This is a genomic window from Mesorhizobium sp. CA5 (genome assembly GCF_020165105.1).
Taxonomy (GTDB): domain Bacteria; phylum Pseudomonadota; class Alphaproteobacteria; order Rhizobiales; family Rhizobiaceae; genus Mesorhizobium.
Genome location: NZ_JAIUHJ010000005.1, coordinates 1 through 112,655, shown reverse-complemented (window position 1 = coordinate 112,655; position 112,655 = coordinate 1). Strand labels below are relative to the sequence as shown.

The 112,655-nt window shown below is 64.3% G+C and carries 108 protein-coding genes and 1 tRNA gene; 52 read left to right on the top strand and 57 right to left on the bottom strand.

The features are described from left to right. Positions 1-121 precede the first annotated feature (121 nt). Positions 122-790, top strand: a complete 669-nt coding sequence (locus LB529_RS08690) for an outer membrane protein (protein WP_224710833.1) — start codon at positions 122-124, stop codon at positions 788-790. Between the two features lie 41 nt (positions 791-831). Here LB529_RS08690 and LB529_RS08685 read toward each other — a convergent pair whose 3' ends face one another. From LB529_RS08685 to LB529_RS08670, 4 genes are all read right to left on the bottom strand, one after another. Further along, positions 832-2,262 (bottom strand): hypothetical protein, encoded by a 1,431-nt coding sequence (locus tag LB529_RS08685; RefSeq protein WP_224710832.1) that lies wholly within the window; start codon positions 2,260-2,262, stop codon positions 832-834. Further along, positions 2,249-3,217 (bottom strand): GDP-L-fucose synthase, encoded by a 969-nt coding sequence (gene fcl / locus LB529_RS08680; protein WP_224603674.1) that lies wholly within the window; start codon positions 3,215-3,217, stop codon positions 2,249-2,251. The genes LB529_RS08685 and fcl overlap by 14 nt, the downstream gene beginning before the upstream one ends. Before the next feature lie 12 nt (positions 3,218-3,229). Next, positions 3,230-4,336 (bottom strand): GDP-mannose 4,6-dehydratase, encoded by a 1,107-nt coding sequence (gene gmd / locus LB529_RS08675; protein ID WP_224710831.1) that lies wholly within the window; start codon positions 4,334-4,336, stop codon positions 3,230-3,232. Positions 4,337-4,416: 80 nt separating this feature from the next. Then, a complete protein-coding gene (locus LB529_RS08670; protein ID WP_224710830.1) occupies positions 4,417-5,571 on the bottom strand; it encodes a dihydrodipicolinate synthase family protein in 1,155 nt (384 codons plus the stop codon). A gap of 237 nt (positions 5,572-5,808) precedes the next feature. Here LB529_RS08670 and LB529_RS08665 point away from each other — a divergent pair, with 237 nt between their 5' ends. The 14 genes from LB529_RS08665 (at position 5,809) to LB529_RS08600 (ending at position 21,979) form a co-directional block, all read left to right on the top strand. Continuing rightward, entirely contained in the window at positions 5,809-6,852 is a 1,044-nt protein-coding gene (locus LB529_RS08665) for a LacI family DNA-binding transcriptional regulator (protein ID WP_224710829.1), read from the top strand. Further along, entirely contained in the window at positions 6,849-7,865 is a 1,017-nt protein-coding gene (locus LB529_RS08660; protein ID WP_224710828.1) for a Gfo/Idh/MocA family protein, read from the top strand. Before LB529_RS08665 ends, LB529_RS08660 begins: the two co-directional genes overlap by 4 nt. Further along, a complete protein-coding gene (locus LB529_RS08655) occupies positions 7,862-9,463 on the top strand; it encodes an acyl CoA:acetate/3-ketoacid CoA transferase (protein WP_224710827.1) in 1,602 nt (533 codons plus the stop codon). The genes LB529_RS08660 and LB529_RS08655 overlap by 4 nt, the downstream gene beginning before the upstream one ends. Then, positions 9,456-10,229: an enoyl-CoA hydratase/isomerase family protein gene (locus LB529_RS08650; protein ID WP_224710826.1), complete on the top strand. Its 774-nt coding sequence runs from the start codon at positions 9,456-9,458 to the stop codon at positions 10,227-10,229. The genes LB529_RS08655 and LB529_RS08650 overlap by 8 nt, the downstream gene beginning before the upstream one ends. 10 nt (positions 10,230-10,239) lie before the next feature. Continuing rightward, positions 10,240-11,751 (top strand): aldehyde dehydrogenase family protein, encoded by a 1,512-nt coding sequence (locus LB529_RS08645; RefSeq protein ID WP_224710825.1) that lies wholly within the window; start codon positions 10,240-10,242, stop codon positions 11,749-11,751. Between the two features lie 58 nt (positions 11,752-11,809). Then, positions 11,810-13,063: an ABC transporter substrate-binding protein gene (locus tag LB529_RS08640; RefSeq protein WP_224710824.1), complete on the top strand. Its 1,254-nt coding sequence runs from the start codon at positions 11,810-11,812 to the stop codon at positions 13,061-13,063. A 125-nt stretch (positions 13,064-13,188) separates the two neighbouring features. Then, positions 13,189-14,148 carry a carbohydrate ABC transporter permease gene (locus LB529_RS08635; RefSeq protein WP_224710823.1) on the top strand — a complete coding sequence of 320 codons (960 nt, stop codon included), beginning with the start codon at positions 13,189-13,191 and terminating at the stop codon, positions 14,146-14,148. Continuing rightward, positions 14,145-15,089, top strand: a complete 945-nt coding sequence (locus LB529_RS08630; protein ID WP_224710822.1) for a carbohydrate ABC transporter permease — start codon at positions 14,145-14,147, stop codon at positions 15,087-15,089. Before LB529_RS08635 ends, LB529_RS08630 begins: the two co-directional genes overlap by 4 nt. Before the next feature lie 21 nt (positions 15,090-15,110). Then, positions 15,111-16,226 (top strand): ABC transporter ATP-binding protein, encoded by a 1,116-nt coding sequence (locus tag LB529_RS08625; protein ID WP_224710821.1) that lies wholly within the window; start codon positions 15,111-15,113, stop codon positions 16,224-16,226. A 6-nt stretch (positions 16,227-16,232) separates the two neighbouring features. Then, positions 16,233-17,735 (top strand): GMC oxidoreductase, encoded by a 1,503-nt coding sequence (locus LB529_RS08620; RefSeq protein WP_224524111.1) that lies wholly within the window; start codon positions 16,233-16,235, stop codon positions 17,733-17,735. Between the two features lie 208 nt (positions 17,736-17,943). Next, positions 17,944-18,705 (top strand): 3-ketoacyl-ACP reductase, encoded by a 762-nt coding sequence (locus LB529_RS08615; protein ID WP_224524109.1) that lies wholly within the window; start codon positions 17,944-17,946, stop codon positions 18,703-18,705. 6 nt (positions 18,706-18,711) lie between these two features. Continuing rightward, the gene (locus LB529_RS08610; protein ID WP_224543419.1) at positions 18,712-20,340 is read left to right on the top strand and encodes a GMC family oxidoreductase; all 1,629 of its coding nucleotides are present in this window, start codon (positions 18,712-18,714) and stop codon (positions 20,338-20,340) included. A 10-nt stretch (positions 20,341-20,350) separates the two neighbouring features. Further along, on the top strand, positions 20,351-20,668 hold the full coding sequence (locus LB529_RS08605) for a Dabb family protein (RefSeq protein WP_224524104.1): 318 nt from the start codon (positions 20,351-20,353) through the stop codon (positions 20,666-20,668). 93 nt (positions 20,669-20,761) lie between these two features. Then, positions 20,762-21,979 (top strand): MFS transporter, encoded by a 1,218-nt coding sequence (locus tag LB529_RS08600; RefSeq protein WP_224524102.1) that lies wholly within the window; start codon positions 20,762-20,764, stop codon positions 21,977-21,979. A 10-nt stretch (positions 21,980-21,989) separates the two neighbouring features. Here the strand turns inward: LB529_RS08600 and LB529_RS08595 are convergent, their stop codons facing one another. From LB529_RS08595 to LB529_RS08540, 12 genes are all read right to left on the bottom strand, one after another. Then, positions 21,990-22,835, bottom strand: a complete 846-nt coding sequence (locus LB529_RS08595) for an EamA family transporter (RefSeq protein ID WP_224524090.1) — start codon at positions 22,833-22,835, stop codon at positions 21,990-21,992. 7 nt (positions 22,836-22,842) lie between these two features. Beyond that, positions 22,843-23,760: an endonuclease/exonuclease/phosphatase family protein gene (locus tag LB529_RS08590; protein ID WP_224710820.1), complete on the bottom strand. Its 918-nt coding sequence runs from the start codon at positions 23,758-23,760 to the stop codon at positions 22,843-22,845. 108 nt (positions 23,761-23,868) lie between these two features. Next, a complete protein-coding gene (locus LB529_RS08585) occupies positions 23,869-25,422 on the bottom strand; it encodes a cation:proton antiporter (protein ID WP_224710819.1) in 1,554 nt (517 codons plus the stop codon). Positions 25,423-25,598: 176 nt separating this feature from the next. Next, positions 25,599-26,663, bottom strand: a complete 1,065-nt coding sequence (locus tag LB529_RS08580) for an ABC transporter ATP-binding protein (RefSeq protein WP_224710818.1) — start codon at positions 26,661-26,663, stop codon at positions 25,599-25,601. A gap of 16 nt (positions 26,664-26,679) precedes the next feature. Next, positions 26,680-27,471 (bottom strand): ABC transporter permease, encoded by a 792-nt coding sequence (locus tag LB529_RS08575; RefSeq protein WP_224710817.1) that lies wholly within the window; start codon positions 27,469-27,471, stop codon positions 26,680-26,682. Next, positions 27,468-28,385, bottom strand: a complete 918-nt coding sequence (locus LB529_RS08570) for an ABC transporter permease (RefSeq protein ID WP_095766295.1) — start codon at positions 28,383-28,385, stop codon at positions 27,468-27,470. Before LB529_RS08570 ends, LB529_RS08575 begins: the two co-directional genes overlap by 4 nt. Before the next feature lie 64 nt (positions 28,386-28,449). Then, entirely contained in the window at positions 28,450-29,556 is a 1,107-nt protein-coding gene (locus LB529_RS08565; RefSeq protein WP_095766294.1) for an ABC transporter substrate-binding protein, read from the bottom strand. A 246-nt stretch (positions 29,557-29,802) separates the two neighbouring features. Next, the gene (locus LB529_RS08560) at positions 29,803-30,975 is read right to left on the bottom strand and encodes an iron-containing alcohol dehydrogenase (RefSeq protein WP_224710816.1); all 1,173 of its coding nucleotides are present in this window, start codon (positions 30,973-30,975) and stop codon (positions 29,803-29,805) included. An 18-nt stretch (positions 30,976-30,993) separates the two neighbouring features. Then, on the bottom strand, positions 30,994-32,382 hold the full coding sequence (locus LB529_RS08555) for an aldehyde dehydrogenase family protein (RefSeq protein WP_224603305.1): 1,389 nt from the start codon (positions 32,380-32,382) through the stop codon (positions 30,994-30,996). A 188-nt stretch (positions 32,383-32,570) separates the two neighbouring features. Then, positions 32,571-33,941, bottom strand: coding sequence for a glutamine synthetase family protein (locus LB529_RS08550; RefSeq protein WP_224710815.1), 1,371 nt, complete (start codon positions 33,939-33,941; stop codon positions 32,571-32,573). An 88-nt stretch (positions 33,942-34,029) separates the two neighbouring features. Next, positions 34,030-35,565, bottom strand: coding sequence for an amino acid permease (locus LB529_RS08545; protein ID WP_095766291.1), 1,536 nt, complete (start codon positions 35,563-35,565; stop codon positions 34,030-34,032). 23 nt (positions 35,566-35,588) lie between these two features. Continuing rightward, positions 35,589-36,407: an N-formylglutamate amidohydrolase gene (locus LB529_RS08540; RefSeq protein WP_224603303.1), complete on the bottom strand. Its 819-nt coding sequence runs from the start codon at positions 36,405-36,407 to the stop codon at positions 35,589-35,591. Between the two features lie 146 nt (positions 36,408-36,553). Here LB529_RS08540 and LB529_RS08535 point away from each other — a divergent pair, with 146 nt between their 5' ends. Next, positions 36,554-37,378, top strand: coding sequence for a MurR/RpiR family transcriptional regulator (locus tag LB529_RS08535; RefSeq protein ID WP_224603301.1), 825 nt, complete (start codon positions 36,554-36,556; stop codon positions 37,376-37,378). An 83-nt stretch (positions 37,379-37,461) separates the two neighbouring features. Here LB529_RS08535 and LB529_RS08530 read toward each other — a convergent pair whose 3' ends face one another. The 6 genes from LB529_RS08530 to LB529_RS08505 all read right to left on the bottom strand — a co-directional run bounded on the left by LB529_RS08530 (position 37,462) and on the right by LB529_RS08505 (position 43,320). Beyond that, entirely contained in the window at positions 37,462-37,869 is a 408-nt protein-coding gene (locus LB529_RS08530; RefSeq protein WP_224603299.1) for a GtrA family protein, read from the bottom strand. Further along, positions 37,866-38,684, bottom strand: coding sequence for a ChbG/HpnK family deacetylase (locus LB529_RS08525; protein ID WP_224603297.1), 819 nt, complete (start codon positions 38,682-38,684; stop codon positions 37,866-37,868). The genes LB529_RS08530 and LB529_RS08525 overlap by 4 nt, the downstream gene beginning before the upstream one ends. Further along, positions 38,681-39,649 carry a glycosyltransferase family 2 protein gene (locus tag LB529_RS08520; protein WP_224524059.1) on the bottom strand — a complete coding sequence of 323 codons (969 nt, stop codon included), beginning with the start codon at positions 39,647-39,649 and terminating at the stop codon, positions 38,681-38,683. The genes LB529_RS08525 and LB529_RS08520 overlap by 4 nt, the downstream gene beginning before the upstream one ends. Further along, complete coding sequence (locus tag LB529_RS08515) at positions 39,642-40,808, bottom strand: glycosyltransferase 87 family protein (RefSeq protein ID WP_224710814.1); 1,167 nt, start codon at positions 40,806-40,808, stop codon at positions 39,642-39,644. Before LB529_RS08515 ends, LB529_RS08520 begins: the two co-directional genes overlap by 8 nt. Before the next feature lie 227 nt (positions 40,809-41,035). Continuing rightward, complete coding sequence (locus LB529_RS08510) at positions 41,036-42,073, bottom strand: zinc-binding dehydrogenase (RefSeq protein ID WP_224603290.1); 1,038 nt, start codon at positions 42,071-42,073, stop codon at positions 41,036-41,038. 5 nt (positions 42,074-42,078) lie between these two features. Further along, entirely contained in the window at positions 42,079-43,320 is a 1,242-nt protein-coding gene (locus LB529_RS08505; protein WP_224603288.1) for an acyl-CoA dehydrogenase family protein, read from the bottom strand. 118 nt (positions 43,321-43,438) lie between these two features. Between LB529_RS08505 and LB529_RS08500 the strand changes: the two genes are divergently transcribed. The 6 genes from LB529_RS08500 (at position 43,439) to LB529_RS08475 (ending at position 47,805) form a co-directional block, all read left to right on the top strand. Then, positions 43,439-44,254 (top strand): SDR family oxidoreductase, encoded by an 816-nt coding sequence (locus LB529_RS08500; RefSeq protein WP_224603285.1) that lies wholly within the window; start codon positions 43,439-43,441, stop codon positions 44,252-44,254. Positions 44,255-44,305: 51 nt separating this feature from the next. Then, positions 44,306-44,785 (top strand): MaoC family dehydratase, encoded by a 480-nt coding sequence (locus tag LB529_RS08495; protein ID WP_095766281.1) that lies wholly within the window; start codon positions 44,306-44,308, stop codon positions 44,783-44,785. After that, positions 44,782-45,819 carry a phosphotransferase family protein gene (locus tag LB529_RS08490; RefSeq protein ID WP_224603283.1) on the top strand — a complete coding sequence of 346 codons (1,038 nt, stop codon included), beginning with the start codon at positions 44,782-44,784 and terminating at the stop codon, positions 45,817-45,819. The genes LB529_RS08495 and LB529_RS08490 overlap by 4 nt, the downstream gene beginning before the upstream one ends. An 18-nt stretch (positions 45,820-45,837) precedes the next feature. Next, a complete protein-coding gene (locus tag LB529_RS08485) occupies positions 45,838-46,614 on the top strand; it encodes an SDR family NAD(P)-dependent oxidoreductase (protein WP_224603282.1) in 777 nt (258 codons plus the stop codon). Between the two features lie 148 nt (positions 46,615-46,762). Then, on the top strand, positions 46,763-47,407 hold the full coding sequence (locus LB529_RS08480) for a TetR/AcrR family transcriptional regulator (protein ID WP_095766278.1): 645 nt from the start codon (positions 46,763-46,765) through the stop codon (positions 47,405-47,407). 167 nt (positions 47,408-47,574) lie between these two features. After that, positions 47,575-47,805 (top strand): DUF680 domain-containing protein, encoded by a 231-nt coding sequence (locus tag LB529_RS08475; RefSeq protein ID WP_224710813.1) that lies wholly within the window; start codon positions 47,575-47,577, stop codon positions 47,803-47,805. Positions 47,806-47,893: 88 nt separating this feature from the next. Here the strand turns inward: LB529_RS08475 and LB529_RS08470 are convergent, their stop codons facing one another. From LB529_RS08470 to LB529_RS08450, 5 genes are all read right to left on the bottom strand, one after another. Continuing rightward, positions 47,894-48,118, bottom strand: coding sequence for a hypothetical protein (locus LB529_RS08470; RefSeq protein ID WP_224603280.1), 225 nt, complete (start codon positions 48,116-48,118; stop codon positions 47,894-47,896). A gap of 72 nt (positions 48,119-48,190) precedes the next feature. Then, on the bottom strand, positions 48,191-48,775 hold the full coding sequence (locus LB529_RS08465; protein WP_224603277.1) for a sarcosine oxidase subunit gamma: 585 nt from the start codon (positions 48,773-48,775) through the stop codon (positions 48,191-48,193). After that, positions 48,768-51,761: a sarcosine oxidase subunit alpha gene (locus tag LB529_RS08460; protein WP_224710812.1), complete on the bottom strand. Its 2,994-nt coding sequence runs from the start codon at positions 51,759-51,761 to the stop codon at positions 48,768-48,770. The genes LB529_RS08465 and LB529_RS08460 overlap by 8 nt, the downstream gene beginning before the upstream one ends. After that, the gene (locus LB529_RS08455; RefSeq protein WP_140842248.1) at positions 51,758-52,054 is read right to left on the bottom strand and encodes a sarcosine oxidase subunit delta; all 297 of its coding nucleotides are present in this window, start codon (positions 52,052-52,054) and stop codon (positions 51,758-51,760) included. Before LB529_RS08455 ends, LB529_RS08460 begins: the two co-directional genes overlap by 4 nt. 86 nt (positions 52,055-52,140) lie before the next feature. Then, positions 52,141-53,394, bottom strand: a complete 1,254-nt coding sequence (locus LB529_RS08450) for a sarcosine oxidase subunit beta (protein ID WP_140842250.1) — start codon at positions 53,392-53,394, stop codon at positions 52,141-52,143. A 203-nt stretch (positions 53,395-53,597) separates the two neighbouring features. Between LB529_RS08450 and LB529_RS08445 the strand changes: the two genes are divergently transcribed. The 7 genes from LB529_RS08445 (at position 53,598) to LB529_RS08415 (ending at position 59,144) form a co-directional block, all read left to right on the top strand. Beyond that, positions 53,598-53,966 carry a YrdB family protein gene (locus LB529_RS08445; RefSeq protein WP_224710811.1) on the top strand — a complete coding sequence of 123 codons (369 nt, stop codon included), beginning with the start codon at positions 53,598-53,600 and terminating at the stop codon, positions 53,964-53,966. A 102-nt stretch (positions 53,967-54,068) separates the two neighbouring features. After that, the gene (locus tag LB529_RS08440; RefSeq protein ID WP_224710810.1) at positions 54,069-54,827 is read left to right on the top strand and encodes an SDR family oxidoreductase; all 759 of its coding nucleotides are present in this window, start codon (positions 54,069-54,071) and stop codon (positions 54,825-54,827) included. A 110-nt stretch (positions 54,828-54,937) separates the two neighbouring features. Continuing rightward, positions 54,938-55,324 carry an SET domain-containing protein gene (locus LB529_RS08435; RefSeq protein ID WP_095766271.1) on the top strand — a complete coding sequence of 129 codons (387 nt, stop codon included), beginning with the start codon at positions 54,938-54,940 and terminating at the stop codon, positions 55,322-55,324. Positions 55,325-55,503: 179 nt separating this feature from the next. Continuing rightward, entirely contained in the window at positions 55,504-55,770 is a 267-nt protein-coding gene (gene rpsU, locus LB529_RS08430; protein ID WP_027165252.1) for a 30S ribosomal protein S21, read from the top strand. Between the two features lie 132 nt (positions 55,771-55,902). Then, positions 55,903-56,754, top strand: a complete 852-nt coding sequence (locus tag LB529_RS08425; protein WP_224524038.1) for a tetratricopeptide repeat protein — start codon at positions 55,903-55,905, stop codon at positions 56,752-56,754. 224 nt (positions 56,755-56,978) lie between these two features. Continuing rightward, entirely contained in the window at positions 56,979-57,455 is a 477-nt protein-coding gene (locus tag LB529_RS08420; protein WP_140541919.1) for a DUF992 domain-containing protein, read from the top strand. Positions 57,456-57,677: 222 nt separating this feature from the next. Then, positions 57,678-59,144, top strand: coding sequence for an MFS transporter (locus LB529_RS08415; RefSeq protein ID WP_224710809.1), 1,467 nt, complete (start codon positions 57,678-57,680; stop codon positions 59,142-59,144). Between the two features lie 49 nt (positions 59,145-59,193). Here LB529_RS08415 and coaBC read toward each other — a convergent pair whose 3' ends face one another. The 3 genes from coaBC to ubiE all read right to left on the bottom strand — a co-directional run bounded on the left by coaBC (position 59,194) and on the right by ubiE (position 63,135). Continuing rightward, the gene (gene coaBC / locus LB529_RS08410; protein WP_224710808.1) at positions 59,194-60,669 is read right to left on the bottom strand and encodes a bifunctional phosphopantothenoylcysteine decarboxylase/phosphopantothenate--cysteine ligase CoaBC; all 1,476 of its coding nucleotides are present in this window, start codon (positions 60,667-60,669) and stop codon (positions 59,194-59,196) included. 71 nt (positions 60,670-60,740) lie between these two features. Next, the gene (gene ubiB / locus LB529_RS08405) at positions 60,741-62,315 is read right to left on the bottom strand and encodes a 2-polyprenylphenol 6-hydroxylase (RefSeq protein ID WP_224710807.1); all 1,575 of its coding nucleotides are present in this window, start codon (positions 62,313-62,315) and stop codon (positions 60,741-60,743) included. Positions 62,316-62,358: 43 nt separating this feature from the next. Next, a complete protein-coding gene (gene ubiE / locus LB529_RS08400) occupies positions 62,359-63,135 on the bottom strand; it encodes a bifunctional demethylmenaquinone methyltransferase/2-methoxy-6-polyprenyl-1,4-benzoquinol methylase UbiE (RefSeq protein WP_224710806.1) in 777 nt (258 codons plus the stop codon). 168 nt (positions 63,136-63,303) lie between these two features. Here ubiE and LB529_RS08395 point away from each other — a divergent pair, with 168 nt between their 5' ends. From LB529_RS08395 to LB529_RS08385, 3 genes are all read left to right on the top strand, one after another. Beyond that, positions 63,304-64,278, top strand: a complete 975-nt coding sequence (locus LB529_RS08395; protein WP_224710805.1) for an adenosine deaminase — start codon at positions 63,304-63,306, stop codon at positions 64,276-64,278. Positions 64,279-64,436: 158 nt separating this feature from the next. Continuing rightward, positions 64,437-65,066, top strand: a complete 630-nt coding sequence (gene upp / locus LB529_RS08390; protein ID WP_027165262.1) for a uracil phosphoribosyltransferase — start codon at positions 64,437-64,439, stop codon at positions 65,064-65,066. Between the two features lie 207 nt (positions 65,067-65,273). Then, entirely contained in the window at positions 65,274-65,840 is a 567-nt protein-coding gene (locus LB529_RS08385) for a TIGR02281 family clan AA aspartic protease (RefSeq protein ID WP_224710804.1), read from the top strand. A gap of 108 nt (positions 65,841-65,948) precedes the next feature. Here LB529_RS08385 and deoA read toward each other — a convergent pair whose 3' ends face one another. From deoA to LB529_RS08355, 6 genes are all read right to left on the bottom strand, one after another. Next, positions 65,949-67,265 (bottom strand): thymidine phosphorylase, encoded by a 1,317-nt coding sequence (deoA, locus tag LB529_RS08380; protein ID WP_224710803.1) that lies wholly within the window; start codon positions 67,263-67,265, stop codon positions 65,949-65,951. After that, entirely contained in the window at positions 67,265-68,068 is an 804-nt protein-coding gene (locus LB529_RS08375; RefSeq protein WP_224710802.1) for a purine-nucleoside phosphorylase, read from the bottom strand. The genes deoA and LB529_RS08375 overlap by 1 nt, the downstream gene beginning before the upstream one ends. A gap of 13 nt (positions 68,069-68,081) precedes the next feature. Beyond that, positions 68,082-68,474, bottom strand: coding sequence for a cytidine deaminase (gene cdd / locus LB529_RS08370; RefSeq protein WP_095766692.1), 393 nt, complete (start codon positions 68,472-68,474; stop codon positions 68,082-68,084). Positions 68,475-68,551: 77 nt separating this feature from the next. Beyond that, the gene (locus tag LB529_RS08365) at positions 68,552-69,523 is read right to left on the bottom strand and encodes an ABC transporter permease (RefSeq protein ID WP_140846328.1); all 972 of its coding nucleotides are present in this window, start codon (positions 69,521-69,523) and stop codon (positions 68,552-68,554) included. 1 nt (position 69,524) lies between these two features. Then, positions 69,525-70,664 carry an ABC transporter permease gene (locus LB529_RS08360; RefSeq protein WP_224524019.1) on the bottom strand — a complete coding sequence of 380 codons (1,140 nt, stop codon included), beginning with the start codon at positions 70,662-70,664 and terminating at the stop codon, positions 69,525-69,527. Next, the gene (locus tag LB529_RS08355; protein WP_224524006.1) at positions 70,661-72,193 is read right to left on the bottom strand and encodes an ABC transporter ATP-binding protein; all 1,533 of its coding nucleotides are present in this window, start codon (positions 72,191-72,193) and stop codon (positions 70,661-70,663) included. The genes LB529_RS08360 and LB529_RS08355 overlap by 4 nt, the downstream gene beginning before the upstream one ends. A 253-nt stretch (positions 72,194-72,446) precedes the next feature. Between LB529_RS08355 and LB529_RS08350 the strand changes: the two genes are divergently transcribed. Next, positions 72,447-72,656 carry a SlyX family protein gene (locus LB529_RS08350; protein WP_140901446.1) on the top strand — a complete coding sequence of 70 codons (210 nt, stop codon included), beginning with the start codon at positions 72,447-72,449 and terminating at the stop codon, positions 72,654-72,656. Positions 72,657-72,678: 22 nt separating this feature from the next. Continuing rightward, positions 72,679-73,080, top strand: a complete 402-nt coding sequence (locus LB529_RS08345) for a hypothetical protein (protein ID WP_224524004.1) — start codon at positions 72,679-72,681, stop codon at positions 73,078-73,080. Here LB529_RS08345 and LB529_RS08340 read toward each other — a convergent pair. The 4 genes from LB529_RS08340 to LB529_RS08325 all read right to left on the bottom strand — a co-directional run bounded on the left by LB529_RS08340 (position 73,075) and on the right by LB529_RS08325 (position 75,924). Continuing rightward, positions 73,075-73,530 carry a GNAT family N-acetyltransferase gene (locus LB529_RS08340; RefSeq protein ID WP_140846324.1) on the bottom strand — a complete coding sequence of 152 codons (456 nt, stop codon included), beginning with the start codon at positions 73,528-73,530 and terminating at the stop codon, positions 73,075-73,077. The genes LB529_RS08345 and LB529_RS08340 overlap by 6 nt on opposite strands. Positions 73,531-73,597: 67 nt before the next feature. Then, positions 73,598-74,587: a BMP family protein gene (locus LB529_RS08335; protein WP_095766256.1), complete on the bottom strand. Its 990-nt coding sequence runs from the start codon at positions 74,585-74,587 to the stop codon at positions 73,598-73,600. Between the two features lie 224 nt (positions 74,588-74,811). After that, positions 74,812-75,138 carry a hypothetical protein gene (locus LB529_RS08330; RefSeq protein ID WP_095766255.1) on the bottom strand — a complete coding sequence of 109 codons (327 nt, stop codon included), beginning with the start codon at positions 75,136-75,138 and terminating at the stop codon, positions 74,812-74,814. Positions 75,139-75,222: 84 nt separating this feature from the next. Next, positions 75,223-75,924 (bottom strand): hypothetical protein, encoded by a 702-nt coding sequence (locus LB529_RS08325; protein WP_224710801.1) that lies wholly within the window; start codon positions 75,922-75,924, stop codon positions 75,223-75,225. 450 nt (positions 75,925-76,374) lie between these two features. On the opposite strand from LB529_RS08325, the gene LB529_RS08320 reads away from it, so the two are divergent. Continuing rightward, positions 76,375-76,464: transfer RNA gene (locus tag LB529_RS08320), tRNA-Ser, on the top strand. A gap of 7 nt (positions 76,465-76,471) precedes the next feature. Here LB529_RS08320 and LB529_RS08315 read toward each other — a convergent pair. Further along, complete coding sequence (locus LB529_RS08315; RefSeq protein WP_224710800.1) at positions 76,472-76,711, bottom strand: KTSC domain-containing protein; 240 nt, start codon at positions 76,709-76,711, stop codon at positions 76,472-76,474. A 95-nt stretch (positions 76,712-76,806) separates the two neighbouring features. On the opposite strand from LB529_RS08315, the gene LB529_RS08310 reads away from it, so the two are divergent. The 3 genes from LB529_RS08310 (at position 76,807) to LB529_RS08300 (ending at position 79,167) form a co-directional block, all read left to right on the top strand. Beyond that, positions 76,807-77,418, top strand: coding sequence for an alpha-ketoglutarate-dependent dioxygenase AlkB (locus tag LB529_RS08310; RefSeq protein WP_224710927.1), 612 nt, complete (start codon positions 76,807-76,809; stop codon positions 77,416-77,418). A gap of 83 nt (positions 77,419-77,501) precedes the next feature. Further along, positions 77,502-77,897 (top strand): hypothetical protein, encoded by a 396-nt coding sequence (locus tag LB529_RS08305; RefSeq protein ID WP_224710799.1) that lies wholly within the window; start codon positions 77,502-77,504, stop codon positions 77,895-77,897. 79 nt (positions 77,898-77,976) lie between these two features. Then, positions 77,977-79,167, top strand: coding sequence for an NADH-quinone oxidoreductase subunit D (locus LB529_RS08300; protein WP_224710798.1), 1,191 nt, complete (start codon positions 77,977-77,979; stop codon positions 79,165-79,167). A 77-nt stretch (positions 79,168-79,244) separates the two neighbouring features. On the opposite strand, the gene LB529_RS08295 is transcribed toward LB529_RS08300, so the two are convergent. Then, positions 79,245-79,679 carry a hypothetical protein gene (locus LB529_RS08295; RefSeq protein ID WP_095766690.1) on the bottom strand — a complete coding sequence of 145 codons (435 nt, stop codon included), beginning with the start codon at positions 79,677-79,679 and terminating at the stop codon, positions 79,245-79,247. Between the two features lie 301 nt (positions 79,680-79,980). On the opposite strand from LB529_RS08295, the gene LB529_RS08290 reads away from it, so the two are divergent. After that, entirely contained in the window at positions 79,981-80,163 is a 183-nt protein-coding gene (locus LB529_RS08290) for a hypothetical protein (RefSeq protein ID WP_095766249.1), read from the top strand. 39 nt (positions 80,164-80,202) lie between these two features. Here LB529_RS08290 and LB529_RS08285 read toward each other — a convergent pair whose 3' ends face one another. Genes LB529_RS08285 through LB529_RS08275 form a run of 3 tightly spaced genes read right to left on the bottom strand, consistent with a single transcriptional unit; the run spans position 80,203 to position 82,653 of the window. Further along, complete coding sequence (locus tag LB529_RS08285; RefSeq protein WP_224710797.1) at positions 80,203-80,994, bottom strand: sugar isomerase domain-containing protein; 792 nt, start codon at positions 80,992-80,994, stop codon at positions 80,203-80,205. 22 nt (positions 80,995-81,016) lie between these two features. Next, positions 81,017-81,784, bottom strand: coding sequence for a GntR family transcriptional regulator (locus tag LB529_RS08280; RefSeq protein ID WP_224710796.1), 768 nt, complete (start codon positions 81,782-81,784; stop codon positions 81,017-81,019). Continuing rightward, complete coding sequence (locus tag LB529_RS08275) at positions 81,781-82,653, bottom strand: ROK family protein (RefSeq protein ID WP_224710795.1); 873 nt, start codon at positions 82,651-82,653, stop codon at positions 81,781-81,783. The genes LB529_RS08280 and LB529_RS08275 overlap by 4 nt, the downstream gene beginning before the upstream one ends. A gap of 280 nt (positions 82,654-82,933) precedes the next feature. Here LB529_RS08275 and LB529_RS08270 point away from each other — a divergent pair, with 280 nt between their 5' ends. From LB529_RS08270 to LB529_RS08260, 3 genes are read left to right on the top strand one after another with little or no spacing between them, the layout of a single operon-like run. Further along, positions 82,934-84,226, top strand: a complete 1,293-nt coding sequence (locus LB529_RS08270; RefSeq protein ID WP_224710794.1) for an ABC transporter substrate-binding protein — start codon at positions 82,934-82,936, stop codon at positions 84,224-84,226. Positions 84,227-84,264: 38 nt separating this feature from the next. Next, entirely contained in the window at positions 84,265-85,155 is an 891-nt protein-coding gene (locus tag LB529_RS08265; protein ID WP_224710793.1) for a carbohydrate ABC transporter permease, read from the top strand. Further along, positions 85,152-86,012: a carbohydrate ABC transporter permease gene (locus LB529_RS08260; protein ID WP_224710792.1), complete on the top strand. Its 861-nt coding sequence runs from the start codon at positions 85,152-85,154 to the stop codon at positions 86,010-86,012. Before LB529_RS08265 ends, LB529_RS08260 begins: the two co-directional genes overlap by 4 nt. A 21-nt stretch (positions 86,013-86,033) precedes the next feature. Here LB529_RS08260 and LB529_RS08255 read toward each other — a convergent pair whose 3' ends face one another. Then, positions 86,034-86,690, bottom strand: coding sequence for a class I SAM-dependent methyltransferase (locus LB529_RS08255; RefSeq protein ID WP_224710926.1), 657 nt, complete (start codon positions 86,688-86,690; stop codon positions 86,034-86,036). 213 nt (positions 86,691-86,903) lie between these two features. Here LB529_RS08255 and LB529_RS08250 point away from each other — a divergent pair, with 213 nt between their 5' ends. Beyond that, complete coding sequence (locus LB529_RS08250; RefSeq protein WP_224710791.1) at positions 86,904-87,530, top strand: TetR/AcrR family transcriptional regulator; 627 nt, start codon at positions 86,904-86,906, stop codon at positions 87,528-87,530. A 30-nt stretch (positions 87,531-87,560) separates the two neighbouring features. On the opposite strand, the gene LB529_RS08245 is transcribed toward LB529_RS08250, so the two are convergent. Then, a complete protein-coding gene (locus LB529_RS08245) occupies positions 87,561-88,745 on the bottom strand; it encodes a Gfo/Idh/MocA family protein (protein WP_224710790.1) in 1,185 nt (394 codons plus the stop codon). Between the two features lie 403 nt (positions 88,746-89,148). Here LB529_RS08245 and LB529_RS08240 point away from each other — a divergent pair, with 403 nt between their 5' ends. The 9 genes from LB529_RS08240 (at position 89,149) to LB529_RS08200 (ending at position 98,928) form a co-directional block, all read left to right on the top strand. After that, on the top strand, positions 89,149-90,036 hold the full coding sequence (locus LB529_RS08240) for a MurR/RpiR family transcriptional regulator (RefSeq protein WP_224710789.1): 888 nt from the start codon (positions 89,149-89,151) through the stop codon (positions 90,034-90,036). 195 nt (positions 90,037-90,231) lie between these two features. After that, on the top strand, positions 90,232-91,014 hold the full coding sequence (locus LB529_RS08235) for an SDR family oxidoreductase (protein ID WP_224710788.1): 783 nt from the start codon (positions 90,232-90,234) through the stop codon (positions 91,012-91,014). Then, on the top strand, positions 91,011-92,546 hold the full coding sequence (locus LB529_RS08230; protein WP_411962455.1) for a mannitol dehydrogenase family protein: 1,536 nt from the start codon (positions 91,011-91,013) through the stop codon (positions 92,544-92,546). The genes LB529_RS08235 and LB529_RS08230 overlap by 4 nt, the downstream gene beginning before the upstream one ends. A 19-nt stretch (positions 92,547-92,565) precedes the next feature. Continuing rightward, entirely contained in the window at positions 92,566-93,477 is a 912-nt protein-coding gene (locus LB529_RS08225) for a sugar phosphate isomerase/epimerase family protein (RefSeq protein ID WP_224710786.1), read from the top strand. Between the two features lie 52 nt (positions 93,478-93,529). After that, complete coding sequence (locus LB529_RS08220) at positions 93,530-94,582, top strand: ABC transporter substrate-binding protein (protein WP_411962454.1); 1,053 nt, start codon at positions 93,530-93,532, stop codon at positions 94,580-94,582. A 228-nt stretch (positions 94,583-94,810) separates the two neighbouring features. Next, positions 94,811-96,355, top strand: a complete 1,545-nt coding sequence (locus LB529_RS08215; protein ID WP_224710925.1) for a sugar ABC transporter ATP-binding protein — start codon at positions 94,811-94,813, stop codon at positions 96,353-96,355. Further along, on the top strand, positions 96,352-97,338 hold the full coding sequence (locus LB529_RS08210; RefSeq protein ID WP_224710785.1) for an ABC transporter permease: 987 nt from the start codon (positions 96,352-96,354) through the stop codon (positions 97,336-97,338). Before LB529_RS08215 ends, LB529_RS08210 begins: the two co-directional genes overlap by 4 nt. After that, positions 97,335-98,321 (top strand): ABC transporter permease, encoded by a 987-nt coding sequence (locus LB529_RS08205; protein ID WP_224710784.1) that lies wholly within the window; start codon positions 97,335-97,337, stop codon positions 98,319-98,321. The genes LB529_RS08210 and LB529_RS08205 overlap by 4 nt, the downstream gene beginning before the upstream one ends. A gap of 103 nt (positions 98,322-98,424) precedes the next feature. Beyond that, a complete protein-coding gene (locus tag LB529_RS08200) occupies positions 98,425-98,928 on the top strand; it encodes a hypothetical protein (RefSeq protein WP_224710783.1) in 504 nt (167 codons plus the stop codon). 88 nt (positions 98,929-99,016) lie between these two features. Here LB529_RS08200 and LB529_RS08195 read toward each other — a convergent pair whose 3' ends face one another. The 10 genes from LB529_RS08195 to LB529_RS08150 all read right to left on the bottom strand — a co-directional run. Then, positions 99,017-101,686 (bottom strand): nitrate reductase, encoded by a 2,670-nt coding sequence (locus LB529_RS08195; RefSeq protein ID WP_224710782.1) that lies wholly within the window; start codon positions 101,684-101,686, stop codon positions 99,017-99,019. A 3-nt stretch (positions 101,687-101,689) separates the two neighbouring features. Beyond that, entirely contained in the window at positions 101,690-102,019 is a 330-nt protein-coding gene (nirD, locus tag LB529_RS08190) for a nitrite reductase small subunit NirD (protein WP_140846331.1), read from the bottom strand. Between the two features lie 5 nt (positions 102,020-102,024). Further along, positions 102,025-104,475 carry a nitrite reductase large subunit NirB gene (gene nirB, locus LB529_RS08185; protein ID WP_224710781.1) on the bottom strand — a complete coding sequence of 817 codons (2,451 nt, stop codon included), beginning with the start codon at positions 104,473-104,475 and terminating at the stop codon, positions 102,025-102,027. Between the two features lie 16 nt (positions 104,476-104,491). Further along, the gene (locus tag LB529_RS08180; RefSeq protein ID WP_224710780.1) at positions 104,492-105,793 is read right to left on the bottom strand and encodes an MFS transporter; all 1,302 of its coding nucleotides are present in this window, start codon (positions 105,791-105,793) and stop codon (positions 104,492-104,494) included. Between the two features lie 64 nt (positions 105,794-105,857). After that, positions 105,858-106,034 (bottom strand): twin-arginine translocation signal domain-containing protein, encoded by a 177-nt coding sequence (locus tag LB529_RS08175; RefSeq protein WP_224710779.1) that lies wholly within the window; start codon positions 106,032-106,034, stop codon positions 105,858-105,860. A gap of 320 nt (positions 106,035-106,354) precedes the next feature. Continuing rightward, on the bottom strand, positions 106,355-107,581 hold the full coding sequence (locus LB529_RS08170; RefSeq protein ID WP_224710924.1) for a CmpA/NrtA family ABC transporter substrate-binding protein: 1,227 nt from the start codon (positions 107,579-107,581) through the stop codon (positions 106,355-106,357). Positions 107,582-107,583: 2 nt separating this feature from the next. Continuing rightward, positions 107,584-108,186 (bottom strand): ANTAR domain-containing response regulator, encoded by a 603-nt coding sequence (locus tag LB529_RS08165; RefSeq protein ID WP_224710778.1) that lies wholly within the window; start codon positions 108,184-108,186, stop codon positions 107,584-107,586. A gap of 137 nt (positions 108,187-108,323) precedes the next feature. Then, the gene (locus LB529_RS08160; protein ID WP_224710777.1) at positions 108,324-109,655 is read right to left on the bottom strand and encodes an HlyD family type I secretion periplasmic adaptor subunit; all 1,332 of its coding nucleotides are present in this window, start codon (positions 109,653-109,655) and stop codon (positions 108,324-108,326) included. Further along, positions 109,652-111,376 (bottom strand): type I secretion system permease/ATPase, encoded by a 1,725-nt coding sequence (locus LB529_RS08155; RefSeq protein WP_224710776.1) that lies wholly within the window; start codon positions 111,374-111,376, stop codon positions 109,652-109,654. The genes LB529_RS08160 and LB529_RS08155 overlap by 4 nt, the downstream gene beginning before the upstream one ends. A 37-nt stretch (positions 111,377-111,413) precedes the next feature. Beyond that, positions 111,414-112,655, bottom strand: a 1,242-nt coding sequence (locus LB529_RS08150) for a VCBS domain-containing protein (protein ID WP_224710775.1), incomplete at its 5' end; no start/stop codon positions are given.

Genomic DNA, 112,655 nt, shown 5'->3' with positions numbered 1-112,655 from the left:
GCGCGGCACGTCAGGCTAAGCTCCTCCAGCGCCACTGTTGCCGCTGTGTTACAGCGCAACCCCTGAAAGCCATGCTATCAACCCTTAGGTGCAATGGCGGATCGGGAGCGACAGGCGAATTATGAGGAAAGTTCTACTCACGTCGGCAATGCTTGTTGGGTTTTGTTCGTCAGCCTTTGCTGCGGATGCATTGTCAGTCGAGCCCACGTCTTACAATTGGACAGGCGCCTATATTGGCGCGGTGGCCGGCGTCAATTTTCTCAAGGGCGATGTGACGATCCCCAATTACGATCCGACCGGATATGATGGCGACAGCACATCGGCATCGATTGGCGGCCAAGTAGGCTATCAATACCAGTTCGACAACAATTTCGTTATCGGAGCGGAGGCTCGTCTGGTTGCGGTGTTCAACAAGAAGACGGTGCCGACCATCGACAGTGAAACATTCGAGACCGCTGCCGATTGGCAAGGCGACATCGTCGCCAAGGCCGGATATGCGATGGGCAATTTCCTACCCTACGTTAAGGGCGGCGTGGCCTTCCTGCACCTGCACGATACCGGATATAGCGTTCTCGGTTTTGGCGATACCAAGTTTGACAGGACTTATACCGGCTGGACGATCGGTGTCGGCGCCGACTACGCGCTCAATGACAAATGGGTTGTCGGCCTTGATTACGCCTACGCGCATTTCTCGGACCATAATTTCCAAAACGACAGCGCGTTGGTTGGTCCAACATTCGTCAAGCCCAGCACCCATACGGTTTCTCTGAGTCTGAACTACCGCTTTTGATCTCCCTAATGCAGCCGCGGCAAAGACCGCAGCGGCGGTCCCTATATTCGAATCCCCGCCTTCCAGAGTCGCAGCCGCGCCTTCGCCAGAGGACCCGACTGAGGCGTCGTCAATGGCCGTATGTGCCGTTTGATTCTCTTGAACAAGGCATTGGCCGGTTCCGCATCCAGCGACTTCGCAATCATCCGCAGAGCCGGCTTCACCTTCCCGAATGTTGCATGGAGGATATGCGCCGAGCACGCCGCGGCGTAGGGATGCCCCTCTGCGGCCGCCGCGAAGAAGGACTCGAAATCTTTCGACATGACATCGCCGCGCCATGTCCGGCAGACCAGCACGCCAATCGCTCGCAACGGCATTGCGGAAGAGGCTTCGAACTGTCTTGTCATGAGCGCCTTCAAAACGGCCTCGCCGGACCGGTAGTCGCGTTCGTGAAAAAAAGCCGCCGCGATTTTGAGCGGATAGACGTCGTTGGGCGGATCCAGCGCGTGAGCCTTTTCCAGGATGTCTCTTGCTCGCGCGGGATTGATTTGATCCTCGAGATCGAGAAACGCGGTTTGATAGCCGAAGGCCGCCTCGAGCGGGTGGTAATCGCCCTGATGTCGGCTGAGTTCGGCCAGAATCATTTCCGCGGCTCTCGAACCGTCGAACAAGGTTTTCGGATGGACGAGACCGACATCGCCCATCATCGATGCGACGGACGCATAGACGCTGCCGCCTGCATAGATTTTCTGGCACCGCGCCATCAGCCTCATCTCGAAGAATGCCTTGAGCGTCTCATCTGCGAATTCCGCCGATCCCAGATCGTCGCCCAGCAAGGCTCCCGTTTCCGACCGCAGATATTCGAGCGTTTCACGATCCTGACCGATCAGAAGAGTTGTCAGGCCTTTTGACGAAAGCTCCGACGCGACAGCCTTGACCAAGGTCGAGGCCACTACCTTGTCGCTGAAATGCAGCATGAAGCGATACTTGCCGCGCACGATGTCGCCGCTGCGAAGATGCACAGCGGCGATCGGCCCCGGAAATGGGCACCTGTCGGCGGCGTCGAGCGCCTGATTCACGGCCTTGGAAAAACCGAAACCCCGCAATGTCTCCGATCGTCGGACGAGTTGGGGTCCGCCCTGAAAATGATCCGGTATCTCAAACTCGTTGCAGATCCAGCCGCGAAACCTTCGCCGTGCCGCCGCGGCATCGAGACTGGCATGGCTAAAGGCTACCTCTTCCAGAACATCGAAACCCAATGGTTCGACCGTCTCCCCCAGCCAGTGCTTCTCGATGAAATCGGCGGAGAATATCTTGTCGACTTTCTCGACCGAGTGAAATTTGTCGTCATGGATCGGCTTCCAGGCAAAGCCGAAGCGATAGCCGAGCGTGTCGGCAAGCGCCTTGGCGTTGACCATAGCCAGAAGCCGGCCGCCCAAGCCGTCCTCCCTGGTCGCCGCGATGAGTTTCGATTGAGAATCATGCAGCGCCAAGACGGATATCGCCTTTCTCGACATGGTCGAGGAACCAGGCATAGGTCTGTTCCAATCCATCTCGAAGCGAATAGGCCGGCCTCCAGCCGGTCTTGAACAGGCGCGAGACGTCCATCAGCTTGCGCGGCATCCCGTCCGGCTTCGTCGGATCGAACGCGATCTCGGCGCCGGCGCCGACGACCGATACGACGGTGCCGGCAAGCTCCGCGATGGTGATGTCCTCACCGCTACCGACATTGACGTGGCCGTCGCCGGAATAAGTCTTCAAAAGCCAGACAAAGGCGTCGGCGGCGTCGTCGACATGCAGGAATTCTCGCATCGGCCGGCCCGAACCCCACACCTGCAGGGTCTTTTGATTGGTTAGCTTCGCCATATGCGCCTTGCGCATCAGCGCAGGCACGACATGACTGCTGTCGAGGTCGAAATTGTCGCCCGGACCATAGAGATTTGTCGGCATGGCCGAGATGTAGTCGACGCCATGTTGGCGCCGGTAGGCCTGGCAAAGTTTCAACCCGGCGATTTTGGCGACGGCGTACCATTCGTTTGTGGGTTCGAGCGGGCCGGTGAGCAGCGCGTCTTCCGGGATCGGCTGCGGTGCAAGCTTCGGATAGATGCAGGACGAGCCCAGGAACAGGAGCTTCTGCACCCCGCTGCGAAAGGCGGCCTCGACGACATTGGTCTGCACGACGAGGTTTTCGTAAAGGAAATCCACCGGGAAGCTGTCATTGGCCAGGATGCCGCCGACCTTGGCGGCCGCCATGATCACCGCGTCGGGCCGCCGGTCCTCCATCCAGCGGCGCACGCCGGCCTGGTCGAGAAGGTCGAGCTCGCTGCGCGCCACGGTCACGATCTCGCAATCCTCGCCAGCCAGGCGGCGCACCAGGGCCGAGCCGACCATGCCGCGGTGGCCGGCAATGAAAATGCGCTTTCCTTTGAGATCGAAACTCTTGTCCATAAGCGCGGAGTCCTAGGTTGAACGGCCGTTGCGCCAAGTAGCGCCGGCGGCGCGCACCAGGTCGGCCCGAACCATTTCCGCTACCAGATCCTTGAAGCCGATGGTGTGCGACCAGCCCAAAACCTTTCTTGCCTTGGCGGCGTCGCCGACCAGCGTATCCACTTCGGTCGGCCGGAAGTAGCGCGGATCGATCCGCACAAGCGCGGCGCCGGTGGCTGCGTCGATGCCGACTTCATCGGCGCCGCTGCCCTGCCAGCGAATGCGGTGTCCGGCCTCGGCGAAGGCGAGCTCCACGAATTCGCGCACCGAATGCGCCTCGCCGGTCGCGAGCACGAAATCGTCCGGCTCGTCATGCTGCAGGATGCGCCACATGCCCTCGACATAGTCGTGCGCATGGCCCCAGTCGCGACGTGCGTCGATATTGCCGAGATAGAGCGTGTCCTGCAGGCCGTGATGGATCGCAGCAACGGCGCGGGTGATCTTGCGGGTGACGAAGGTTTCGCCACGCGTCGGGCTCTCGTGATTGAACAGGACGCCGTTGGCGGCGAACATGCCATAGGCCTGGCGGTAATTGACCGTGATCCAGTAAGCATAAAGCTTGGCTGCCGCATACGGCGAGCGCGGCCGGAACGGCGTGCTCTCGTTCTGCGGAGCTTCGACCGCATCGCCATAGAGCTCCGAGGTCGAGGCCTGGTAGAAGCGCACCGATTTCTCGAGGCCGAGAATGCGGATCGCTTCGAGAAGCCTGAGCGTCCCCAGCGCATCCGCATTGGCAGTGTATTCCGGCGTCTCGAAGCTCACCTGGACATGGCTTTGCGCGCCGAGATTATAGATCTCGCTGGGCTTCGTCTCCTGCACAAGGCGGATCAGATTGGTCGCGTCGGTCAGATCGCCATGATGCAGAAAGAAGCGCGCGGCGCTCTCATGCGGATCGACATAGATGTCGTCGACCCGCTCGGTGTTGAAGGAAGACGACCGGCGTTTGACGCCGTGGACGACATAGCCCTTGCCGAGCAGCAGCTCGGCCAGATAAGCCCCGTCCTGCCCGGTAACCCCGGTGACAAGCGCAACCCTGTTTGCCAGGGCGACCTTGTCTGCCGGGGCGACTTTGTCCGCCATTGCCATGTGCGCCCGCGCCTATTTTTCGGCAAGCGAATACGATTTATCGCCGAAACGCAAATCCCCGCACGGGGACCGGCTTAAACGCCCGCGACCGCCAGCAGGGTCTTCATCCTGGCGACGGCAAGATCGGGTTCGACCAACAGCCCGGCCTGGTCGGAGAGCTGGAAGACTTCCGCGTAGTGGCATATGCCGCGCGCCGATTGCATGCCGCCCACCATCGTGAAGTGGTCCTGATGCCCGTTCAGCCAGGCCATGAAGACGATGCCGGCCTTGTAGTATTCGGTCGGCGCCTCGAAGATTTTTCGCGACAGCGGCACGGTCGGCGCCATCAGCGCGTCATAGCCGACCTTATCGCCCTCCGCCAGCTTCGCCAGCGCGGCATTTGCCACCGGCGCGATGGCGTCGAAGATGCCGAGCAGCGCGTGCGAGTGTTTCCTGCCGTCGCCGGCAATCAGTGCGGGATAGTTGAAATCGTCGCCGGTGAACATCACCACCCCGTCGGGCAGCCTGTCGCGCAGCCGCACTTCCTTCTCCGCGTCGAGCAGCGATATCTTGATGCCTTCGACCTTGCCCGCATGCCGCCCGATGATGGCGACGACCGTGTCGAGCGCCGCGTCAAAATCGTTGCTGCCCCAATAACCCTTGAGTGCCGGATCGAACATGTCGCCCAGCCAGTGCAGGATGACCTTGCCCGATGCCTGGGACAGCATGCGCTCATAAACGCGGGCATAATCGTCCGGCCCCTTTGCCACCGCCGCCAGCGCGCGGCTCGCCATCATGATTGCCTTGCCGCCCTCGCCTTCGATGAAGGCGAATTGCTCTTCATAGGCGCCGATGACGTCGTCGAGCGTCTTGGCCGCCGCCGGCGCCAGGTGATCGGTCCCCGCTCCCGAGGCGAGGTCGGCGCCTGGCACCGTTTTGGCTTCCGCGATCGAGCGGCGGATCAGCTCCTTCGCGCTCGCCCAGTCGAAACCCATCCCGCGCTGGGAGGTATCCATGGCTTCGGCGATGCGAAAGCCGAGCCGCCACAGATGATGACGGAACGCCATCGTCCTGTTCCAGTCGACCGCCGGCCGCGACCACGGATCGGTCATGGCGATGGGATCGGCAACGACATGGGCGGCGGCATAGGCGATGCGCGAAAAGCGTGCGCCCTCGATCGGTTCGACCGGTTTGCCGACAAGCCGGTAGCTGACGCGGTCGCCGTTTGCCGCAGGCAAGGTGATGTCCATGGAACTCTCCCGTGCGGTCGCTATAAATGGAACGTTCCAATAAATCAAGAACCTTTATGATCCACGGCATCCAAGCCGGAAGACATTGTGTCTCCTTTAGAACCCTTACATTCATTGATGTTTTGAACCGCGCCAATCAATTTTTCGAATCTCCGCGGAATCGTGATTGACTCGGATTTGGATCGATGATTAGAACGTTCCAATAGATCTTCTCGAAACTTGGAGGACATGACGAGGATGGCCAGCCGGCCCAAGGCGACGATCCTGGACATCGCTCGCGAGGCCGGCGTGTCCAAATCGACGGTGTCGCTCGTGCTGCAGGGCAGCGGGTTGATCCGGCCTGAAACGGCGGTCAAGGTGCGCAAGGCGATCGAGGATGTCGGCTATGTCTACAACCGCGGCGCCGCCAATCTGCGCAAGGCCCATTCCAATGTCATCGGCATGGTGATCAACGATCTCACCAACCCCTTTTTCGCCGAGTTGGCGGTCGGCATGGAGCGCGTCTTCCAGGCGGCGGGCGTCGTCCCCTTCATCGCCAACACGGCGGAAAACCCGGTGCGTCAGGAAGAGGTGCTGAAGTCGCTGATGGAACAGGGCGTCGCCGGCCTGATCGTCTCGCCGGCGCGCGGCACCACGCCCGGCACCTTCCGCCGGATAGAGACGGCCGGCGTCCCGATCGTCTTCACCATGCGCAGGCTGCCGGACAGCCGCGTTCCGGTGATCGCGCCGGACAATCATCGCGGCGCGGTGCTTGCCGCCGAACATCTGATCCGCAAGGGCCATCGCCGCCTGGCCTTCTTCGGCGGTTCATCCGATCTCGTTGTTTATCAGGAGCGCCTGGGAGGCTTCCTCGAAGCCTGCGAAACGCTCGGCATCCCAGCTTCCGACCGGCTGATCGTCGAGGGCGAGACCAGCCGCAAGGGCGGCATGGCCTGCCTGGAGACGGCCCTTGCCGTGCCGCGACCACCGACCGCAGCGCTGTGCTTCAACGATGCGGTAGCCTTCGGCGTCATGCTGGCATTGCGCAAACGCGGTCTCGAGGCGGGCGCAGACTTTGCCGTCGTCGGCTTCGACGACGTCGCCGAGGCCGAGCACTACAGCCCGGCGCTGACCAGCGTCGCCGTCGACACCGCGGGCCTCGGCGAGCGCGCGGCGCACGTCATGCTGAAGATGATCCAGTCGCGCACCACGCGCGCCGAGAACCATATCGGTGCCGTCAGCCTGGTCGTGCGGGAAAGCAGCGGCCCGGACCGCAACAGCCAAGTGGGAGACGCGGCATGAGCGTGCGATGGGGACTGATCGGCGCCAGCACGATCGCCAAACAGTTCATGATCGATGCCATCCGCGCGCAGGCCGACGGCGAGGTCGCCGCCGTGATGAGCTCCAGCCCGGAACGGGCCGAGACCTATGCAAGGGAAAACGGCATCGCACGCGCCGTCTCGTCTCTCGACGCGCTGCTCAACTCGAATATCGACGCCGTCTACATCTCGACCACCAACGAATTGCATCTCGAGCAGGGGCTTGCCGCGATCAAGGCCGGCAAGCATGTGCTGTGCGAGAAGCCGCTGGCGCTGACCAGCGCCGATGCGCGTGAGATGGTTGTCGCCGCGAAAGCTGCCGGTATCGTCTTCGGCACCAATCACCATCTGCGCAATGCCGGCGCGCACCGCGCCATGCGCGAGGCGATCGCCGCCGGCCGCATCGGCAAGCCGATCGCGGTGCGCGTCTTTCATTCCGTCTATCTGCCGGAAAACCTGCAGGGTTGGCGCATCGCCAAGCCTGAGGCCGGCGGCGGCGTTGTGCTCGACATAACCGTGCATGATGCCGACACGCTGCGCTTCGTGCTGGACGACGACCCCGTCGAGATTTCGGCCTTCACGCAAGCCGCCGGCATGGCCGGCGGCGGACTGGAGGACGGCGCCATGTGCATCTGGCGCTTCAAGTCCGGCGTCATCGCGCAGTCGCATGAGGGCTTCACCACGAAATTCGCCGGCACCGGCTTCGAGGTGCATGGCTCGGAAGGCTCGCTGATCGCCGCCAATGTGATGACGCAGAAGCCGGTCGGCTCGGTGCATCTGCGCAGCTCGAGCGGAGAAGAAGAGCTGAGCTTCGACCGCGAGGATCTATACACCCGCTCGCTGCGCCACTTCCATGCCGCGATCCGCGGCGAAGGGCGGCCTGCCGCCACCGGCGAGGACGGCGTCTGGTCGCTGGCATCGGCCGAAGCAGCACTGCAATCGTCGAACACCGGCAAGGCCGTCGCTATCGACCCGCAACTTGGGGGCCTCACGTGAGCAAGCTCGTCTCGGCGGCCTATGCCGCCAGCCTGATCAAGGACGGCATGGTCGTGTCGGTGTCGTCGTCGAGCGGGCTCGGCTGCCCCGACGCCGTGCTTGCCGCGATCGGCGAGCGTTTCGACGCGGAAGGCCATCCGCAGGCGATCACCACGCTGCATCCGATCGCCGCCGGCGACATGTACGGCATCAAGGGCATCGACCATCTCGCCAAGCCAGGCCTGCTCAAGCGCACGCTCTGCGGCTCCTATCCGTCCGGCCCCTCCTCTGCCGAGCCGCCGCAGATCTGGAAGATGATCGGCGACAATTCGATCGCCGCCTACAACGTGCCGTCCGGCATCCTGTTCGATATGCATCGCGAGGCCGCCGCCAAACGTCCCGGCGTGCTGACCAAGGTCGGCCTCGACACATTTGCCGATCCGCGTCACCAAGGCTGCGCCATGAACGCCGCGGCCAGCGAGCCGATAGTCTCGGTCGAGCAGTTCGACGGCGAGGAATGGCTCTATTTCCGCGCCATCGTGCCGAACGTCTCGATCATCCGCGCCACGACGGCCGACGAACGCGGCAATCTCACCTACGAGCACGAGGGCGCCTATCTCGGCGGGCTGGAGCAGGCACTGGCCGCCCGCAACAATGGCGGCATCGTCGTTGCGCAGGTCAAGCGCGTCGTCGAGAACGGCACCCTGAAGCCGCACGATGTGCGGGTGCCAGGCGTGCTGGTCGACCATGTTGTGGTAGCGCCCGACCAGTTGCAGACGACGCAGACGCCTTACGACCCGGCAATCTCCGGCGAGATCTTCCGGCCGCTGTCGACCTTCCGCACGCCGGAGATGAACATCCAGAAGGTGATCGCGCGCCGCGTCGCCATGGAATTGCGCGACGGCATGGCCGTCAACATCGGCTTCGGCATCTCGGCCAATGTGCCGCGCATCCTTCTCGAGGAAGGCCAGCACGGCAAGGTCACCTGGGTGATCGAGCAAGGCGCGGTCGGCGGCGTGCCGCTGCTCGACTTCAAGTTCGGCTGTGCCTCCAACGCCGAGGCGATCATGCCCTCGCCGCACCAGTTCATCTATTTCCAGGCCGGCGGCTTCGACGCCTCGCTGCTCTCCTTCCTGCAGATCGACCGCCATGGCTCGGTCAACGTCTCCAAGCTCTCGGCGCGGCCGCATGTGACGGCCGGCGCCGGCGGCTTCGTCGACATCACCGCGCGCGCGAAGAAGATCGTCTTTTCCGGCTTCTTCAATGCCGGCGCCAAGCTGTCGCTGGCTGGAGGCGCGATCCGCATCGACCAGGAAGGCAAGGTGAAGAAGGTGGTCGCGGAGGTCGAGCACATCTCCTTCTCCGGCAAGCGGGCGGTCACCCAGGGGCAGGACATCACCTATGTCACCGAGCGCTGCGTGATGAAGCTGACGCCGGACGGGCTGATGGTGACGGAACTGGCGCCCGGCATCGACCTCGAACGCGATGTGCTGGCGCAGGCCGAGATCCCGCTCGCTGTGGCGAACGACCTCAAGGTCACGCCTGCGGCGCTTTATCAGGACCGGCCGATCGGCCTGTCGCTCAATGGCGGCGCTTCGCTCGGAGGCGCGCATGGCTGAGCTTGTCACCTTCGAGCGGGACGACGCCATAGGCATCGTCACGCTGCGCCGGCCGGAAAAGTTCAACGCGCTCGACATCCCGATGCTGCGTGCGCTCGAAGCGGCGCTCGACGAAGCGGAACTGGCCGAGGGCGTTCGCGCCGTGCTCATCCGCGGCGAAGGCAAGGGCTTCTGCGCCGGCGGCGACGTCGAGGCGTGGGGTGCCATGAGCGCCGCCGACTTCCAGGTGCAATGGGTGCGCTACGGCCACCGCGTCTTCGATCGGCTGGCGCGGCTCAGGCAGCCGACCATCGCCGTGCTCTCCGGTCATGCGCTGGGCGGCGGGCTGGAACTGGCGGCGGCCTGCGATTTCCGCGTCGCCGAAATGCAGGTCAAGCTCGGCTTCCCCGAAACCTCGATCGGTGTCGTTCCCGGTTGGTCGGGCACGCAGCGCGCGGTACGCCGCTTCGGCGCACAGATCGTGCGCCGGATGGCAATCGGCGGCGAGATTTTCCTGGCATCCGACGCGCTCGCGCACGGTGTCGTCGACCGACTGGTCGAAACAGGCAAGGCTTTCGACGAAGCCAAAGCCTGGGCCGAAAAGATCGCCGAGCGCGGTCCGCTGGCGACGGAGGCCGCGAAGCTGATGATCGGCATTACCGAGGGCGAGGAAGACGCCGCCGCGACCGAGGCGCTGGCCAGCGGTTTCATCGCGCTCACCGCCGATCTTAAAGCCGGCGTCGGCGCCTTCAAGACCAAGCAGAAGCCGGCCTTTTCGAGATCCTAGAGAAGACATGATGAACGCACCGCTCAACATTGCCATGCCGGCCGAGGCGTCTGAGGCGCCGAAGGCCTACAAGCTGCTGATCGACGGCAGGCATGTCGATGCCTGCGACGGCCGCAGCATAGAGCGCGCCAGCCCAGGCCACGGCTTCGTCGTGTCCCGTTATGCGCAAGCGGGCGCGGCGGAAGTCGAGGCGGCGGTGCAGGCCGCGCATAAGGCCTTCGAGACCGGTCCGTGGCCGCGCATGAAGGCATCGGAACGCGCGGCGGTTCTGCTGAAGGCTGCCGACCTGATCGAGGCGCGGCTGGAGCAGATCGCGCGGCTCGACGCGCTGGAATCCGGCAAGCCGATCGCCCAGGCGCGCGCAGAGATCGGCGGCGCCATCGACATCTGGCGCTATGCCGCCTCGCTTGCCCGCACGCTGCATGGCGAAAGCTACGCCAATCTCGGCGACTCCATGCTGGGCGTCGTGCTGCGCGAGCCGATCGGCGTCGTCTCGATCATCACGCCGTGGAATTTCCCTTTCCTGATCGTCAGCCAAAAGCTGCCCTTCGCGCTTGCCGCCGGCTGCACGGCGGTGGTGAAGCCGAGCGAGATGACGTCCGCTTCCACTTTCGTGCTCGGCGACATCCTGCTCGAGGCCGGGCTGCCGGCCGGCGTCGTCAACATTCTCGCAGGCTACGGCGCCGATGTCGGCGCGCCGATGGTCGTCCATCCGCTGGTCGAGATGGTCTCCTTCACCGGCTCGACCCGTGTCGGCAAGACAACCATGGCCGCCGCTTCCGATACCTTGAAGAAGGTCTCGATGGAACTCGGCGGCAAGAACGGCCAGATCGTCTTCCCCGACGCCGACCTCGAGGCCGCTGCGGATGCCGCGGTGTTCGGCGGCTTCTTCAACGCCGGCGAATGCTGCAATGCCGGCAGCCGCCTGATCGTGCATGAGGCGATCGCCGACGACTTCCTCAACGCGGTCAAGGCGCTGTCCCAGAAGGTCCGCGTCGGCGATCCGCTCGACGACCGCACCAAGGTCGGCGCGATGATCTCGGCCGACCATATGGAAAAGGTAGCCGGCTATGTGACGGCGGCGAAGACCGACGGCGGCAGCGTTTTCGCCGGTGGCGCGCGGCTTCCATCCAATGCCGGCCAATATCTCGATCCGACCATCATCCGTGACGTCACGGAGGATATGGCGATCGCGCGCGAGGAAGTGTTCGGACCAGTGCTGTCCGTGCTCACTTTTGAAACGATTGAAGAGGCATTGCGCATTGCCAACAACACGCCCTATGGTTTGTCTGCAGGGGTGTGGAGCGCCGGTATCGACACGTGCATGTCGGTGGCGCGCGGCGTGCGTTCGGGGACGGTTTGGGTGAATACGTTCATGGAAGGTTATCCCGAACTGCCCTTCGGCGGCTACAAGCAGTCCGGTCTGGGACGCGAACTCGGCAAACGCGCCGTCGAGGATTATACCGAGGAAAAGACTATCCAGTTTCATCGCGGCCAGCGCACCGGATGGTGGGTCGGCTGAGTTGGGAGACCCCGGCGGACACCCGCCGGTTCTGTGAATGCAACAAGGGAGGTAGTACATGTTGCGCAAACTGCTTATCGGAACGGCTCTTGCGACGAGCTTTGCGTTCTCGGCGCACGCCGCGGACGTCAAGGAAGTGCAGATGCTGCATTGGTGGACGTCGGGCGGCGAAGCGGCTGCTCTGAACGTGCTGAAGCAGGATCTGGCCAAGGAAGGCTATGCCTGGAAGGACGTGCCGGTGGCCGGCGGCGGCGGCGACGCCGCCATGACCGCGCTGAAGGCGATGGTCGCGGCCGGCAACTATCCGACCGCCTCGCAGATGCTCGGCTACACCGTGCTCGACTATGCCGCCGCCGGCGTCATGGGCGACCTCACCGAGACCGCCAAGAAGGAAGGCTGGGACAAGTCGGTTCCGGCCGCCCTGCAGAAGTTCTCCGTCTATGACGGCAAGTGGGTCGCGGCCCCGGTCAACGTCCACTCCGTCAACTGGCTGTGGATCAACAAGGCGGTGATGGACAAGATCGGCGGCACCGAGCCGAAGACCTTCGACAACTTCGTGGCGTTGCTCGACAAGGCCAAGGCCGCGGGCGTCATCCCGCTGGCACTCGGCGGCCAGAACTGGCAGGAAGCGACCATGTTCGATTCCGTCGTGCTGTCGACCGGCGGACCGGAATTCTACAAGAAGGCGATGAACGACCTCGATGAGGAGTCGCTCAAGTCCGACACGATGAAGAAGTCGTTCGACAACCTCGCCAAGCTCGTCAAATATGTCGACCCTAACTTCTCGGGCCGCGACTGGAATCTCGCCACCGCCATGGTCATCAAGGGCGATGCGCTGGTCCAGGTCATGGGCGACTGGGCCAAGGGCGAGTTCCACGCCGCCAACAAGACCCCGGGCACCGACTTCCTGTGCTACCGCTTCCCGGGCACCGACGGCTCGGTGATCTACAACTCCGACATGTTCGGCATGTTCAACGTGCCGGAGGACCGCAAGGCCGCTCAGGTGGCACTCGCCACCGCCACTTTGTCGAAGAGCTTCCAGTCGGCCTTCAACGTCGTGAAGGGTTCGGTCCCGGCCCGCACCGACGTGCCTGATACCGACTTCGACGCTTGCGGCAAGAAGGGCATCGCCGACCTGAAGAAGGCCAATGAGGGCGGCACGTTGTTCGGCTCGCTGGCGCAGGGCTACGGCGCCCCGCCGGCCGTCGCGAACGCCTACAAGGATGTCGTGTCGAAGTTCGTCCACGGTCAGATCAAGACCTCAGACGAAGCCGTGACCGAGCTGGTCAAGGCTATCGACGACGCCAAGTAGCCGTTGCTTGAACTCGGATCTCCCCCGCTTCGGCGGGGGAGGTCTCCCGTCCACAAAAAGTGCGGGAAAGACCCTGGCGCGTTTCGCGCCGGGCGGTTTCCGACCAACCGGTACTGGACGAGCCTATGAGCACAGTTGCCGAAACCCGGATCAAGCTGACACCGGAGCATGACGCCCGTCCTGGCGCGTCGGTCCGGTCGCGGCTGCAGGATCTGCTGCCGAAGATCGTTTTGGCGCCGAGTTTCGCGGCGACGATTGTCTTCGTCTATGGCTTCATCCTGTGGACGATCTATCTGTCCTTCACCAATTCCAAGACATTCCCGTCCTATGCCGTCACCGGAGCCCGCGCCTATCAGAGGCTGTGGCGCTGGACCTTCGAGAGCGACCCGCCGTCGAGCTGGTACACCTCGATCACCAATATGGGCATATTCGGCTTCCTCTACATCCTGATCTGCCTGGCGCTCGGCCTGTTCCTGGCCGTCCTGCTCGACCAGAAGATCCGCGGCGAAGGCGTGCTCAGGCCGATCTACCTCTACCCGATGGCGCTCTCCTTCATCGTCACCGGCGTCGCCTGGAAATGGTTCCTCGATCCCGGCCTCGGGCTGGAACAGACGCTGCATCAGTGGGGCTGGACGAGCTTCCATTTCGACTGGATCAAGAACAAGGATTTCGTCATCTACACCGTGGTGATCGCCGGCGTCTGGCAGGCTTCCGGCTTCGTCATGGCGATGTTCCTGGCCGGCCTTCGCGGCATCGACGGCGAGATCATGAAGGCCGCGCAGATCGACGGCGCTTCCACCTTCCAGCTCTACCGCCGCATCGTCATCCCGCTGCTCAGGCCCGTCTTCCTGTCGGCCTTCATCGTGCTCGCGCACCTCGCCATCAAGTCCTATGACCTGGTCGTGGCGCTGACCAGCGGCGGGCCCGGCGGCTCGGCCTGGCTGCCGTCCAACTTCATGTATGAGTTCACCTTCAAGCGCAACGAGATGGCGGTCGGGTCGGCCAGCGCGGTAATCATGCTGATGACCATCACCGCCATCATCGTTCCGTATCTTTATTCCGAGCTCAGGGAGAAGTCGCGATGAGCGCTGTCGCTTCACCCGCCGGCCAAGCCGCAAGCGGCGCCCGCGCCAGGACGCTCAACCGCATCGTCATCTACGGCCTGCTGGCGCTGTTCGCGATCTTCTATCTGATGCCGCTCTTCGTCATGCTGGTCACCTCGTTCAAGACCATGGACGAGATCCAGAACGGCAACATGCTGTCGCTGCCGCATGCGCCGACTTTCGCGCCGTGGATAAAGGCGTGGAGCGAAGTCTGCTCGGGCCTGACCTGCGTCGGCATGAAGGGCTATTTCTGGAACTCCATCAAGATGGTCGTGCCGGCAGTGCTGATCTCGACGCTGCTCGGCGCGCTCAACGGCTATGTGCTGACCAAATGGCGCTTCCGCGGCCACACGCTGGTATTTGCCATGATGCTGTTCGCCTGCTTCATCCCGTTCCAGTCGGTGCTGTTGCCGATGGCGACGATCCTCGGCAGCCTCGGCCGCTTCGGCGTCACCCTGCAGAACGCGACCGGGTTCAACTTCGGTCTCGGCAATTCGACCGTGAACCTGGTCTTCGTCCATGTAGTCTACGGCCTCGGCTTCACCACGCTGTTCTTCCGCAATTATTACGAGGCCTTCCCGACCGAGTTGGTGAAGGCGGCACAGGTCGACGGCGCCTCCTTCTTCCAGATATTCCGGCGCATCATGCTGCCCAATTCGCTGCCGATCATCGTTGTGACGGTGATTTACCAGTTCACCAACATCTGGAACGACTTCCTGTTCGCCTCTGCCTATGCGGGCTCCGGCGACGTGATGCCGATGACGGTGGCGCTGAACAATGTCGTCAACACCTCGACCGGCGTCGTCGAATACAACGTCAACATGGCGGCGGCGATGATCGCCGCGCTCCCCACCCTGATCGTCTATGTCGTCGCCGGCCGCTATTTCGTGCGCGGGCTGATGGCGGGCGCGGTCAAGGGCTGACCACATTCGGAAGGAACGACCATGGCTTTTCTGGAAATTGATGGGCTGAAGAAGCGCTTCGGGAATGTCGAGATCCTGAAGGGCATCGATGTCGAGCTCGAAAAGGGCGGCTTCCTGGTGCTCGTCGGCCCTTCCGGCTGCGGCAAGTCTACGCTGCTCAACACGATCGCCGGCCTGGAGCAGATCACCGAGGGCGAGATCCGCGTCGACGGCCGCGCGATCAACGACCTGCATCCTTCGAAGCGCGACATCGCCATGGTGTTCCAGAGCTATGCGCTCTACCCGAATATGACGGTTGCCGGCAACATCGCCTTCGGCATGGAGATGCGCGGCGTGCCGGCGGCGGAACGCCAGGCGGCGATCGACAAGGTGGCGAAGATCCTGCAGATCGGCCATCTCCTCAACCGCAAGCCCAGTCAGCTTTCCGGCGGCCAGCGGCAGCGCGTCGCCATGGGCCGGGCGCTGGTCCGCGACCCGAAACTCTTCCTATTCGACGAGCCGCTCTCCAATCTCGACGCCAAGCTGCGCGTCGACATGCGCATCGAGATCAAGCGCCTGCACGCCACGACCGGCACGACCATCGTCTATGTCACGCATGACCAGATCGAGGCGATGACGCTGGCGACCAAGATCGCCGTCATGCGCGACGGCGAGGTGCAGCAATTCGGCACGCCGGCCGAAATCTACAACAACCCGACCAACATCTTTGTCGCCGACTTCATGGGCTCGCCGGCGATGAACCTGATCCCGGCCAAGATCGGCGCCAATGGCAGCGGGCTTTCGGTGGTGCTGGACCGCGAGGCGCGCCAGCCGATCGTGCTGCCGATGCCCGGCGCGCCCACCGGCCTTGCGGCCTTCAAGGACAAGCCGGTGATCTTCGGCGTGCGCCCCGAAGCGCTGACCGACCCGGAAGGTGCGGAACGCAACGCTTCGAACATCGCCACCGCCGACTGCCATATCGAAGTGGTGGAGCCGGCGGGATCGGATACTTTTGCCGTCACCAATCTGGGCGGCAAGGGCGTGGTGGCGCGGCTGAGAGCTGATGCGAATATCCAGCCCGGCACCAGCACGCCTTTGGCCTTCAACCTCAGCAAGGCGGTGTTCTTCGACCCGGCGACCGAGAAGCGCATCCTTTAAAAAGCTATGGCAAACCCGGATATCGTCATCATCGGCTCCGGCATCGGCGGCGCCACGATCGCCTCCGGCTTGGCCGGCAGCGGCGCCTCGATCCTGATCCTGGAGCGTGGCGAGCCGCTGCCCGCGACGCCGCATGCGCGCTCGACGCGCTCCATCTTCATCGACGAGCACTACCGGCCGAAGGAGATGTGGCGCGAGGCCGGCGGTGCCGCCTTCAACCCAGGCAACTATTACTATGTCGGCGGCAATTCGAAGTTCTTCGGCGCCGTCCTGATCCGCTACCGCAAGGAGGATTTTTCCGAGCTCGAGCATTTCGGCGGCGTCTCGCCGGCCTGGCCGTTTTCCTATGACGAATTCGAGCCGTGGTATTCGAAGGCCGAGCAGCTTTTTCGCGTGCGCGGCACGCTGGGTGAAGACCCGACCGAGCCGTTCCATTCGATCCCCTACGCCTTCAAGCCGGTGCCGGACGAGCCGCCGATCGCGCGCGCCCGCGCCGAGCTGAAGAGCCTTGGACTCCATCCTGCCTCGCTACCGCTCGGCGTCGACATCGAGGCCTGGCTGAAGGACGGCAGGACGGGCTGGGACGCCTTCCCCAACACCGGCCAGGGCAAGATCGACGCCCAGACTGGACCGCTGACGGCGGCGCTCACCGACAAGAACATCCGGCTCGAGACCGGCGCGCATGTCGACTGGCTCGAAACCGCGCCGGACGGCAAGTCGATCGCCGCCATCCACTACACCCAGAACGGCGAGCACAAGACGCTGTCGCCGAAGCTCGTCATCCTGTCCGCCGGCGCGATCAATTCGGCCGCCATCCTGCTGCGCTCGCCCTCCGCTACCGGCAACGGCCTCGCCAACAGCTCCGACCAGGTCGGGCGCAATTTCATGAACCACAATTCGAGTGCGATGCTGGCGATCGACCCGCGCCGCCGCAACGATAGCGTCTACCAGAAGACGCTGATGCTCAACGATTACTACCTGTCCGACGGCAAGGACGGCAAGCCGCTCGGCAATGTGCAGCTGCTCGGCAAGATCGACGGCAACATGCTGAAGGCCAATGTGAAGAGGATGCCGAAATTCGTGCTCGACTTCATGGCCGGCCACGCCGTCGATTGGTACCTGATGTGCGAGGACCTGCCCGATCCCGAAAGCCGCATCATGGTCGACGGCAAGGAGATCATCATGCAATGGCGGCGCTCCAACATGCAGTCGCTGGATGGCCTGACCAAGGTCATGCGCGAGAACCTTCGCGCCTGCGGCTATCCGATCGTGCTGTCGCGGCCCTTCGACAAGCGCACGCCGTCGCACCAATGCGGCACCGTGAAGATCGGCAACGACCCGGCAACATCGCCGCTCGACCCCTTCTGCCGCGCCTGGGATCATCAAAACCTGTTCGTCGTCGACGGCGGCTTCCTGCCGACATCGGCCGCCGTCAACCCGGCGCTGTCGATCGCCGCGCAGGCGCTGCGCGTTGCCGACCATATCCGCAAGACGGAGCTTTCTTCATGATAGGCCGGCGCCGCCCCTCATCCGCCTGCCGGCACCTTCTCCCCGTAAACGGGGAGAAGAAGGCTGGCCGCAACGCCGGCACCCATTCTGCAACGCTTGCGACTGGCGAAGCCGGCGACAAAGGCTTCCTTCTCCCCGTCACTATACGGGGAGAAGTGCCCGGCAGGGCGATGAGGGGCAGCGCGAACGTTCAAAAGGCTAGTCTCCAATGACCCGCCCGGCAGCCATCGTCACCGGCGGCGCTCGGGGTATTGGCCTCGCCTGCGCCGAGGCGCTGGCGGACGCCGGCTTCGACCTCCTCGTCGCCGACCTTGCCAACAAACCCGTCGGCGGTCTCGCCGAAAACATCGCCGGGCGTGGCGCGAAGTTCGCTTACGCCCAATGCGACATCGCTGATCTCGCACGCCACCCTGCGCTCGTTGATGCTGCAACCAACGCCTTCGGCCGCATCGATTGCCTGGTCAACAACGCCGGCGTCGGCGCCGTGGTGCGCGGCGATCTGTTGGAGCTGAAGCCGGAGAATTTCGACCGCGCTCTGGATATCAACCTGCGCGGTACAGTGTTCCTCAGCCAGGCCGTCGCCAAGGTCATGCTTGCGGCATCCGCAAACGCCGTCCGATCGATCATCACCATCACCTCGGTCAGCGCCGCCATGGCTTCGCCGGAACGCGCCGACTACTGCATCTCCAAGGCCGGGCTTTCGATGTGGGTGAAAAACCTGGCGCTGCGGCTTGCACCAGAAAATATCGGCGTGTTCGAGGTCCGGCCGGGCATCATCCGAACCGATATGACGGCTGGCGTTTCCGCCAAATATGACGCGCTGATCGAGGGTGGGCTGGTGCCGGCAAAACGCTGGGGCGAGGCAGGCGATATCGGCACTGTCGTGGCCGCGCTTGCCTCCGGAAAGTTCGCCTTTTCGACCGGATCGGTCATCGATGTCGACGGCGCGCTCTCCGTGCCACGCTTGTGAGGAACCATGGCTGACTACATCATCGTCGGCGCCGGTCCGGCCGGCTGCGTTCTCGCCAACCGGCTGACCGAGGATCCGTCGAATTCCGTCCTGCTTCTGGAGGCCGGCGGCAAGGACTGGCATCCGCTGATCCACATGCCGGCGGGCTTTGCCAAGATGACCAAGGGTATCGCCTCCTGGGGCTGGTCGACAGTGCCGCAGAGGCACATGAAGGACCGCGTCTTCTGGTACACGCAGGCCAAGGTCGTCGGCGGCGGCTCATCGATCAACGCCCAGATCTACACGCGCGGCAATGCCCGCGACTATGACGCCTGGGAGAAGGAAGAGGGACTGGCCGGCTGGGGCTATCGCGATGTGCTGCCCTATTTCAAGCGCGCCGAGAACAACCAGCGCTTCGCGAACGATTTCCATGGCGACCAGGGACCGCTCGGCGTCTCCAACCCGATCTCGCCGCTGCCGATCTGCGAGGCCTATTTTCGCGCCGGGCAGGAAATGGGCATTCCGTTCAACCCCGACTTCAACGGCGCCAGCCAGGAAGGCGTCGGCTACTATCAGCTGACCCAGAAGGATGCGCGGCGTTCATCAGCCTCCGTGGCCTATCTGAAGCCGATCCGCAGCCGCAAGAACCTGACGGTCAGGACCGATGTGCTCGTCACCCGCGTCGTCGTCGAGAAGGGCCGCGCCGTCGGCGTCGAGATCGTCGACAAGCCGGGCGGCGAGAAGACCATATTGCGCGTCGAACGCGAGGTGATCGTCTCGTCGGGCGCCATCGGCTCGCCGAAACTTCTGCTGCAATCAGGCATCGGCCCGGCCGATCATCTGAAGTCGGTTGGCGTCACGCCCGTGCATGACCTGCCCGGCGTCGGCTCCAACATGCAGGATCATCTCGACCTTTTCGTCATCGCCGAATGCACCGGCGACCATACCTATGACAATTACGCCAAGCTGCACCGCACGATGTGGGCCGGCTTGCAATATCTGCTGCTCAAGAAGGGCCCCGTCGCCTCAAGCCTGTTCGAGACCGGCGGCTTCTGGTACGCCGACCCGACCGCCGCCTCGCCCGACATCCAGTTCCATCTCGGCCTCGGCTCCGGCATCGAGGCAGGCGTCGAGAAGCTGAAGAATCCGGGCGTGACGCTGAACTCCGCCTTCCTGCGCCCGCGCTCGCGCGGCACGGTGCGATTGAAGAGCGCCGACCCCGCCGACCACCCGCTGATCGATCCGAACTACTGGTCCGATCCTTACGACCGCGACATGTCGATCAAGGGCCTGCGGCTGGCTCGCGAGATCATGCGGCAGAAGGCGCTGCAGCCCTATGTGCTGCGCGAGGTGCTGCCCGGCCCTGCCCTGCAAAGCGACGCGGACCTTTTCGACTACGCCTGCCGCACGTCGAAGACCGACCACCACCCCGTCGGCACCTGCCGCATGGGGCATGATGCGATGGCCGTGGTGACGCCGGATTTGAGGCTGCGCGGCATCGAAGGTCTGCGCGTCTGCGATGCGTCGGTGATGCCGCGCGTTCCCTCCTCCAACACGAATGCGCCGACGATCATGGTCGGGGAAAAAGGCGCCGATCTCATCCTCGGCCGCGAGCCGCTGCCGCCGGCCGTGTTCAAGGGCAACCAGGCGGCATGAGGCATCAACGATGATCCGGCATTGCGTCTTTGTCCGCTTTCGCGACGACGTCCCTGAAATCGAGCGCGCGGCGATTCACGCTGATCTCGAAGCCTTGCGCGCCGTTATCGCCGGCATGGACAGGGTCCAATTCAGCGCCAATGTCAGCCCGGAGCCGTTCGGGCGCGGCTTCGGTCACGGTTTCACCATCGACTTCCGCGATGCCAACGCCCGCGACGCCTACCTCGTTCACGAGGCGCATCAGCGCGCCGGCGCGCGCCTGGTCGCCGCGCTCGAAGGCGGCACCGACGGGCTGATGGTCATTGATCTGGAGGTGACGCAAATGTGACCGCTCGCCGGCTCAAATCCGGCGGCCGTCCCGTTCTCTTTTGCCCGCCCTGGAACATATCGTGCTTTCGGGGGATGCAAAAGGAGCACTGCCTTGAACCTCACCCCCGAGCAGAAGAAAACCGTAACCGCATCGTTCCTCGGCTGGACGCTCGACGCTTTTGATTTCTTCCTTCTGACATTCCTGCTCACCGATATTGCCGCTGAATTCCAGACCGACGTGCCGGCGGTCTCCAAAGCACTGTTCCTGACACTGGCGACGCGTTTCATCGGCGCGTTCTTCTTCGGCGTGCTTGCCGACAGATACGGCCGCAAGCCCATTCTGATGCTCAATATCGTCAGCTATTCGGTGATCGGCGCCTTGGCCGCCTTCTCGCCCAATCTCGGCATATTCCTGGCGCTGCGTGCCCTGTTCGGCATAGCCATGGGAGGCGAATGGGGTCTGGGCAGCTCGCTCGCCATGGAATCCATTCCGCCAAGCGCGCGCGGCACGGTCTCGGGCATTCTGCAATGCGGCTATCCGGCCGGCTATCTGCTGGCCGCGGTCGTCTACGGGCTGCTCTACGGGCAGAAGATCGGCGACTTCACCTTCGGTTGGCGCGCCATGTTCCTCCTGAGCTTCCTGCCGGCGCTGATCGTGCTCTTCATCCGCTCGCATGTGCCGGAATCGCCGGCCTTCGTCGAAGGCCGCGCCCAGACGCGGCCCGGCCTTTTAGAAACGTTGCGGAAGCACTGGCGGATCGCGCTCTACGCCGTGGTGCTGATGATGTTCTTCAACTTCTTCAGCCATGGCACGCAGGACCTCTATCCGACCTTCCTGAAGAAGCAGCACGGCTTCGACACGCACACGGTGAGCTGGATCACCATCGTCGCCAATATCGGCGCGATCGTCGGCGGCCTGGCCTTCGGCGCGCTGTCCGAGAAGATTGGCCGCATCAACGCCATCACGCTCGCTTGCGTGATCGCCATGCCGGCAATCCCGCTCTGGGCTTACACGACCACGCCCTTCATGCTGGCAATCGGCGCATTCATCATGCAGGTCGCGGTGCAGGGAGCCTGGGGCGTCATCCCGGTGCATCTCAACGAATTGTCGCCAGGCTCGGTGCGGGCGACCTTGCCCGGCTTCATCTACCAGGCCGGCAATCTCGCCGCTTCCTATGGCGGTCCCTATCAGGCCGGCATTGCCGAAGCGCCGGGAGGCAGCTACGGCTATGCGCTGGCCCTGTTTGCCGGCGTGGTCGCCGTCTGCATCATCGTCGTCATCCGCTTCAGTCCGGAAAGGCGTGGCCAGGTGATGACCGTGCTCGGCTGAGGGTCTGTCTTCAACCCATTCTGAGCGCCGCGACACCGGCAACGATGCCGAGCGCCGCGGCCGCGCGCCAGACGGTCATCTTCTCGCCCAGCGCCAGCACCGAGATCAGCATGGCAAACAGGATCGAGGTCTCGCGCAGCGACGCGACCGAGGCGATCGGCGCCTTGGTCATTGCCCACATCACGATCCAATAGGCCGCGCCGCTGAGCACGCCGGTGAACAGCCCGGCCTTCCAGTCGCGCGCCAGCACAGGCAGCGACCGCGGCCCGCGAAAGAAGATGCACAGCAAAAGCGCCCACGTCGCATCGCAGACGAACAGCCAGGCCGCATAGCTTTGCGCGGTTGCCGCCAGCCGCGCGCCGCTGCCGTCGGAGAGTGTGTAGCTGGCGATGAAGATCGATGTGCCGAGCGCGAAGCCGACCGCGCGCAGATTGAGCTTCTCCAGATGCGCCCCGCCCCGGAACGACATGACCAGCGTGCCCGCCGACAGAAGCACGATGCCGAGGATGGCGAATGGCGCCGGGACCTCGCCGATCAGGACGATGCCGCCGAGCGCCGAGAGCAATGGTGCGGTGCCGCGCGCCAGCGGATAGGTCTGAGCGAAATCGCCGGCCTTGTAGGCGCCGATCAAGAAAGTGCGGTAGCCCATGTGGAAGATCATCGAGGCGAAGATGTAAGGCCAAACTTCGGCCTTTGGCACCTCGACGAAGGGAAGCGCGACCAGCGCCGCAAAGCCCATGCCGAGCGTCATCAGTGTGATCGACAGGAAGCGGTCGAGATGCACCTTGACCAGCGCGTTCCAGATCGCATGCATGGCCGCCGCCGAAAGCACCGCCAGGACGACGAACAGCGTCATGCCTGCCTCACCTGCCCGCCAGGCCTGACGCGATGCCCGGCATTTCCAGATCGATATCGATCCTGAGCGGGAAATGGTCGGAACTCACCTCGCCGATATCGGCGCTCACAGAACGCACCCGGTCGGCCAGCATGCCGCCGACGAAGCAATGATCGAGCCGTCGTTTCGCCAGCCTGCCGTCGATGATCTTTTCGTGCGTATGGAAGTCCGGCCCCGACCCGCTGGCGAAGGCCGCGGCATCGACGAATCCGTCGATATAGGCAGCGCCGCGATGGTAGGGCGTATTGCCGACGATGCGCCGGTATTCGGCGCTGCCCGGCTCCATGTTGAAGTCGCCCAGCCAGATCGCCGCCAACGGGTTTTCCGGTTCCGGCTGGCCGTTCGACCAGTTGCGCTGCGGCTCGTCGTCGACGCCGCTCCAGGGGCCGCCGTCGGACGGCGCGCGGCGATGTTCGGCAAGCAGGTAGTCGATCTGCTCCAGCCGCTCTTCAGCCGCGATATGCGCCAGATGCAACGAAAGCACCCGCAACGGTCCCGCCGGCGTGCGGATCATGCATTCGAGCGCCGCATTGCGGGTGTTGAGCGGCCTCAGCGTCCGCCGCTGCGGCAAAGTGTGCAGCCGCGACCAGACGATCGGCAGCTTCGACAGCACCATCGTGCCGAATTGCCGCCGGCGGTTGACGACGCGGCCATCACGCTTCTCGCTGGCATCCATGTCGAAGGCCGGGCCGTAAGCCCAGTAATAGCCGGGCAGCAAGCTGGACAGGATCTCGGGCTGGTCGTCCTCGTTGCTGCGTTGCCAATGCCGCTCCACCTCCTGCAGCGAGACGATGTCGGCGCCGTCCACCAGCCTGGCGCAGCGGCTGAGATCGTAGCGCCCGTCGCTGCCGTAGCCATACTGGATATTGTAGCTGATCAGCTTCATTGATTAACCGGCTCACTTCTGGTGATCGCAGTAACGCCCCGCCCCTTGCGTTGCAATGGACCGGCGGGGCAAGCGGAATAGTCCAGTGCAAATCGGCGAACCGGCGCTCTAATAAGTCGTCAGCGGCTGGAAGCTTCCGGCGGGCGACGCGGCAAGTTCCGACCAGTCGATCTCCTCCTCCAGCCGGTGATAGGCTTCGTCGCCAATCGTGCCGTTGCTGCGCAGTTCCTCCAGCGTGTCGCGCTGCCGCTTGATGGCGTAGAGGCGCAACCGGTCGTATTCCGTCGCGGCCTGCGCGTCGTCGGGATTTTCGGCGATCCGCCGCTGCGCCTCGTACTGCTCGCGCACGACGGCGGCAGCCGACGAGGTCTTGCGGCTCAGCACATCGAGCGCGGCCTGCATGATGGCGACGCGCGCTTCGGCCACCTCGCGATCGATCGTCGTATCGCGCGGGAAATTGAGCCAGCGCAGCAGAACCTTCAGGCTCATGCCTTGCAGCACCAGCGTGCCGAGCACGACCGCGAAAGCGGCAAGCACAATCGGGTCACGCCCAGGAAAGCCGGCCGGCAAGGCAATGGCGGCGACCAGCGTCACCAGCCCGCGCATGCCGCACCAGCCGACAAGCGCGGCACCGGCAAATGTCGGCGCATCCTGCTTTTCTTCCTCGCTGTCGTTGCGGGCAAACCATCGGATGATCGCGACATACCCCGCCACCCAGACGAGGCGCGCCACGATGACGACGGTAAGAACCGTCGCGGCGAAGACGAATGCCTTGCCCTGCCCATCGTCGGCCAGCCGGCCGATGATCGACCGTGCCTGCAGGCCCATCAACACGAACGCCAGCACATTGAGCACGAACACCGCCGATTCCCAGACCGAATAGGCGCTGACGCGGCGTCTGGCCGACATGCGGCGCGGCGTGGTGCGCGCGATGGTGATGGCATAGACGACGATGGTGATGATGGCGGAGAGGCCGAGCTTGTCGGCAATGATCCAGACGGCGAAGGTTCCGGCGAACTGCACCACGGTGCTGCTTGCCGCGTCCTCGATGCGTGTCAGCGTGAGCCGCGACACTCGGCCGAACAGATAGCCGGTGATAACGCTGCCGACCGTTGCAAGCAGGATGACGGGCACTGCGTCTTTGAGCATGAGTGTGCCGATGGCGGCTGAAACCGATATCCGGTAGATCAGCAGCGCCGTGGCATCATTGAGCAGGCTCTCGCCCTGCAGGATCGCAGTCAGACGGTGCGGCACCTTGAACTGATTGAGCACCGCGCTTGCGGCGACTGCGTCCGGCGGCGCGACGATGGCGCCGAGCGCGATCGCCGCCGCGATCGGCAGGCCGGCCATCTTCCAGCCGACAAAGGCAACGACCGCCGCGGTGAAGACGACCGCGCCAAGCGCCAGCAGGGCAAGCGACAGCCGGTAGCGCTTCAGGTCGCGCAACGAGGTGTCATAGGCGGCATCGAGCAGCACCGGCGCGATGAACAGCGCCAGCGCCAGTTCCGGATCGATCTCGATCACCGGCGCGCCCGGCACGAAGGCAAGCCCAACGCCGGCAAGCGCCAGCAGCGACGGGTAGGGTACCTCCAGCCATCGCGATACCGCCGTCAGCGCGACGGCGATGAGCAGCAGGACAAGGGTGAGTTCGAACAGCGCCATGGCTCATCGTAGCGGCGAAGCGCGAAGCTTGTCAGTACCCTGAGACAGGATACTGTTGATTTATCCGGCAAACCCGCGCCGCTTCATAGGGGTGCTCGCAGGACATGCCGATGACGGCCGTATATCACCGAGAACCGTCTGGCATGTCTTATCGGCATCAGGACGGGCCAGAGCCGTCAATGCAGAACCAGCATATCGCCCGATGAGAAGGAGATGTCCGCCTTGTCGCCTACGACAGGCGGCGGCGTCGTGGAGTTGTTGAAGGTATCGAGCGACACCGTCTTGCCGCCGATACCGACGCGCACGCGGATGACTGAGCCAAGGAAATGCACTTCGGCGATTTCGCCCGACAGGCTGGTGTCGTGGCCGGGCTGGCGCCCCAGCGAGATGGCTTCAGGCCGCAGCGCCAGCGACAGCGTGTCGCCTGACTTCGAACCGTTGAGCTTGCCTTTCAGCGAGACTTCCTGCGAGTTGACTTGCACCTTGCCGGAAGCGGCATCGGTGACCTTGCCCTCCAGCACGTTGAGCGTGCCGACGAAATTGGCGACGAATTTGGTCGCCGGCCGGTTGTAGATCTCGAACGGCGTGCCGACCTGCTCGGCCCTGCCGCCATACATCACCGCGATGCGGTCGGAGATCGACAGCGCCTCTTCCTGGTCATGCGTGACGAAGATGGTGGTGATGCCGAGCTTCTTCTGGATCGAGCGGATTTCCTCGCGCAGCGACACGCGCACCTTGGCGTCGAGCGCCGACAGCGGCTCGTCGAGCAGAAGCAGCTTCGGCTTCGGCGCAATCGCCCGCGCGAGCGCGATGCGCTGCTGCTGGCCGCCGGAAAGCTGGTAGGGATAGCGGTCGGCCATCTGCGGCAGCTTGATGATATCGAGCATCTCGGCGACCCGCCTGTCGGCATCGGCCTTCGGCATGCCACCGACCTTCAACCCGAAGGCGATGTTCTGCGCCACCGTCAGGTTCGGGAACAGCGCGTAGGCCTGGAACACCATGCCGACATTGCGCTGATTGGGCTTCAGCCTGGTTATGTCCTTGCTGCCGACGACGATCTTGCCGGCCGAGGGCTCCTCGAAGCCGGCGACCATACGCAACACCGTGGTTTTGCCGCAGCCGGACGGCCCCAGGAAGGAGACGAATTCGCCCGGCTCGACGTCGAGATTGAAGTCCTCCACCACGGTGGTGGCACCGAAGGATTTTCGAACGTGCTGGATGGAGAGGAATGGGTCGGCCATGGCGTGGTTCTCTCGATCAATTTGGGCGGTTCGCCGATTTCGGCGCGAAGCGGGACAGGATCTGGATCAGCGACATGCAGCCCCAGGTGATGGCGAAGGCGATGATCGCAAGTGCAGCCGGCTCATAGGCACGATTGGCGCCGATATTCTGCAGGTAAGGGCCGAATGCCGGCCGATTGAGCAGGCTTGCCATGGTGAATTCGCCGATGACGATGGCGAAGGTCAGGAAGGCACCCGACAGCACCGCGATCAGCACATTGGGCAGGATGACGCGGGTGATGATCGTGCCCCAGCCGGCGCCGAGGATTTGGGCTGCTTCCGTCAGCGTTCTGACATCGATGGTACGAAGGCCGGTGTCGACGGCGCGGTACATGTAGGGTAGCGCCAGCGTCGCATAGCCGATCACCAGCAAGGCGCTGGCGCCGAGATCGCTGGCCAGGAACGGCAGCGGCGAATTCGAGCCGTACATACGGATATAGCCGAAGACGATGACGATCGCCGGAATGACCAGCGGCAGCAGCGTGATGAATTCGACGACCGGCCTGATTTGAGGCAAACGGAGACGGATCCAGTAGGCGGCCGGCACCACGATCAGCACGCCGAGAATGATGGTGAAGATGGCGGCGACCACCGAATACAGGAACGTCGCTTGGAAGCGCGGATCGCCGAGCACGACTTGATAGGCGTCGAAGGAATGGACGCCGCGCCGCATGCGCAGCGAAAACTCGAACGTTGCCAGCAGCGGGATGAAGAAATAGGCCGTGCCTATACCGAAGACGATCCAGGCCCAGAATTTGCCCGACTTCATTTCAGCCACCTCTCGGAACGGGTCCGGAACCAGATGTAGAAGACATTCGCCAATCCGGTGATGACGATCATGCCGAAGGCGATCGCGTAGCCGAGTTGCGGGTTGTGCAGCACGTCGCCGTTGATCTGCGAATAGAGCTTGATGGGAACGATGTTGAGCTGCGGGCCGGCGAACGCATAGGCCGTTGCGATGGCGCCGAAGGCGTTGGCGAACAGAAGGATAACGGTGCCGAGGAAACTCGGAAACAGCACCGGTATCACCACCATGCGCCAGTACTGCCACTGGGTGGCGCCAAGCGTGGCGGCCGCCTCGTTCCATTCCTTCTTCAAGCCGTCGATCGCCGGCACGATGATCACCACCATCAGCGGGATCTGAAAGAAGAGATAGACGACGATCAGCCCCCACGTGGTCAGGAAATTGAACCCCAGGGCATAGATGTTGAGGTTGAATATGTCGCGCAGCAGCACCGTCACGATGCCGACGCGGCCGAGCGTTGCGATGAACGCAAAGGCAAGCGGCAAGCCGGCAAAATTCGAGGCGACGCCCGAGAAGGTCAGCGTCGCGGAGCGAACCCAGCTGGGCAGGCCGCCGCGCACGATGGCCACGGCAATCGCCAGTCCGGCAAAAGCGCCGACGATGGCCGACCAGAAGCTGATCTTGATCGAAACCCAATAGGAATTGGCGATCGAAGGATCGCTGACCAACTGCAGGACGTTGTCGAGCGTGAACCCGCCTTCCCCGGTCTGAAACGCGCCGATGACGAGATACAGCGTCGGCATGATCAGGAACATCAGGGCGAAGACGAAGAACGGCGCCACGCCGATCCATTGCGTCGGCAGGCGAAAAGCAGTCGCTTCGGTCGGCGGCGCGGGCTTGGTGGCAATAGACTGATTTGAAAGCGATAGATCGGTCATGTGCCCGGCACCGTCTTCGAGGGAAAGCCGGGCGGCCAGGCGGCCGCCCGGTGCATTTCAAGTCTTACTTGACGTTGGCGCCGACAGTGGCGTCCCAGTTCTTGCTGATGGCTTCCTTGGCCTTGCCCTGCTCGTCGAGCGTCGGGAAAGCCGCCGAGGCATAGGACTCAGCCGGCGGCAGCTTGGCCAGCACGTCCGCCGGGATCTTGCCGTTCTTGGCGAGATCGTTGAAGCGGATCGGGTGGCAATAGCCCTTCAGCCAGCCGATCTGGCCTTCGTCGGAATAGAGGTATTCCATCCACAGCTTCGCGGCATTCGGATGCGGCGCGAAGGCGCTGATCGCCTGCACATAGACGCCGGCGACGACGCCGGTCTTCGGCACGATCACGTCGACGGGCGGGTTGCCCTTCAGCGTGTCGCGGCCGGCGAGCGCGTTGTAGTCCCAGTTGATCAGGATCGGCGTCTGGCCCTGGGCCAGCGTCGCCGGCTTGCCGACGACCGGAACGAAGTTGCCGGCGGCGTTGAGCTTCTTGAAGAACTCGAGGCCGGCTTTCCCGGCAGCTTCGCCAGCGGCGGCACCCGACGACAGGCCGGAGGCATAGACCGCCTGGATGGCCTGGTTCGACGCGCGCGGGTCACCGGCGAGCGCGACCGAATTGGCGAATTCCGGCTTCTGCAGGTCGGCCCAGTCGGTCGGCGATTCCTTGACCAGGTCCTTGTTCACCATGAACGACAGCACGCCGTAATAATCGCCATACCAGGCACCATCGGCATCCTTGGCGCTGTCCGGGATCGAGTCCCAGGTCGACACCTTGTAAGGCATCAGCAGGCCGTCGGCCTTGGCGGTCGGGCCGAAGGACAGGCCGACGTCGATGACGTCGGGCGCCTGCGGGCCCTTGTTGTCCTTGTTGGCCTTGATCGCCTCGACCTCGTCGCCCGAGCCGGCGTCGGGATTGAGCTCGTTGATGGTGATCCCCGGATACTTAGCCTTGAAACCGTCGATCACTGCCCCGTAGCCACACCAGTCATGCGGAAGCGCGATGGTGGTGAGCTGGCCTTCAGCCTTCGCGGCCTTGACGAGATCGTCCAGCGAATCCGCGGACGAAATCACCGTCGACGCAAAGAGCGCCGCGGCCGAGAGGGAAAGCACTTTCCCCGTGAACTTGAACATGTGTTCTCTCCGTTGAACTGGCGCGTTTAGGCGCCTGCAATGCGGGTATCGTTTTCGTGTGACAGCCGGATGAAGGCTTTTTGAAACCCGATCCCCGCGGCGAAAAAAGTTAACTCTTTTTAACGGACTGTAGCAATTAGCCCGCGCTTAATTTTCCGGCTAATGGTTATTCACCTTGCCCTTTGCCCTCTCCCTTCCCCTTTGGAACGCCTCTTCAGTCAACTCTTCGGCATTGAAAGCCGGCTCTCAGACGGAGCCGGCGATCGCATTTTCGAGCAGCGTCAGCGCCGCCTTCTTGGTGAGCTTGACCGGGTTGCCGCCGGCCGTAGGATCGACCACCGCCATGTCGGCGATCAGCGTCTTGCGCTTCTTGTCCATGTCGAGGCCCTTGATCAGGCCGGGCAACGTATGCGGCACCTTGAGTTCCTTGCGCAGCTTGACGATCGCCTTGGCGAAGCCGTCGAAGCCGCCCTTGATGCCGCAATAGGCGGCGAGCCTGGCGATACGCTCGTCGATCGCCTCGCGGTTGAAGGCCAGCACATAAGGCATGAACACGGCATTGGTCATGCCGTGATGAGTGTCGTAGAGCGCGCCGATCGGATGCGACAGCGAATGGATGGCGCCCAGCCCCTTCTGGAAGGCGGCAGCGCCCATGGCGGCGGCGCTCATCATATGGGCGCGGGCAACCAGATCCTTGCCGTTGACGAAAGCCTTGGGCAGGTTCTCGAACACCAGCCGGATACCTTCCACCGCGATGCCGTCGGCCATCGGGTGATAGCCCGGCGCGCAATAGGCCTCGAGACAATGTGCAAGCGCATCCATGCCGGTGCCGGCGGTGATGAAGGCCGGCATGCCGACCGACAGCTCCGGATCGGCAATGACGATCGCCGGCAAAAGCTTCGGATGGAAGATGACCTTCTTGGTGTGGGTCTCCTCATTGGTGATGACGCCGGCGCGGCCGACCTCGGAGCCGGTTCCCGCCGTGGTCGGTACCGCGATGATCGGCGCGATCGCGTCCGAGTTGGCCCTGGTCCACCAGTCACCGACATCCTCGAAATCCCATACCGGGCGCGTTTGCCCGGCCTGGAAGGCGATCAGCTTGCCGAGGTCGAGCGCCGAGCCGCCGCCGAAGGCGATGACGCCGTCATGCCTGCCCTTCTTGAACACGGCGATGCCTGCAGTGAGGTTGGACTCGACCGGGTTCGGCTTCACCTCCGAAAACACGCCATAGGGAACCTTGGCGTCGTCGAGGATCTTCAGCGTCGAGGCGACGACCGGCAGCTTCGCCAGGCCCGGGTCGGTGACGAAGAGCGGGCGCTTGATGCCCGCGGCAGCCAGCACGTCCGGCAGTTCCTTGATACGCCCGGCGCCGAAACGGACGGTGGTGGGGTAGTTCCATTTGGAGATCAGCTTGGACATGTCTTGTCTTTCAAAAAGTCAGATTGCTTCGCGCAGGTGATAGGATTTCGGCCGGGTCAGATTGTCATAGCCGATGGCCGAGAGTGCGGCGCCCTTGCCGGTGTCCTTGACGCCGGTCCAGACCAGCGCCGGGTCGAGATAGTCGCAGCGGTTCATGAACACCGTGCCGGTCTCGACGCGGTCGCCGATGGCCACCGCGCGCTCCGTGTCGCGCGTCCAGATCGACGCCGTCAGTCCGTAGGGGCTGTCGTTCATCAGCGCGATCGCTTCCTCGTCATTGCGCACCTTCATGATGCCGACGATCGGCCCGAAACTTTCCTCGCGCATGACGCTCATCTGGTGGTCGACCCCGGTCAGCACTTCCGGCGCCAGATAGGGCGAGCCTGGCCTGTCGTTCTCGACCTTCATGCCGATATGGGCCTTGGCGCCCTTGCGCAGCGCCTCGGCCTTTTGCTCGCGGATCAGGTCGGCGAAGCGTGGCTGCGCCATCGGCCCCATGGTCGTCGCCTGCTCCAGCGGATTGCCGACGACATAATTCCTGGTCTCGGCGACAAAACCCTCGATGAACGCGTCATAGACCTTCTCGTGCACATAGACGCGCTCGATGCCGCAGCAGCACTGGCCGGAATTGAAGAAAGCGCCGTCGACCAGATTGGCGACCGCATGATCCATCTTAGCGTCGGGCAGCACATAGGCGGGGTCCTTGCCGCCGAGCTCGAGGCCGAGCGTCATGAAGGTGCCGGCCGCGGCCTTCTCGATGGCGCGGCCGCCGCCGACCGAGCCGGTGAAATTGACATGATCGATCTTGCCGGAGCCGAGCAGCTTCTCGGTCTGGGCGTGGTTCATGACCAGGTTCTGGAAGAGCCCCTTTGGCAGGCCGGCCTTGTCGAAAGCCTGCTGGAAGCGCTCGCCGACCAGCAGCGTCTGCGCGGCATGCTTGAGGATAACGGCACTGCCCGCCATCAATGCCGGCACGATCGTGTTGACCGCGGTGAGATACGGATAGTTCCAAGGCGCGATCACCAGCACGACCCCGAGCGGCACCTTCTTCACATAGCGGCGGAAGCCGTCCTTCGGGTTGGAGGCCAGCACCGGCTTCAGCGCGGCTTCGGCGATCTCGACCATGTAGTTGGTGCGTTCCTTGACGCCGCCGAACTCGCCGCCATAGCGTACCGGCCGGCCCATCTGCCAGGCGATCTCGGGCACGATCTCGTCGGTCATCGCAACCAGGGCTTCCAGCATCGCCAACATGTATTTGCCGCGCTCGACGACCGGCGTCTCGGCCCATTTTTCTTGCGCCGCCCTGGCGCGCTCGACCGCCGCGTTGATCGCCTGATCGTTCGCGACCGGCCGCTCGGCATAGATCGATCCGTCGATGGGGGATTTGAGTTTGACCGTTTCGGTCATTTCTTCCTCGCAGTTTTACAACAATCGAAAATCACTTGGCTTGGCGCCGCCCCTCATCCGCCTGCCGGCACCTTCTCCCCGTATAGTAACGGGGAGAAGGGAGAAGCTCCTGCGCGGGCGACCCCCTCTCCCCGTTCTTCACGGGGGAAGGGTAAGGGTGAGGGCGGCGCCGACCCTAACCCAGCCCCCTAGTACCTCTCAAAGCCCCTGTGCAGCTCCCAATCCGTGATGCGGCGGTCATATTCGAACTGCTCCCAGCGGGCGGTGTGCACATAGTGCTCGATCACGTCGTCGCCGAAGGCCTGCTTCAGCATCTTCGACTTCGAAAGTGTCTCGGTGGCGTCGCGCAGCGTCTTCGGGATCTCGGGCAGACGCGAGGCCTGATAGGCGTCGCCGACGAACGGCTTCTGCAGCTCCAGCTTCTCGTCGATGCCGGCAAGGCCGGACGCGATCAGGGCGGCGAAGGCGAGATACGGATTGAGATCGGCGCCGCCGATGCGGCATTCCATGCGGATGCCCTTGGTGCCCTCGCCGCACAGCCGGAAGCCGGCGGTGCGGTTGTCCTCGCTCCACATGATCTTGGTCGGCGCGAAGGTGCCGGCCTGGAAGCGCTTATAGGAATTGATGTAGGGCGCCAGGAACCAGGTGAATTCCTTGGCGTATTTGAGCTGCCCGGCCGCCCATTGTTGGCCGAGGCTCGACAGCGTCCAGTCGGCCGTCTTGTCGAAGAACAGCGGCGTCTTGCCGTCCGCGCTCCACAGCGAATTGTGGATATGGCTGGAATTGCCGGCCAGCCCGTAATTGTACTTGGCCATGAAGGAGATCGCCTTGCCCTCGGAATCGGCGATCTCCTTGGCGCCGTTCTTCAGGATGACGTGGCGGTCGGCCATCTCGAGCGCTTCGGCATAGCGCACATTGATCTCTTCCTGGCCGGGACCCCACTCGCCCTTGGAATTCTCGATCGGAATGCCGGCGGCTTCCATCTCGTTGCGAAGCCGGCGCATGACGCCCTCTTCCCTGCTGGTGATGCCGATCTGGTAGTCGCCGATATAGGGCGAGGCGCTGTCGAGCCCCTGCCAGTGCTTCTTGCGCGCGGAATCGTAGGTTTCGCTGAACAAATAGAATTCGAGCTCGGAGGCGAAATAGCCGATATAGCCGCGCTCCTGCAGGCGCTTGACCTGCTTCTTCAGGATCGCGCGGGGTGAGTGTGCCAAATCCTCATGGTCGTGATGGTCGAGCACGTCGCAGATGACCAGCGCCGTCTTCTCCAGCCAGGGAATGCGCCGCAGCGTCGACAGGTCCGGCTTCATGACGAAGTCGCCATAGCCCTTTGACCAGCTCGCCGCCTTGTAGCCCGGCACCGGCTCCATATCGATGTCGCAGGCCAAGAGATAGTTGCAGCCATGCGTCTCGCCATGCGCGGAATCGACGAAATACTGAGCCAAGAAGCGTTTTCCCGAGAGCCGGCCCTGCATATCGACGATGCAGGCCAGCACCGTGTCGATCTCGCCGTTAGAGACCGCTTTCTTCAACTGATCGATCGAGAAATTCCCGGCCATTCCTTTGGCACTCCAGCGCTTGTCGATTGAAAAGGGAGAAACAAAACCATGGCCGGCGTTGCGCCGGCCATGGCCATGAAGCGAAGTATCAGTGGCCGGTCTCGCCAACCGCCACTTCGGCAGCCGCAATTTCCGCCTGACGGCGAGCAATGTCGGCCCCGATCGGCGGGCCCTTGAACCGCTTGGATTCTATGCCGAACCACAGCACCGCAAGAAGGATGATCAAACCGATGGCATAGTTGATCAAGATATCGAAGGGCGGCTGGATACCCGCGTACATCAAAACCAGAACGCCGAGGATGGTGATGATGGCGAACGGCTTGGACCACACGCCCAGACGGAACGGGCCGAATTCGGTCCAGCTCTTGCCTTCAGCAAGAAGGCCAGCCGCCACCGGCATCGCATAGGACACATAGAGGAACAGGGCACAGCCGGCCGCCAAAGCCGCGAAAGCCGGCGAGTAAAGCGTCGCTGCGACCGAGAGGACGGCTCCGAGCCAGATCGCCGCCACCGGCGTGCGCCATGTCGGGCTGACGGTTTTCCACATGGAGGAGCCGGGCAGCCCGCCATCACGCGCGAAGGCGAATATCATGCGCGAGGTGGAGGTCAGTCCAGCCAGCGCGCAGATGTAGTTTGCTACCACGATCGCGATGGCGATGATGCTCTTCAACCAAAACGGCGCCGGCAGATTATTGAAGAGATTGAACCAGGCGTTCGCGCCGTCCTTGGCAGTCGCCGCCAGATCCGGGCTTGCCAGCACGAAAGAGACGGCCATGACGAAGCCGAAGACCAATGACCAGAGGACCGAATGGATCATGCCGCGCGGCACTGCCACCCGCGCGTTGTGGGTCTCCTCCGAGGTATGGGCGGAGGCGTCAAAACCGGTGATGGTGTATAGTGGATAGAGAAGACCGATCAGGAAGGCGACCAGCGCCGTCCGTGCCGTCGGCACATAGCCGCCACCCGCATCACCCGTGTTGTTGACGAAAGTGGTCAGTCGCGAGAAATCCCAGCTCGCGCCCCAGATCAGGAACATCGCGGTCAACACCACCGCAACGACCAGGATGAGATAGCCTGAAAAGTCGGTCAGCGCGGTGGTCAACTTGATGCCGAAATGGTTGAATAGCGCCTGCGTCACCGTGATGATCACGACCCCGATCACCTGCTCCTGATAACCCCAAGCCGACACATCGTGGCCGAACACGCCGGCCCAAACGAGGTCCTTGAAGAGCGCATAGACGCCGACATTGACCGAAGCGACAACGAAGATCAGCCCAAGCAGGTTGATCCAGGCCGTCGCCCAGCCCCAGCCGCGCCCGCCCAAGATCGACGACCAATGGTAAAGCCCGCCGGCGGTCGGATAGGCCGAACCGATCTGGCCGAGCGAAGCCGCGACCACAAGGGCGAACAGACCGCCTATAACCCAGCCGATGGTCGCTTCGAAACCGCTGCCCGTGGCCATGGCCAGCGGGAACGAGGTGATGCCACCCGCCAGGATGCAAATGATCGAGAAGGAAATGGCAAAGTTGGAGAAGCCGCTCATGCGGCGAGCCAATTCCTGGGCATATCCCATGCTGTGAAGGACTTTTACGTCCTCAGACTTGTCGATTTCTTCAGGTCTCATTTTGGAAGTCCCCTATCTGGTTCTTAGCTGGCCGATTGTACTGACTTTCCCATTGCGCGTTGTCGGGAGCCCCTGGCCTCGTCAGGCTCCAGATTCGAGAATATGCCGGTGAGCAGATCCGCCCATTTCCGCTGCCCGGTCTCGCCGGAGATTTCGTCGTTGCGGATTTCGATCATCGCGCAGGCAAGGCCGCGCGAACGCGCGTGCCGTTCCAGCGTGAAATAGACGCGGTCGGCCGGCGAATAGGGTTCGTTGACGCCGACGGTGACGCCGGAGAGCCGCTGCAGCGCCGATATCAGCGGCGCCGCCAACCGGCGATCCTCGTCATGGATGATGCCGATATGCCATGGCCGGTTCTTGCCCTTATAGACCGGCGTGAAGGAGTGCACCGACACCAGCCGCGTCTCCTGGCCGCGCGCCAGCCGCCCGTCGATGATCTGGGCGATCGTGTCGTGGAACGGGCGCCAGGCAAGGTCGACGCGCGCGGCGCGCTGCTTGTCGGATAGATCTGTGTTCCCAGGGATGGCCGTCGTCTCGCTAATCGGCGGCACGAGGTCCGGCGCGTCGAGCGGCCGGTTGCAATCGACGACGAGCCGCGACACGCGGGTCTCGATCAAGATGGCATTGAGCGCTTCGGCCATGCGGCGAGCGACAGGAAGCGCGCCGGGATCCCAGGCGATGTGGCGCGAAAGATCCTCGGCCGGCAGGCCGAGCGTCCCGAACTCGGCGGGCAGGACGTTGGAAGCGTGGTCGCAGGTGAAGACAAAGGGGCTTGAGCCGCCGGGGTTCGTCACCCTCACGGTTTCAGACGGTGCAAGGCTGGCGGGCCGTGCTCTCTCCATACTGCCGTCCCCTGGGGGCGCTGTATCGAATGTTACGTATTTTGTCTCATTGCGTCCCTATGAATGATTTCATACAGTTTGACCGGCTTTGTCAAACGCGAATTCGGGAAAACGGCGGCGGGGCGGCCAACGGGCGGGGGAAAACCATGATTTCCAGCATTGCCGAACTGATCTCGGACCGCATCGGGACGATGCCGGCCGGCGAGCGCCGCGCCGCCCAGACGCTGATTGCCAACTATCCCTTGACCGGGCTGAAGACAGTCGCCGAATTCTCGGCCGCGGCCGGCGTGTCCTCGCCGACGATCCTGCGCTTCGTGGCCAGGCTCGGCTTCCAGAACTACCCCGAATTCCAGTCGGCGCTGCAGGATGAGCTGGCGGCGCAATTGCAGTCGCCCGCTTCGCGCACGCTCGATCCAAGCTCGGCCGGCGGCGCCATCTCGCCGATGCTCGAGGCAACGCTCGACAACATGCGCGAGACCTTCCGGCACCTCACCGACAGACAGCTGGCGGACATTGCCACGAGACTTGCCGAGCGGCGCGGCAAGACCTTCCTCATCGGCGGCCGTTTCACCGATCCGCTGGCGCGCTACATGGCCGCTCACCTGGCCATCATCCAGCCGGATGTCTATCACCTCGCCGGCCAGGAGAGCATCTGGCGCGACCGGCTGATCGACATGGGCAAGCGCGACGTCCTGGTGATCTTCGATATCCGCCGCTATCAGGAAAGTCTCGTGCGCTTTGCCGAGAAGGCTCACCATCGCGGCGTGCAGATCATTCTCTTCACCGACCAGTGGCTTTCGCCGATCGCCCGCTTCGCCCGACACGTGATCGCCGGACGCACCGCCGTGCCCTCGGCCTGGGATTCGTCCGCCGCACTCTTCGTCGTCGCAGAAACGCTGATCGCCGCCGTGACGAGGCAATTGGAAGCCGCCGGCGCCAAGCGCATGCGCGACCTGGAGAGCTTGCGATAGAGCCGGATGATTTCAGGTCGGACAGACCTGAAATCTGAATCCGTCCCAAAGCCGCCTATATCAACGCGGAGCCGGCCGAGCAGCTACTTTACGATCCTGCCCTCGATCGACCAGCGCGCCGCCAAAAAGTTCAGCACGGCGGCCACCACGACGCCGACGATCTTGGCCGGCCAGACGCCGACAACCCCCGCCAGTACAGCGATCGACAGGCTCGAAACACCGAGCGAAATCAGCGCCCCGAGCGAGACGAAACGCAGGAAGGACCGATGCAGCCGGATGTCCGGGTCCCGCTCGAACGACCAGAAGCGGTTCGCCACGAAGGAGAAGAGCACCGCGACGAACCAGGCACCGACATTGGCGGCCAGAGCCGGCACCACGAGCTTGAGCAGCAGGAAGAATGCGGTGAGATCGATCCCGGTGTTGACCAGCCCGACCAAGGCGAAGCGGACGATCTTGTTGCAGGTCGAACGCCGCGGCTGGCCGGCGCTCATGCTTTGCCGTCCATGACGCGCACTCCGGCCCGTTCGAGGCTGGCGCCGAAATCCTCAGAACTGAGAATCGTGAACTCGACCTCACGCGCGCCCTGCATCGGGTCTCGCGCCCGTAAAATGTCATCGACTTGACCCGGATGACACATGAACACCCCTTGTTCGGGCAATGTGTCGACCGCCGCGCGCAGCGTCGGACCGAATTTTTGCGGCTGCCGCCAGTCATAGATCCCGCAGAGCGGCGTCATCACGTTAAAGCCAGCCCGCTGCATCGACCTGTTGAAGCCCGCGGCCAGCGTGGCGATCGCCGCGATCTTGGCCGCCGCGTCCAGGCCGCCAAGGCTGGGCGCGCCGCGCAGCGCCGGCTTGTGTGCGCTCTCCCCAAACCGGGCGAGCAACCAATTCCGTACCACGGGAAGAAAATGCACGTGCTGGTGCCCGTCGATGTGATCGGGCGGGCCAGTCAGCGCGTCGGTGAAGAGGTCGTACTGGGCGTCGAGCTCGGCATGAATATCCCGCTCGTCGATGCGCCCTCGACGGACCGGCAGCGCAAGAGAGGCAAGCCCAGGCAATTTGCCGTCTGGCGCCAAACTGGACGAGCCGGTTGCGGCGGTCTGATCGGTGAGGGTCAGGTGCAGCCCGATGGCGACCTGTTGACGCAACGGCCTGATGCGCGCCGCCGCCTCTTCCCATTCGGCAAACCCGGTCATGCAACTGGTCCCGGTCAGGCGGCCGCGCTCGATGAGGTCGAGGATCGCGTTCGATACCCCCGGCGCAAGCCCGTAATCATCGGCGATCAGGCGGATCGGCCGGGTCATTTGCCGGGGGCAACCTGCTCGGCGGCATTGCCATGCAGCACGTCGCGCACGATATAGACGGGCCGGTCCTTGCTTTCGCTGAGCGTGACCCAGACATACTCGCCGATCAGGCCGAGCAGCGCCAGGTTGAGGCCTCCAAAAAGCACGACGGCGACCATGATGCTGGGGTAGCCAGGCACGGCGATGCCATAGAACAGCACCTCGAAGAGCACCTTCACGCCATAGGCCAGACCCGCGAATGCCGCGAGCAATCCGATGAGGCTGATGACGCGCAGCGGGATCACGGAAAACGAGGTGAACCCTTCAAGCGAGAACGCGATCAGGTTGAACCTTGTCCATTTCGACGTGCCGCCACCACGGTTTTCCGGCGAATAAAGCACAGCCTTCTGGCGGAAGCCGGCCCAGGCGAACAGACCCTTGTTGAAGCGGCGCTTGTCGCGCACGCTGGTCAAGGCACGCGCCACCGCGCCGCGCATGACACGGAAATCTCCGGCATTCTCGGGAATATCGAAGCGCTGGCTGCTGTTGATCAGCCTGTAGAAGAGCCGCGCCAGCTGGCTGCGCCGCCAGCTCCCCTCGCGCCGGTCGTTCTGCGCGTAGACGACATCGATCTGCGGATGCTCGACCAGCTCGCCGATCATCCTCAGGCTGATATCCATGGAATGCTGGAGGTCCGAGTCCATGATCAGGACCATGTCGCCACGGGAATGATCGAGCCCGGCGAGCACCGCCGCTTCCTTGCCGAAATTACGGCTGAGCCGCACGATCTCCCAGGAGCCGGAGAGCGTGGCCGCGAACGTCTCGGCGCTGCCGTCGCGGCTGCCGTCGTCGACGAGTATCTTGCGGACTGTCATGCCGAAGCGCTCCGCCACGGCCACTTCCAGCTTGTCGAGCAGCCCGACAAACGCGATGGCGGATTCGGCCTCGTCGAAGAACGGCGCGATGATGTCGAGCATCTCAGCCATGCGCGACGGCCCCGGCGGCAGGCGCCTTCTGTCTGTCTTGCGTCCAGAACCAGCCGACGAGCACGCAGCCAATTATGGTGATGCTGATCGGCCGGAACCACGGGTGGAAAAGATCGTGCAGTTGCAGGTCGGCACTGGTCAGTCCGGTGACGAAGAGGAACGCCGCCAAGAACCAGCACATGGCCCCGGTTCCCTTCTCCCGCCAAAGCAGGGCGATTGAGAGGCCGGCAGGCACCGCCACCATGGCGTAAGTGTTCTGCTCGACCCGCGGATTGAAGACGCACATGTAGAATGCCGCGGCGAGGAAGATAGCGAGTCCGCTGATGTTGGCGTCCAGCCTGCGATCGAGCTGGAGCACCAGCCAAAGCGTGAGCAAACCCGCGACGACGCGCACGATCGTCGCGTCAAACTCGGAAATCGGGAGGCCAAATCGCATGAAAGGCGCCGTGAAGTCGGCCGGAACGAAGGGGCCGGTCGGGTCCACCGTCATCGAAGTAAGAAGCCGGAAGAAATCATGATACTGCGCGTTGACGTAGTCGCTCGACGCAAAGCCATAGGGTATCGCGAGCACGACGAGCACCGCCAGCACCAGCACCGGTATCAGCCGGGGACGCAGCGCCCCCGCCAGAAGCAGCATGATGATCGCGGTCGGCTTGGCGATGATCGCAAGCATGGCCCAGAAGAAGCTTTCGGACCGGCGCCCCTCGAGTGTCGACAGTGTAAGGAACCAGCACGCCCCTGTGAGCAGGATCGTCGCCTGGCCATTGCGAAGCGCCGCCAGCGCCACCGGCAAGGCAAGAAAAAGACCCAAGGACAGCAGCCATGTCTGCTCCTGGCCGCCAAGCTTGCGCACCTGACGCATTGCGGCAAAGGTCAGGACGCTGAAGCCCAGCATGTGCCACAAAATATTGCCCAGATACGGCCCGAGCTTCAGCAGGGGAACATAGAGGACGGCGAAGGCGGGAGCGTATAGATACCCCATGGCAACTTCGACCTGATACAGCGGTTGGCGATCCAGAAAAGCTTCACTGCCATGCCTGTAGATATGGACCACCGAACGCGCATCGGGCGACCATAGCGCCAGACCAAGCACAAGCAGAAACGACCCGGCCCAAAGCCAAAGCCCCAAACGGTCGAAAACCGCCTTGGTTACCATCATAGCGCACCCCGCATTCCGACCAGGACGGCTTTCCCATCGCCGCCTGGTTTTTAACCGCCGGCGAGATATCACATCGAATGGAATAAAACATCCGAACGTGGCTGTTACCGGCGCGAGGCAATGACGGCGCGACAGCGGCTTTTTTCCGCCGCTGTCGGGCCGATCACAGCTTTGTGTTCAAGGCTTTGGTCTGGTCTGAACAGCTGCGATCGGGCGCTCGGATTGCCTCACGGCCTGATGAACACCTTTCCATTTGGCTTGGCGAGCTCGGCCGGCAGCCTCGCCATCGCTTCGTCGAGCGGCACGACCGCGGTGACGTCGGTCGACCAGCGTCCATCGGAAAAGCGCTTCTGCGCTTCCAGCACCGCCGGGCCCAGCCTGTCGCGGAACTGGCGCATCCATTCGGCCAGCCAGAACCCTTCGACGCGCTTGTGCTGGAAGATCAGTTGGCCGGGCTCGCGGATCACCGTCGGCTCGGCGTCGAGCCTTCCATAGACGATCCAGCGCGCGCGTTTCGGCATGGCATTGAAGATGGTCGAAGCCAGCGGGCCGGTGACCGCGTCGAGGAAGATGCGCGGCTGCTCGGCCTTCATCGCCTCGCGCAAGACCGCCTCGAAATCCGCCGCTTTCTCGTTGAGCACATGGGCGGCGCCGAGCTCCTTCAGCGGCGGAATCTGCTCGTCGCGACGCACGGTGACGATCGGACGGAAACCTTCCTCCTTCGCTAGGCCGATGATCAGCTTGCTGAGCTGGCTGGCGCCCGCGGTCATGATGAAGGATTTTTCGCCCTCCTCTCTGACGATGTCGAACATGGCCAAGGCCGTCAGCGGATTGACGATCATCGCGGCGCCATCCTCGTCGCGCACGGTGTCGAGAAGCGGAATGCAAGACGCGGCCTCGGCAACCGCATAATCCGCCCAAGCGCCCCAGTTCGACACGCCGGTGGCGAAGGCCACGCGTTTCCCTGCAAGGCTCCTTGCATAGGGATCGTCGCCCGTGGCGACGACGATGCCGACGCCTTCGAAGCCCGCCGGCCGGCCCTTTACCCGCGGCTGGCCGTACTGGCCCTTGATGAAGGCGATGTCGGACGGGTTGACCGAGGCGAGGCTGACCTTGATCAGCGCCTGCGAGGGACCGGGCGCCGGCACCGCGATGCTGCCGGGCTGGAGGTAAGGCTCCATCGCCTCCAGCGCGGCCGCCGAGGGCGTCCTGGTGTAACCGTCGCCGACAAGCAGCAGACCCTGCATTTGCGAAGGAAGCGTCATGGCCGTCAGACCTTTTCCTGCGTGTATTTCTTCAGTTCCGTGCGCGCCACCTGCCGCCGGTGCACCGCGTCCGGCCCGTCGGCCAGCCGCAATGTCCTCAAATGCGTCCACGAGCGGGCGAGCGGCGTGTCCTGGCTGATGCCTTGCGCACCGAACATCTGGACTGCCTCGTCCGTGACCTTCAGCGCGACGCGCGGCGCCACCACCTTGATCTGGCTGATCCAGGGCGCGGCCGCGCGAGCGTCCCCCTGATCGATCATCCAGGCAGCCTTGAGGCATAAGAGCCTCGCCATCTCGATCTCCATCCGGCATTCGGCGATGATGTCGAAATTGGCGCCGAGCTTTGCCAGCGGCTGGCCGAAGGCCTCGCGCCGCACCGAGCGTTGGCACAGCATCTCCAGCGCCATCTCGGCCTGGCCGATCGCGCGCATGCAGTGATGGATGCGGCCAGGCCCCAGCCGCCCCTGCGCGATCTCGAACCCTCTGCCCTCGCCGAGGATCAGGTTCGTCGCCGCCACCCGTACATTGTCGAATCTCAGATGCATATGGCCGTGCGGCGCGTCGTCGTCGCCATAGACCTGCATGGGCCGCAGCTTGGCGATGCCCTTGCTGTCGGAGGGCACCAGGATCATCGAATGCCGGCGATGCTGCGGCTCCTCGTCCGATCCCGTCCTGACCATGACGATATAGATGGCGCAGCGCGGATCTCCCGCTCCGGAAGCCCACCATTTTTCGCCGTTCAGCACATAGTCCTCGCCTTGCCGCTCGCAGCGCATCGAAATGTTGGTGGCGTCCGAGGAAGCGACGTCCGGCTCGGTCATCAGATAGGCCGAGCGTATTTTCCCTTCGAGCAGCGGCTCCAGCCAGTCGCGCTTGTGCGCTTCCGAGCCGTATCGCTCCAGCACCTCCATGTTGCCGGTGTCAGGCGCCGAGCAGTTGAAGGTCTCGGCGCCGAGATGCGCCTTGCCCATCTCCTCCGCCAGATAGGCGTATTCGACGGTGGAAAGGCCGTAGCCGCGCTTGGAATCGGTGAGCCAAAAGTTCCACAGGCCGCGCTCGCGCGCCGTCTTCTTCAAGCCGTCCAGGATTTCCGTCTGCCTAGCGGTATAGGCCCAGCGGTCGCCATTCCTGCCGACTTCGGCGAGGAACTCTTCGCCGAGCGGCGCGATCTCGTCGCGCACCATCGCCGCCACGCGCTGATGGAGCGGCTTCAGCCGCTCGGTCATGCCGAGATTCATGTCCGCCATCGCTTCCGGCCTTTCCGAAGATAAACCTTTACCCGTGGCAAGGATGACCGTACTTCGGCTAGCCTTGTCAACGCGAGTCCTTGGGCGAGTCCCGGCCGGCCTGATGCGGAGAAACACGATGAGCTATCTGGACAAGCTGTTCTCGGTCGCCGGCAAGACTGCGCTGGTGACGGGTGCGGCGACCGGCATCGGCCGCATGGTGGCGACCGGGCTGGTGCGCGCCGGCGCTCAGGTGATGATCGCCTCGCGCAAGGGCGAGGATTGCGCAAAAGTCGCCAACGAATTGAACGCGCTCGGCGGCTCCGGCCATGCCGAGGGCTTTGCCGGCGACGTGTCCAGCGAAGCTGGCATCGCGGCACTGGTCGCCGAGGTCAAGGCACGCACGGAACGCCTGCACGTCCTGGTCAACAATGCCGGCATTTCCTGGGGCGCGCCGCTGCAGGATTTCCCCTACCATGCCTGGGCCAAGGTGTTCGGCGTCAACGTCACCGCCGTCTTCCATTTGACGCGGGAGCTCTTGCCGCTTCTCGATGCCGCCGCGAGCGACGAGGATCCTGCCCGCGTCATCAATCTCGGCTCGGTGATGGGCACCCAGCCGCTGGCCGACGACGCCTATTCCTACGCCGCCTCGAAAGCGGCGGTGCATCATTTGACGCGCACGCTGGCGATCGAGTTCGCCGCCCGCCGCATCACCGTCAACGCCTTTGCGCCCGGTCCTTTCCAGAGCCGCATGACGGCCTTTGCCACCGCGACCGAGGAGCAGGCGAAACATGTCGGTAACCATGTTCCGCTCGGCCGCATCGGCGTGGCGGATGACATTGCCGGCGCAACGCTTTATTTGTGCAGCCGAGCCGGAAGCTATGTCACCGGCGCCATCCTGCCTATCGACGGCGGCCAGTCGGTGCAGCATGGCATGACTTTGTTCAAGGAATAAGGTGCCCGGTTCGAGGAATCGCGGTCCGGGCGGGTTGCGGAGGACATCAGTGTGGAACCGATCAGTCTCGATACGCTTCTGGCAAGCGTCGGCAAGGAGGTCGGCGTCTCGCCCTGGCGAACGGTGACGCAGCGCATGATCGACCAGTTCGCCGATGCGACCGACGACCACCAGTTCATCCATTGCGATCCTGAGCGCGCCGCGCGCGAGACGCCGTTTGGCGGCACCATCGCGCATGGCTTCCTGTCGCTGTCGCTTTTGTCGGCAATGACCTTCGAGACCATGCCGCCACTGGAAAACAGCAAGATGGGCGTCAACCACGGCTTCGACACGCTGCGTTTCCTGGCGCCGGTGAAGACGGGTTCGCGCATCCGCACCCGCTTCGTGCTGGCGGACGTCAAGGTCAGGCCGTCCGGCTGGGTGCAGACGGCGCATGACGTGACCATCGAGATCGAAGGCTCGAAGAAGCCGGCGCTGACGGCGCGCTGGCTGACCTTGACGCTGATCGAGCGCCAACCCGAGAACGCATGAGCGGCGAGGCCGGTGCCATAGACCAGGCGGCCCTTGCGCCCTACCTCGAGGCGCATATCCCGGGTTTTGCCGGCCTGTCGGCGATTGAAAAATTCAAGTCCGGGCAGTCCAATCCGACCTATCTTTTGACAGCCGCCAGCGGCCGCTACGTGTTGCGCGCCAAGCCGCCGGGACAGTTGCTGAAATCCGCGCATCAGGTCGACCGGGAATTCCGGGTGATGCAGGCGCTTGCCGGCACGGCGGTGCCGGTGCCGCGCATGCTGCATCTTTCCGGCGAAGACTCCCCGATCGGCCGCATGTTCTACGTCATGGAGTTCCTCGACGGCCGCATCTTCTGGGATCCGTCACTGCCGGACGTATCCGGCAATGACGAGCGCGCCGCGATCTACGATGCCATGAATGCGACGCTCGCCGCCTTGCACGATATCGATGTGGACGCCGTCGGACTTGGCGATTTCGGCCGGCCCGGCAGCTATTTCGAGCGCCAGCTCGCGCGCTGGGCCAGCCAGTACAAGGCCTCCGAAACCGAAACCATAACAGACATGGACAGGCTGATTGCCTGGCTCGAAACGCATATGCCTGCCGATGACGGCCGCGTCTCGCTTGTCCATGGCGACTACCGGCTGGACAACATGATGTTCGCGCCGGGCGCGCCGAAGATCATCGCGCTGCTCGACTGGGAGCTGTCGACGCTCGGGCATCCCTTCGCCGACCTTGCCTATCAATGCATGCAATGGCGTCTGCCGCATGCCTCGGGCTTTCGCGGCCTCGGTGGCATCGACCGCGCCGCTGCCGGCCTGCCTTCCGAGGAAGCCTATGTCGAGGCCTACTGCAGACGGCGCGGCATCGAGAAGATAGACAACTGGACCTTCTTCCTCGCCTTCTCCTTCTTCCGGCTGGCGGCGATCTGCCAGGGCGTCTACCGCCGCGCGCTGGACGGCAACGCCTCCAATCCGGAAAAGGCAAGGACCTACGGCCAGGCGGTAAAACTGCTCGCCGCGCTCGCGGCGGAACTGATTGACGAGAACAGCTGAACGCGGAGAAGCCCGGCAATGGGCCGTTTCGATGGGATGACGGTGCTGATCACCGGCGCGACCGGCGGTCTCGGCAGCGGCGCGGCAAAGGCCTTCGCCGCGGAAGGGGCACGGCTCATTCTGTCCGACCTCGACGAGTCTGCGCTTGGCGATTTCGCCGCAACGCTCGACGCCGAGACGGCTCACCTTGCCGGCAACATCGCCGACGAAAAGCTCTCGGAGGATCTGGTGAAGCTGGCCGTGCAAAAGTTCGGCCGGCTCGACATCGCCGTCAACAATGCCGGCATCGTCCACTCCTTCGTACGCCTGCCGCAGGTCACCTCGGAGGAAGCGCGCCGCGTGGTGGAGGTCGACCTGCTCGGCGTCTTCTATGCCATGAAACACCAGATTCCTCAGTTGGAACGGCAATTCAGGGAAAGCGGCAAGGGCGGCGTCATCGTCAACATCGCCTCGGTCGCCGGCCTCTCAGGCGCGCCGAAGCTTTCGGTCTATGCCGCCGCCAAGCACGGCGTCGTCGGGCTGACGCGCTCGGCTGCCGTGGAATACGCCAGCAAGGGCATACGCATCAACGCGGTCTGCCCGGCCCACACCCGCACCGCGATGGTCGACGGCTTCGTGCGTTTCACCGGAGCGCCCGAGGCCGAAGCGATGGCCGAGCTCACGCGCGGCGTGCCGATGAAGCGTGTCGGCGAGGTCGACGAGATCACCACCGGCATCCTGTTCCTCGCCGACCCGGCCAATTCCTTCATGACCGGCCACGCTCTGGCGCTCGACGGCGGCATTGGCGCCATCTGAGCAATTTCAGGAAAAGTGCCTTAACGGTTTTCCGTCCGCAATTGCGTTAGGACGGAGAGTGCACGCAAGGGAACTGGAGGCGCCCTTGTCCGTTTCCGTACAGCGTATATAATTTCGTCAGGCAACCAATCACAAAGGCAAGCGTATATTGGCGCTAAGCGTTCAGAAACGCCGCGAAAAACAGAAGGCGGAGCTTCGCTCCGAACTGGTCGCGGCGGCTCACAAGCTGGTCCAGGAAGAGGGCTATGAGGGCCTGACCATCCGCAAGCTGGCCAAGCGGGTCGGCTACGCGCCGATGTCGGTCTATTCCTATTTCGCCGACAAGCAGGACATTCTGTTCGCGCTCGCCGAGGACGCCTTCGAAACGCTCGCCCGCCGCATCGAGGAGCACCCCGCCGACGATCCGATCGAGGCGCTCAAGGCGGTGATGACCGAATATGCCGCCTTCGGGCTCGGCAATCCCAATGAATACCGCACCGTCTTCATGACCGAGAAGACCAAGCTGCCTGAAGGGCGCAGCTACGCGGACATGGAAGAAGGCAATCCGGCCATGAAGGTGCTGATCAAACGCGTCGAGGCCTGCGTTGCCGCCGGCAGGCTCAAGGGCGACCCGCGCGCCATTGCCACCATGCTGTGGACCGTAGGCCACGGCACGATTTCGCTCTTGATCACCTTTCCCTTCTATCCGTTCGGCGACGCCCAGGCCTATGTGAAGCGCATGTGCGATTTCACGCTGGCGGGCTTGCAGGCGCAGGATATTCCGCCGCTGACCGCGACGCCCGTCAACTGCTGATCTCTTGATCGTCGGCTTGCACCGCTTCGCTTGATTTGCGGCGCCGAATTCCTGTGTTCAAAAAAATTTGTCGTACACGTACAGATTCCTCCTTGAATTCCGACTCTATTAACCGTATTTGTACACCGTATCGTACATGTACGAAAAAGATTGACTGGAGACGGAAAATGAAGAAGACCATCCTTGCTCTCGCCACCGTGCTGGCTTTCTCGGGTACCGCTTTCGCTGGCGCAAGCCAGCCGGCCAAGCACGCCCCCGCGGCTTGCGCTCAGACCAACGCCAGCGTGAAGCTCGACTGCACCCCGACCGGTTCGGTGGAAAAGGCCGACGCCAACAAGACGACGAAGAGCCCGCGGCTCGGCATCGATGTCAGCCCCTGGTTCGTGCCCGGCCTCTGAGCACTATTGGCAAGACTTCGAACGAAAACGGGCGGCATTTGGCCGCCCTTTTTCGTTTCTGCCCGCGCTCCTGAGGACCTGCTCGAGCCTATCTCTTGCGCGGTTTCGTTCCTGCCGCGGTCTTAGCCTTATTCTGCTTTGCCGGTCCGCCGGGAATGGAAGTGCTGGTGATCGATACCGGGTCGCTGGCGGGAAATGTGTCCTCGAGGCCTTCCTCGAGTTCCTCTTCCTCGACCTCGTGGCGCCGCTCCTGCTCCAGCGAGCGGACTGCAGCTGTCTTCTTGGATGACTTCGGCGCGGATTTGGACGGCATCGGCAATCTCCCTCGCAAGCCGCAGAAACGACATGGACTGGCGATGGTTCCTTGAAACCGACGCCGCGAAGCTCAGTTCGCCGCGTCGACCGCCGCTTCCGACAGCAGAGTGAAGACATAGTCCGAGAAGGAACGCCAGCATTCCACCCGGAACGCATCGGCCGCGCTGCGCAGCAGCACGATCTCGGATTTGCCGAGAATGGTGCGCGAGGCAGCACCGACCGGGAAAACCTCGAGCGATAGGTCCTGCGGACAACCCGAATTGACCGTCGCCGCGGCGGCAGGTCCGACAACGGAAATCCCGACATTGCGGTGCGAGATGCCGACCGCCGAATGCAGCATTGTCACCTTGGCGCAATCGGCGAGCGGATCCTTGCCCGCCTCGTCGATGATCATCCATTCGTCGGGCCCGAGCCACAGCGCCGTGCGCCCGTCCTTGGTCGCCGAAGTCTTGGGCTTTGTCGGCAGCGTGAGGCCGAGCGCCTTGGAAAGCGCTGCAAGGGAAGCCTGGGGGGCGCGCAGCGAGATGCGTTCAGCCGGCGGCAGCATCTCGACCTTGACGCCCGGCGCCGACAGCGTGCGGCCGGCAAGCGCGGGCCGACGCTCGACGGAGGTGGAAGCAGCAGCGGCTTTTGTCTTGGCAGCGGCCTTAGCCATTGAGGCGTTCTCCCTTCTCGTCGACGAACACCATGCCGGTGACTTCCACCTCGATCGTGCCGTTCGGCATCGGCACATAGAGCGTCTGGCCCATGCGGTCGCGGCCGCCGGCGACGAGCGCCAGCGCGATCGAGCGACCGCAATTCTCCGACCAGTAGCTGGAGGTGACGTGGCCGATCATCTTCATCGGGATCGCCTGCTTCGGGTCGGCGACGATCTGCGCGCCCTCTTCCAGCACGACCTTCGGGTCCTTGGTCTTCAGGCCGACCAGTTGCTTGCGGCCCTTGGTTACAAGGTCCGGCCGGGTCAGGCCGCGGATGCCGACGAAATCGGTCTTCTTCTTGCCGACCGCCCAGTCGAGCCCGGCATCGTTCGGTGTGACTGTGCCGTCGGTATCCTGGCCGACGATGATGTAGCCCTTTTCGGCGCGCAGCACGTGCATCGTCTCGGTACCATAGGCGGTCGCGCCATGCTTCTGGCCTTCGGCCCACAGCGCTTCCCACACAGCCTCGCCGTAATCGGCCGGCACGTTGACCTCGAAGCCGCGCTCGCCGGTGAAGGACATGCGGAACAGCCTTGTCGGCACGCCGCAGATCTTGCCCTCGCGCACCGACATATGCGGCATCGCTTCGTCCGACATGTCGATGCCCTCGATCAGCGGCGCGATGATGTCGCGCGACTTGGGCCCCTGCACGGCAATGACAGCCCATTGCTCGGTGACCGAGGTCAGCCACACATTGAGATGCGGGAATTCGGTCTGGAGGTAATCCTCCATGTGGTTCATGACGCGCGGTGCGCCGCCGGTCGTGGTCGTGACATGGAAGCGGTCTGGCGCCAGCCTGCCGACGACGCCGTCATCGTAGATGAAGCCGTCCTCGCGCAGCATGATGCCGTATCGGCAGCGGCCGGTTTCGAGCTTCTCCCACGGATTGGTGTAGAGCAGTTCCATGAACTTCGCCGCGTCCGGCCCGACCACCTCGATCTTGCCGAGCGTGGAGGCGTCGAACAGGCCGCCGGCCTTGCGCACCGTCACGCATTCGCGGTTGACGGCGGCATGCATGTCCTCGCCCGCCTTGGGGAAATACCAGGCGCGCTTCCAGTGGCCGACATCCTCGAACACAGCACCATGCGACGCCGCCCAGCCATGCGTTGCCGTGCGGCGGGTCGGGTCGAACAAGGCGCCGCGCGCGTGGCCGACGATCGACCCGAAGGTGACCGGCGTATAGGGCGCGCGGAACGTGGTGAGGCCGACTTGCGGGATCGGCTTGCCGAGTTCCTCCGCGGCGATCGCCAGGCCGTGCATGTTCGACGTCTTGCCCTGGTCGGTCGCCATACCGTTGGTGGTGAAGCGCTTGACATGCTCGATCGAGTGCATGCCCTCATGCACCGCCTGGCGGATATCCTTGGCGGTGACGTCGTTCTGGAAATCGACGAAGGCCTTCACCGTCGTGCCCGGGCCGGCACCGGGCGCCGCGCCCAACATACCGCGCGACCAGCTCTCGCCGGCGTCGACCTTGGGCTTGGCGCCCTTGCCAACCTTGCCGCCGGCCTCCTTCGCCGCCTTGGCGCCCGCCGCGTAAGCCTCGTCAACTGAGGCGGCCAGCCCGTCGGTACCGTTGCAGGCGCCGACCGAGACGCAGTCCTGCGCGTAGGTGCCCGGCACGAAGCGCTTGGTCTCGTCGTTGAAGGCGACCTTGCCGCGCGATTGCGAGAACAGATGCACCGATGGCGTCCAGCCGGCCGACATGAGGATCGCGTCAACCGGGATGGTCCGCTCGCCTCCGCCATTCTTCGGCTGCACGCTCATTGACGACACACGCAATTTGCCGCCGGCGCTGACCACCGCGCGGCCAAAATTGATCTCGATGCCGAGCGCCCTCGCCTCGTCGATCACCGGTCCGGCCGGGTTGTCGCGCAGGTCGACGATCGCCGCGATGTTGATGCCGGCCTTCTTGAGGTCGATCGCGGCGGCGTAGGCGGAATCGTTGGCCGTATAGACGCCGATATTCCTGCCGACCGCGACGCCATAATGGTTGAGGTAGGTGCGCGCCGCTGAAGCGAGCATCACACCCGGACGGTCGTTGTTGGCGAAGACCATGTGGCGCTCGATGGCGCCGGTGGCGATCACGACGCGTTTGGCGCGAACCTGCCACAGGCGTTCTCGCGCAAGCTCCCGGCCCGGGCTCTTGAGATGGTCGCTGACCCGTTCGACCAGTCCGACGAAGTTCTGCGCGTAATAGCCGAAGGCGGTCGTGCGCGACAGCACGCGCACATTGTCCATCACCTTGAGCTTCGCGATCGCCGCTTGCGCCCACGCATAGCCGTCCTGGCCGTCGATCCTGGCGCCGCTCTCGAAGCGCAGGCTGCCGCCGAATTCGGCTTGCTCGTCGGCGACGATCACCCGCACGCCCGTTTCGGCCGCGGCGAGCGCGGCCGCGATGCCGGCGGCGCCGCCGCCCAGCACCAGCACCTCGCAATGCGCGTAGCGCGCGGCATAGTGGTCGGGATCCGGCTTGTCCGGCGAAACGCCGAGGCCCGCGGCAGCGCGGATCTTCGGCTCGTAGAGGTCCTTCCAGGCCCATTTCGGCCACATGAAGGTCTTGTAGTAGAAGCCGGCCGAAAACATCGGTGATGCGATGTCGTTGACGGCGCCGACATCGAAGGCAAGCGACGGCCAGCGGTTCTGCGAGTTGGCCGTCAGCCCGTCATAGAGCTCCTGCACTGTCGCCCGCACATTCGGCGTCTTGCGCGCATCGTCGCGCACGATCTGCACCAGCGCGTTGGGTTCTTCCGCGCCGGCCGACAGGAAGCCGCGCGGACGGTGATATTTGAACGAGCGGCCGACCAGGTGCACGCCGTTGGCGAGCAGCGCCGAGGCCAGCGTGTCGCCCTCGATGCCGATATACGACTTGTCGTCGAAGCTGAAGGAGGCAGTCTTCGCCTGGCTGAGGCGACCGGCGCCGGAAATGCGGAAGGCGGCGTTCATTTCGAGGCTCCGGGCAGCTTCGCAGGCTTCGGCTCGCCGGCCTTGTAGGTCATGATGAACCTGTCGGTGACCGTGTCGCGCACCGCGTTGAAGAACCGCGCGCAGCCATGCATGTGCCGCCAGCGCTCATAGATGACGCCTTTAGGGTTGGCACGGATGAAGAAGAATTTCTCGAAATCGTCGTCGCTCTCGGCGGCGATGTTGGTCGGGCGCGCAATATGCGCCTCGCCGGCATTGCGGAACTCGAGTTCCGGGCGCTCTTCCTCGCAATAGGGGCAGCGGATGAGAAGCATTTTCGGTGGATCCTACAACTCGCCATGGCCGACGCAGGCGCCGGCCGGTTGATCGCAAAGCGGCTTAAGGGTCATTTGGCCCATCGTCAGTGCGCCACAGCCGCCGCGGCGGCCTCGTCGATGAGACGCCCCGTGCGGAAGCGCTCGAGCGTGAAGGGCGCGTTGATCGCGTGCGGCTCGTCCCTCGCGATCGTATGCGCGAAGACATTGCCCGAGCCGGGCGTCGCCTTGAAGCCGCCGGTGCCCCAGCCGCAATTGACGTAGAGGCCCTGGACCGGTGTCTTCGCCAGGATGGGCGAGCGGTCGGGGGTCACGTCGACGATGCCGCCCCAGGAGCGCAGCATCTTCATGCGGGTGAAGATCGGGAACATCTCGCAGATGGCGTCGAGCGTGTGCTGCAAGATGTGCAGGCCGCCGGTTTGCGAATAGGAGACATACTGGTCGGTGCCTGCGCCGATCACCAGCTCGCCTTTGTCCGACTGCGAGATATAGGCGTGCACCGTGTTCGACATCACCACACAGGGCACCACCGGCTTGACCGGCTCCGACACCAGCGCCTGCAGCGGATAGCTTTCGAGCGGCATGCGCACGCCCGCCATGTTCATGATGACGGAGGAATGGCCGGCGGCGACCACGCCGATCTTCTTGGCGCCGATGAAGCCGCGCGTCGTCTCTACCCCGCTCACAGCGCCATTGGCCGCGCGCTTGATGCCGGTGACCTCGCAATTCTGGATGATGTGCACGCCGCGCGCCGAAGCGCCGCGCGCATAGCCCCAGGCGACCGCGTCATGACGCGCCGTGCCGCCGCGGCGCTGCAGCGCGGCGCCCATCACCGGATAGCGCGCGTCCCTGGAGATGTTGAGCGGCGGACAGAATTCCTTCGCCTCTTCCGGCGTCAGCCATTCATTGTCGATGCCGTTGAGGCGGTTGGCATGGATATGGCGCTTGAACACCTGGACGTCGTGCACGTTGTGCGCCAGCATCATGACGCCGCGCGGCGAATACATGACGTTGTAGTTGAGTTCCTGACTGAGCCCGTCCCAAAGCTTCAGCGCATGGTCGTAGATGCCGGCGCTCTCGTCATAGAGATAATTGGAACGGATGATGGTGGTGTTGCGGCCGGTGTTGCCGCCGCCGAGCCAGCCCTTTTCCAGCACCGCGATGTTGGTGATGCCGTGCTCGCTCGCCAGATAATAGGCCGTCGCCAGGCCGTGTCCGCCGGCGCCGACGATGATGACGTCGTATTCCTTCCTCGGCTCGGGCGACGTCCACTGCTCTTCCCAGCCTCTGTGGCCGCGCATCGCCTCGCGGGCAATGGCGAATACCGAGTATTTCTTCACGTTAAGCCTCGCGCCAAAAATCGCGGATGTCGTTCGGGCCTCTCCCGTCACGCGAGGTGTATCACTAGCGAAACCGCGATGTCATCCTTGCGCTGTTTGCGACGGCGCTTGCCGTTTTGCGCCACGGTCAAAACGAAGCGTCTGCTCTGGCTTCCGAGATTCCGTTCGGCGACACTCCTGCCGCGTGATGCTGGAGGACGACAATGGGTAATGCCTGGTGGAATCTGACCCTGCGCTTCCTGCTGGAACTTGCAGCGCTGCTTGGGCTCGGCATGGTCGGCTGGAGCTTTGCTGTCGGTTTAAGCCGTTGGATTCTTGCCGTCGCCTTGCCGCTCGTCGCGGCGGTGCTGTGGGGCACTTTCGCCGTGCTCAATGATCCGAGCCGGTCGGGTCGAGCTCCGGTGCCGGTGCCCGGCGCCCTCAGGCTAGCGCTGGAACTTGTCATCCTGTGTGGCGGCGCCGCGGGATTCTATCTGACCGGTCACGCGGCCATTGGCATCGTCATGGCTCTGCTGATTGCCTTCAGCTACGCCTTCCCGCTGGATCGGCTGGCTTGGCTGTTGCGGCAGTAGGGCAATGGCGCCTTTGCCGGTTTCGGGTGGCCGCCGTAATCCTCATCTGCGACCAAGCATCCAACCGCCGACAAGCCCGGTACAGAGGAAGGATGCAAAGACATGTTCACCCTTACAAAGAAGGTCGCCATCGTCACCGGCGCGAGCTCCGGCATCGGCCGCGCCACCGCCAAACTGTTTGCCGAGCAAGGCGCATCCCTGGTCGTCGCGGCCCGGCGTCAGGCCGAGCTCGACGTGCTTGTCGACGAGATCGAAGCGGCCGGCGGCACGGCAGCCGCGCTTGCCGGCGATGTAAGGGAGGAGGCCTATGCGAAGGCGGTCGTCGAATTCGCCGTCGCAAGGTTTGGCGGCCTCGACATCGCCTTCAACAATGCCGGCGCCGTCGGCGTGATGGGACCGGTGACCGATATGGCGCCAGCCACCTGGCACGAGACGATGGACACCAATCTGACCAGCGCCTACCTCGCCGCAAGGCACCAGATACCGGCCATGCTGGAGCGCGGCGGCGGCTCCCTGATCTTCACCTCGAGCTTCGTCGGCTACACCGCCGGCATGCCGGGCATGGCGGCCTACGCCGCTGCCAAGGCCGGACTGATCGGCCTGACGCAGGTGCTCGCTGCCGAATACGGTCCGCAAGGGCTGCGCGTCAACGCACTGCTGCCCGGCGGCACCGACACGCCCGGCGCAACCACGACCACGCCCGAGGCGCGCGCTTTCGTCGAAGGCATTCATGCTTTGAAGCGCATGGCGCAGCCGGAAGAGATCGCCCGCTCCGCGCTTTACCTTGCCTCGGATGCGTCGAGCTTCACCACCGGAACCGCGCTGTTTGCGGATGGCGGTGTCTCGATCAACCGGACATGATCTATTTTGGCAGACGACAGACATGCCCATCCGGCCAAAATGTTGCGATGCGGCCTTGCATTCCCGTTCATTTTGACGATTTTCGTTTCCGTCAAAATTGGACCGGAACGATGCTGCTGATCAGAACCTATGTTGCCCAGAGCGCCATCGAAGGGGTCGGGGTCTTCGCCGCCGAGCCGATCCGTAAGGGCGCTTCGATCTGGCGCCTCGATCCGGATTTCGACCGGCTGATCCCGATGGATAAATATGAGGCGGCGCCGCCGCATCTGCGCGAGTTGCTCGACCGCTATGCCTATCCGAGCCCGGACAAGCCCGGCTTCATGGTTTATGAGGTGGACAATGGCCGCTTCATGAACCATTCGGAGCGGCCGAACACGGATTTCTCGCAGTATGGCGGCGCCACAGCCATTCGCGACATCGCTGCAGGCGAGGAAATCACCTGCGATTATGGTGAGTTTTTCGAGGACTTTGCGCGCCACCATCTGGCGACCGCGTAGCGCGAGCGAACATGCGGGCGCAGCGCTCGGGTTTTTGATCGCCGTTTCGCGCAATCGGAGGTGGACATCCCAGCCTGATTCTGCTATCAGCCGCCACAATTCGCGGTGCAATTCGCCGCGGAGGCATGTCAGCTATGGCTGTTTGCCTAATGATTTCAAACCCGAAGACAGGATTGCCCGTGCAGGTACTCGTCCGCGATAACAACGTTGATCAGGCGCTTCGCGCGCTGAAGAAGAAGATGCAGCGCGAAGGTATTTTCCGCGAAATGAAGATGCGCGGTCACTACGAGAAGCCGTCCGAGAAGCGTGCCCGCGAGAAGGCCGAGGCCGTGCGCCGCGCCCGCAAGCTGGCCCGCAAGCGCGCCCAGCGCGAAGGCCTGCTGCCGATGACCCCGCGCCCGGCTCCGGCTGGTGCCGCCGGCGCATCGCGCTCGCCGCGCTCATAACGCCTATTTTTCGTCCTTTTCGAAGGATACCGAAGGTGGCGCGATGCGGAATCGCCGCCACCTTTTTGTTTATGTATTGGAGCCGGTTCGGAGAGGGAACGGACTGACGGCGCTGCGGCAGTGAGGACAAAGATGAACGCAATTACCGTGGAGCGCAAAACCGCTTTTCGCGGCTTCGCCCTGACGGCGGCCCTGCTTTCGGGTCTGACGCTTGCAGCATGCCAGACGACCCCGACGGGCGAGTTCAACTCGATCGACAAGGCGCAGGCGTCGAGCGAGAACATCTCCTCGCTTTCGGCGGTCATCCAGCGCAATCCTCAGGATCCCGAGGGCTATAACGTGCGCGGCTCGGCCTATGGCCGCGGCGGCCAGTACCAGGCGGCGCTCAAGGACTTCAACCAGGCGATCCAGCTCAATCCGAACTTCTACCAGGCCTATTCGAATCGCGCGCTGATCCAGCGCTTCCTCGGCAATCAGGAAGCCGCTTTGGCCGACTACAACCGCTCGATCCAGATCAACGCCAACTACGACGCAGCCTATATCGGCCGCGGCAATCTCTACCGCAAGGCGGGCCGCACCCAGGATGCCTTCAACGACTTCCAGAAGGCGATCCAACTCGACACCACCGATGCCCGCGCCTACCACAATCGCGGCCTGATCTATCAGAGCCAGGGCCAGCACAAATTCGCCATCGAGGATTTCTCGACCGCGATCTCGCTGGCGCCGGACGCCGCCGAGCCCTACAACGGCCGCGGCCTCTCCTATCTGGCGACAGGCGACGAGGACAACGCCTTCTCCGACTTCAACATGGCCATCAAGCTCGACGGCAAGAACGCCGAGGCCTGGGCCAACCAGGCGCTGATCTACGAAAAGCGTGGCGACAAGGGAAGGGCCGCCAAGTCCTACCGCGAGGCTGTCCACCTCGACCCCAACTACCAGCCGGCCAAGGACGGTCTGTCGCGCACCGGCGGCAACGCCAGCTGATCTCAAGCCGACGCCGGAAGGGTGTATTGCAGGGCGCTTGGGCGTCGTTCCCGGTCGCCGTCGGCGGCCGCGATGATGCGCTGCGGAGACGCCGATAGCGATCCGTTAACCGCCCAGGGCAATGCGTTAACCCTTGCCATGTTCGCGTCAAAGTTTCGGCGGAACGCTCCGTGCACCTCGATCGTTTAAGCCGGGGCCAAGATTTTCGCGAAAGGGACTTTCCAATGATCAAGACACTTGCCTGTGCCGCTGCCGCGCTTGCCGCCACGGTCCTCGCTTCTCCGGTCAGCGCCGGCACGCTCCGGCTCGGCACGCTCGATTGCACCATCGACGGCGGTGTCGGCTATGTCATCACGTCGAACAAGGGCGTCTCCTGCGTCTTCCGCCCCTCCCATCACGGCCCGGCCGAGATTTATACCGGGATGATCTCCAAGCTTGGCGTCGACGTCGGCAAGACGCATCAGGGCCAACTCGTCTGGGCGGTGCTTGCCGCCACCCGCAGCCATGACGCGGGCGATCTCGCTGGCAGCTATTACGGCGTCAACGCCGAGGCGAGCGTGGTGACCGGCGGCGGCGCCAACGTCCTGGTCGGCGGCCTGGACAGCGCCTTCATGCTGGAGCCGCTCAGCGTCCAGGCACAGACCGGCCTCAACCTGGCCGTCACCGTAGCGTCGCTGGACCTCGTCCACTCCTACAAGTGAGCCCTCGGCTTTTCAAATTCATTGCACCGCACTCGGCCCGGAACATCTGTTCCGGGCCGAGTGCTTTGGAAAGCCCTTCGGCGCAAATGGTGGCTTGCCTCGAAATCCGCGAAAAAGCCTCTTGAGCTCAACTGCGCTTGAGGTTCTACAAGCCCTGCCGAACTGGATCTTGCCCCTCGTTCGCAACGCGGATGAGGTGCGCAAAACAAGCAGGAGATCGGCGTGACGGCAGCGAGCGGCAACAAGGTGGCCAGCAACAGGGTGGCCAGCAAGAGGGTGGATTGGCGGGCGCTGTGGGCAAGCGGCGATCTGGCGCGCTTCTGCTTCGTCAGCCTCGGCATCCTGCTGCATGCCACCAACGAGACAATGGTGGCGACGGTGATGCCGGCCATGGTCGGCGAACTGGCGGGCGTGCAGCTGGTCGGCTGGTCGCTGGCGATCTACGAGCTCGGCGCGATCGTCGCCGGCGCCGCTGCGGGCCGGCTGGTCAGTTATGTCGCCCTGCGCTCCAACATGGTGGTCGCGGCCCTGCTCTATGCGACCGGCGCGCTGATCTGCGCCGCGGCGCCGTCCATGCCCTTGTTCCTCGTCGGGCGTCTGGTCGAAGGGCTTGGCGGCGGCGCGCTGGTATCGCTGGCTTTCGTCTCGGTCGAGCGCCTGTTTCCACGCAACATCTGGCCGCAGCTCTTCGGCATCATGTCCGCGATCTGGGGCGTCGCCGCCTTCAGCGGCCCGATGCTCGGCGCTCTCATGACCGAATTCCTGTCGTGGCGCTGGGCTTTCGGCGTCTTCACCTTCGGCGGCGCGGCGATGGCGCTGGCAAGCTTCGTCGTGCTCGACACGCCTGAAGCGAGGAAGCCGCAGGCTGGCGGCGGCAAGGCACCGCCCTTTCCCTATCCCGCGCTCGCCGTTCTCGCCCTCAGCGTCGTGCTGATCGCCGCCGCCGGCATCGATATCGCCCTGTTGCGCTCGTCGCTGCTCCTCTTCCTCGGCCTGATCGGCCTGGCGCTTTTCTTCCACGTGGATGCGCTTAGACCGCAATCCCGGCTCTTCCCGTCGCCTCTGTTTTCATGGCGCTCGCCGCTTGGCAGCGGCATGACGATGGTTGCGGCTTTCTCCGTGGCGACCTGCACCTTCACCATTTACGGGCCGCTGCTTCTGACCACGTTGCACGGCATTCCGATCCTGACCACCGGCTACATCATCGCCGCAGAATCGATCGCCTGGTCGATCCTGTCGATTCTTGTCGCCAATGCACCGCTGGAGCGCGAGAGGCTGATCATCGTCGTCGGCGCCCTGATGATCGCCTCCGGCCTCGCCGGCTTCGCCTACACAATCCCGGCAGGCTCGATCCCGCTGATCCTGCTCTGCGCCCTTTTGCAGGGCGGCGGCTTCGGCGTTTGCTGGCCCTTCCTCACGCGCGTCATCGTCGCCTCGGCCAGCGACGGTGAGCAGACCATCGCCTCGGCCGCCGTGCCGACCATGCAGCGCATCGGCTATGCGGTAGGCGCAGCGCTTGCCGGCATCGTCGCCAATGCCAGCGGCTTCTCGGAAGGTCTGAGCCGTGAAGCGGCCGCAGGCGTCGCCAGCTGGCTGTTTCTGGCCTTCGTGCCCCTCGGCGTGTTCGGCTGCCTGGCGGCGCTGAGGATATTTTCAGCGACAAACCGCGCGAGATTGGCAGCGGGTTGACGGGGATGTCACGGCGGCCGCGGCCGAGGCGCCGGCTTGCCGCTCGGGCTCAGACGACGACAGTCTGCTGCAGCCGCTCGGCAATCAGCGCGGCGAGCCGCGCCGCCACTTCGTCCTTGCCCATTTCCGGCCATTCCTCGACGCCGGTCCTGGAGACGATGCGCACCTTGTTGCGGTCGCCGCCCATCACGCCGGACGGCCCGATGCCGCTTTCATGCGAGACGTCATTGGCGACGATGAAGTCCGCGCCTTTCTTTTTCAACTTGGCCTCGGCATTGGCGATCAGATCCTGTGTCTCGGCGGCAAAGCCGATGACGAGTCCGGGCCGCTGAACGTGATGTCCGATGCCGGCGAGGATGTCGGGGTTCTCGACCATCCGCAGCGATGGCGGTCCCTTGCCCGCAATCTTCTTGATCTTCTCGCCGGCGGCGTTTTCCGTGCGCCAGTCGGCGACGGCGGCAACGAACACGGCGGCATCCGCCGGCAGCAGGCTCTCGACCGCTTGCTTCATCTGCGCGGCCGTTTCGACGTGGGTGGTCGCGACACCGGCCGGATCGGCGACGGTGACCGGGCCGGAGACAAGCCTGACATCGGCGCCGAGCTTAGCCAAGGCGGCCGCGATGGCATGGCCCTGCTTGCCGGACGAGCGGTTGGCGATGTAGCGCACGGGATCGATCGGCTCATGCGTCGGGCCGGAGGTGACGATGATCCTGCGGCCGGCAAGCGGTTTCGGCTTCTCATCGAGCATCGCCTCGATCGCGGCGACGATCTCCAGCGGCTCGGCCATGCGGCCCTCGCCCGCTTCGTTGCTTTCGGCCATCTCGCCCTTGGCGGGGCCGACAAAGGCGACGCCGTCCTTCTGCAAGGTGGCCCGATTGCGCCGCGTTGCCGGATGCCCCCACATCTTCGGGTTCATCGCCGGCGCCATCAGCACCTTCTTGTCGGTGGCCAGAAGCACCGTCGAGGCAAGGTCGTTGGCATGACCATTGGCGAGCTTCGCCATCAGGTCCGCGGTTGCCGGCGCAACGACCAGCAGGTCGGCCGCGCGCGACAGCCTGATATGGCCGACATCGTGCTCGTCATTGCGGTCGAACAGCTCGGTGAAGACATGGTCGGCCGAAAGCGCGCCGACCGACAGCGTGGTGACGAATTCCTGCGCGGCCGACGTCATCACCACCCGCACCGAAGCGCCTCGCTCGCGCAACCGTCGGATCAGATCGAGCGCCTTGTAAGCCGCGATGCCGCCGCCGATAATGAGCAGGATGCGCTTTCCGGAGAGCGAGCCTCGCGAAACTGATTTCGCGGATGCGGCGACAACCGGCGCCGCCTGCTCCTTTGAGCCTGTCAGCGCACGCAGCTTTTCTTCGATCTGACCGATGCGGTCGGCCTGCCCTGCCCGGCCTTCGACCGCGGCGCGTATCATCGCTCGTGCCTGCTCCTCCATCGAGCAGCCATTTTCGGCCGCGAGTTGCCGGAGCAGGTCCTTCACCTCGTCATCCAGATTGCGGATCGTGATGCTGGCCATGTGATTGCACTCGCTTCAAGTAGCGCTTGCAACGATAGCAATGCAATCAATCGGCGGCAAGCCGCAGACGGTCAGAGCAATTTCCACGCGACGTAAATCAGCGTCAGCGCGATCACCCACAGCGCCACGCGGCCGGAGCGGGTGTGGCGCGCTTCCGCTCTCCCTATCGCGCGCGCGGTCGCTTCGTCGAAGCGCAGGCCGTTTTCCGCCATCAAATCGATCTCGCGTGACAGCCGCTCGGTGCGGGCCACAAGATCCGGCGCCTGCCTTGCCAGCGACACAAGGGCTCTGCCCGCGTCGCGCGCGTCGGTGAGCATGCCGCGCGGGCCGAGATTGCCCGCGATCCAGTCGCTGACCACAGGCTCGGACGTCTTCCACATGTTGAAGGCCGGATCGAGCGTGCGGGCGACGCCTTCGACAACCACCATGGTCTTCTGCAAAAGCACCAGCTCGGTCCGCGTCGCCATATCGAACAGCTCGGTGACTTCGAACAGCAGCGTCAGCAGCTTCGCCATCGAGATGGTCTCCGCCGACTGGCCGTGGATCGGCTCGCCGATGGCGCGGATCGCCTGCGCGAAGGCCGAGACATTGTGTTGGCGCGGCACGTAGCCCGCCTCGAAATGCACCTCGGCGACGCGCTGATAGTCGCGCACGATGAAGCCGTAGAGGATCTCGGCGAGGAAGCGCCGCTCCTTCTTGCCGAGCCGGCCTGCAATGCCGAGATCGACCGCGACGATGGTGCCGCTCGCCTCGACGAACAGATTTCCAGGATGCATGTCGGCATGGAAGAAGCCGTCGCGCAACGTGTGCCTGAGGAACGACTGGACCAGATTGGCGGCGATCGCCTTGAGGTCGTGGCCGGCGTCGGCAAGACCGGCCAGATCGTTCATCTTGATGCCGTCGATCCACTCCATGGTGAGGACATCGCGGCCGGTCCGCTCCCAGTCGACCGCCGGCACGCGGAAGCCCGGATCGTCCTTGGTGTTCTCGCCGAGTTCGGAAAGCGCGGCTGCCTCGAGCCTCAGATCCATCTCGATTCTGGTGGTCTGTGCCAGCGTCTCGGTCACTTCGACCGGGCGCAGGCGACGCGACGCGGGGATGTATTTCTCCTGCAGGCGGGCGGCAAGGAAATAGCTTTCGAGATCCTGGAAGAAGCGGTGCCGCACGCCGGGCCGGATAACTTTCACCGCCACCTGCGAAGCGCTACCCTCGCGCACGATTTCGGCGCCGTGCACCTGCGCGATAGAGGCCGCCGCCACCGGTTCGCCGAAGCTCGAATAGAGATCGTCGATCCTGCGCCCGAGCGAGGCTTCGATCGCATGGACCGCCTCCACTCTCGGGAAGGTATGCATCTTGTCCTGCAAAAGCGCGAGGTCCAGCGCCATGTCGTTGCCGACGACATCGGGCCGCGTCGCCAGGAACTGGCCGAGCTTGACGTAGGAAGGTCCCAGCCGCACCACTGCCCGCGCCAGCCTGTCGCCCCGCTGATAGCTCAGCGCCCGGCGGCGGGTGAAAAGCCGCGCCACGCGCCAGCCGAATTTCGGCATTCCGGAAAGCTCTTCGCCCGGCAGCGCCGCGACGACGCCCTCGCGGACCAGCACCCAGCCGGCCCTGGCGAGCCTGAAGGCGGCAGCGACGCTGCTCATAGCGCTGCCTGCTTCAAAGGGGCCTGCTGCAAGGTGCCGCGCCTCAAAGCTTCCAGCCGGAATGAAGGGCGGCGATGCCGCCCGAATAGTTGCGGAAGGTGACGCGGTCGAAGCCGGCGCGGGTGATCATTGCTGCGAAATTCTGCTGGTCGGGGAACTTGCGGATCGATTCGACGAGATAGGAATAGGGCTCGCCATCGCCGGTCACCGCCTTGCCGATTTTGGGGATGGCGTTGAAAGACCAAGCCTCATAGGCCTTGTCGAGCAGCGGCATGTCAACCTCGGAGAACTCCAGGCACAGAAACCGTCCGCCCCGCTTCAGCACCCGATAGGCTTCGTCAAGAGCGACCTCGATGCGCGGCACGTTGCGTATACCGAACGCAATCGTATAGGCATCGAAGCTGTCGTCCTCGAACGGCAATTCCTCGGCATTGGCCTCGACGAAGTCGGTGTTTGCGGCAAGCCCCAGCTTCTCGGCGCGGTCGCGGCCGACGGCCAGCATCGAGCCGTTGATGTCGAGCACCGTGGCATGGGCCTGGCGCTGGCTGGCCTCGATGATGCGAAAGGCGATATCGCCGGTGCCGCCGGCAACATCGAGCACCTTCCAGCCTGCCTTTTTGGGAGGATTCAGCCAGGCGACCATCGCGTCCTTCCACAACCGATGCAACCCGGCCGACATCAGATCGTTCATCAGGTCGTATCGATTGGCCACCTTATGGAAGACGTCGTTGACCAGGGGCTGCTTCTCGCCTTCCCCGACCTTCCTGAAACCATAGGAGGTTTCCATGCCGCCCGCGGCCGTGGTTCTCTCAACCGACATTATTTTGATCCGCCATAAAACCGGCGGGACCATAGCCGATCGATGGTGCCGACGCTATTGTCCAAGGCGCGGTTTTCGGCCGCGCCTTCAAAACCCGGCAGGGAAAGGCCACGCATGATTTTCCGGCCAGAATCTGCGCGAGAGCAGCATATCGGACGGGATGACCGCATGACTTTGAAGGCCGAACTGCACTGCCACATTGAAGGGGCGGCGGCGCCCGAGCTCGTCGTCGCCCAAGCCCGCAAATACGGCAAGGACCCTTCGCCCTACATCCGGGACGGCTCCTTCGTCTGGCAGGACTTCACCTCGTTTCTCGCGGCTTACGATTTCGCTTCCGACCTGTTTCGCACGGAGGAGGACTATGCCCGCCTCGCCGACTACTATCTGACCAGCCTCGCCCGGGACGGCGCCATCTATTCCGAGATTTTCACCTCGCCGGACCACGCCAAGAAGGCCGGCCTGTCGCCAAAAGCCTACACGGATGCGCTGGGCGAAGGCATGACCCGCGCCAAGGCCAAGACCGGTATCGAGGGCCGCATGATCGTCACCGGCGTGCGCCATGTCGGGGTCGAGGCGATCGAGCAGGCGGCGCGCTTCGCGGCACGTTGCGGCCACCCGCTGGTGACCGGTTTCGGCGTCGCCGGCGACGAGCGCATCGGCGATTTCGAAGATTATGTGCGCGCCTTCGAGATCGCGCGCGAAGCGGGCCTCGGCATCACCATCCATGCCGGCGAGCTGATGGGCTGGGAAAGTGTGGCCGCGGCTCTCGACCACATCCGCCCCTCCCGCATCGGCCATGGCGTTCGCGCCATCGAGAACCCCGACCTTGTCCGCCGCATTGCCGACCAGGGCCTAGTGCTGGAATGCTGCCCAGGCTCCAACATCGCGCTGAAAGTCTTCGACAGCTTCGCCGACCACCCCTTTCCGGCACTGCGCGCCGCCGGCTGCAAGGTGACGCTCAACTCCGACGACCCGCCCTACTTCTGGACCTCGCTGAAGCGCGAATACGATATCGCCGCCGAGCATTTCGCCTTGAACGACAAGGCGCTCGCGGGGATCACCAAAACAGCCATCGAAGCGGCCTTCGTGGACAAGAAGACCAAGGCGGTGCTGCTAAGCCGGTTGGACGCGAAGGTGCGGTGAGTGAGTAGGGGAGTAGTCGGTAGTCAGTAGTTATGCATTTGGCCGAGCGCGCATAGATCGGTTGAAGGCCGGAGCTTTCCCCGAGGCGAGGACTCGCAAATCGGCTCACTATTCACTACTCACTACTGACTACTACCCCGAACCAGTCGGAGCACATCATGCAGGGCGTCACCGTCGTCGACCATCCCCTCGTCCAGCACAAGCTGACCATCATGCGCAAGAAGGAGACCTCGACGGCCGGCTTCCGGCGGCTGCTGCGCGAGATTTCACTGCTGCTCGGCTATGAGGTGACCCGCAATCTCGAACTGACCACAACCATGATCGAGACGCCGATCGAGGAGATGGAGGCACCGACGCTGGAAGGCAAAAAGCTGGTCTTCGCCTCGGTGCTGCGCGCCGGCAACGGCCTGCTCGAGGGCCTGCTCGACCTGGTGCCGGCCGCGCGCGTCGCCCATATCGGCCTCTACCGCGACCACGAGACGCTTGAAGCGGTCGAGTATTTCTTCAAGGCGCCGAGCGATCTTGCCGACCGCCTGGTGATCGTCGTCGATCCGATGCTGGCGACCGCGAATTCCGCGATCGCCGCGATCGACAAGCTGAAGGGGCGCGGCGCCACCAACATCCGCTTCCTCTGCCTGCTTGCCGCCCCCGAAGGCATCGAGCGCTTCACCAAGGCGCATCCGGACGTGCCGATCTTCACCGCCTCGATAGACCGGCAGTTGAACGACAAGGGTTACATCATGCCGGGCCTCGGCGACGCCGGCGACCGCATGTACGGCACAAAGTGAGCGCCGTTCTTAACTGGCCGTTTACGCAAGCTTGCGGTTTCCCACACGCGTTAAAGTCGCACACACCATATCGGCATAAGGATGCAGGCCTTCGGGAGCAATTCCAGCAAAAGTGTGAAGCGGTTTTCCTTTCGGGATTGCTCCAAACCAAAGGGATAGAGCGGTTCAACGTTTTCGTGAAACGGTGAAAACGCTTTAGGGGCATCCATGCTGCGCAAGCTTCTCATCCTCGGCATCTTTGCCGGAACTTCGGCTTCGATTCCGATCGTCTATCAGGCTAACCCGCATCTGGTGGACGGCCTCCTGAAATCGGCCGTCGCCCCGCAGCCGGCAGCCCCGGAGGCTCAGCCCCTGGTCAATCTCGCTTCGGTCCCGAACAAACCAGCCGCGCCGATGCCGCTCGGCCGCCAGGTGCTGGTCAATGCCGATGCGCGCGGCCACTTCGCGTCGCAGTTCAAGCTCAATGGCCGCCAGATCGACGGCATGATCGACACCGGCGCGACGCTGGTCGCCATCAACACCTCGACGGCGCGACGGATCGGCGTCTCGCTCAATCCGTCCGACTTCAATCGACAGGTGAACACCGCCAACGGCGCGGTAAAGGCCGCCGTGGTGACTGTCGACCGCCTGCAGATCGGCAAGATCTCGGTCGATAACGTCCAGGCGATGGTGCTCGACGACAGGGCGCTGCAGACCAACCTGATCGGCATGAGCTTCCTGCAGCGGTTGCAGAAATACCAGGTCCAGGACGGCTCGCTGCTGCTCGTTCAGTAAATCCGACGTAAACAATTCCAGGAAAAGTGCGCAACGGTTTTCCGTCCGGAATTGCGTCAGCCACAAAGGATAGAGCAGTTCACCGTTTCCGCGAAACGATGAACTGCTCTAGCGCGGCAGTATCCGCCTGAGCACGGTCTTTTCGGCGGGCGGTTTGGAACCGCCGATCGCATAAGCAGCTCGCACGGCCGCCGCCGCTGCCTCGGCCTCCGCATTGGTACGGGCATGCACCAGCGCCAGTGCCTCGCCCGGGCGCAGCTCGGCGCCGACCGGCAACAGCCGGGTCAGACCGACGGCATGATCGATCTTGTCGTCCGGATGGCTACGCCCGCCACCGAGCGTGACGACGGCAAGCCCGATATCGCGCGTGCCGATGCCGGTCACGAATCCATCCTGTTCCGCCCTCACGGCCAGTTCGACGGGCGCAGTCGGCAAATATTTTTCCGCGTTCTCGATGAAATCGGCGGGACCGCCAAGCACGGACACCATTCGCGCGAAGACGGCCGCCGCACGGCCTCCGGCAAGCGCTTCGGTGGCGCGCCTGATGCCGTCCTGGTTGGACGAGACGAGCCCCGTCGACTGCAGCATCTCGGCCGCCAGCGCCAGCGTCACCTCCTCCAGCCGCCGGTCGCGATATCGCCCGGTGAGGAAATCGACGGCATTCTTCACCTCGACCGCGTTGCCGGCGGCCGAGGCCAGCGGCTCGTTCATGCCGGTCACCAGCGCTGAGGCGCTCAAGCCGGCGCCATTGGCGACCTCGACAAGGCTGTTCGCCAGGGCGACGGCATCGCGCGACTTCTCCATGAAGGCGCCGTTGCCGACCTTGACGTCGAGCACCAGCGAGCCCAGGCCGGCGGCAAGCTTCTTCGACAGGATCGAGGCGGTGATCAGCGGCACCGATTCGACCGTCCCGGTCACGTCGCGGATCGCATAGAGCCTGCGGTCGGCCGGCGCGAGATCGGCGGTCTGGCCGATGATGGCGCAACCGGTCTCGAGCACCGTCTTGCGGAAAAGCGCCACGTCCGGCTGGCTGGCATAGCCGGGGATGGCATCCATCTTGTCCAGCGTGCCGCCGGTGTGGCCGAGCCCGCGGCCCGAGATCATCGGCACACAGGCGCCGCAGGCCGCGACGATCGGCGCCAGCATCAGCGAGACATTGTCGCCGACGCCACCCGTGGAATGCTTGTCGGTGACCGGGCCCGGCAGGTCGGACCAGTCGAGCACATCGCCGGAATCGCGCATCGCGATCGTCAGCGCCACCGCTTCCTCGCGGCTCATGCCGTTGAGGAACACGGCCATCGCGAAAGCGCCGACCTGGCCCTCGGAGATGGTGCCGGCCGTCAGCCCCGCGATGAAGTCCGCGATCTCGTCGGCCGAGAGCCTGTGGCCGTCGCGCTTGCGGCGGATGATCTCCTGCGGCAGCATCAGTCGGGCAAGCCGTCCTGGAAGACGCGCCGCAGGATCGTCGCCAGCCGCGCGCCGCCGACCGGCGCCATATCCTTGGTTTCCTGGTGCGAGAGTTCCGCTCCGGTCATGCCGGCCGCCAGGTTGGTGATGACCGAGCAGGCGGCGACCTTGAGCCCGAGGAAGCGGGCAAGGATGACCTCCGGCACGGTCGACATGCCGACGGCGTTGGCACCCATGACGCGCGCCATGCGGATCTCGGCCGGCGTCTCGAAGTAGGGTCCGGAAAACCACATATAAACGCCTTGATGCAGCGCGGTTCCCGTTGCCTTCGCCGCCTTCTCGATCGCTTTGCGCAGGCCGGCATCATAGGCCTCCGTGAGGCCGACGAAGCGGCGGTCGCTCGGCTCGCCGATCAGCGGATTGGAGCCGGAGAAATTGATGTGGTCGGTGATCAGCATCACCGAGCCCGGCCCCATTTCAGGATCGACGGAGCCGGCGGCATTGGTGAGGATCAAATGCGAGATGCCGATGCCGGCAAGCACCTCCAGCGCCGGCCGCATCGCCGCGGCATTGCCATGCTCGTAATAATGCGCGCGTCCGGACAGCATCAGCACCGGCGTGCCGGCGAAATGCCCGGCAACCACCTCGCCTGCATGGCCGGAAACACCGCTGCGCGGGAAGCCCGGCAGTTCGGCATAGGAGATGCGCCTGGCATCCTTGACCTGGTCGACCAGCCCGCCCAGGCCCGAGCCCAGCACGAGCGCCGCGGTCGGCGCCAGTCCGTCCAGCTTCTCGACCAGATGATCCAGCGCTTCCTTCATTTCAACCCGCTCTTCATTTCAAGATGTCGCCCCTGAAGCCGTAGGGCAGCATGTCGCCCATGGTCACCGTCTCGGCCACGCCGGCGTTGTCGCAGAGATAGAGCTTCGTGTCCGGCCGGCAGAATTCCGCCAGCCGCTGCCGGCAGCCGCCGCATGGCGAGCATTTGGCCATGCGTTCGGCGATCACCGCGATCTCCACGATCCTGCCGCCGCCGCCCATGATGTAATGGCCGAGCGCCGTCGTCTCGGCGCACCAGCCTTCCGGATAGGATGCCACCTCGATATTGGCCCCGGTGAAGACGCGCCCGTCCTCGGTACGCAGCGCTGCCCCCACAGGGAACTTCGAATAGGGCGCATAGGCCTTTGCCATCGCCGTCTTCGCCGCCTCGAAAAGATCATGCGACATCCGGTTCTTCTCTCCCACGATCTTGTTCAAATACCGGTCGCCGCCGCACGAAAATCCCGCCCCGGCATTCTCCGACCTCAGCGTTCCTTCACATAGGGCACGCCGCCGGCGCGCGGCGGGATGGCTTTGCCGATGAAGCCGGCGAGCAGGATGACGGTCAGCACATAGGGCAGCGCCTGCATGAACTGCACCGGCACCTTGCCGATGATCGGCAGCGGCGAGCCCTGCAGGCGGATGGCCGCAGCATCGAGGAAACCGAACAACAGGCAGGCGAACATAGCGTTGACCGGCTTCCATTTGGCGAAGATGAGCGCAGCCAGCGCGATATAGCCCTTGCCCGCAGTCATGTCCTTCACGAAGCCGCCATTCTGCACCATGGAAAGATACGCGCCGGCGACGCCGGTGAGGATGCCGGTGCAGATCAGCGCACGGTAGCGCAGCCAGGCGACCGAGATGCCGGCGGTGTCGACCGCGGCCGGGTTTTCGCCGACCGCGCGCATCCTGAGACCGAAGCGGGTGCGAAACAGCACCCACCAGGTGAACGGCACCATGGCGAAGGCGAAATAGACCAGGATCGAATGGCCGGAGATCAGCTCGGCATAGATCGGGCCGATGATCGGCACGTCCTTGATCGCCTCGGCGCCGGGCCAGACGATCGCCTCGAAGCGTTCGGCCGGCTGCAGGGCTGGCGTGCGCCCGCCCTGCTGGAACCACGCCTGGCCGAGGATGATGGTCGATCCGGCGGCGATGAAATTGATCGCCACGCCGGAGACGATCTGGTTGCCGCGATGCGTGATCGAGGCGAAGCCGTGCACCAGGGCGAAAGCGACCGAGATCAGCACCGCCGTGCCGAGGCCGATCAGCGCCGAATGGAAGACGGCGGCGGCCGAAGCGCCGGCAAAGGCGCCGACCAGCATCTTGCCTTCCAGCCCGATGTCGAAGATGCCGGCCCGTTCCGAATAAAGACCCGCCAGACAGGCGAGCAGCAGCGGCACCGAAAGGCGGATGGTCGAATCCAGCACCTGGATGATGGCGTTGAACATGTCCATCTCAGGCCCCCTTACCGTTCACTGCCTGCATGCCGACCGATTTCGGACTGACCGAGGCGAACAGCGCCTGGATGTAAGGCCTGAACATATGTTCCAGCGCGCCGGCGAACAGGATGACCAGCCCCTGGATGATGACGATCATGTCGCGGCTGATCGCCGGCATCTCGAAGGCAAGCTCCGCGCCGCCCTGGTAGAGCATGCCGAACAGGATCGCCGCCAGGACGATGCCGACCGGATGCAGCCTGCCCATCAACGCAACCGCGATGCCGACATAACCGGCACCGGACACGAAATCGATCGCGACATTATGCTGGTCGCCCATCACCGGGTTGAGCGCCATCATGCCGGCCAGCGCGCCCGAGATCATCATCGCGGTGATGATGATGCGGGTTTCCGATATGCCGGCGTAGCGCGCCGCCTTCGGGCTGTGGCCATAGGTGCGCATCTCATAGCCGAGCCTGGTGCGCCAGATCAAAAGCCAGACCAGGAAGGCCATGACCAGCGCCAGCAGGAAGCAGATGTTGAGGGGTGCGGAACGGATCTTGGCGCCGAACAATTCGATGATCCAGTTGAGCTTCGGCAGCTCGGCGCCGGCGAGGAAATTGCGCGTCTGCGGCGCCTGCGAGCCGGCCGGCTTCAGCGCACCGACCAAGAGATAGACCATCACCGAGGCGGCGATGAAGTTGAACATGATGGTGGTGATGACGATGTGCGAGCCGCGCTTGGCCTGCAGATAGGCGGGGATCAGCCCCCACAGCGCACCGAACGCCGCCGCGGCTACGATCGCGATCGGAAAGATCGCCCACCAGGGCAGCACGCTGTCGAGACTCAGGCAAACGAGCGCGATGCCGAGGCCGCCTATATAGGCCTGGCCCTCGGTGCCGATGTTGAACAGGCTGCAATGCGCCGCCACCGCCACCGACAGCCCGGTGAAGATGAAGGTCGTGGCGTAGAAGAGCGTGAAGGCGATGCCCGTGCCCTTGCCGAAGGCGCCTTCGACCAGGATGACGGCGGCACGAAACGGGTTTTCGCCGACCAGCATGACGACGAAGCCGGCAACGATGAAGGCAACCGACAGATTGATCAGCGGAATCAACCCATAATCGGCCCAGGCAGGCAGCTTGGCGTAAGGCGTGCTCATTCGGCGGCCTCCTGGTGCTCGACGCCGGCCATCAGCAGGCCGAGCTCGCCTTCGGTCGCGTCAGGGCCGCGCTCGCCGACGACACGGCCGGCGAACATCACCAGGATGCGGTCGGACAGCGAGCGGATCTCGTCGAGCTCGACCGATACCACCAGCACGGCCTTGCCCTGGTCGCGCATGGCGATCAGCCGCTTGTGGATGAATTCGATGGCGCCGACGTCGACGCCGCGCGTCGGCTGGCCGACGATCAGCACGCCGGGATCCTGCTCCATCTCCCTGGCCAGCACGATCTTCTGCTGGTTGCCACCGGAGAAGTTCGCCGTCTTCAGCCGCGGATTGCCGGGGCGGATGTCGTATTTCTCGATCTTGTCCTTCGCGTCGGCCATGATGGCATCGACGTCGAGGAACGGCCCCTTGAGGTACCGCTCGTCGTCGTGGTAGCCGAGGATCGAATTCTCGTTCTCCTCGAAGGCGAGCACCAGCCCGACATGGTGGCGGTCCTCCGGGACGTGGGCAAGCCCCCGGTCGCGCAATTCGCCGGGATCGGCCTTGCCGGTGAGATCGATCGGCTTGCCGTCGAGCATAACCTCGCCGGAAACCGCATGCCTGATGCCGGAGATCGCTTCGAGCAGTTCGGACTGGCCGTTGCCGGCAACGCCGGCGATGCCAACGATCTCGCCGCCGCGCACGTCAAAAGAGACATTGTCGACCATGGTGACGCCGCGCGAATCCTTCACCGTCAGGTTCTTGACCGAGAGTTTTACGGCGCCAGCGTCCGACTGGCCCTTCTCGACCCGCAGAAGCACGCGCCGGCCGACCATCAGCTCGGCCAGTTCGCCGACCGTGGTCTCCTTCGTCACCCGGGTCGCCACCATCGTGCCCTGGCGCATCACCGAAACCGTGTCGGTGATCGCCATGATCTCGCGCAGCTTGTGCGTGATGAGCACGATGGTTTTTCCTTGATCCTTCAATTGCTTGAGGATGCGGAAGAGGTGGTCGGCCTCGGCCGGCGTCAACACTCCCGTCGGCTCGTCGAGGATCAGGATCTCGGCGCCGCGATAGAGCGCCTTGAGGATTTCGACACGCTGCTGCAGGCCGACCGGCAGCTCTTCGATGACGGCGTCGGGATCGACCTCGAGCCCGTATTCGCGCTCCAGCCGGTCGAGTTCCGAGCGCGCTTTGGCGATGCTGCTCTTCAGCAGCACATCGTTTTCGGCGCCGAGGATGACGTTCTCCAGCACCGTGAAATTGTCGACCAGCATGAAATGCTGATGCACCATGCCGATGCCGAGTGCGATGGCGTCGTTGGAGGTGTTGATCGACACCGGCTTGCCGCCGACGTGGATCTCGCCGCTGTCGGCCTGGTAGAAGCCGTAGAGGATCGACATCAGCGTCGATTTGCCGGCGCCGTTTTCGCCGACGATGCCGTGGATGGTGCCGCGCGCCACTTCCAGGTTGATATCGCGGTTGGCGCGCACTGCGCCAAAGCTCTTGTTGATGCCTATGAGCTCGATTGCGGCTTGCGCCATGCAGCCTGTTCCCACTGTTATTTTTTATCGCTTGGTCAAAAGGCCTAGCATGATGCCCCGCTTATGCCAATCGGCCGTTCACTCTCGACAAATCGCCGCGCCCTTGTCAATTTCGAACCTGAGCAAGTTCCGCAAAACTGTCCACGGTTTTGCGATCAGAACCTGCGAGAACCAACAGGGCCTAAGCAGATATTCGGGCATCCCACGAATATCTGCTTGGGTGGAGGCTTCACATTCGAAGGGTCGGTTTTGCATGGCCATGCCTGACGATCGGTTGACGACGCTGGAAATCCGCGCCGCCGAGCAGGAAAAGACCATCGAGGAACTGTCCGGCCAGATCGCCGAACAGTGGAAGGTGATCGAGCGCATGGAGCGCAAGCTCGCAGCCCTCGCCGACCGTTTCCTGGAATTGGAGGAGCAGACCGCCTCCGACGTGCCGGTGACCAAGCCGCCGCATTGGTGAGAAGCCATGGGGAAAGACGGCCATGTCCAGTGAAAGCGACAACGTCGCCAGGGCCGGCGATTATGTCTTTGGCCTGATGAACGACAGGGAACGCGCCCGCGCCGAGCGCGACCTCGAGATTGATCCCGCCTTTCGCGACACGGTGCTGCGGCTGGCCGAGCGCTTGCGCGCCTTCGATCCCGCGGCACCTGAAGGGCGCGACAATCGCTGGGAGCTGGTCACGCAGGGCCTTGCCGAATTGCCGCAGATGCAGGCACGGCTCGCCGGCATTGCCGCCGAGGCCGAACCGCCGCCGCCGATGATCCACCGGCTCGAGCGCAAGCCCTATCGCGTCGGCCTCCATCCGCGCGGCAGGCTTGGCTTTGTTATTGTGCTTGCCCTGCTGGCCGCCTTTGCGCTCGGCTATCTCGCCGGCACGCTATAGCTCATGCGACATGAGAAGCATCGGCGCGCCGTCCTGCTCGAAGGTCTCGACCGCCGTCCATCCAAGCGCCTCGTAGAAGCCGCGCGCCTGCCAGGTGTAGAGATAGAGCTTGCCGATACCGGCCGAGACAGCATGAGCCTCAACGGTTCTGACCAGCGCCGTGCCAACGCCGCTGCCGCGATATCCATCCTCGACGATCAGCCCGGCCAGCCATGGCGAGAAGTCGTGCGGCGAACTGATTTCGCTGCGGACGAGCAGGCAGCTCCCGATCGGCCGGCCACGGTCGCGCGCAACGAAGGCTGCCTCGGAGCCGTCGCCGGCGATCAACCCGCGCAACCCGGCCATGTCCTCGTCGAGTGTCCGGTCCGTGCCTTCGAAGAAAGCCGCGAGGCGAAGCCCCGCGATTGCTTCGACGTCGCCTTCAGCCATGGCCTCGATCGTCGGCCGCATCGTTCCCTCTCCAAAGCGAAACCGCCGGGCGTTGGCCCGGCGGTTCAAACCTTGCTTCAGCCGCAGATCAATACGGGCAGGCGTTGTCGGTGGTGTAGTCGTGCACCTGGACCTTGCCCGAGATGATGTCGGCCTTGGCCTTTTCGACGGCCGCCTTCATCTCATCGGTCACCAGCGCCTTGTTGTTGTCGTCCATGGCGTAGTCGACGCCGCCTTCCTTGAGGCCGAGATTTTCGACGCCGCCTTTGAAGGTGCCGTTCTTGCCGTCCATGAAGGCATTGTAGACGGCAACGTCGACGCGCTTCAGCATCGAGGTCAGCACCTTGCCAGGCTGCAGGCCGTTCTGGTTGGAATCGACGCCGATGCCGAGCTTGCCCGCATCCGCCGCCGCCTGGAGCACGCCGACGCCGGTGCCGCCGGCAGCCGCGTAAACCACGTCGGCGCCCTGGTCGATCTGCGTCTTTGCGATCTCGCCGCCCTTGGCCGGGTCGTTCCATGCGGCCGGCGTGTCGCCGGTCATATTCTGGATGACGTCCGTCGCGCCGGCCGACTTGGCGCCGCCGACATAGCCGCATTCGAACTTGCGGATCAGCGGGATGTCCATGCCGCCGACGAAGCCGACCTTCTTCGACTTCGACGCCATCGCCGCCAGGATGCCGACGAGGTAGGAGCCTTCATTCTCCTTGAACACCAGCGAGCGGACATTGGGCAGGTCGACGGCATCGTCGATGATGGCGAAGTTGAGATCGGTATATTCGGCCGCGACCTTCTTCAGCGCGTCCTCCCAGGCAAAGCCGGCCATGACGATCGGGTTGCGGCCGTCCTCGGCGAAGCGGCGCAGCGCCTGCTCGCGCTGCGAGGCGTTGGAGACCTCGAATTCGACATAGGCGATGCCGGTCTCGGCCTTGAACTTCTCCGCGCCATGATAGGCGGCCTCGTTGAAGGATTTGTCGAACTTGCCGCCCAGATCATAGAGGATGGCCGGCTGGACATCCGCGGCGAAAGCCGGAAGAACCATTGCGGTTGCGGCCAGAAGGCCGAGAACGATACGTTTCATGTGATCCACACCCTGTCGGTTATTTTTCCGTTATGCGCCGCCTGCCCGCCCGGTTCTCCGGCAGGCTTGCGGTGCCAGGCAGGAAGTGTTTTGCCCCTCCCGCTCGCGGTCAATCTGGCACGGCGCGAAACAAAATTCACGTGGAATTTTGACCTGTTGGAAAAAGCGGTTACCGGCGATTTCGCCGTGGCCGTCCGTCCGCAACAGCGTCAAAACAAGAGCCTTCAGGGACTTGGGGCGAATTCCGCGCCGCGGCGCTTGCGCCGGTAGCCGATGGCGTAGAGCAGGAAGGCCAGCACCGCGAAAACAGCAAAACCTGGTTGTGCGAGCACCCATGCGACGGCGCCGTCCCAGACCAGCGGGCTTGCCTTGGTGCGCACGAAAGTCTCGAAGGCCGCACGGGTATCGGGCGAGACCGCGAGCCAGCTTGCATTGAGCGGCGTCATCACCAGCGAGGAGGCTGCGACCGAGCGTGTCGTATCGATCACCGCCATGATCACCGAGATCGACAGCGCAACCATGGCTGCCAGCCGAAAGATGAAACGCAACATCGACGCTCTCCCCGGGAACGCTCCCGTCTGCTCCGCAATCGACATAGAGCGTGCGTGGTTTCCGCGCAATCGCGGCCCGTGAAATTAGCGAGCCCGCGCCGGCTTGCGCCGGTTCACCCGCCAGATGGCGAAAATGCCGCCGGCGACCGCGCCGACGATCATGCCGCCCAGGCCGACAAAAGCCGCGAAAAATCCGCAGGCGCCCTCGAAACAGCTCATATGCGTCAGGTCCGCTATCAGGGAACCGGCGAAGAAACCGGCGCAGACGCCGATCGCGCCGCCAAGGACGATGCCGAGCAGCGCGGCAAGGATCGAGACGAAGACCGGCGGCCGCTCGGTCTCCGGATTGGCGTAGATCGTCTCGGCGCCGGCCCCGTTGCGCAGCAGGTAAATGCAAAGCAGGCCGATGGCGATCTCGGCGACGGTGAAGCCCAGCGCCTCGGCCGAGAAGACGAAGTCGGACACGAGCAACACATAGGCCTGGCGCACCAGGAGCCAGATGATGATGGCGATCTGCCAGATCGTGTAATGGCGCGGAAAGCGGGCCGACCGGTTGAAGGCAAGGCCAAGCAGGTACAGCCCCCACAGGATGGTGATGACGCCGCCGGTAAGGCCGCCATAGACCAGGAAGAACACGCTGTCGGGCAGGCTGAAGTCACCGATCAGCCGCCAGGAGGAGATCAGCCCGTAGGCCGACAGCCCCATGATGATTACGAGCCACGCCACCGGAATGAGGGAAAGCCCGCCGTCCGGCCGCCCCGCGGGTTGCTGGTCGATCGATGCCATGTCGGGACGATGCCCCTCGCCCAGGCAATTCCGCGAAAGCCGCCTCGCGGCTTTCCGGCGGGAACTGCAAAACCGAACCTGCAGTTCCAGGGAAAGCTCGCAACCGTCCACCGGGACTGCATGAAAACAAGATTGGCGCAGTCGACAGCCGGGCGGAGGCGAAGTCAAGCATCACCGGCGCGTCGCCATCGCCTGTGCACATCATTCGAACGCATCGCCCTGACCCTGCCTTTGCGCCCATACACGGCAAAAGCCGCGGCAATGCCAATATGGCTTGGCATTCGCATTAGGATCGACTAGATGAGCCCCGCGCCTGTTTGCCTAGACGGCTAGCGGTGCGGGGAAGGGTTGCCTGCCGGTTGAGGGCACACCAGATATCCGTTGAGGACTTCCCATGGGAGCATCTCCCCAACCCGCGCGGCAAAACTGGCCGACGCGAGATGCCAAGACGGAGAGGTGGCCGAGTGGTTGAAGGCGCACGCCTGGAAAGTGTGTTTACGGGAAACCGTAACGCGGGTTCGAATCCCGCTCTCTCCGCCAGCAAGCTTCATTGATTTCTATATTTTTCGGAGCAGGCCGAGCCTTCATGCTCGACCAGGTGATATCTGAAACGGTCGCGAACGAATTCGTTGAAGAACTGCCCTTTTGAGAAGGCCGCCTTGAAAGCCGTGTAGACCTCGGGTCCTACGTCCTCATAGTCATAGCGCTTGCCGGTCGGGACGAACCATACCGAGAGGACCCGCCTCGACGGATCGTAATGGATAGTCCGGATCGCGGTGGAAGGCATGTGCCGTCTCCTGCTTCCAACGCTCAATCCTCCTTGCGCCGCGAGGTTCCGCCATGCCGGCTTGCACAAGGGGCCCGATTGCCTATCTGAGCCGCATGACATTATTGAAAAACCGAGCTGCCGGCGACGCTTTCCAGGGCGATCTGTTCGGTGGGCCTGCAAGCCAGCCGCCCATGCCCGTAGGCTTCTCCTACCAGCCGGACCTGATTGCCCGCGACGAAGAACACGAGCTGGTCCGTCATATCCGGGGCCTGCCCTTCAAGCCGTTCGATTTCCACGGCCATCTTGCCAACAGGCAGGTCGTCGGCTTCGGCTTGCGCTACGATTACGAACGCCGCCAGGTCGTGGAAGCGCCGCCCATACCGGACTTCCTGCTGCCGCTTCGCGCCAAGGTCGCCGCTTTTGCGTGCATCTCCGCAACAGAGTTCGCGCAAGTGCTGATCAACGAATATCGCCCGGGCGCGGGCTTAGGCTGGCATCGGGACAAGCCGCATTTCGAGCTGGTCGCCGGCGTTTCCCTGCTGGCGTCCTGCAGCTTCCGGCTGCGCCGCAAGAACGGCGCGGCGTGGGACCGTGAAACGATCGAGGTCGAGCCCAGATCGCTCTACCTCATGGCAGGGCCGGCCAGGCACGAGTGGGAGCACAGCATCCCGCCCGTCGAACGCCATCGCTATTCGGTGACGTTGCGGACAATGCGGGCTCTTTAAGCAGCCGCGCCGGCGATTATCCGGGAACCATCGCCGGGTGCCAGGGTTGTGTCGTCAGGTTTTCCAGATGGAAAGGAAAGACGATGCGCATGTTGACGATGGTCCTGACGCTGTCGGCAATGGCATTGGCGCAACCCGCTTCCGCTCAACGCGCCGATCCGCAGCCGCCGCAAGCGACGCCCCCTGCCCAGGAGCCCATCCCCGGCCAGCCGCAGCCCGGCCAGGACGATGCCGCCCAGAACGTCACCAACATCGTCGTGGTGGCGATGGAGGACCTGCCCTCGGAAGTGAAGGCGCAGGCCGAAGCCATAGTCACCAGGACGACCGCCAAGGGACTGGCCAAGCTGCAGAACTCGGTCGACGCCTCGCCCGAGGCGACGTCGGTTCTGCATGCGAACGGACTGAATTCCTCGCAGGTCGTCGCCGCCAACATCGACGGTGACGGCACGCTGACGCTGATCATCCAGACGACGGCCTGACCTTTGGGGGCATGACCCAGCCGAACGGCGGCCGACGGGCCGCGGTTCGCCTTCGATCCTCACTCTTGCGGAGGCCGTCATGACCGAAGCCGCGGTCCGCAACTTCATGCTCAACTTCGGGCCGCAGCACCCGTCGGCGCATGGCGTGCTCAGGCTGGTGCTGGAACTGGACGGCGAGATCGTCGACCGCGCCGATCCGCATATCGGCCTGCTCCATCGCGGCACCGAGAAGCTGATCGAATACAAGAACTATCTGCAGGCCCTGCCTTATTTCGATCGGCTCGACTACGTCGCGCCGATGAACCAGGAGCATGCCTTCTGCCTTGCCGCCGAAAAGCTGCTCGAGCTGTCCGTTCCCCGGCGCGGCCAACTGATCCGCGTGCTGTTTTGCGAGATCGGGCGGCTCTTGTCGCATCTTCTCAACGTCACCACGCAGGCCATGGATATCGGCGCCCTGACGCCGCCGCTATGGGGTTTCGCCGAACGCGAGAAGCTGATGGTGTTTTATGAACGCGCCTCAGGCGCGCGTATGCACGCGAACTATTTCCGCGTCGGCGGCGTCCACCAGGACCTGCCGGAAAAGCTGCTCGACGACATCTGGGATTTCTGCGATCCGTTCCTGAAGGTCTGCGACAATCTCGAGGGCCTGCTCACCGACAACCGCATCTTCAAGCAGCGCAATGTCGATGTCGGCGTGATCTCGCTCGACGACGCCTGGGGCATGGGCTTCTCCGGCCCCATGGTGCGCGGCTCGGGCGCCGCCTGGGATCTGCGCAAGGCGCAGCCCTATGAATGCTATCCCGAAATGGATTTCGATATCCCCATAGGCAAGCACGGCGACTGTTACGATCGCTATCTGGTGCGCATGGAAGAGATGCGCCAGTCGGTGCGGATTATGCGGCAGTGCCTGGAAAAGCTGCGCTCATCCGATGGCCGGGGCCCGGTCGCGGTGCCCAACCAGAAGATCACGCCGCCGCCGCGCGCCACCATGAAGCGCTCGATGGAAGCGACCATCCATCATTTCAAGCTTTATACCGAAGGCCACCGCGTACCGCCCGGAGAGGTCTATGCCGCGGTCGAGGCGCCGAAAGGCGAGTTCGGCGTCTATCTGGTCTCGGACGGCAGCAACGTTCCCTACCGCTGCAAGATACGCGCGCCATCCTTCGCCCATCTCCAGGCGATGGATTTCCTGTCGCGCGGGCACATGGTGGCCGATGTCGCGGCGATCATCGGCTCGCTCGACATCGTGTTCGGCGAGATCGATCGCTGACGCGGAGGAGAGCCCGGCGCCTCTCCTTCGTCTGCGTCAGCCAGCGAGCCCGACGCGATCCCGCCGACGGAACCGCTCTAACGCATGAACACCGCTCTCAGCCACGCAAGAATGCCGGCGCCCGGGGAGATCGCCGCGCGCACGCGCGAGGCCGCCCAGCGGGCCGGCATGTTGGCGCCGACATGGCAATGGCAGACGACTTCATGCAGCTGCCAGTCGCTCATTTCGAAGAAGCGCTTGGCTTCGCCGTAAGTGTCGTCCCGCAGGCCTTGCGCGCGGAAGATCGGATCCTCGAAAGCGATGGTGATCGCCGAGCCGTCGATACGCATTCTTTGGCGCACATCGGCTGAGGCGTATTCGGTGCCCGCCAGCGCCGTGAGGCGGCGGCCGGGATTTTGTTCAAGAAGCTGCGCCCAGCGCTCAAGGCGCTGACCGCGATTAGCGATGAGAGCCGGTGCTTCGGTATGAACGTCGGCAACGGCGTTGATCTGATCAAGGGTTTGGTGCTTCACGGCCGTCTCCTGTGTCGGCAGATGGCCCCCGTCCACAACGGGATTTAAGGCGCCGACCGACGCCGGCAAGAGCCGAAACAGGCAGGTGGAATCATTTGATCATTGTCTGCCGCCGTCGCGCGCCGCGATCGTGTTGGAACCATCCGGGGGCGTGGCCGTTCTGCCAGCTTGCGCCGCCGATCGCTCCAGACGAAGCGTCCGAATGCAGCGGTCACCTCCATCAGTTCAGGTCGGGCAGGACATCCCGGTTTTTGGGATTCGCAGCAGGCCTTGCCAAGGCATCGAACGGAAGGAAAACGCGATGGCCATTCTCCCCAATCCGGACCCATCTCCCACGCCCGTGCCCACGCCGCCGCCCATCCCGGAACCGAAACCGGTGCGCGAACCGGAGCCGGACCGGCTGCCCGACGAGGAGCCGATCCCCAATCCCGATGAGAATGACGCACCGCCCAGGCATTCCGCAACCAGGCGGCGCCGGATCTGAGCGGCTCGCGGGAGGGCGCCTGATGCGCCGCCCGCCTGATCATTCCCCGCGCATCGTCGCCTGGAAGGTCGGCAGGTGCTTCTTCTGCGCCTCGATCATGCGTTCGCGGTAGACGCCGTAGATGACGTCGGTGTCGTGCAGCGTCACGCCCGCAATGGTCGGCGAGGCGAAGACCGGCAGCTCGATGCCGCGCTTCGACAATTGCTCGGCCGTGCGGGCGAGCAACTCATGCGCCATGATCATCGCCAGCACCGTCGACGAGCCCGACACCGGGCGGCTCCAGCCTTCGATCGGCACCACCGCGTCCTCGATCGGCGAGCAGGTGTCGATGACGAGGTCGGCGGCGTCCGCCAGCCGCTTGCCGGAGGAATGCGTGGCTGGCTTGTCGAGATTGTTCTTGCTGGTGACCGCTACGACGAAGATGCCGCGCTTCTTGGCGTAGAGCGCGGTGTCGATACCCGAGGAATTGCGGCCGCTATGGCCGAAGATGATGATGGAATCGCCCGTGTTCAGCGGCTGATGGTCGAGGAACTTCTCGGCATATTTCTCGGTCCGCTCCAGCCACAAAAGCTCGCGCACGCCGCCGGCGCCGAGCACGTTGTGCCACATCACACGCGGGTCGGTCAGCGGATTGAAGCCGACGAAGCTGCCATAGCGCGGAAACATCTCCTGCGCCGGCAGCACCGAATGGCCCGAACCGTAGAGATGGACCAGCCCGCCGTTTTGCAGCGTGTCGGCGAAACGGCTCGCCGCCCGGCCGAAGGCTTCTTCATTGGCCTTCGATGCCTGTTCGATGAGGGCGGCGAGACGGGGAATGTAGAGATCGGACACTTCGGTACTCCTGTTGATCGTGTCAGCTTCTGGTGTTTGGGAGACGGCCGGCGCGCAGCGTCGAGCGTATCTCGTAGCGGTCGCCGCGCATGACCGAGACGGTGAATTCGAACGGGCCGCGCTCGTCGATGGTGATGCGCTCGACGACGAAGGCGGGACTGCCCGCGGGCAGGTCGAGCAGCTCGGCGTCGGCGCCGCTGACCGCGCCGACGCGGTAGTTCTCGCGCGCCTCGGCCGGCACGATGCCGTACTGACGCTCCAGCGCCTCGTAGAGCGAGCCCTTGAGCAGGCCGGAATCGAGAAAGCCCGGCACGCGCGCGGCCGCCAGTTGCGCCGTCTGGATGCCGATCGGCTCGTTGTTGCCCAGCCTCAACCGCCGGATCCGCACGACAGGATCGCCCTCCTCGATCTCCAGCGCGCCGGCCGCCGCCGCATTCGCCGTCGTCAGGCTGCAGTCGAGCAGGCGCGAGCCGGCGACCACGCCGATATTGCCCATCTCCTGGGTGAAGGAGGTGAGCTCGCGCGTGCCGGCGACCAGCGTCGCCGAGCGCACGAAGGTGCCCCTTCCATGCTCGCGTCTGAGCAGTCCGCTTTCCTCAAGATTGCGCAGCGCGTGGCGAAGCGTGATGCGGCTGACGCCGAATAGCGCGCAGAGCCGGTCCTCGGCCGGGATCTGGTCGCCGGTCGCCCACTCGCCGCTCTTGACGATGGCGCGGATCGCCTCCTCGACCTGATACCAGAGCGGCTCCGGTCGCCTGCGGTCCGGCTGCTGAAAGGTCGCTTCGCTCATCGGATCTGTCTCCACCCGCTTCCCGCCTGTCCGGCAAGCGCAGCACCAACCAGGCCGGCGCGGGAGCCGAATTTTCCAGGCCTAAGTTCGATGCCGCGCAGATGCGGCGGCAATTGACGCCGTAGCGCCGCAAGCAATGGCGGCGCAATCACATCCAGTGCGTCGGCCAGGCCGCCCGAGACCAGGATGACGCCTGGATCGAGCAACCCGACCGCGCCGGCCAGCGCCGTGCCGAGTTGGCGCGCCGGCACCTCGAGCAGGGTCTGCGCGGCAAGCTGGCCCGCTTTGGCGGCGGCGATCAGCTGGCGGCTGTCGGCCAGTCCGATCTGTGCGGCAAGGGCGTCCAGCGCACGGCCGGAGGCGACACGTTCCAGCCAGCCGCTGCGATCCTCGCCGTGGTCCCTGACGTCGGCGCTGGCCCAGCCGAAGGAGCAGGCGCCGCCATGCGCGCCGGCGACGATGCCGCCATTGGCCAGCACCGCCGAGCCGATGCCGGTGCCGATGGCCAGCAGGATCGCATCGGAGACGCCCTTGGCCGCGCCTTGCGCCGCTTCCGCCAGCAGCGCGATCTGCGCGTCATTGCCGACCGCCACGCGAAGGTCGGGAAAGAGCGCCGCGACGTCGACGCCGTCGAGCCAGGGCAGATTCGGTATCCAGCGGCATGCGGAGCCCTCGACAAGTCCCGGCACGGCAAGCCCGAGCGCTTCGGCCTCGCCTGCGGCCGCAAGCGTGCGGACGCGCGTCACGAACGCGTCGAGGCTCGCCGGCGCCGGCTCACGGACCTGGGGCACAAGGACGCCGATATCGCCCGTATGGACCGCGGCGCGCAGATTGGTGCCGCCGAGATCGATGGCGAGAACCCGTGTCATGTATGGCGGCTCCGGTCAGCATTTTTTCAGATGTCATTATAACGACATGATGCCGCTCGCAAGAGCCGCAAAGACGTCGACGGCTGCTTATTGATCGGTGATCGGCCGGGAAACCGCGTCTTATCCTTCTGATTTATTTACGTAAACCTGACTAGATCGACATCATCGAGTTTTTCATCTGCAAGCATGATCCGCACGTCCATGTGCGAGGGGGCTTGCGCCTTTGCTCAAAGTTGTCATAACGTCATCCACTCTGGTATGGCTTATGTGGAGGACGCCGATGTCGCTTGCCTGGATCTCGAAGCTTGGATTCGCCGCGGGGCTTATTGCGCTGCCCGCGACCGGCTGGGCGCAATCGGTCAACATCTCCTACCTGACGCATTGGTCGCCGGAGACGGTGGCCCTGCTCGAAGCGGCGGCCAAGGATTTTTCCAAGGAGCACCCGGATGTCGCCATCACCGTGCGCGCGGTTCCGTTCGGCGACCTCTTGACCACGCTGCGCTCGCAGGGCGGATCCTCCGACGGTCCGACGATCGGCGGCATCTACGATCTGTGGCTGCCGGAACTGGCAAAGGACAAGCTCGTCGCCCCCGCTCCCGATGCGGTGGCAGCCGAGGTGAAGAGCGCCTGGCCGGCGGGCGTCGTCAGCGCCGCCTCGGTCGGCGGGACGCTCTACGGCATTCCGAACGAGATCGACGTCTACGCGCTGAACTACAACAAGGAACTGTTCAAGGAAGCGGGCATCGCCGCTCCGCCCAAGACCTGGGCCGAACTCAAGGATACCGCCGCGAAACTGACCGACAAGGCCAAGGGCCAGCAGGGCTTCGGCATGATCAACTCATGGGCGGCGGGCGTGGTCCATCCTTTCGCCTCGCTGCTCGTCTCCAATGGTGGCAACCTGGTCAAGGACGGCAAGCCGGCGCTGGACAGTCCCCAGGCCGGCGAAACCTTCGCGCTCTATGAAGACTTGATAAAGTCCGGCGCGAGCAATCCGGCGATGGCAACGGCGGACGCCAACACCACGGGCCCGTTCCTCGACAATTTCGTCTCCGGCAAGACCGGCATGATCATCATGGCCAACTGGTGGGAAAGCGCGCTGAAGACCGGCATGGGCGACAAGTTCGCAAACATCGCCACCGCTCCCATCCCTGTCGGCCCAAGCGGCGACAAGCCGCATTCGATCTCCTATTCCTGGATGACCGTTGTCAACGCCAAGGCCGGCGAGGCCGAGCAGAAGGCGGCCTGGGAATTCCTCGCCTGGCTGAACAGCCCGAAGTCGGGCAAGAACGGCGCCTCGGCCATGTCCGACATATTGATGTCGATGGGCATCCTGCCGTCACGCACCTCCGACATCGAAGCGCATAAGGACAAGCTCGGCTCCGAATTCCTGTCCGGCTACGTCTCGGTGCTTGCCGATGCGCGCCCCTTCCCCGTCGTGCCCGGCGGCCAGGAGTTTAGCGAGTCGCTGCAGCAGACGCTCGAGGCATTGCAGTATGGCCAGGTCTCGGCCAAGGATGCGCAGGCGAATGCGCAGGCCGACGCCACGTCGATCCTGGAGCGCGCGGCGAAATAAGCTCGGGTCTTTGACCCGGAGCCATCGGAAGCAGGTGAATGGCCAAAGCTTTTCGTGCCTCGGCGGGCATCATGCTTGCGCCCGCCGTGACATTGATCGGCGTGTTCGTGCTGCTGCCGATGCTGCTGACCGTCTGGCTGTCCTGCCAGGACTGGTCGACGCAGACGCCCTTTTCCGAGGCGAGCTTCACCGGCCTCGGCAATTTCCAGGAAATCTTCGGCCCGACCTCGGTCGGCCGTGATTTCAAGACGGCGCTGCTCAACACCACGATCTACACCGCGCTGTCCGTCGTTCTCATCCTGCCGCTGTCGGTCGTCTTCGGACTGCTGGTCTACCAGCGCGAAATCGCCGGCGGCACGGCGCTGCGCACGGTGCTGTTTTCGACCTACATGGTGCCGATGATCGCGGTCGCGCTGGTCTGGTCGAAGCTTTATTCGCCAAGCGAGGGACCGCTCAACCAGCTGCTCGGCCTGGCCGGCATCGGTCCGCAGCCCTGGCTCTCCTCGCCGCGCTCGGCGCTGGTCTCCATCGTCTTCCTCAATGTCTGGCAGCAGGTCGGCTATTTCACGGTGCTCGCCATCGCCGGACTGACGCAGATCCCCGGCAGCCTCTATGAGGCGGCGTGGCTCGACGGCGCCAACGGACGCGAGCAGTTCCGATTCATAACGCTGCCCTTGCTTCGCCGCACGCTTCTGTTCAGCGCGGTCATTGCCATCATCAATGCGGTGCAGGTGTTCGAGCCGGTGGCGCTGATCACGCAAGGCGGACCGGTCGGCTCGACCAACGTGCTCACCTACCACATCCGCCGCGTCGGCATCGAACGCGCGCAGGGCGGGCTGGGCTCCGCCATGGCGGTGATGCTGATGCTGTCGCTGATCGTCTGCGTCTCGGCGCTGTTTGCCTTTGCCAATCGCAAGGACAGCGAATGAGCGCGGCTACCCGATCGCTCACCCGCAAGCGCCCTTCGGGTCGCAAGGCGCTGCTCGCGACCGCAATGCTTCTAGTCGCCGTCGCCTCCGCCTTCCCGCTGGCCTGGATGGTGCTCTCCAGTCTGAAGACGCCGGCCGAGACCATGCAGGTGCCGCCGGTCTGGATCCCGCATACGCCGACCCTGGAGGCCTATGGCAAGGTCGCCGGCGTGATCAATGTCGGACGCTCGATGTGGAATTCCTTGGTCATCGCCACGGTCGCCACCGCCGGCATCCTGGTCACCAGCATGATGGCCGGCTACGCCTTCGCCAAATATTCTTTCCCCGGCCGCTCGCTGCTCTTCTCGCTGCTGATCGCCACCATGTTCCTGCCGCCGATCGTGACGCTGATCCCGCTCTACCGCATGGTCGGCTCGATGGGCCTGAGCGCAAGCCTTGCCGGCATCATCGTGCCCAACCTCGCCAACGCCTTCGGCATCTTCCTGATGCGCCAGTTCATCGCCGGCGTGCCGGACGAGTTGATCGACGCCGCTCGCATGGACGGCGCTTCCGAGCTGCTCATCCTGTTCAAGATCGTGGCGCCGAGCGTGGCGCCGGCCATCGCGGCGCTGGCTCTGTTCGCCTTCGTCTATCACTGGAACAGCTATCTGTGGCCGCTGACCGTGCTGCAGGGCAACGCCGACGCCTATCCGATCGTCATCAGCCTGAGCCGGCTGCTCAGCTACAACCGCGGCGCCGTCAACACCGGCCTGGTGATGGCCGGCGCCACGCTCGCCGTGCTGCCGCCGCTCATCCTCTTCGTCTTCCTGCAGCGCTTCTTCGTCGATTCGATCGTCGGCTCGGCAATCAAGGGGTAGCCATCAGCACGACAGCAGTGTTCATGATTTGATGCCCCGCAGGTAATGAAGGCCCAACCAGTTGAGTGGGCCGCCTTCTATGCGCTCGAACCCGGCTGCCGCCAGCGGTTCGCGAAGGCGGTGCAGGTCGAATTGGCCATGCAGGCCGTGCTTTGCCGACAGGTGTCTGCGCTCGCCCGCCGGTCCGGCGTAATCGATCACCAGCAGCCGCCCGCCGGGGGGCAGAACGCGCGCGGCCTCGCGCAGACAAAAACCGCGCCTTGCCTCCGGCACCATGTGCAGCACGGTCGTGAAGGTGACGACATCGAAGCGACCTTCCTCGAACGGCAGCTCGGCCGCATCGGCGTGGTGAAACGCGATGTTGAGGCCCGCCCGGCTCGCCTTGCGGCGCGCGGCGGCAAGCATCTTTTCGGAGACGTCGACCCCGACCACCGATCCACCGGGCTGCACGCGGCGCCAGGCCGAAATCGCCTGGGTGCCGGTGCCACATCCGACGTCCAGCAAGTGAAAGCCCGGCGCCAGGCCGGCCAGATCGAGCAGGGCCTCGCGATAGGCGCTGTCGCGCCCTCGGGTCAATATGAGCACCAGCAGATCGTAGAGGCGCGGAAAGCCGATGCCTCTGTTGGCCTCAGGGCCGATTGCGGCCCCCGTGTGTGCTTCGCTTCGCATATGGTGCATGTTCGTCACGTCCTTTCTTCAGCAACGCAAGGTCCGGCCGACACCGGCACAGCGACCGCGGCTGGCGTAGTTTCGAAACAGCTCGTAGGATAATGGACAGCTTGTTCGGGATTTTCGACGGAAGAAGCGGGTGGACCGTTCGCTACCGGACAATCCGAGCCCGCTGTCCCGGAAAAGTCGCCCAATCCGTGCGACGGCAAAAGGAGCGAACCCATGCCTCGGGAAATCGACCGGAGGGCGGCCCGCACCCGCAAAGCCCTCCACCAGGCGCTGCTGGCGCTGATGTTGCGCAAGGGCTACGAGACCCTTTCGGTGCAGGACATCATCGACGAAGCCGATGTCGGCCGCTCGACATTCTATGCGCATTATACCGGCAAGGAGGACTTGCTGCGCAGCGGCTTCCAGATGCTTCGTGAGGAGCTCAAGGAGGCGCAGTCGGCGACGCGTGCTGGAGCCGAAGCATCGCACGACGATCCGCTAGGTTTCAGCACGGCCATGTTCGAGCATGCGGCTCGATATGCCGATCATTACCGCACGATGATCGGCGGGCGGGGCGGCGCCGTGACGGAGAGCGAAATCCGCCTGATCCTGTCGGAAATGGTGCGGCAGGAATTGCCCCCTACCCTCCATGGCGAGGCCATCCCGCGCGACTTCGTCGTGCAATTCATCGTCGGCGCTTTTCTTACAGCGTTGAACTGGTGGTTCGAGCGAAAGCCGAAATTGTCGCCGTCCCAGGTAGACGCCATGTTCCGGCGCCTGGCGCTGGAGGGGCTTTCACACCTGATCGGCGGCGAGCACCGGCAGGTCGGTCGCCCGACCGCAAGCCGCGACACCGATTGATCGGTCTCAAGGACGCAAGAGACGCAGCGTTTATCCAAACCTCGCCGCCGTCCAAGCCCCTCCCGCCGCGTTCGACTCCACCGCGGCGGCGACAAACTTCACGCCGCGCGCGCCGTCGACCACGTCGGGTACCTGCGCCGCGCGCCCGGCGTCTACGGCACCGCCCGAGCGATGCGCGCGGATGATCTCGGCGGCATCACGATAGAAATTGGCGAAGGCCTCGATATAGCCTTCCGGATGGGCAGCCGGCATGCGCGAGACGCGCCGGGCTTCCGCCGTCGAGCCATGGCCGCCGCGCACCAGAGTGCGGGTTTCCTCGCCATAGGGCGAGAAGCGCAGTTCTTCCGGCCGCGATCCAAACCATTCGAGCCCGGCCTTCTCGCCATAGATGCGCACCGAAAGGTCGTTGTAGTGGCCGGGCGAGGTCTGGCTGGCGAGGATCGTGCCGCGCGCCCCGCCCGCCCAGCGCAGCAGCACATGCGCGTTGTCGTCGAGCCGCCGTCCCGGCACGGCGGTGAAGAGGTCGGCGGAAACCGCCTCGGCCTCGAAGCCGGAGACGAAGCTTGCCAGGTTGAAGGCATGCACGCCGATATCGGCGAGCACCGCCGACTGCCCGGCGCGCGCCGGATCGGTGCGCCATTCCGCCTGCTTCTGGCCCTCGGCGTCGATCGGCCTGGTTAGCCAGTCCTGGATGTAGGCGCCATGCACCGAAACGATCCGGCCGAGCTCGCCCGCCGCCACCATTTCGCGCGCCTGGCGGACCATGGCGTAGCCGGTATTGTTGAGCGTGACGACGAAGCGGCGCTGCTTTGCTTTTGTCAGCGCAACCAGCGCCTCGGCCTCGGCAAGCGTCGTCGACAGCGGCTTGTCGCAAATGACGTCTATGCCGGCCTCGAGGAACGCGGTCGCGATCGGCGCGTGCAGATGGTTGGGCGTGACGATGACGACCGCCTCGATGCCGTCGGCCCGCGCCGCTTCGGCCTTCGCCATGGCGCGGTAGTCGGCATAGCTGCGCTCAGGCGAAATGCCGATTGCCGCGGCGGAGGCTGCGGCATTTTCCGGATCCGAGGACAGCGCACCGGCGACCAGCGCGATCTGGTCGTCGAGCCGCATCGCCAGCCGATGCACGGCGCCGATGAAGGCGTTGCGGCCGCCTCCGACCATGCCGACCCGCAGGCGTTGACGCGAGGTTCCGTCGGCGGTTGCATAGACCATGATTCGATTCCTCGCGGATAACTGTCATTGGCAGCGCGGGACTATATGGGGCTTCCCACCAATTTCGAACAGTTTTTCCAGATTTTGTTTTGTAAAACGATCGTGCCGCACTAGGCTTGTAGAAAAGACGGAGGGTCTGGGTGATGAAGCGTCGGATGGCTGCCCTTTTTCCGGGCGCTGGAGCCGCCCCTCACCTGCCTGCCGGCATTCTCTCCCCGTATAGTCTCATCACCGGTTTCGCCAATCGCCAGCCTCGCGGAAAAGGCGCCAAGGCTGCGGCCGCTCCCCTTCTCTCCGTCACTATACGGGGAGATGGTGCCGGTAGGCGGATAAGCGGCGGCGCCAACTTCGACAATTGGCGGTCTTCACCTTCCTGCGCGGTACTTCAAACCCGGCCCATGCCATGAGCGGCGTGCGAACCTCACCCGGCCAGGCCGGCGACAGCGCTCCCCGCAAACAAGGCCGTTCGCTGGCAGCACTTGGCTACACGAAACCGCAAACCTACGAGGAATTGCGGGCCGTGCTTGCGTCGGGAACCGTGCATTTCCCGAAGCGGCTTCGCCAGGTGGCGATCTTCCTCTGGCAGCATCCGAGCGAAGTGGCGTTGGGCACGATCGCGCAAGTGGCGGACCAGGCCGGCGTGCAGCCTTCGACCCTGGTGCGCTTCGCCCAGATCTTCGGCTATTCGGGCTTTTCCGATTTCCAGCTCCTGTTCAAGGACCGCATGAAGGGCTCCTGGCCGGACACGCAAGGCGGCCAGGACAAGGCCGCGGAGCCGAACGCCAACCTGCATTTTCTCAACGGCATGGTCGGTGCCTGCCAGGCCTCGCTCGGCCGCATCGGCAACGATCTCGATATCGCCGCTTTCGAGACGATGGTCGATCATCTGGCGGCGGCGGAGCTGATCTATGTCATCGGCAGCAAGCGCGCCTTCCCCGTCACCACCTATCTGTCGCTGACGCTCTCGCAGCAGGGCGTGCGCAACGTGCTGGTCGACAATGTCGGCTCGACCGCGCTCGACCAGGTCGGCTGCATCACGCCGCGCGACGCGGTGCTGGCCGTCTCCTTCAGCCCCTACAACTCGATCACGCCCGACCTCGTCGCCGTGGCGCATGAGCGCAAGGCGCGCATTCTCACCATCACCGACAGCACCTTTTCGCCGTTGGCAAAACTCTCCGACACCTGGCTGGAAGTGGTCGAGCAGGACTTTGGCGGTTTCCGCTCGCTTGCCGCCTCGCTCGCGGTTGGCATGGCGTTGGTCCACGGCGTCGTCGCGCAGCGGACAGGCTGACAAGAGCAATTCCAGGAAAATATGAGCGGTTAAGTTCGGCGTCTTCGCCGTAACCTTCCGTCCGGAATTGCGAAAGACAAGGAGATAGAGTGGTTCACCGGTCCCATGAAAACGGTGAACCGCTCTAGCACGATTGACTAAAGAGAACCGTCGTTCCATATTTGAAAAAATGGAAACTTTGTTCCGGGAGGAGGAATGGAGGTTCGTCTCGACGGCAAGGTGGTGCTGGTCACCGGCGCGACGCAAGGCATCGGCCGGGCGATCGCTGAGACGCTTGCGCGTTCCGGCGCCGCCGGACTGCTGATCACCGGGCGAGACCAGAAGCGCGGCGACGCGGCCACCGCCGAACTCTCGGCCATGGGCACTCCCGCCGCCTTCGCTGCTGCCGATCTCGGCGACCTTGAGGCTCCGGCGCGACTGGCGCAAACCTGCATCGAGCACTTCGGTCGCATCGACGGCCTAGTCAACGCCGCCGGCCTGACCGATCGTGCCTCTTTCGTCGACGCCACACTCGACGACTGGGCATCGCTTTTTGCCGTCAATGCACGCGCCCCCTTCTTCCTGATGCAGGCGGCCATCGCCGATATGAAGAAACGCGGACAGGGCGGCTCGATCGTCAACATCCTGTCGATCAACGCGCATTGCGGCTCGCCGGAGCTTGCCGTCTATTCCGCCACCAAGGGCGCGCTGGCGACGCTGACCAAGAACGCCGCCAATGCTCACCGCTTCGACCGCATCCGCGTCAACGGCATCAATGTCGGCTGGACCGACACGCCGGCCGAACGAGTCATGCAGGCCGAGACGCTCGGCCACGGTCCGGGCTGGCTCGACGCGGCCAATGCGACGCAACCCTTCGGCCGGCTGTTGTCCGTAACCGACATCGCCAATCTTGCCGTCTTCCTGCTTTCCGACGCGGCCGGCCCGATGACCGGCGCGCTGATCGACCAGGAGCAATGGGTGATCGGAGCCAATCGGTGAGCGTGTCGCCGCCCGAAAATCTCGGCCCTGCCCTGCTCGGCCTATTGCCGTCGGAGGTCCGCACGCCGGCTTACGACCGCGCTGCGCTGAAGCCAGGCATCGCCCATATCGGCGTCGGCGCCTTCCACCGTTGCCATCAGGCCGAATACACCGACGATCTTCTGGCGAAGGATTTCGACCGCTGGGGACTGGTCGGCATCAACATCCGCCCTCCCCTGCTGGCCGGCACGCTGGGGCGCCAGGACGGTCTCTACACGCGGCTCATCCGCCAGAACGACGAGGTCGAGGCGCGCGTCATCGGCAGCATCGTTCGCGTCGTCGACAGCCAGGACAGCGCGGCGCCGGCGCTGGACGTGCTCGCCTCGGCCGACATCGCGACGGTCACCATGACGGTGACCGAGAAAGGCTATTGCCACATCCCCTCGATCGGCGCGCTCGACCTCGACCATCCCGATATCGTGCACGATCTCGCCAGCCCCGAGACGCCGCGCAGCGTTCCCGGCATCCTGGCAAGGGCGCTGGAACTGCGCATGGCCACGCATAGCCGGCCGGTGACGCTGTTGTCCTGCGACAACATCCCGACCAACGGCATCATCCTCGGCAATGTCGTACGCACATTCGCCGAACGGCGCGGCAGGAGGCTGGCGGACTGGATCGAAGCCAATGTCGCCTTTCCCTCGGCCATGGTCGACCGCATCGCGCCGGCGACGACCGAGGCCGATATCGACGCCGTCGAGCAGCGCTTCGGCTATCGCGACGACGCCGTGGTGGTGGGCGAGCGCTTCCGCCAATGGGTGATCGAGAACTGCTTCGCCGGTCGCGTGCCGCGCTGGGACATTGTCGGCGCGACCTTCGTCGACGACGTTACGCCATTCGAGCACCTCAAGATGCGCGTGCTAAACGGTGCCCAGACGACGCTCAGCTATCTCGGAGTTTTGGGCGGCTTCGAGCACACGTTCGAGACCATCGCCGACCCAGTTCTGGCCCGTTTCGTCCGGCGCATGCTGACCGAGGAAACATTGCCGACACTGACGCCCGTGCCCGGCATTCAGCCGGCGGCCTATGTCGAGCAGAGCCTGTCGCGCCTCACCAACACGGCGATCCGACATCGCAACCACCAGATCGCCACTGACGGCTCGCAGAAGATCGTGCAGCGCCTGCTCAACCCGATCCGCGATCGGCTGGCGAAGGGCGGGAGCATCGCGCTTCTCTCGGTGCCGGTTGCCGGCTGGATGGCTTATCTGATCAAGGCTTCTGCCCGCTTCGGCCGCGCCTGGCAGGTGTCCGATCCGTTTGCCGACAGGATTGCCGCCATTGCCGACCGCATCGGTGCGGACAGCAAAGGGCTCGTCGATTCGATCCTCGCCATCGATGCTATCTTCAACCCGTCCTTGGCCGCCAACGCGACATTCCGGGCGCATATCATCGCCGCGCTTGATGGTTTGCTTTCAGGCGATCCGATGGGCTTTGTCGGACAGGTCTGCGCTGGGCCAACCGATGCGCGGTTGAAGCAACCGACGCGATCTGCATAGTTAGCAACCGGGAGGGATCATGAAGCTTGGACTGCTGACAGCACCGTTTCCCGACACGCCGCTCGGCGAGGTCGCCGACTGGGCGTGCTCGGCCGGCTTCGAGGCGCTGGAAATCGCCTGTTGGCCGAAGACCTCCGGCGCCAGCCGCCGCTACGCCGGCACCAGCCATATCGACGTGGACGTCCCGGCCGCTGAGGCCAAGGACATCGCGGCCGAGCTTGCCGGCAAGGGACTGGCCGTCTCGGGTCTCGGCTTCTATCCCAATCCGCTCCATCCCGACCAAGCGCATCGCGAAGCGGTGATCGACCATCTGAAGAAGGTGATCGTGCTTGCCAGCCGCATGGGCGTGCCGCTCGTCAACACCTTCTGCGGCGGTGACGCTTCGAAGACTATCGACGCCAACTGGGAGGATGCGAAGAAAATCTGGCCGGCGATCGTCGCCCACGCCCGCGAGCACGGCGTCAAGCTCGCCTTCGAGAACTGCCCGATGATCTTCAGCTATGACGAATGGCCGGGCGGGCACAATATCGCCTATTCGCCCTATGTCTGGCGCCGCATCCTCGAAGCATGGGGCGGCGATGTCGGCATGAACTTCGATCCTTCGCATCTCGTCTGGCAGATGATCGACAAGGAGCGCTTCATCCGCGAGTTCGGCGCAAACATGCTGCATGTGCATGCCAAGGACCTGATGATTGATCATGATGGTTTGTACGAGCGCGGAATCCTTTCGGCTGGCATAGGCTGGCAGGTGCCGCGCATGCCGGGGCTTGGGGACATCGACTGGAGCAGGATTTTTTCGGGCCTCTATCGGGCCGGCTATGACGGGCCGGTCGTCATCGAGCATGAGGACCGGCGCTTCGAGGGGACGGATGAAAAGGTCAAGCGCGGTTTCCTGCTTGCCCGCGACGTGCTGCGCCCCTTCATCAAATAACGAAAGCTTGGCTCCGACTGAATCAGAGCCTGGAACCGAACTGAAAAGATCAATGTGGAGGAGTACTGAAATGAAAAGACATCTGACCGTGGCCTCGCTCCTTGCCGGCGCCGCGCTGCTTGCCTCGGTGGGCGCCTCGGCCGCCGCCGGCAAGTACACGATCGGCATTTCCAACACCGTGCAGGGCAATGGCTGGCGCGAGGAAATGATCTGCGCGATGAAGGCGCAGGCGCTCGCATCCGGCGAGGTGGCGAAGCTCAACATCGCCCATCGCAACACCGATGCCGCCGGCCAGCTCGAGGACATCCGCAACCTGATCAGCGCCAAGGTCGACGCCATCGTCGTCAACCCGGCCGATCCGGCAGGCATCAAGGCCGGTCTCGAGGAAGCCACCAAGGCCGGCATCGTCGTCGTCGCCGTCGACCAGGCGGTGACCGAGCCGTCCGCCTACATCATCTCCAACAACCAGGAACAATATGCCTATCTCGGCGCCAAGTGGCTGTTCCAGCAGATGGGCGGCAAGGGTGAGGTGCTCTACATGCGCGGCGCCGCCGGCGCTTCGGCCGACTCGGATCGCGACAAAGGGTTCAAGAAGGCGCTGGCCGAATTCCCCGACGTGAAGGTCGCGCAGGAAGTCTTCACCGGCTGGCAGCAGGATCAGGCCAAGCAGCAGATCCTGTCCTTCCTCGCCACCGGCACCCCGATCAACGGCATCTGGACCTCCGGCATCGACAACGTCATCGTCGACGCGCTGGTCGAGCAGCAGGCGCCGATGGTGCCTGTGGTCGGCGCCGACAATGCCGGCTTCGTCGGCCAGTTGAGCTCGGTCAAGGGCCTGGTGGGCGCGGCCGTCACCAATCCCGGCTCGATCGGCGGCGCCGGCGTGACGCTGGCGCTCCAGATCCTCGACGGCAAGAAGCCGGCGCAGCAGACCGTCCTGGTCGAGCCGCAGCTTTGGGAAAACGCCACCGACGAAGGCAAGGCCAAGCTGAAGAGCGTCGTCGACCCCTCGCTCAGCCCCGAATGGCCTGTCTCGATCTCGATCCCGGATTGGACGACCTACACCAAGGATCAGATCATCGCCTGCAAGGGCCCGGGCGAGTAAGAGACGAGACGCCTTTCTGCCTTCTCCCCTTGTGGGAGAAGGCGGATCGGCGCATAGCGCCGAGACGGATGAGGAGTGTTCCAGGGAACGCCAACGTCTCACGCCGCTGGAACACCCCGCGCCTTCGACCACACCTTCTCCCACAAGGGAAAAGGGGAAGTCGGTTGCTTCAGCCACCGCCTGCATTAATTTCTGGAACGAGAACCACACCATTTGACAACAAACCCGTTGCCGCAAAGCCCTCTCCTCGACGCCTCCGGCGTAGCGAAGAACTATGGTGCGGTTGCCGCGCTGCGCAACGCCTCGCTGTCCGTGTTGCCGGGCGAGGTGCACGCGCTGATGGGCGCCAATGGCGCTGGCAAGTCGACGCTGGTGAAGATCCTGACGGGGGCGATCAAGGCGGACGCCGGGCGCATCCTGATCCGCGGCCAGCAGCTCGATGTCCGCTCGCCAGCCGCCGCCCGCCGCGCCGGCCTGCTGCCGGTCTACCAGGAACCTTCGCTGATCCCCGACCTCGATGTCCTATCCAATCTGCGGCTCACCGGCACGCCGGTCGAGCCGTTCCGTGCATGGGTGCGCGAGCTCGGCATTCCCGACCTCGATATCCGCGAGACGGCGCGTCATATCCCCTTGGCAATCCTGCGCGTGCTCGACTTGGCGCGCGCGCTCGCCGTCGAGCCCGACGTGCTTCTTCTCGACGAGATGACCGCCGCACTACCGGCGAACCTCGCTGAGAAAGTGCTGGAAGTCGTGCGCCGCCAGGGCGACGCCGGGCGCTCCGTCATCTTCATCTCGCACCGTTTCGTCGAGATCTCCGCACTCTGCGACCGCGCCACCGTGCTGCGCGACGGCGCAACCGTCGGCGTCGTCGACATCGAGCCGGGCATCGAGGAAAGAATAGTCGAGATGATGCTCGGCACCCGCATCGAGAAGACGCGCGTCGCCGCGCGCGCGGCGAATGACGGGGCGGTTGCCGGCGAAGGTCGTCCGCGATTATCGGTCCGCAACCTGCAGCTAGGCACCAAGCTCAACGACGTCTCCTTCGATCTCGCCAATGGCGAGGTCGCCGGCGTCTTTGCACTCGAAGGTCAGGGCCAGGACGAGCTCTTCGCCGCGCTTGCCGGCTCGATCCGTCCGACCGGCGGCAGCATCGGCGTCGACGGCGCGCCGGTCAAATTCTCGCATCCGAGCGACGCCATCCAGGCCGGCATCGCCTATGTGCCGGGCGACCGCGCCGAGGCCTTGGCCATGCAGCGTTCGGTGCGCGAGAACATCGCGCTGCCCTTCAGCGCGGCGCCGCGCAAATGGGGCCCGATCCGCATGCGCCGCGAGCAGGTGGTGGTTTCCGGCGCCATCGGCAGGTTGCAGATCGACACCCGCGCCCAGGGCGAAGTGCAGCGCCTGTCCGGCGGCAACCAGCAGAAGGTGACCATCGCTCGCTGGATCGCCGCCAACGCCCGCACCATCCTTTGCTTCGACGCGACGCGCGGCATCGATGTCGGCACCAAGCAGGAGATCTACAAGCTGCTGCGCGAGCTCGCCGGCCAGGGTAAGTCGGTGCTGTTCTACACGTCCGAGATGGAAGAGGTGCAGCGTGTCTGCGACCGCGTCATCGTCATCTTCGGCGGCCGCGTCGTCGACACTTTCCCGGTCGAAGACGCCGACGAAGCGGCATTGATGCGGGCCGCCTACGGCCTGCCGCGCGGCGCCAGGGCCGATGTCGGCATCCTTGCCGAGGTCAAACCTGGTTCCAGTGCCGAGGCCGCGTCATGAGCCGCTTCTTGCGCAACCAAGGCTGGGTGGCAGGCCTGTTCGCCCTGCTGATCCTTGTCTTCGTCGTCACCAAGCTGATCCAGCCGGGCTATGGCAGCGGCGACTTCGGTTCGCTGGCGCGGGCGGTTCTGCCTTACGCCTTTGCTGTCGCGGCCCAGACCGTCGTCGTCATCGCCGGCGGCATCGATCTGTCGGTCGCCGCCATGATGGCGCTGACCAGCGTGACCGCTGCCTCGATGATGAACGGCGCCGGCGAGGAATATGCATTGTTCGTCGTGCCCTTCGTGCTGGCCATGGGGTTGGTGCTCGGCGCGCTGAACGGCGTGCTTATCGTCGTCACGCGGGTGCCCGACATTGTCGTCACCTTGGCCATGCTGTTCGTGCTGCAGGGCGCAGCGCTGCTGGTGCTTGGTGCTCCCGGCGGCGCCGCCGCCGAGTGGCTGAAGGCAAGTGTCATCGGCACCGCGCCCATCCCCGGCCTGCCGGACTGGGCCGACGCCTGGGTTCCGAAGGCCCTGGTGCTGCTCGTCGTCTGCCTCTGCATCGTGTGGATTCCGCTCAGGCGCTCGCGGCTTGGCCTCTCCATCTATGCCATAGGCAGCGACGAGCTCGCCGCCTTTCGCAGCGGCGTGCCGGTGGCGCGCACCAGGATCGTCGCCTATGCGCTCTCCGGCCTGTTCGCCGCGATGGGCGGATTGTCTCTCACCATCAGCACCGGCATCGGCGCGCCCATTCCCGGGCCTTATCTGCTCGCCAGCGTCGCCGCCGTCGTGCTGGGCGGCGTCGCGCTCGGCGGCGGCAAGGGCGGCCTGCTCGGGCCGATCATCGCCGTCTTCGTGCTGCGGCTGGTGCGCACCGATCTGACGCTTCTGGCCATCGATCCGAACGTGACCGCCATCATCGAAGGCGCGATCATGGTCGCGGTCGTGATGTTCGGCGCCTTCATCACCATCCGCGGCCGTCCGGTAGGAGCAACGCCATGACCGACATCGCGACCATGCCCCAGCCGGTCTCGTTCGGGCGCCGCTTGAAGCGCTTCATGGCGGACCGGCCGCTCATCCCGCTGATCATCCTTTTGATCATCCTCGTGGCGATCCTGCAGGTCCTGCGTCCGGGCATCGTCAACGAGCGCTGGATCGCCAACACGGCGAAATTCGCCATCCCGCTGGCGATCCTCGCCGGCTGCCAGACCATGACCATGCTGACCGGCGGCATCGACCTTTCGGTCGGCACCGTGGCGACGATGAGCGCCTTCATCATGGCGACGCAAATCGTCAACCAGGATCCCGCGGTGGCTTTCCTGCTGGCCATGCTGCCCGCCGTGCTGATCGGCCTCGTCAACGGCATCGGCGTCGGCGTGTTTCGGGTGCATCCGCTGATCATGACGCTGGGCACCAGCCTGATAGGCACCGGCTTCCTGCAGGTCTACCAGCGCACCGTGATCGCCTCCGGCGCGAAAATCCCGGATTTCCTCAACTGGCTGGGCACCGGCCTCACCTACGGCTTTCCCAACGCGCTCTTCCTGTTCGTGCCGGTGGCGGTGCTGATTGTCTTCATGCTGAACCGCACCGGCTTCGGCCGCCTGCTCTATGCCGTCGGCGACAACGAACGCGCCGCGCGACTGTCAGGCGTCCGCTACTGGCAGGTGATCACGGCGCTCTATGTCCTCTCCAGCCTGCTCGCCGGCATCACCGGCCTGCTCTATATAGGCCTGATCAAGGCGCCCTCGCTGTCGCTCGCCGAGCCGCTGGTGCTGCCTTCGGTGGCGGCGGCCGTCATCGGCGGCACCTCGATCTTCGGCGGCCGCGGCGGCTACACCGGCACCATCGTCGGCGCGCTGATCCTGACGGTGCTGACGACGCTGCTCACCATCCTGCAGATGCCCGAAGGCGGCCGCCGCATTTTGTTCGGTTTCATCGTGCTGTTCGTGACGGCGGCGTATTTGAGGATCATCGAGGACCGGTAGTATTTGAGCTAAGGCATGTCGCGCAAAAGTGTGCAGCGGTTTTGCGGCAACGACATGGACAAAATAAGCGGCTCATCCCTGTCGCATCGGAGAGGCACCCCTTATGGCCGAGCGTTCGCGTGCTGCTGCAAACAGTCCCACCGACGATGACCCTCGTCTTGCGTTCATCTATCAGGAGGCGGTGAGAGGTCTCACCCATCAGCAGACCGTGGTGGAGAACATGAGCACCCGCGCCGGGAGCCTGATCTTCGCCACAGCATTCGCGAACTCGCTGCTCGGCGGCGCGGCCCTTTCCGACGGGCTTGGGCTTTGGGAATGGATTGCGGTGTCGCTGCTGTTCAGCATCGGCGGGCTCATCGTCTTCATGCTTTGGCCCTATCACCAATACTCATTCCGCTTCGATCCGGAAGAATTGCTGCATCAATATGTCGATGGCGACGGGCCTGCATCGATGTCGGCGATGCACCGCGCCCTTGCTCTTCGCATCAAGGCGGACATGGCCGCCAACTGGCGAATCATCCAGCGCCTGCGGGTGGCTCTGCAGATAGCGCTGCTCTTTCTGTTGCTCGACATTCTGGCATGGCTCTTGGCGATCGCGGGCGTCTGAGCCAAAACCGCGCTGTGGCCTTACGCGGGGCCAGCACAGGAAGGTCGAAGTGGAACGTTTCGAAGCGGGCGACGGCGACACGCATGAATTACTCGGCGGCCTGCACACGGCGGGCGTCGATGATCGCCCTGATCTCCGAGCGGCATGAGCCGCAATTGGTGCCCGCGCGCAGCGTCGAGCCGATCGCTTCGAGGCTGTCGCATCCCGAGGCGACCGCCGAAGCGAGCTGGTTGGCGCCGACATGGAAGCAGGCGCACACGACGCGCCCGATCGCAGGCATGGGCACCGGCGACCGGCCGGACAGAAGCGCGTGGCGATCGGTCGTCGACAGCGGCTGGCGCGTGGCGAGCAATGACACCAGCCAGTCCCGTATGGGCAATTGATCCGGGGCGGCGACCAGCAGGGCTTCGGCCATAGCGCCGCCATCGTCGATCGCAGCGGCACGATAGGCGAGCCCGCGACGGTCGGTGTATTCCAGGAGCTGATCCCGTCGCTGCGCGCCGAGCAGCTTGCGCGCCAGGAGAATGCCCTGGTCCGGCGGCTCGGTTCCGGTGAGCTCGTAAACCCATCCGCCCTCGACAGCATGCCGGCTCCAATGGACGAAACCGGTCGGCCTGAGATCGCGCCGCGTGATGAGCACGCCCGCCCAGCCAGCCTCTTCCCGCGCGATCCTGGCGGGGACATGCTTGAGCTCCGGCTGGCCTGAATGCGGATCGGTGACCGGTGAGGACAACAGACCGGCTGCTGCCCTGGCCGCGAACTGGCCGCTCCAATGCATGGGCATGAAGGCTTGGCCGCGCCGCTGCGCGTCGGCCACACGCACCCTGGCGCGGACGAAGCCGAAGCGGGTTGAAAGATGAGCGAGGTCGCCATCCTTGAGATGATGCGCGGCCGCGTCCGCCGGATGGAGGTCGACCGCGGGCTCCGGCGCATTCGCCATCAAACGCGGCACGTTTCCGGTGCGCGTCATGGTGTGCCACTGGTCGCGCAGCCGGCCGGTGTTCAGGGCAAGCGGATAGTCCGCGTCGACCGTAAAGGCCGTCGCCTCCTGCCGCACCGGCACGAAACGCGCGCGGCCGTCTTGTGTCGGGAAGCGACCATCAGAAAAAAGTCTCGTCTGCTGCTCGTATCGCTCCGACGCGGGCCAATGGCGCGGCGCGAAGGCGGAATAATCTTCATCGCCGAGAGCAGCCACGCCGCCAAGGTCGAACAGGCGCTTGCCGTTGTTCTCGAAGGCGGACAGCGCTGCATGCTCGCGGAAGATCGCGGCCGGCGTCCGGTAGGCGAAGGCCTCGCCAAAGCCCATGCGCGCGGCGACCTCGCAGATGATACGCCAGTCGGCTTTCGCCTCGCCGGGCGGCGGCAGGAACGGCCGCTGGCGCGAGAGGCGCCGTTCCGAATTGGTGACGGTGCCGTCCTTCTCGCCCCAGGCGGCGGCCGGCAGCAGCACGTCGGCATAGCGCGTGGTGTCGGTGCGGGTCACATCCGAGACGGCGACGAAATTGCATTTGGACAACGCAGCGCGCACACGCGAAGCGTCGGGCATCGAGACGGCGGGATTGGTGCCCATGACCCACAAGGCCTTGATGCGGCCGTCGGCGACCGCCTGGAACATGTCTACGGCCTTCAGGCCGCCGCGCCGGGCGATGTTGGGCGCATTCCAGAAGTGGGAGACCCGGTCGATACTGGCCTCGTCGGCAAAATCCATATGCGCGGCAAGCTGGTTGGCCAGACCGCCGACCTCGCGGCCGCCCATGGCGTTCGGCTGCCCGGTGACCGAGAACGGCCCGGTGCCGGGCTTGCCGATGCGGCCCGTGGCGAGATGGCAGTTGATGATGGCGTTGACCTTGTCGGTTCCATGCGCCGACTGGTTGACGCCCTGGCTATAGACGGTGACCGTCCGCTCGGTCTCGGCAAAGAGATCGTAGAAGGCCTGGACGTCGGCTGCCGCCAGTCCGCAGCCTTTCGCGACGCGAGCGATCGACGGCGCATCGGCGCCGGCGAGCGAAGCTGCCGCATCGAAGCCCGATGTATGGTCGCGGATGAAATCAGGATCGATCTTCCCGGCCTGGACGAGACGCGCGAGCAGCCCGTTGAACAGCAGCACATCCGTGCCCGGATCGAGCGCCAGATGCAGGTCGCACTCGTCGGCGGTTGCGGTGCGGCGCGGGTCGATGACGACGATCCTGGTTCCGCGTTCCTTTCGCGCCGCGAGCATGCGCTGGTAGAGCACCGGATGGCACCATGCGGTGTTGGAGCCGGTGAGCACGATGAGGTCGGCGCGCTCGAAATCCTCATAGACACCGGGAACGATGTCCTCGCCGAAAGCGCGGCGGTGGCCGGCGACGGACGACGCCATGCAGAGCCGCGAATTGGTGTCGATATTGGCCGAGCCGATGAAGCCCTTCATCAGCTTGTTGGCGACGTAATAATCCTCGGTGAGCAATTGGCCCGAGACGTAGAAGGCGACAGAGTCCGGGCCGTGCTCGGCTACGGCCTGCGAGAATTTCGCGGCTACGAGGTCGAGCGCTTCGTCCCAGCTCGCCTGCCTGCCGCCGATTTCCGGCCGCAGCAAGCGGCCTTCGAGGCCGAGCGTCTCGCCGAGAGCCGAACCCTTCGAGCAGAGCTTGCCGAAATTGGCTGGATGATCGGGGTCGCCGCGGACGGTCGTCGTGCCGTCCGCGGCGACCTCGGCGAGCACGCCGCAGCCCACCCCGCAATAGGGGCAGGTGGTCCTCACCTCGCGTGCTTCTTGCATGCCTCAGGCCGCTTTCGAGGCCAGCGCTTCGAGCGCGATGAACAACCGTTCGCCCTCGACCTTGACCGGTATAGTCCGTACCGAACCTTCGTCGGCGCCAAGCGCCTTGCCTGTCTCCAGCGAGATCACCCAATTGTGCAGCGGGCAAGTCACGGCAGCGCCATGGACGATGCCCTGGCTGAGCGGCCCGCCCTTGTGCGGGCAGTGGTCGTCGATGGCAAACACCTTGTCGTCTGCCGTGCGAAAGACGGCGACCTTGCCTTGCGGTGTCGCAACGCAACGCGCACCGCGCGGCGGAATATCGGTGATGGAGCCGATGGCGATCCAGTTCATATTGGTCACTCCGCCGCCTCCGCGAACCCGACCGACGCCATCGGCCTGAACTCATGCTTGTCCTTGCCGGAGACGCGCTCCGACCACGGATCGACCTGCGCGAATTTTTGGCTGAAGACGAAGCGGTCGAAGAGCGTCCTGCGGCGCTCGGCATCGTCCAGGATCTGCTTCTTGATCTCGGCGGTGCCGATCCGCTTGGCCCATTTGTAGATGCGCTCCAGATAGCGGGCCTGCTCGCGATACATCTGGACGAGCGCCACGATCGCCTCCAGCGCCTCGTCCTCGGTCTTCACCAGCCCCAGCACTTCCGTGCCCTTGATGTCGAGGCCGGCGGCGCCCGCGAAGTGGATCTCGTAGCCAGAGTCGACGCACACCACGCCGACATCCTTGCAGGTCGCTTCCGCGCAGTTGCGCGGGCATCCCGACACCGCCATCTTCACCTTGGCCGGCGTCCAGGAGCCCCACATGAACTTCTCGATACGGATGCCGAGCCCGGTCGAATCCTGCGTGCCGAAGCGGCACCAGTCCGAGCCGACGCAGGTCTTCACCGTGCGCAGGCCCTTGGCATAAGCATGGCCGGAGACGAAGCCCGCCTTGCCGAGATCGGCCCATACCGCCGGCAGGTCTTCCTTGCGGATGCCAAGCATGTCGATGCGCTGGCCGCCCGTCACCTTGACCATCGGGATATCGAACTTGTCGACCACGTCGGCGATGGCGCGCAATTCGCCGGCGCTGGTGACCCCGCCCCACATGCGCGGCACCACTGAATAGGTGCCGTCCTTCTGGATGTTGGCGTGCACGCGCTCGTTGATGAAGCGCGACTGGTAGTCGTCGGCATATTGGTCCGGCCAGTCGCAGACGAGATAGTAGTTGAGCGCCGGCCGGCACTTGGCGCAGCCGCAGGAGGTCTTCCACTCCAGCTCCTGCATGACAGCGGGGATCGTCTTCAGGCCCTTTGCCTTGATCAGGCGCCGCACGTCGTCATGGCCAAGGCTCGTGCAGCTGCACATGGGCTGCACCGCTGCCGGATTGTAGGCGTCACCCAGCGTGAGCTTAAGCAGCTGCTCGACGAGACCCGTGCACGAGCCGCACGAGGCCGAGGCCTTGGTGTGGGCGCGCACGTCGTCGAGGCCGGTCAGCCCCTTGGCCGTGATCGCGCCGGTGATCTTGCCTTTGCAGACGCCGTTGCAGCCGCAGATTTCCGCATCATTCGCCAGTGCCGCAACGGCCGCCAAAGGGTCCGAGGAAACGCCCCCCTGGAACGCCTGGCCGAAGATCAGCGTGTCGCGCATCTCCGAGATGTCGGTCGCCTTCTTCTTGAGGTCGTTGAACCACGCGCCGTCGGCCGTCTCGCCGAACAAGACGGTGCCGATGATGCGGTTGTCCTGCAGCACCACACGCTTGTAGATGCCGGCCGACGCGTCGCGCAGGATGATCTCCTCGCGGTCGTCGCCGTCGGCGAAGTCGCCCAGCGAATAAAGGTCGATGCCGGTGACCTTGAGCTTGGTCGGCGTATCGGAGTGGACGAAGCGCCTGTCCTCACTGTCCGTCAGTTTGGCTGCCGCCACCCGTGCCATCTCGTAGAGAGGCGCGACCAGCCCGTAGACATGGCCGCCGACCTCGGCGCATTCGCCGAGCGCCATGATGGCGGGATCGGAAGTCCGCATGCGGTCGTCGACGACGATGCCGCGATTGACCTCGAGCCCAGCCTCCTTGGCTAAAGCGGTGCTCGGCCGGATGCCGACCGCCATCACCACCAGCGTCGCCGGAATGATCGTGCCGTCCATAAGCTCGACACCCTCGACCTTGCCGTTGCCGACAATGGCCTTGGTGTTGGCCTTGGTCATGACCTTGATGCCGCGCGCCTCGACGGCTTTCTGCAAAAGGTAGCCGGCGGCGGGATCGAGCTGGCGTTCCATCAGCGTCGGCATGACGTGCAGCACGGTGACGTCCATGCCGCGCTCCTTCAGGCCGGCCGCGGCTTCGAGGCCGAGCAGGCCGCCGCCGATGACGACCGCCTTGGCGCGCGACTGCGCGGCAAGCAGCATGGCGTTGACGTCGTCGAGATCGCGGTAGCTGAGCACGCCGGGCAAGTCCTTGCCTGGCACCGGAATGATGAAGGGCACCGAGCCGGTGGCGATGACCAGCCTGTCGTAGCTCTCGGTGACGCCGTGGTCCGAGGTGACGGTCTTGGCCTCCCTGTCGATGGCGACGATCCGGTGGCCCTTGTAGAGGGTGATGCCGTGCTTGATGTACCAGCCATCGCCATGGATGACGATCTCCTCGAACGCCTTCTCACCCGAAAGCACCGGCGACAGCATGATGCGGTCGTAGTTCACGCGCGGTTCGGCGTTGAAGATGGTCACGGCGTAGCGGTCGGGCGCGGCTTCCAGCAGGTGCTCCAGCATCCTGCCCGGCGCCATGCCGTTGCCGATGATGACGAGTTTCTCGGTCACGTCGCTCTGCTCCGATCTATTCGGCGGCGTAGGAAAGGGATGCGTTGTTGACGGCGGCGGCGCGCTCCATCCGGCGGATGGTGACGTGCATCCAGACCAGGCAGGAGACGACGATGAGGAAGAGCAGCATAAAGCAGCTCGACCAGACCCCGGTCAGATCGTTCAGCGCGCCGAAGGCGATCGGCAGGATGAAGCCGCCGAGCCCGCCGATCATGCCGACCACGCCGCCGACCGCGCCTACGCTCTGCGGATAATAGGCGGGGATGTGCTTGTAGACGGCCGCCTTGCCGAGGCTCATGAAGAAGCCGAGCACGCAGGCGACGCCGATGAAGGCGAGCGGGCCGATCTCGAAATGGAAAGGGATCGGCCCGCTGATGCCGCGCACGACATAGTCTGCCGAGGGGAGAGACAGAACGAGTGTCGCGACGGCACAGACGCTGAAGGTCCAGTAGAGCACGGTGCGGGCGCCGATGCGGTCGGAAAGCACGCCGCCATAGGCGCGGAAGATGCTGGCGGGGATCGAATAGGCGGCGCCGATCATGCCGGCGGTGGCGATGCCGAAACCGTAGACGCCGATCAGGTAGCGCGGCAGCCAGAGCGACAGCGCCACGAACGCGCCGAAGGAGAAGAAATAGTAGAACGCGAAGCGCCAGACCCGCAGGTTCTTCAGCGGCGCGAATTCCTGCCAGAAGCTTCTTGCCGGCGCCGCCTTGCCGGCGCGGCGCTCGCGGATGACCGGATCGTCGCCGGTGGTGAACCAAAAGATGGCGGCCATGACGACCAGCGCCGCGGCCCAGATCAACGCCACCGACTGCCAGCCCCAGGCGAGCAGCACGAAGGGCGCCAGGAACTTGGTGACAGCGGCGCCGACATTGCCGACGCCGAAAATGCCGAGCGCGGTGCCCTGCTTTGCGGCCGGGAAGAAGCGCGAGACATAGGCGACGCCGACGGCAAAGGAGCCGCCCGCGAGCCCGACGCCGAGTGCGGCCAACAGCATCTGCTCATAGGTATGCGCAAAAGCGAGCAGGAAGGTCGCGATCGCCGCGGCGAGCATAGTCGCTGTATAGACCAGGCGTCCGCCATAGCGGTCTGTCCAGACGCCGAGCACCATGCGCACGAGTGAGCCGGTCAGGATCGGCGTACCGACGAGCAGGCCGAACTCGGTCTCGTTCAGGCCGAGCTCCTGCTTGATACGCACGCCGATGATGGAAAAGATCGTCCAGACCGCAAAGCACACGGTGAAGGCGATGGTGGACATCACGAGCGCCTGCCTGGGAGCATTATCCTGGCTGGGCGAGGCTGGGAGGTTTGCAGTCATGGTCGGCTCCGGTTTGCGGCGTGGGAGGCACCGCGCGTTGTGTTGATCAGAGGCGTGGCATCGGTCAGTGCGGCGAGACCGGGACTTGCGCGGTCACTTGTGGGCTTTTGCCTTCGGTTTGGTGATTGGCGGGAAACAGCAGGAGCGCGGCAGCAAAGAGCGCCGCCGTCAGCGCGCTGCTCGCCAGGAAATCGCGGCGGGTGAAATCCCTGAGCAATGTCGTTGCGTTCCGTTTGGTCATCGTCGTCTCCGGTCCAAAACGAAAAAAGCCGCCGTCCAAGCCTCGCGCGTCCGTACATCCGGGATCGCGCATTGACCTGAGCGGCAGCTTTGCCTGTGGCGCCCGCCATTGGACGCCTGTTCCATTGCCCGCGAACGGGCTCGATTATTTCAAAGCACGAAGCGTGCCAGTTTCGCTCGAAAGCTGAATTTCAAGGAAAATCAATGACGTGGGAGCTTTGCCCTTCGACCGCGCCGAGCGGCGACGCGGTCAAACATTGATCAATGGCACAGGCATTGCGCATAAATTTTGTGCAATGCACAAGAATGGCGCGCAAATGATCAGGGGCGCCGCTGGCCGGCAATATAGGCGTCTATCCGGTCCGGATCGAAGATCTGGCCGTCGAAAAATCCGTCGGGGCCAAGGACCAGGCTTGCCCCCGCTGAGCCGACCGGCGTTGCCATCCTCAGCGCGCCTTCCACCTTGGCATTGGCGCCTGGCAAGGCGACGCCAAGCGGCCTCAACGCCGCGCGGTAGAGGTCAGGCCGATAGCAGTCGCGGGCGATGGCGAGGTTTTGCGGCGTATGCGGCAACTGCCCCCAACGCACCATCTGCGTGTAGAACCAGAGCGCATGGCTCTTCCAGGGAAAGTTGGCCGCCTTGTCGAAGGGCAGGAAGAAATCCTCGACGCGCCGTGCCGCGCCCCCGCCAAGTTGAAGCTGCCCGGTCAGGGCCGGCATCTGGATCGCCTCCGGCTGGCCGAGAAAGTCGGGCCTCGCCATCAGCGCCGCCAGCTCGCCGCGGTGTGCCGGATCCTGGCACCAGCGGGCGGAATGATGCAGAGCCCTCAGCAGCGCTGCCAGCGCGTCCGGGTTCTGTTCGGCCCACAACTTGCGCACCCCGATCACCTTTTCCGGACTGTTGCGCCACAGCAGCGCCTTCACGGTGACGACGTGGCCGGTGCCCGCCGCGACGGCGGCGCTGTTCCAGGGCTCGCCGACGCAATAGCCGTCGATGCGGCCGGCGGCCAATGCGTCGGCCATGAAAGGCGGCGGCACGATGACGATCTCGATATCGCGGTCGGGATCGACGCCGCAGGCGGCGAGCCAGTAGCGCAGCTCATAATTGTGCCCGGAATGCGGATGCACGACGGCGAAACGCAGCGGTTCGCGGCCGGCGGCCGCCCGCTCGCGGATCAGTGCGCCGAGCGCTGCTCCGGCGCGCGCCGGATCGAGGTCAGGTGCTGCGCCATGCGCCGCCATGCCTTGCCACACCGCATTAGAAACAGTGACGCAGTTGCCGCCGAGCCCGAGCGAGAACGGCACGATGGTCTCGGAAGCAAGCGGCGTGAGGCCGAGGCTGCAGGCGAGCGGCATCGGCCCGAGCATATGGGCGACATCGAAGTGGCCGATGGCGATGCGGTCGCGGATATTGGCCCAGGAGGTCTCGCGATGCAGCTTGAGCTCGATGCCCTCGCGCGCGGCAAAGCCCATCTCGCCGGCTGCGACCAGGACGGCGCTGTCGAAGAGCGGCATGAAGCCGGCGGTGATCTGATGCGCTGCCGACATGCTCATTCGCCCTCCAGCGGTCCCAGCAATCCCGCCGCCGTCACCAGGCTCTGGGCGATGTCGGCGATCTTGCGGTTCTGGTTCATGGCGGTCTTGCGCAGCAGCGCATAGGCCGCCTCCTCGCTTAAGCCCCGCGACTTCATCAATATGCCCTTGGCCCGGTCGATGACCTTGCGGTTCTCGAGCTCGCTGCGCACCTCCTCCAGTTCGCGCGCCATGCGCGAGAAAGCATTGAAGCGACTGATCGCCATGTCGAGGATCGGCTTGATGCGCTCCTTCTTCAGCCCGTCGACCACGTAGGCGGACACGCCGGCATCGACGGCCGCTTCGATCGAGGCCTGGTCGGAGCGGTCGACGAACATCGCGATCGGCCGCTTCACCACGCGCGACAGCTGGAACATGTTCTCCAGCATGTCGCGGTTGGGATTTTCGAGATCGATGACGATGACGTCCGGCTCGATCTCGGCGATGCGCCGGGCGATGCCGGCGACGTCATGGACGACCGTGACATGGCGATGGCCGGCGTCCCGCAATCCGGCCTCGATGATCGAGGCACGGATGCGGTTCTCGTCGATAACAAGGATGGTCAACGAACCGGCGGACATGCGCCTATTGTGCAGGCCGGGCGGAATTGTGCAATGCGGCAATCGACTGGGGTGGATCGCAACCGCTCCCAATGAATGAACTGCTGCGCTATCGCGCCCAACCCTGTGTTGCGGCCAAGGGAGGTTGGCCGCCTTTCTCACTCCTCTCTGAAGGCGTGAGCAAAACTGTCGGCGACCGGCTGGAAGAGATACTCGAGCATGGTTCGCTTGCCTGTAACAACGGAGACCTCCACCGGCATTCCCGGATATAGCTTCACCTGCGGAAGCTTCTTAAGCTCATCGGCGCCCACCTCGACGGTCCCCCGGAAAAAAGTCGCGCCGCTGCGCTCGTCGATCTCTGCGTCGGCCGAAACACGGGTAAGGGCGCCCTTCACCGTGGGCGTGGTTCTCTGCTTATAGGCGACCAGCCGCACCGTCGCCGGCAGACCTGGGCGAACGACATCGATATCCAGGGGCTGAAGCTTGACATCCAGCACCATCTTGTCCTGATCGGGAACGAGATCGAGAATAATCCCGCCGGGGGGTACAACTCCGCCCGGCGTGAAATATCGAAGGTTCATCACCGCCCCATCTTCCGGCGCAACGACATCACGGCGCGCCGCGCGCGCGTCGGTCTTCTGAAGCGCCTTTTCGAGCTCGGAGCGTTTGGTCTGGACGTCACGAAGGTCCTCGGCAGCCTTCTTGACATAGGAGAGCCGGCCATTGTCGATCTGTGCGTCCGCCTCAGCGATCTGCTGCCGCAGGCTTTCTATGTTCCCACGGTTCGACTCAGCCTCGCCTTGTGCTGCGATGATCTGCCGTTCGAGCTGGAGCACGCGGGACTTCACCCCATAGCCTTTCTTGAGCAGCGTGCGGGCGTCCGCCAACTCTTCCCGCAGAGACGGCAACTGGATCTCGAAGGCCGCAACTCTCGCAGCGAGCGCCGACATCTGGGCATGGTACTGGGCGATCCGCTGCTGCCAGACTTCGACCTCCGACGCCTGAACCTTGGCCTGGTCCTGGAAGATACGCTCCTGACCGGCAAGGGCCTCGGCGACGGTCGGTTCGCTTCGCCGGGCCGACAGGTCTGCCGGGAATGGAATCGTGCTCAGGCCGTCGCGCTGCGCGATCAGGCGGGCTTCGCCGGCGAGCGCCGCATCGAGTTCACCGCGCACGGCATCGCGGTCGGATTCCGCGTCGAGCCCGTCGAGGCGGACCAGTATCTGGCCCTGCCTGACCTGGTCTCCTTCCCGGACCAGGATTTCCCGGATGATGCCGCCTTCCAGGTGCTGTACGGTCTTGCGATTGCTGTCGACCTTCACCACCCCGGGCGCGACCGCAGCGCTTGTCAGCGGCGCGGTGGCTGCCCAGAGGCCGAAGCCGCCGAACAGCAGGCCGATGACGGTCAGGCCACCGAAGACATGGGCGCTCACCGCCGGCCAGGCGGTCGGTGGCGGCGGCATTTCCAACGACAAGGTGGCTTCCGTCACGATCCGGTCCTTTCGGAGCTCACGACCCGAACCTGTGGCGCAGCCGACTGCTGCTCGGGGCGGCGCAGTTGCGCAAGCACGACGTCGCGCGGGCCGAACATCTGCGACTGGCCTTCGTTTAGCACCAGGACGCAATCGACGTTCACCATCAGCGACGGGCGGTGGGCGACGATCACCACGGTCGAACCTGCCTCCTTCATCGCGGCAATCGCCTGGTTCAGGGCTTCCTCGCCGACGGCATCGAGATTGGAGTTCGGCTCGTCCAGCACCAGCAGCGCCGGACGGCGATAGAGCGCCCTGGCAAGCCCTATGCGCTGGCGCTGCCCCCCGGAGAGCACCGAACCCTGCTCGCCTATCTCGGTATCATAGCCATTTGGGAGCCTGAGGATCATCTCGTGCACGCCCGCCATCCGGGCGGCGGCCACGATCTCGGCCGGATCGCCTTGCTCCATGCGGGCAATGTTCTCGCGGACGGTTCCGGGAAAGAGTTCGACGTCCTGGGGGAGATAGCCTACATAGGAGCCGAAATCGGCGCGGTTCCAGGCAAACACGTCGACACTGTCGAGCCGAACCCGCCCCTGCTGTGGCGAAAGCATGCCGACGATCAGGCGGGCAAGCGTCGACTTGCCGGCGGCCGACGGCCCGATCACCGCAAGCACCTGGCCCGGCGGCACGGCGAAGGAGAGGTTCCTGAGCACGGGCTCCTTTGCGCCAGCCGGCATATATGTGACGGCGTCGACCGAGAGCTGTCCCTGGGGACGCGGCAATTCCATCCCCGGCGGGCGCAGCGACGGAGTCTCGAACAGCCGGTCCAGCCGGCGCCAGGCCTCGCGCGCGGCGGTGGTCTGCTTCCAGGTGGCGATAGCCTGCTCAACCGGCGCGAGCGCGCGCGACATGATGATCGACGCCGCGATCATGGCGCCGGGCGAGACTTCGTGGCGCAGCGACAGCCAGGCGCCGAGCCCCAGCACCGCGACCTGCAGGAACATCCGGAACGGCTTGGTGAATGCATTGATCAGGCCGGCCCAGTCGCTGGCGGTTGTCTGCAGCGCGAGCACGGACGCATTGGCCGCGTCCCAACGTCGGGCGAGCACCCCGCCCATGCCCATCCCGTCGATGACTTCGGCATTGCGGAAACCGGCATCCGCCGCTTGGTAGGCGCGCGCGGAAGCGGCGTTGGCCTGCTTGAGCGTGTTGGCCGTCAGCGCGTTGTTGGCAAGGGCGAGGCCGAACAAGATGATCGCACCGCCCAGCGCCAGAAGTCCGAGCAGGGGATGCAGCAGGAAGACGAAGCCGAGATAGAGCGGCATCCATGGCGCGTCGAACAGCGCCATGATGCCGCCGCCGCCAAGATAGCCGCGCAGCGTGGCGAGGTCGCGCAGCGCCTCGGTGCGGTAGGATGAGCCGCGCAACGCGTTCTCAAGCCCGCGGCCCAGCACCTGCGGCGACAGCATGCGGTCGATCCAGGTGCCGAGTTGCACCAGCAGCCGCGAGCGGAAGAATTCGAGCGCGCCCATTGCAGCCAGCGCCGCCGTCGTGATCAGCGTCAGATAGACGAGCGTTTCCACGCTGCGTCCCGTCAGCACGCGATCATAGACCTGCAGCATGTAGATCGAGGTCGAGAGCACGAGCAGGTTGATGACGAAGCTGAACCCCGCCACCGCGGCGAAACCGCCGCGGCAGCGGGAGAGAGCAAGCTTGAGCGCAGAATGGTCCTGCATCATCTTATCTGCCGCCCTCTGTCACTTTTCATTGTTGTCAGGCGCTCAGGTTGAAGTCGTTGGCAGTGAGCGTGGATACCCCCATCAAATGGATTTCGATGATGTGGGCTCCACCCGCCACACTCTCGGCCGAGGTTCCGGTATTGGCATAGACGATCGTGTTGCCACTCCCGTCGCTCTGCCAGGCAACGGTATGAGCAGCCAGATTTCCACCCGAGACCGTGCCTGTTGCCGTTAGGCCAAGGGTGCTCGCAAAGTCGATGAAGTCGTGACTCGACACGCCCGTCCAGTGCTGGAAATCGAGAATGGTGTCGAAGGCCGCATGGGTTGACTCGCTCACCGCTTCGAATCTGAAATGATCATCCCCGGCTCCGCCGCTCAACCAGTCGGTGCCGCCAAGGCCCTTGATCGTATCGTTGCCGCTTCCGCCGAAGATGTAGTCGACGCCGCTGGAGCCTGTCAGCCCGTCGGCGCCGGCACGACCGTCCGCGATGTTGGGGTTCGTGCTGCTGAGAACGATTCCGTCATCCCCGCTTCCGCCGCTGCTGCCGTTGCCGATCCAGACATTGAAAGTTAGCGGCGACGAGGAAGCGGCATGGTTGTCGGTCGCGGTGACTGTGAGCGTCCCGTTCAGTGTCTGCCCCGTAGGCACGTTGACAATCAGCGAGCCGTTGCTGGCAACGGAGACCGAGCCATTGCTGTTGAGGCCGGGCGTGAAAGTGCTCGTGAATGTGACGGTGTCCTGAGCATCGGGATCGGTCGAAACAAACGAGCCTAGGCTCGGAGCCTGTCCATCCGCCGATGGCGCCGAGCTTGGGATGAAAACCGGGGCGCTCGGCGCATGGTTGGTCACAGGCTCGTCGGCACCGTTCACCGTGATGTCGATGACGTGGTCCGTGCCGTCGGCCGACGCCACATGGATCTGATCGTGTTGATGGTCCGCCGAGGTCAGAGCCTGGACGTTGGCGGCGGCATTGTTGAGCGTATAGACCCAGTTTCCGCTGGCATCGATGGTCAGCGACCCGTAGGTCCCGGCAATTGGATTGCTGCCATTGTGCACCTGGAAGGAGCTCTGGCCCGCGTCGGGGTCTTTGGCGGTCAGAGCGCCGTTGACGGTCAGCACGGCGTCCTCGGTCACTGAACCGCTGCTGTTGCCGGTAATCGAGGCGGCGTCGTTGGTGCCGGTGATGTTGACGACGATATCGTGGTGAGCGGTGCCGTCGGCCGACCACACCGTCAGCGTGTCGGTCGCCGGCTCGCCGCCGTTGAGCGCCTGGGT

Bases quoted from the DNA above. Each gene is read 5' to 3' on its own strand.
- LB529_RS08690 (WP_224710833.1), top strand. From the start codon at position 122: ATGAGGAAAGTTCTACTCACGTCGGCAATGCTTGTTGGGTTTTGTTCG.
- fcl (WP_224603674.1), bottom strand. From the start codon at position 3,217: ATGGACAAGAGTTTCGATCTCAAAGGAAAGCGCATTTTCATTGCCGGC.
- gmd (WP_224710831.1), bottom strand. From the start codon at position 4,336: ATGGCGGACAAAGTCGCCCCGGCAGACAAGGTCGCCCTGGCAAACAGG.
- LB529_RS08670 (WP_224710830.1), bottom strand. From the start codon at position 5,571: ATGGACATCACCTTGCCTGCGGCAAACGGCGACCGCGTCAGCTACCGG.
- LB529_RS08665 (WP_224710829.1), top strand. From the start codon at position 5,809: ATGGCCAGCCGGCCCAAGGCGACGATCCTGGACATCGCTCGCGAGGCC.
- LB529_RS08660 (WP_224710828.1), top strand. From the start codon at position 6,849: ATGAGCGTGCGATGGGGACTGATCGGCGCCAGCACGATCGCCAAACAG.
- LB529_RS08650 (WP_224710826.1), top strand. From the start codon at position 9,456: ATGGCTGAGCTTGTCACCTTCGAGCGGGACGACGCCATAGGCATCGTC.
- LB529_RS08645 (WP_224710825.1), top strand. From the start codon at position 10,240: ATGAACGCACCGCTCAACATTGCCATGCCGGCCGAGGCGTCTGAGGCG.
- LB529_RS08640 (WP_224710824.1), top strand. From the start codon at position 11,810: ATGTTGCGCAAACTGCTTATCGGAACGGCTCTTGCGACGAGCTTTGCG.
- LB529_RS08635 (WP_224710823.1), top strand. From the start codon at position 13,189: ATGAGCACAGTTGCCGAAACCCGGATCAAGCTGACACCGGAGCATGAC.
- LB529_RS08630 (WP_224710822.1), top strand. From the start codon at position 14,145: ATGAGCGCTGTCGCTTCACCCGCCGGCCAAGCCGCAAGCGGCGCCCGC.
- LB529_RS08625 (WP_224710821.1), top strand. From the start codon at position 15,111: ATGGCTTTTCTGGAAATTGATGGGCTGAAGAAGCGCTTCGGGAATGTC.
- LB529_RS08620 (WP_224524111.1), top strand. From the start codon at position 16,233: ATGGCAAACCCGGATATCGTCATCATCGGCTCCGGCATCGGCGGCGCC.
- LB529_RS08615 (WP_224524109.1), top strand. From the start codon at position 17,944: ATGACCCGCCCGGCAGCCATCGTCACCGGCGGCGCTCGGGGTATTGGC.
- LB529_RS08610 (WP_224543419.1), top strand. From the start codon at position 18,712: ATGGCTGACTACATCATCGTCGGCGCCGGTCCGGCCGGCTGCGTTCTC.
- LB529_RS08605 (WP_224524104.1), top strand. From the start codon at position 20,351: ATGATCCGGCATTGCGTCTTTGTCCGCTTTCGCGACGACGTCCCTGAA.
- LB529_RS08595 (WP_224524090.1), bottom strand. From the start codon at position 22,835: ATGACGCTGTTCGTCGTCCTGGCGGTGCTTTCGGCGGCGGCCATGCAT.
- LB529_RS08590 (WP_224710820.1), bottom strand. From the start codon at position 23,760: ATGAAGCTGATCAGCTACAATATCCAGTATGGCTACGGCAGCGACGGG.
- LB529_RS08585 (WP_224710819.1), bottom strand. From the start codon at position 25,422: ATGGCGCTGTTCGAACTCACCCTTGTCCTGCTGCTCATCGCCGTCGCG.
- LB529_RS08580 (WP_224710818.1), bottom strand. From the start codon at position 26,663: ATGGCCGACCCATTCCTCTCCATCCAGCACGTTCGAAAATCCTTCGGT.
- LB529_RS08575 (WP_224710817.1), bottom strand. From the start codon at position 27,471: ATGAAGTCGGGCAAATTCTGGGCCTGGATCGTCTTCGGTATAGGCACG.
- LB529_RS08570 (WP_095766295.1), bottom strand. From the start codon at position 28,385: ATGACCGATCTATCGCTTTCAAATCAGTCTATTGCCACCAAGCCCGCG.
- LB529_RS08565 (WP_095766294.1), bottom strand. From the start codon at position 29,556: ATGTTCAAGTTCACGGGGAAAGTGCTTTCCCTCTCGGCCGCGGCGCTC.
- LB529_RS08560 (WP_224710816.1), bottom strand. From the start codon at position 30,975: ATGTCCAAGCTGATCTCCAAATGGAACTACCCCACCACCGTCCGTTTC.
- LB529_RS08555 (WP_224603305.1), bottom strand. From the start codon at position 32,382: ATGACCGAAACGGTCAAACTCAAATCCCCCATCGACGGATCGATCTAT.
- LB529_RS08550 (WP_224710815.1), bottom strand. From the start codon at position 33,941: ATGGCCGGGAATTTCTCGATCGATCAGTTGAAGAAAGCGGTCTCTAAC.
- LB529_RS08545 (WP_095766291.1), bottom strand. From the start codon at position 35,565: ATGAGACCTGAAGAAATCGACAAGTCTGAGGACGTAAAAGTCCTTCAC.
- LB529_RS08540 (WP_224603303.1), bottom strand. From the start codon at position 36,407: ATGGAGAGAGCACGGCCCGCCAGCCTTGCACCGTCTGAAACCGTGAGG.
- LB529_RS08535 (WP_224603301.1), top strand. From the start codon at position 36,554: ATGATTTCCAGCATTGCCGAACTGATCTCGGACCGCATCGGGACGATG.
- LB529_RS08530 (WP_224603299.1), bottom strand. From the start codon at position 37,869: ATGAGCGCCGGCCAGCCGCGGCGTTCGACCTGCAACAAGATCGTCCGC.
- LB529_RS08525 (WP_224603297.1), bottom strand. From the start codon at position 38,684: ATGACCCGGCCGATCCGCCTGATCGCCGATGATTACGGGCTTGCGCCG.
- LB529_RS08520 (WP_224524059.1), bottom strand. From the start codon at position 39,649: ATGGCTGAGATGCTCGACATCATCGCGCCGTTCTTCGACGAGGCCGAA.
- LB529_RS08515 (WP_224710814.1), bottom strand. From the start codon at position 40,808: ATGATGGTAACCAAGGCGGTTTTCGACCGTTTGGGGCTTTGGCTTTGG.
- LB529_RS08510 (WP_224603290.1), bottom strand. From the start codon at position 42,073: ATGACGCTTCCTTCGCAAATGCAGGGTCTGCTGCTTGTCGGCGACGGT.
- LB529_RS08505 (WP_224603288.1), bottom strand. From the start codon at position 43,320: ATGGCGGACATGAATCTCGGCATGACCGAGCGGCTGAAGCCGCTCCAT.
- LB529_RS08500 (WP_224603285.1), top strand. From the start codon at position 43,439: ATGAGCTATCTGGACAAGCTGTTCTCGGTCGCCGGCAAGACTGCGCTG.
- LB529_RS08490 (WP_224603283.1), top strand. From the start codon at position 44,782: ATGAGCGGCGAGGCCGGTGCCATAGACCAGGCGGCCCTTGCGCCCTAC.
- LB529_RS08485 (WP_224603282.1), top strand. From the start codon at position 45,838: ATGGGCCGTTTCGATGGGATGACGGTGCTGATCACCGGCGCGACCGGC.
- LB529_RS08475 (WP_224710813.1), top strand. From the start codon at position 47,575: ATGAAGAAGACCATCCTTGCTCTCGCCACCGTGCTGGCTTTCTCGGGT.
- LB529_RS08470 (WP_224603280.1), bottom strand. From the start codon at position 48,118: ATGCCGTCCAAATCCGCGCCGAAGTCATCCAAGAAGACAGCTGCAGTC.
- LB529_RS08465 (WP_224603277.1), bottom strand. From the start codon at position 48,775: ATGGCTAAGGCCGCTGCCAAGACAAAAGCCGCTGCTGCTTCCACCTCC.
- LB529_RS08460 (WP_224710812.1), bottom strand. From the start codon at position 51,761: ATGAACGCCGCCTTCCGCATTTCCGGCGCCGGTCGCCTCAGCCAGGCG.
- LB529_RS08455 (WP_140842248.1), bottom strand. From the start codon at position 52,054: ATGCTTCTCATCCGCTGCCCCTATTGCGAGGAAGAGCGCCCGGAACTC.
- LB529_RS08445 (WP_224710811.1), top strand. From the start codon at position 53,598: ATGGGTAATGCCTGGTGGAATCTGACCCTGCGCTTCCTGCTGGAACTT.
- LB529_RS08440 (WP_224710810.1), top strand. From the start codon at position 54,069: ATGTTCACCCTTACAAAGAAGGTCGCCATCGTCACCGGCGCGAGCTCC.
- LB529_RS08435 (WP_095766271.1), top strand. From the start codon at position 54,938: ATGCTGCTGATCAGAACCTATGTTGCCCAGAGCGCCATCGAAGGGGTC.
- LB529_RS08425 (WP_224524038.1), top strand. From the start codon at position 55,903: ATGAACGCAATTACCGTGGAGCGCAAAACCGCTTTTCGCGGCTTCGCC.
- LB529_RS08420 (WP_140541919.1), top strand. From the start codon at position 56,979: ATGATCAAGACACTTGCCTGTGCCGCTGCCGCGCTTGCCGCCACGGTC.
- coaBC (WP_224710808.1), bottom strand. From the start codon at position 60,669: ATGGCCAGCATCACGATCCGCAATCTGGATGACGAGGTGAAGGACCTG.
- ubiB (WP_224710807.1), bottom strand. From the start codon at position 62,315: ATGAGCAGCGTCGCTGCCGCCTTCAGGCTCGCCAGGGCCGGCTGGGTG.
- ubiE (WP_224710806.1), bottom strand. From the start codon at position 63,135: ATGTCGGTTGAGAGAACCACGGCCGCGGGCGGCATGGAAACCTCCTAT.
- LB529_RS08395 (WP_224710805.1), top strand. From the start codon at position 63,304: ATGACTTTGAAGGCCGAACTGCACTGCCACATTGAAGGGGCGGCGGCG.
- upp (WP_027165262.1), top strand. From the start codon at position 64,437: ATGCAGGGCGTCACCGTCGTCGACCATCCCCTCGTCCAGCACAAGCTG.
- LB529_RS08385 (WP_224710804.1), top strand. From the start codon at position 65,274: ATGCTGCGCAAGCTTCTCATCCTCGGCATCTTTGCCGGAACTTCGGCT.
- deoA (WP_224710803.1), bottom strand. From the start codon at position 67,265: ATGCTGCCGCAGGAGATCATCCGCCGCAAGCGCGACGGCCACAGGCTC.
- LB529_RS08375 (WP_224710802.1), bottom strand. From the start codon at position 68,068: ATGAAGGAAGCGCTGGATCATCTGGTCGAGAAGCTGGACGGACTGGCG.
- cdd (WP_095766692.1), bottom strand. From the start codon at position 68,474: ATGTCGCATGATCTTTTCGAGGCGGCGAAGACGGCGATGGCAAAGGCC.
- LB529_RS08365 (WP_140846328.1), bottom strand. From the start codon at position 69,523: ATGGACATGTTCAACGCCATCATCCAGGTGCTGGATTCGACCATCCGC.
- LB529_RS08360 (WP_224524019.1), bottom strand. From the start codon at position 70,664: ATGAGCACGCCTTACGCCAAGCTGCCTGCCTGGGCCGATTATGGGTTG.
- LB529_RS08355 (WP_224524006.1), bottom strand. From the start codon at position 72,193: ATGGCGCAAGCCGCAATCGAGCTCATAGGCATCAACAAGAGCTTTGGC.
- LB529_RS08350 (WP_140901446.1), top strand. From the start codon at position 72,447: ATGGCCATGCCTGACGATCGGTTGACGACGCTGGAAATCCGCGCCGCC.
- LB529_RS08345 (WP_224524004.1), top strand. From the start codon at position 72,679: ATGTCCAGTGAAAGCGACAACGTCGCCAGGGCCGGCGATTATGTCTTT.
- LB529_RS08340 (WP_140846324.1), bottom strand. From the start codon at position 73,530: ATGCGGCCGACGATCGAGGCCATGGCTGAAGGCGACGTCGAAGCAATC.
- LB529_RS08335 (WP_095766256.1), bottom strand. From the start codon at position 74,587: ATGAAACGTATCGTTCTCGGCCTTCTGGCCGCAACCGCAATGGTTCTT.
- LB529_RS08330 (WP_095766255.1), bottom strand. From the start codon at position 75,138: ATGTTGCGTTTCATCTTTCGGCTGGCAGCCATGGTTGCGCTGTCGATC.
- LB529_RS08325 (WP_224710801.1), bottom strand. From the start codon at position 75,924: ATGGCATCGATCGACCAGCAACCCGCGGGGCGGCCGGACGGCGGGCTT.
- LB529_RS08315 (WP_224710800.1), bottom strand. From the start codon at position 76,711: ATGCCTTCCACCGCGATCCGGACTATCCATTACGATCCGTCGAGGCGG.
- LB529_RS08310 (WP_224710927.1), top strand. From the start codon at position 76,807: ATGACATTATTGAAAAACCGAGCTGCCGGCGACGCTTTCCAGGGCGAT.
- LB529_RS08305 (WP_224710799.1), top strand. From the start codon at position 77,502: ATGCGCATGTTGACGATGGTCCTGACGCTGTCGGCAATGGCATTGGCG.
- LB529_RS08300 (WP_224710798.1), top strand. From the start codon at position 77,977: ATGACCGAAGCCGCGGTCCGCAACTTCATGCTCAACTTCGGGCCGCAG.
- LB529_RS08290 (WP_095766249.1), top strand. From the start codon at position 79,981: ATGGCCATTCTCCCCAATCCGGACCCATCTCCCACGCCCGTGCCCACG.
- LB529_RS08280 (WP_224710796.1), bottom strand. From the start codon at position 81,784: ATGAGCGAAGCGACCTTTCAGCAGCCGGACCGCAGGCGACCGGAGCCG.
- LB529_RS08275 (WP_224710795.1), bottom strand. From the start codon at position 82,653: ATGACACGGGTTCTCGCCATCGATCTCGGCGGCACCAATCTGCGCGCC.
- LB529_RS08270 (WP_224710794.1), top strand. From the start codon at position 82,934: ATGTCGCTTGCCTGGATCTCGAAGCTTGGATTCGCCGCGGGGCTTATT.
- LB529_RS08265 (WP_224710793.1), top strand. From the start codon at position 84,265: ATGGCCAAAGCTTTTCGTGCCTCGGCGGGCATCATGCTTGCGCCCGCC.
- LB529_RS08260 (WP_224710792.1), top strand. From the start codon at position 85,152: ATGAGCGCGGCTACCCGATCGCTCACCCGCAAGCGCCCTTCGGGTCGC.
- LB529_RS08255 (WP_224710926.1), bottom strand. From the start codon at position 86,690: ATGCACCATATGCGAAGCGAAGCACACACGGGGGCCGCAATCGGCCCT.
- LB529_RS08250 (WP_224710791.1), top strand. From the start codon at position 86,904: ATGCCTCGGGAAATCGACCGGAGGGCGGCCCGCACCCGCAAAGCCCTC.
- LB529_RS08245 (WP_224710790.1), bottom strand. From the start codon at position 88,745: ATGGTCTATGCAACCGCCGACGGAACCTCGCGTCAACGCCTGCGGGTC.
- LB529_RS08240 (WP_224710789.1), top strand. From the start codon at position 89,149: ATGAGCGGCGTGCGAACCTCACCCGGCCAGGCCGGCGACAGCGCTCCC.
- LB529_RS08235 (WP_224710788.1), top strand. From the start codon at position 90,232: ATGGAGGTTCGTCTCGACGGCAAGGTGGTGCTGGTCACCGGCGCGACG.
- LB529_RS08225 (WP_224710786.1), top strand. From the start codon at position 92,566: ATGAAGCTTGGACTGCTGACAGCACCGTTTCCCGACACGCCGCTCGGC.
- LB529_RS08220 (WP_411962454.1), top strand. From the start codon at position 93,530: ATGTGGAGGAGTACTGAAATGAAAAGACATCTGACCGTGGCCTCGCTC.
- LB529_RS08210 (WP_224710785.1), top strand. From the start codon at position 96,352: ATGAGCCGCTTCTTGCGCAACCAAGGCTGGGTGGCAGGCCTGTTCGCC.
- LB529_RS08205 (WP_224710784.1), top strand. From the start codon at position 97,335: ATGACCGACATCGCGACCATGCCCCAGCCGGTCTCGTTCGGGCGCCGC.
- LB529_RS08200 (WP_224710783.1), top strand. From the start codon at position 98,425: ATGGCCGAGCGTTCGCGTGCTGCTGCAAACAGTCCCACCGACGATGAC.
- LB529_RS08195 (WP_224710782.1), bottom strand. From the start codon at position 101,686: ATGCAAGAAGCACGCGAGGTGAGGACCACCTGCCCCTATTGCGGGGTG.
- nirD (WP_140846331.1), bottom strand. From the start codon at position 102,019: ATGAACTGGATCGCCATCGGCTCCATCACCGATATTCCGCCGCGCGGT.
- LB529_RS08180 (WP_224710780.1), bottom strand. From the start codon at position 105,793: ATGACTGCAAACCTCCCAGCCTCGCCCAGCCAGGATAATGCTCCCAGG.
- LB529_RS08175 (WP_224710779.1), bottom strand. From the start codon at position 106,034: ATGACCAAACGGAACGCAACGACATTGCTCAGGGATTTCACCCGCCGC.
- LB529_RS08170 (WP_224710924.1), bottom strand. From the start codon at position 107,581: ATGTCGGCAGCGCATCAGATCACCGCCGGCTTCATGCCGCTCTTCGAC.
- LB529_RS08165 (WP_224710778.1), bottom strand. From the start codon at position 108,186: ATGTCCGCCGGTTCGTTGACCATCCTTGTTATCGACGAGAACCGCATC.
- LB529_RS08155 (WP_224710776.1), bottom strand. From the start codon at position 111,376: ATGCAGGACCATTCTGCGCTCAAGCTTGCTCTCTCCCGCTGCCGCGGC.